Source organism: Neobacillus sp. NRS-1170 (assembly GCF_050468025.1).
This window is the reverse complement of record NZ_JBITPF010000069.1, coordinates 1-85,408: the sequence shown is the minus strand read 5'-3', so window position 1 is coordinate 85,408 and position 85,408 is coordinate 1. Positions and strand designations below refer to the sequence as shown.

General features: G+C 39.5%; 73 protein-coding genes, 4 pseudogenes and 2 riboswitches. Of the genes and pseudogenes, 64 read left to right on the top strand and 13 right to left on the bottom strand.

Going from position 1 to position 85,408, the window contains the following annotated elements; all coding sequences use genetic code 11:
- Positions 1–46: 46 nt before the first annotated feature.
- Positions 47–715 (bottom strand): fructose-6-phosphate aldolase, encoded by a 669-nt coding sequence (fsa, locus tag ACIFOT_RS25675; protein ID WP_430069684.1) that lies wholly within the window; start codon positions 713–715, stop codon positions 47–49.
- Positions 716–738: 23 nt separating this feature from the next.
- A complete protein-coding gene (gene tkt / locus ACIFOT_RS25670; protein ID WP_430069681.1) occupies positions 739–2,727 on the bottom strand; it encodes a transketolase in 1,989 nt (662 codons plus the stop codon).
- A 226-nt stretch (positions 2,728–2,953) separates the two neighbouring features.
- Here tkt and ACIFOT_RS25665 point away from each other — a divergent pair, with 226 nt between their 5' ends.
- The 14 genes from ACIFOT_RS25665 to ACIFOT_RS25600 all read left to right on the top strand — a co-directional run bounded on the left by ACIFOT_RS25665 (position 2,954) and on the right by ACIFOT_RS25600 (position 16,071).
- Positions 2,954–3,703 carry a DeoR/GlpR family DNA-binding transcription regulator gene (locus ACIFOT_RS25665; protein WP_430069678.1) on the top strand — a complete coding sequence of 250 codons (750 nt, stop codon included), beginning with the start codon at positions 2,954–2,956 and terminating at the stop codon, positions 3,701–3,703.
- 247 nt (positions 3,704–3,950) lie between these two features.
- Positions 3,951–4,184, top strand: a complete 234-nt coding sequence (locus tag ACIFOT_RS25660; RefSeq protein ID WP_430069675.1) for a hypothetical protein — start codon at positions 3,951–3,953, stop codon at positions 4,182–4,184.
- Between the two features lie 423 nt (positions 4,185–4,607).
- Entirely contained in the window at positions 4,608–4,934 is a 327-nt protein-coding gene (locus ACIFOT_RS25655; RefSeq protein WP_430069672.1) for an ArsR/SmtB family transcription factor, read from the top strand.
- Complete coding sequence (locus ACIFOT_RS25650) at positions 4,927–5,385, top strand: SRPBCC family protein (RefSeq protein WP_430069669.1); 459 nt, start codon at positions 4,927–4,929, stop codon at positions 5,383–5,385. Before ACIFOT_RS25655 ends, ACIFOT_RS25650 begins: the two co-directional genes overlap by 8 nt.
- A 690-nt stretch (positions 5,386–6,075) precedes the next feature.
- The gene (locus tag ACIFOT_RS25645) at positions 6,076–6,786 is read left to right on the top strand and encodes a FadR/GntR family transcriptional regulator (RefSeq protein ID WP_430069667.1); all 711 of its coding nucleotides are present in this window, start codon (positions 6,076–6,078) and stop codon (positions 6,784–6,786) included.
- Between the two features lie 103 nt (positions 6,787–6,889).
- Positions 6,890–7,972, top strand: coding sequence for a tartrate dehydrogenase (locus tag ACIFOT_RS25640; RefSeq protein WP_430069664.1), 1,083 nt, complete (start codon positions 6,890–6,892; stop codon positions 7,970–7,972).
- 2 nt (positions 7,973–7,974) lie between these two features.
- A complete protein-coding gene (locus ACIFOT_RS25635) occupies positions 7,975–8,715 on the top strand; it encodes an SDR family NAD(P)-dependent oxidoreductase (RefSeq protein WP_430069661.1) in 741 nt (246 codons plus the stop codon).
- Positions 8,716–8,718: 3 nt separating this feature from the next.
- Complete coding sequence (locus tag ACIFOT_RS25630) at positions 8,719–10,176, top strand: aldehyde dehydrogenase family protein (protein WP_430069658.1); 1,458 nt, start codon at positions 8,719–8,721, stop codon at positions 10,174–10,176.
- Positions 10,177–10,299: 123 nt separating this feature from the next.
- On the top strand, positions 10,300–11,154 hold the full coding sequence (locus ACIFOT_RS25625) for an energy-coupling factor transporter ATPase (RefSeq protein WP_430069655.1): 855 nt from the start codon (positions 10,300–10,302) through the stop codon (positions 11,152–11,154).
- Positions 11,151–12,047, top strand: a complete 897-nt coding sequence (locus tag ACIFOT_RS25620; RefSeq protein ID WP_430069652.1) for an energy-coupling factor transporter ATPase — start codon at positions 11,151–11,153, stop codon at positions 12,045–12,047. The genes ACIFOT_RS25625 and ACIFOT_RS25620 overlap by 4 nt, the downstream gene beginning before the upstream one ends.
- Entirely contained in the window at positions 12,031–12,873 is an 843-nt protein-coding gene (locus ACIFOT_RS25615; RefSeq protein ID WP_430069649.1) for an energy-coupling factor transporter transmembrane component T family protein, read from the top strand. The genes ACIFOT_RS25620 and ACIFOT_RS25615 overlap by 17 nt, the downstream gene beginning before the upstream one ends.
- A 33-nt stretch (positions 12,874–12,906) precedes the next feature.
- Entirely contained in the window at positions 12,907–13,458 is a 552-nt protein-coding gene (locus ACIFOT_RS25610) for an ECF transporter S component (protein ID WP_430069646.1), read from the top strand.
- Between the two features lie 3 nt (positions 13,459–13,461).
- The gene (locus ACIFOT_RS25605) at positions 13,462–14,448 is read left to right on the top strand and encodes a P1 family peptidase (RefSeq protein WP_430069643.1); all 987 of its coding nucleotides are present in this window, start codon (positions 13,462–13,464) and stop codon (positions 14,446–14,448) included.
- Between the two features lie 117 nt (positions 14,449–14,565).
- Positions 14,566–16,071 carry an amidase gene (locus ACIFOT_RS25600; RefSeq protein WP_430069640.1) on the top strand — a complete coding sequence of 502 codons (1,506 nt, stop codon included), beginning with the start codon at positions 14,566–14,568 and terminating at the stop codon, positions 16,069–16,071.
- Between the two features lie 241 nt (positions 16,072–16,312).
- Here ACIFOT_RS25600 and ACIFOT_RS25595 read toward each other — a convergent pair whose 3' ends face one another.
- Both ACIFOT_RS25595 and ACIFOT_RS25590 read right to left on the bottom strand, forming a co-directional pair.
- Positions 16,313–16,813: an acyl-CoA thioesterase gene (locus ACIFOT_RS25595; RefSeq protein WP_430069637.1), complete on the bottom strand. Its 501-nt coding sequence runs from the start codon at positions 16,811–16,813 to the stop codon at positions 16,313–16,315.
- A 322-nt stretch (positions 16,814–17,135) separates the two neighbouring features.
- Entirely contained in the window at positions 17,136–18,377 is a 1,242-nt protein-coding gene (locus ACIFOT_RS25590) for an NAD(P)-dependent malic enzyme (RefSeq protein ID WP_430069634.1), read from the bottom strand.
- A 540-nt stretch (positions 18,378–18,917) separates the two neighbouring features.
- Between ACIFOT_RS25590 and fbp the strand changes: the two genes are divergently transcribed.
- From fbp to ACIFOT_RS25435, 31 genes and pseudogenes are all read left to right on the top strand, one after another.
- Entirely contained in the window at positions 18,918–20,849 is a 1,932-nt protein-coding gene (fbp, locus tag ACIFOT_RS25585) for a fructose-1,6-bisphosphatase (RefSeq protein ID WP_430069631.1), read from the top strand.
- Positions 20,850–21,188: 339 nt separating this feature from the next.
- Positions 21,189–21,668: a hypothetical protein gene (locus ACIFOT_RS25580; RefSeq protein WP_430069628.1), complete on the top strand. Its 480-nt coding sequence runs from the start codon at positions 21,189–21,191 to the stop codon at positions 21,666–21,668.
- A gap of 26 nt (positions 21,669–21,694) precedes the next feature.
- Positions 21,695–22,166 (top strand): annotated as a pseudogene (locus tag ACIFOT_RS25575) (hypothetical protein).
- A gap of 351 nt (positions 22,167–22,517) precedes the next feature.
- Positions 22,518–24,854, top strand: coding sequence for a YhgE/Pip family protein (locus tag ACIFOT_RS25570; protein ID WP_430069625.1), 2,337 nt, complete (start codon positions 22,518–22,520; stop codon positions 24,852–24,854).
- Between the two features lie 143 nt (positions 24,855–24,997).
- A riboswitch (cobalamin riboswitch) is annotated at positions 24,998–25,175 on the top strand.
- Positions 25,176–25,317: 142 nt separating this feature from the next.
- Positions 25,318–26,940: a precorrin-3B C(17)-methyltransferase gene (gene cobJ / locus ACIFOT_RS25565; protein WP_430069622.1), complete on the top strand. Its 1,623-nt coding sequence runs from the start codon at positions 25,318–25,320 to the stop codon at positions 26,938–26,940.
- A 9-nt stretch (positions 26,941–26,949) separates the two neighbouring features.
- Positions 26,950–27,726 (top strand): precorrin-6A reductase, encoded by a 777-nt coding sequence (cobK, locus tag ACIFOT_RS25560; protein ID WP_430069619.1) that lies wholly within the window; start codon positions 26,950–26,952, stop codon positions 27,724–27,726.
- Positions 27,707–28,381, top strand: coding sequence for a precorrin-8X methylmutase (locus tag ACIFOT_RS25555; protein WP_430069616.1), 675 nt, complete (start codon positions 27,707–27,709; stop codon positions 28,379–28,381). Before cobK ends, ACIFOT_RS25555 begins: the two co-directional genes overlap by 20 nt.
- Positions 28,356–29,492 carry a cobalt-precorrin-5B (C(1))-methyltransferase gene (locus ACIFOT_RS25550; protein WP_430069613.1) on the top strand — a complete coding sequence of 379 codons (1,137 nt, stop codon included), beginning with the start codon at positions 28,356–28,358 and terminating at the stop codon, positions 29,490–29,492. The genes ACIFOT_RS25555 and ACIFOT_RS25550 overlap by 26 nt, the downstream gene beginning before the upstream one ends.
- Positions 29,467–30,663: a precorrin-6y C5,15-methyltransferase (decarboxylating) subunit CbiE gene (gene cbiE, locus ACIFOT_RS25545; protein ID WP_430069698.1), complete on the top strand. Its 1,197-nt coding sequence runs from the start codon at positions 29,467–29,469 to the stop codon at positions 30,661–30,663. The genes ACIFOT_RS25550 and cbiE overlap by 26 nt, the downstream gene beginning before the upstream one ends.
- A complete protein-coding gene (gene cobI, locus ACIFOT_RS25540; protein WP_430069609.1) occupies positions 30,660–31,364 on the top strand; it encodes a precorrin-2 C(20)-methyltransferase in 705 nt (234 codons plus the stop codon). The genes cbiE and cobI overlap by 4 nt, the downstream gene beginning before the upstream one ends.
- Positions 31,364–32,146: a precorrin-4 C(11)-methyltransferase gene (cobM, locus tag ACIFOT_RS25535; RefSeq protein ID WP_430069606.1), complete on the top strand. Its 783-nt coding sequence runs from the start codon at positions 31,364–31,366 to the stop codon at positions 32,144–32,146. Before cobI ends, cobM begins: the two co-directional genes overlap by 1 nt.
- Entirely contained in the window at positions 32,139–33,275 is a 1,137-nt protein-coding gene (locus tag ACIFOT_RS25530; protein WP_430069603.1) for a cobalt-precorrin 5A hydrolase, read from the top strand. The genes cobM and ACIFOT_RS25530 overlap by 8 nt, the downstream gene beginning before the upstream one ends.
- Positions 33,272–34,657: a cobyrinate a,c-diamide synthase gene (locus ACIFOT_RS25525; protein WP_430069600.1), complete on the top strand. Its 1,386-nt coding sequence runs from the start codon at positions 33,272–33,274 to the stop codon at positions 34,655–34,657. The genes ACIFOT_RS25530 and ACIFOT_RS25525 overlap by 4 nt, the downstream gene beginning before the upstream one ends.
- Positions 34,626–35,255: a precorrin-2 dehydrogenase/sirohydrochlorin ferrochelatase family protein gene (locus ACIFOT_RS25520; RefSeq protein ID WP_430069597.1), complete on the top strand. Its 630-nt coding sequence runs from the start codon at positions 34,626–34,628 to the stop codon at positions 35,253–35,255. The genes ACIFOT_RS25525 and ACIFOT_RS25520 overlap by 32 nt, the downstream gene beginning before the upstream one ends.
- 4 nt (positions 35,256–35,259) lie before the next feature.
- Positions 35,260–35,343: pseudogene (locus tag ACIFOT_RS25515) on the top strand (cob(I)yrinic acid a,c-diamide adenosyltransferase); the annotation flags it as partial.
- 94 nt (positions 35,344–35,437) lie between these two features.
- Positions 35,438–36,277, top strand: coding sequence for a methyltransferase domain-containing protein (locus ACIFOT_RS25510; RefSeq protein WP_430069594.1), 840 nt, complete (start codon positions 35,438–35,440; stop codon positions 36,275–36,277).
- A 102-nt stretch (positions 36,278–36,379) separates the two neighbouring features.
- Positions 36,380–37,579 (top strand): CbiX/SirB N-terminal domain-containing protein, encoded by a 1,200-nt coding sequence (locus ACIFOT_RS25505; RefSeq protein WP_430069591.1) that lies wholly within the window; start codon positions 36,380–36,382, stop codon positions 37,577–37,579.
- Positions 37,580–37,599: 20 nt separating this feature from the next.
- Positions 37,600–39,102, top strand: a pseudogene (locus ACIFOT_RS25500) (cobyric acid synthase); the annotation flags it as partial.
- Positions 39,082–40,155, top strand: a complete 1,074-nt coding sequence (cobT, locus tag ACIFOT_RS25495; RefSeq protein ID WP_430069695.1) for a nicotinate-nucleotide--dimethylbenzimidazole phosphoribosyltransferase — start codon at positions 39,082–39,084, stop codon at positions 40,153–40,155. The pseudogene ACIFOT_RS25500 and the gene cobT, both read left to right, overlap by 21 nt.
- Before the next feature lie 20 nt (positions 40,156–40,175).
- On the top strand, positions 40,176–40,961 hold the full coding sequence (gene cobA / locus ACIFOT_RS25490) for a uroporphyrinogen-III C-methyltransferase (RefSeq protein ID WP_430069588.1): 786 nt from the start codon (positions 40,176–40,178) through the stop codon (positions 40,959–40,961).
- Between the two features lies 1 nt (position 40,962).
- The gene (locus ACIFOT_RS25485; protein WP_289983548.1) at positions 40,963–41,532 is read left to right on the top strand and encodes a nitroreductase family protein; all 570 of its coding nucleotides are present in this window, start codon (positions 40,963–40,965) and stop codon (positions 41,530–41,532) included.
- Positions 41,533–41,547: 15 nt separating this feature from the next.
- On the top strand, positions 41,548–42,105 hold the full coding sequence (gene cobO, locus ACIFOT_RS25480) for a cob(I)yrinic acid a,c-diamide adenosyltransferase (RefSeq protein ID WP_430069585.1): 558 nt from the start codon (positions 41,548–41,550) through the stop codon (positions 42,103–42,105).
- Positions 42,105–43,214, top strand: coding sequence for a threonine-phosphate decarboxylase CobD (gene cobD / locus ACIFOT_RS25475; RefSeq protein WP_430069582.1), 1,110 nt, complete (start codon positions 42,105–42,107; stop codon positions 43,212–43,214). Before cobO ends, cobD begins: the two co-directional genes overlap by 1 nt.
- Positions 43,205–43,741: a bifunctional adenosylcobinamide kinase/adenosylcobinamide-phosphate guanylyltransferase gene (gene cobU / locus ACIFOT_RS25470; RefSeq protein WP_430069579.1), complete on the top strand. Its 537-nt coding sequence runs from the start codon at positions 43,205–43,207 to the stop codon at positions 43,739–43,741. Before cobD ends, cobU begins: the two co-directional genes overlap by 10 nt.
- Positions 43,741–44,484 (top strand): adenosylcobinamide-GDP ribazoletransferase, encoded by a 744-nt coding sequence (gene cobS, locus ACIFOT_RS25465; protein ID WP_430069575.1) that lies wholly within the window; start codon positions 43,741–43,743, stop codon positions 44,482–44,484. The genes cobU and cobS overlap by 1 nt, the downstream gene beginning before the upstream one ends.
- Positions 44,481–45,080, top strand: a complete 600-nt coding sequence (locus tag ACIFOT_RS25460) for a histidine phosphatase family protein (RefSeq protein ID WP_430069572.1) — start codon at positions 44,481–44,483, stop codon at positions 45,078–45,080. Before cobS ends, ACIFOT_RS25460 begins: the two co-directional genes overlap by 4 nt.
- Before the next feature lie 22 nt (positions 45,081–45,102).
- A complete protein-coding gene (locus tag ACIFOT_RS25455) occupies positions 45,103–45,801 on the top strand; it encodes an adenosylcobinamide amidohydrolase (protein WP_430069570.1) in 699 nt (232 codons plus the stop codon).
- A gap of 7 nt (positions 45,802–45,808) precedes the next feature.
- Positions 45,809–46,777: an adenosylcobinamide-phosphate synthase CbiB gene (gene cbiB, locus ACIFOT_RS25450; RefSeq protein WP_430069567.1), complete on the top strand. Its 969-nt coding sequence runs from the start codon at positions 45,809–45,811 to the stop codon at positions 46,775–46,777.
- Between the two features lie 19 nt (positions 46,778–46,796).
- On the top strand, positions 46,797–47,660 hold the full coding sequence (locus ACIFOT_RS25445) for a kinase (RefSeq protein ID WP_430069564.1): 864 nt from the start codon (positions 46,797–46,799) through the stop codon (positions 47,658–47,660).
- A 50-nt stretch (positions 47,661–47,710) separates the two neighbouring features.
- Complete coding sequence (bluB, locus tag ACIFOT_RS25440) at positions 47,711–48,370, top strand: 5,6-dimethylbenzimidazole synthase (RefSeq protein ID WP_430069561.1); 660 nt, start codon at positions 47,711–47,713, stop codon at positions 48,368–48,370.
- Positions 48,371–48,444: 74 nt separating this feature from the next.
- A complete protein-coding gene (locus ACIFOT_RS25435; RefSeq protein ID WP_430069558.1) occupies positions 48,445–49,245 on the top strand; it encodes a sodium:proton antiporter in 801 nt (266 codons plus the stop codon).
- An 85-nt stretch (positions 49,246–49,330) separates the two neighbouring features.
- On the opposite strand, the gene ACIFOT_RS25430 is transcribed toward ACIFOT_RS25435, so the two are convergent.
- Together ACIFOT_RS25430 and ACIFOT_RS25425 are read right to left on the bottom strand one after the other, a co-directional pair.
- Complete coding sequence (locus tag ACIFOT_RS25430; protein ID WP_430069555.1) at positions 49,331–50,827, bottom strand: MFS transporter; 1,497 nt, start codon at positions 50,825–50,827, stop codon at positions 49,331–49,333.
- A gap of 894 nt (positions 50,828–51,721) precedes the next feature.
- Positions 51,722–52,483: a DeoR/GlpR family DNA-binding transcription regulator gene (locus ACIFOT_RS25425; protein ID WP_430069552.1), complete on the bottom strand. Its 762-nt coding sequence runs from the start codon at positions 52,481–52,483 to the stop codon at positions 51,722–51,724.
- A 247-nt stretch (positions 52,484–52,730) separates the two neighbouring features.
- On the opposite strand from ACIFOT_RS25425, the gene ACIFOT_RS25420 reads away from it, so the two are divergent.
- The 8 genes from ACIFOT_RS25420 (at position 52,731) to ACIFOT_RS25385 (ending at position 61,319) form a co-directional block, all read left to right on the top strand.
- Complete coding sequence (locus ACIFOT_RS25420) at positions 52,731–53,483, top strand: ABC transporter ATP-binding protein (protein ID WP_430069549.1); 753 nt, start codon at positions 52,731–52,733, stop codon at positions 53,481–53,483.
- The gene (locus ACIFOT_RS25415; RefSeq protein ID WP_430069546.1) at positions 53,476–55,149 is read left to right on the top strand and encodes an ABC transporter permease subunit; all 1,674 of its coding nucleotides are present in this window, start codon (positions 53,476–53,478) and stop codon (positions 55,147–55,149) included. Before ACIFOT_RS25420 ends, ACIFOT_RS25415 begins: the two co-directional genes overlap by 8 nt.
- On the top strand, positions 55,149–56,138 hold the full coding sequence (locus ACIFOT_RS25410) for an extracellular solute-binding protein (RefSeq protein ID WP_430069692.1): 990 nt from the start codon (positions 55,149–55,151) through the stop codon (positions 56,136–56,138). The genes ACIFOT_RS25415 and ACIFOT_RS25410 overlap by 1 nt, the downstream gene beginning before the upstream one ends.
- 21 nt (positions 56,139–56,159) lie before the next feature.
- Positions 56,160–57,254: a 2-aminoethylphosphonate--pyruvate transaminase gene (phnW, locus tag ACIFOT_RS25405; RefSeq protein ID WP_430069543.1), complete on the top strand. Its 1,095-nt coding sequence runs from the start codon at positions 56,160–56,162 to the stop codon at positions 57,252–57,254.
- Positions 57,251–58,084 (top strand): phosphonoacetaldehyde hydrolase, encoded by an 834-nt coding sequence (gene phnX / locus ACIFOT_RS25400; protein ID WP_430069540.1) that lies wholly within the window; start codon positions 57,251–57,253, stop codon positions 58,082–58,084. Before phnW ends, phnX begins: the two co-directional genes overlap by 4 nt.
- 337 nt (positions 58,085–58,421) lie before the next feature.
- Complete coding sequence (locus ACIFOT_RS25395; protein ID WP_430069537.1) at positions 58,422–59,207, top strand: hypothetical protein; 786 nt, start codon at positions 58,422–58,424, stop codon at positions 59,205–59,207.
- 323 nt (positions 59,208–59,530) lie between these two features.
- A complete protein-coding gene (locus ACIFOT_RS25390) occupies positions 59,531–59,914 on the top strand; it encodes a DUF1259 domain-containing protein (protein ID WP_430069535.1) in 384 nt (127 codons plus the stop codon).
- Between the two features lie 289 nt (positions 59,915–60,203).
- Positions 60,204–61,319 carry a hypothetical protein gene (locus ACIFOT_RS25385; protein ID WP_430069533.1) on the top strand — a complete coding sequence of 372 codons (1,116 nt, stop codon included), beginning with the start codon at positions 60,204–60,206 and terminating at the stop codon, positions 61,317–61,319.
- 198 nt (positions 61,320–61,517) lie between these two features.
- On the opposite strand, the gene ACIFOT_RS25380 is transcribed toward ACIFOT_RS25385, so the two are convergent.
- Positions 61,518–62,951: an MDR family MFS transporter gene (locus tag ACIFOT_RS25380; protein WP_430069530.1), complete on the bottom strand. Its 1,434-nt coding sequence runs from the start codon at positions 62,949–62,951 to the stop codon at positions 61,518–61,520.
- A gap of 341 nt (positions 62,952–63,292) precedes the next feature.
- Positions 63,293–63,871, bottom strand: coding sequence for a substrate-binding domain-containing protein (locus ACIFOT_RS25375; protein ID WP_430069689.1), 579 nt, complete (start codon positions 63,869–63,871; stop codon positions 63,293–63,295).
- A gap of 67 nt (positions 63,872–63,938) precedes the next feature.
- Here ACIFOT_RS25375 and ACIFOT_RS25370 point away from each other — a divergent pair, with 67 nt between their 5' ends.
- Positions 63,939–64,565: a hypothetical protein gene (locus ACIFOT_RS25370; RefSeq protein WP_430069527.1), complete on the top strand. Its 627-nt coding sequence runs from the start codon at positions 63,939–63,941 to the stop codon at positions 64,563–64,565.
- Positions 64,566–65,077: 512 nt separating this feature from the next.
- Here the strand turns inward: ACIFOT_RS25370 and ACIFOT_RS25365 are convergent.
- Entirely contained in the window at positions 65,078–65,746 is a 669-nt protein-coding gene (locus ACIFOT_RS25365) for a YjbE family putative metal transport protein (RefSeq protein WP_430069524.1), read from the bottom strand.
- 230 nt (positions 65,747–65,976) lie between these two features.
- Positions 65,977–67,461 (bottom strand): aldehyde dehydrogenase family protein, encoded by a 1,485-nt coding sequence (locus tag ACIFOT_RS25360; protein WP_430069521.1) that lies wholly within the window; start codon positions 67,459–67,461, stop codon positions 65,977–65,979.
- A gap of 223 nt (positions 67,462–67,684) precedes the next feature.
- On the opposite strand from ACIFOT_RS25360, the gene ACIFOT_RS25355 reads away from it, so the two are divergent.
- The 4 genes from ACIFOT_RS25355 (at position 67,685) to ACIFOT_RS25340 (ending at position 71,777) form a co-directional block, all read left to right on the top strand.
- Positions 67,685–67,858 carry a hypothetical protein gene (locus ACIFOT_RS25355; RefSeq protein ID WP_430069519.1) on the top strand — a complete coding sequence of 58 codons (174 nt, stop codon included), beginning with the start codon at positions 67,685–67,687 and terminating at the stop codon, positions 67,856–67,858.
- Between the two features lie 200 nt (positions 67,859–68,058).
- On the top strand, positions 68,059–68,946 hold the full coding sequence (locus tag ACIFOT_RS25350) for a YitT family protein (RefSeq protein ID WP_430069516.1): 888 nt from the start codon (positions 68,059–68,061) through the stop codon (positions 68,944–68,946).
- Between the two features lie 566 nt (positions 68,947–69,512).
- On the top strand, positions 69,513–70,514 hold the full coding sequence (locus ACIFOT_RS25345; RefSeq protein ID WP_430069686.1) for an ROK family protein: 1,002 nt from the start codon (positions 69,513–69,515) through the stop codon (positions 70,512–70,514).
- Positions 70,515–70,544: 30 nt separating this feature from the next.
- Positions 70,545–71,777, top strand: coding sequence for an MFS transporter (locus ACIFOT_RS25340; protein WP_430069513.1), 1,233 nt, complete (start codon positions 70,545–70,547; stop codon positions 71,775–71,777).
- Position 71,778: 1 nt separating this feature from the next.
- Here the strand turns inward: ACIFOT_RS25340 and ACIFOT_RS25335 are convergent, their stop codons facing one another.
- A complete protein-coding gene (locus tag ACIFOT_RS25335; RefSeq protein ID WP_430069511.1) occupies positions 71,779–73,194 on the bottom strand; it encodes a PQQ-dependent sugar dehydrogenase in 1,416 nt (471 codons plus the stop codon).
- A 199-nt stretch (positions 73,195–73,393) separates the two neighbouring features.
- A pseudogene (locus ACIFOT_RS25330) lies at positions 73,394–75,772 on the bottom strand (cytochrome P450); the annotation flags it as partial.
- Positions 75,773–76,089: 317 nt separating this feature from the next.
- Here ACIFOT_RS25330 and ACIFOT_RS25325 point away from each other — a divergent pair.
- The 5 genes from ACIFOT_RS25325 (at position 76,090) to ACIFOT_RS25305 (ending at position 82,459) form a co-directional block, all read left to right on the top strand.
- Complete coding sequence (locus ACIFOT_RS25325) at positions 76,090–76,917, top strand: electron transfer flavoprotein subunit beta/FixA family protein (protein ID WP_430069509.1); 828 nt, start codon at positions 76,090–76,092, stop codon at positions 76,915–76,917.
- Positions 76,918–77,952 carry an electron transfer flavoprotein subunit alpha/FixB family protein gene (locus tag ACIFOT_RS25320; RefSeq protein WP_430069506.1) on the top strand — a complete coding sequence of 345 codons (1,035 nt, stop codon included), beginning with the start codon at positions 76,918–76,920 and terminating at the stop codon, positions 77,950–77,952. It begins immediately after the preceding gene.
- 117 nt (positions 77,953–78,069) lie between these two features.
- A riboswitch (SAM riboswitch) is annotated at positions 78,070–78,185 on the top strand.
- Between the two features lie 91 nt (positions 78,186–78,276).
- Positions 78,277–78,630 (top strand): peptide-methionine (S)-S-oxide reductase, encoded by a 354-nt coding sequence (locus ACIFOT_RS25315; protein ID WP_430069503.1) that lies wholly within the window; start codon positions 78,277–78,279, stop codon positions 78,628–78,630.
- 22 nt (positions 78,631–78,652) lie between these two features.
- The gene (locus ACIFOT_RS25310) at positions 78,653–79,183 is read left to right on the top strand and encodes a TetR/AcrR family transcriptional regulator (RefSeq protein WP_430069500.1); all 531 of its coding nucleotides are present in this window, start codon (positions 78,653–78,655) and stop codon (positions 79,181–79,183) included.
- 183 nt (positions 79,184–79,366) lie between these two features.
- A complete protein-coding gene (locus tag ACIFOT_RS25305; protein WP_430069497.1) occupies positions 79,367–82,459 on the top strand; it encodes an MMPL family transporter in 3,093 nt (1,030 codons plus the stop codon).
- Between the two features lie 58 nt (positions 82,460–82,517).
- Here the strand turns inward: ACIFOT_RS25305 and dctA are convergent, their stop codons facing one another.
- Complete coding sequence (dctA, locus tag ACIFOT_RS25300) at positions 82,518–83,792, bottom strand: C4-dicarboxylate transporter DctA (RefSeq protein ID WP_430069494.1); 1,275 nt, start codon at positions 83,790–83,792, stop codon at positions 82,518–82,520.
- 410 nt (positions 83,793–84,202) lie between these two features.
- Here dctA and ACIFOT_RS25295 point away from each other — a divergent pair, with 410 nt between their 5' ends.
- Positions 84,203–85,300, top strand: a complete 1,098-nt coding sequence (locus ACIFOT_RS25295) for a tartrate dehydrogenase (RefSeq protein WP_430069491.1) — start codon at positions 84,203–84,205, stop codon at positions 85,298–85,300.
- The last annotated feature ends 108 nt before the right edge of the window (positions 85,301–85,408 follow it).

The window sequence follows — 85,408 nt, the reverse complement described above, 5'->3', positions numbered from 1 at the left end:
ACCTATTGGGGAGCATATCATTAACCTGTCGTGTTTTTTGTTTAACTTAGTTTTTAAGAGTATTTTCCCAATCTGCAGCAAATTTTTCGATACCTTGATTAGTAAGTGGATGTTTTGAAATTTGCTCAATGACTGAAAACGGAATCGTTGCAATATGTGCACCTGCCATTGCTACACGAGTTACATGATCCGGGTGACGAACAGATGCTGCAATAATTTGTGTGTCGAAATTATGAATGCGGAATAGTTCACCTACTTTTGATACTAATTGTACGCCATCTTCAGAAATATCATCTAAGCGTCCTAAAAATGGAGATACATAAGTTGCACCTGCACGAGCAGCTAATAGTGCTTGGTTTACTGTAAAGATAAGTGTGACATTTGTTTTAACGCCTTTATCTGCAAGATAACGGCAAGCCTCTAAACCGTCTAAAGTCATAGGAAGCTTGATTGTAATTTTCTCATCTCCGCCGTTAATTTTAATAAGCTCCTCAGCTTGTGCAATCATTTCGTCAGCTGTAACGGCATCTGGAGTTACTTCAGCGGAAACCGATTCTACCCGTGGAACTGCCTGGCAGATTTCTGCAATCCGGTCTTCAAATTTTACACCTTCTTTCGCAACTAGGGAAGGATTGGTTGTAACACCAGATAAAACGCCGATTTTATAAGCCTTTTTAATATCAACAAGATTAGCAGTATCAATAAATAATTTCATCGTATATTTCCTCCATTTTAAGATTATAGTAGACTTTTAGCCGTTCGAACCACATTTTCCGTCGTAAATCCAAATAGCTCCATTACTGCAGCGCCCGTTCCTGAAGCACCGAATGTTTCGATGGATAATACTTTGCCTTCTAATCCTACATAGCGCTCCCATCCAAGGGAGATACCCATTTCTAGTGCCACACGCTTTGTAACAGAAGCAGGCAGAACAAGCTCTTTATACTCTTTCGGTTGGCGATCGAACAATTCCCAGCTTGGCATAGCGACAACACGAACGGATAAATTTTCTTTTTCGAGTTCAGCTTTTGTGTTAATGGCTAATGACACTTCCGAACCGGTAGCGATCAAGATAACCTCTGGTTGGTCATTTGTTTGCGTTAATACGTAAGCTCCTTTAGAAAGGTTGTCTAAATTGGCTTGTGTTTCTTGGAACACAGGCAGGTTTTGACGGCTCAGCACCAAGGCAACCGGACCATCTGTTTGTTTTAGTGCATAAGCCCAAGCACTTGCCGTTTCGTTTGCATCTGATGGGCGAATCACTGTTAGCCCTGGGATTGCACGAAGAGAAGCCAGCTGTTCAATTGGTTCATGAGTTGGACCATCTTCACCAACCGCAATCGAATCATGAGTAAATACATAAGTGACAGGAAGCTTTTGCAAGGCTGCCAGACGAATTGACGGTCTGAGATAATCATTGAAAACAAAGAATGTGCTAACAAATGGCTTTACCCCGCCATGAAGAGCCAAACCATTGCCAGCCGCTCCCATTGCGTGTTCCCGAACACCAAAGTAGATATTTCGTCCGCTAAATGATTCTACTGCGAATGCTGCGTCTTCCTTTATATCTGTCATTGTGGAGTGAGAAAGATCCGCACTTCCCCCAAAAATAGAAGGAACTGATTTTACAAAATGGTTAATGGATTCTCCGCTGGCTACACGAGTTGAAAGGGTTTTACCTGTATCAAATGTCAGGATGTCCTCCGTATTGATTAAAACTTCACCCGTGATGGCATTTTGCAGTTCCTTCGCTAATTCAGGATATGTCTCTTGATAAGACTGGAATAATGCATTCCATTGGTGTTCTTGACTAATTCCTCTTTGTTTTAGCTCTTCAAAATGGGCTTTCACTTCTTTCGGTACAAAGAAATCCTCTTCATAGTGCCAGCCATATACCCGTTTTGTTGCAAGAGCTTCTTCTGCACCAAGGGGATTTCCATGTGCCTTGTTTGTTCCTGCAACTTTGGGACTTCCATAGCCGATAGTGGTTCTAATTTCAATCAAGGTTGGTTGGTTTGTATTTTGTTTTGCTAATGTAATAGCTTTTGAGATTTCTGCTACATCATTGCCATCTTCTACTCGTAAATATTGCCAATGAGCAGATTCTGTTCGTTTTTGAATGTCCTCTGAAAATGAAAGATTTAATTCACCGTCCAAGGAAATATCATTTGAGTCATATAAAGCAATTAATTTTCCTAGTTTCATATGACCGGCCATAGACATGGCCTCATAAGAGATGCCTTCCATTAAATCTCCATCGCCAACCAAAGCATATGTATAATGGTCAATTACAGGGTATCCATCCCGATTGAATTTTGCAGCTAAATGAGCTTCAGCCATCGCCATTCCTACAGCATTCGCAATTCCTTGCCCTAAAGGCCCAGTTGTCGCTTCAACACCTTCTGTGTGACCAAATTCCGGATGACCAGGTGTTTTGCTGTTTAGCTTTCTAAAACTTTTTAAATCTTCTAGAGATACATTGTACCCAGCTAAGTGAAGCAAACTATACAACAAGCTTGATCCATGTCCAGCAGAAAGAATAAATCGGTCTCGATTAAACCATTTTGCATTTGCAGAATTATGATTTAGATGATGTGCCCAGAGTGCATAAGCCATTGGAGCAGACCCCATAGGAAGGCCTGGATGACCGGAATTAGCACTATTGATTGCGTCAATTGATAAGGTGCGAATCGTATTTACAGCCAGTGTTTCAATACTATGATTCATCTTTCTTTCCTCCTCTTTAATTTTAAATTAGTCTGGTTTCTTGTCTCGAATAATTTCTTGTTTTTGCATTTTAAAGCAAGTTTTTTCGTGTTTTGAGTATATTTTATCTTTATAAACAAGAAAAAACAAGAATAATTTTGCCGGTTTTTATAAAAAATTGGTGGATTTAAGAAAAAATAATATAATATAAGAAAAAACATGCAAAAACACGGAGGCTAACATTATTATGCTAAGAAAAGAACGGCAAAGCAAAATTTTACAAATACTAGAGAAAGAAGGGAAAGTCGTTGCTAAAGAATTAAGCATGAAATGGGATGTTTCCGAGGACACAATTAGACGGGATTTAAGGGAAATGGATTCATTAGGTCTGCTAAAAAGAGTACACGGCGGAGCATTTCCTGCTTCTGCGAGCGCTTTAACCTTTTCTGAAAGAACGGAAGAAAATATAGATGCCAAAAAAGAATTGGCTTTAAAAGCAGTTAAAATAATTAAAGATGGACAAGTTCTTTTAATAGATGGAAGTACAACTAATCTTTTTCTGGCTCAAGAAATTCCAATGGAGTTTAAAGGGACTATTATTACGAACAGTCCCTCTATTAGTTTGGCATTATCAAAACATCCAAATACAGATATCATTCTTTTGGGCGGAACTTTCTTCAAGGAATCTTTTGTGACTGTAGGATTGGATGTAATTGAAGTGCTTAAAAATATTAGAGCAGATCTTTGTTTTTTAGGAGTGTATTCCCTGCATCCTGACTTTGGTATCAGCATCCCTCATATAGAAGAGTCTCATGTTAAACGTCAAATGATTAAAAGTTCAAATAAAATCGCAACCCTTGTAACAAGAAGTAAACTTAATACCATTTCCAATTACTTGGTTGGTCCCGTTTCAGAACTTGATTATTTAATTACGGAAGACGGTCCACTAAGTCATAATTTTAACAAGTATATGGAATTCGATATTGAAATCATTTGACTTAAGTTTAAGCCTCCAATTGTTTATTGGATTTCTAGTGGTAATGGGATGGAAAAACTGAAAAAACTAATTTCGTTTACATCTTTTTACTTGGACTTTTTGCTTTGTATTCTTTTATTATCACTAACATTTCTTTTCAAGCACATTCCTTGTCTTAAAAAATTTTCGAACCCCATTTTTTTCTGAAAAATTGATGAATATTACAACATGTTTTCTCAAACAATATAGAAAAAAGGTGGTTATTACATTGTTTGACTTGTATTTTATTTTGTCTGGGTTGGTATTGTTAATATTGGTAGGAGGACTATTATATACGCTAACGACTGGAAGGTTTGTAAGTGCAAGGCAAAGCGAGTTTGATGCCGAAATCAATGAAAAGACTCAAAGACATCCTATTTTGCTAAATCCAATATTTTTTGCTTATATTATTGGGATTGTGCTTGTAATTTTATATATTTTTTATCATGCTTCCAGGGTTTGAAAAGCTTTGGAAAAAAGGTGTAAAGCACTGTCTTACACCTTTTTATTTTTATTTTATTTAAAGCAGCTATGATGATATCTTAAATCTTTCTAAAGGATAATCCCACACATAGCAAGGAAGAATAACAATTCTAATTAACTGCTTACAATAGAAATGCCCTACAAGATTATAAATTCTTAATCTGTAGGGCTTTTTCTAATTTTCTTAATTATGACCCTTACCCCTGAATCGCAATTGAATTCCGCTTTTCTTATTTTTTCAGTAGATGAGTCCCCTGTTGATGATTTTTACCTTAGCACGGATGTAGGTTTTATGAGTTCTTTTATTTTTCATATCAAGTAACTATCAGGCAAGGCTGGAGAAGTAATAGCCCATTTACTTTAAATGTTGACATGCAGACAAATGGTTGCATATAATACATATATGGATAAGATGGATCATATTTTTAAGGCACTTGCGGATTCAAGCAGAAGAGAATTACTTGATCAGCTTTTCGAAAAAAATGGACAAACCTTAAACGAACTTTGCGAGCATCTAAATATGACTCGACAATCGGTAAGCAAGCATCTTTTAATTTTAGAAGAAGCCAACCTTATCGTTGTCGAATGGAAGGGAAGGCATAAACTGCATTACTTGAATAGTGCTCCAATTGGAGAAATTTATGGGCGATGGGTCAAGAAATTCGACCAACCCCGCATGAGTGCATTACAAAAATTAAAAAACAGTCTAGAGGAGGATACGGATGAATAATTCTACATTTGTCTATGCGACCTACATCGCAACTACGCCGGAAAAATTATGGCAAGCTTTAACAAACGGAGAATTCACGAAAAATTATTGGTTTGGAAGAGATCTTAAATCCGAATGGAAAGAAGGTTCAGAGGTTACCTTTATGGATGAGGAAGGCAAGGTAACGGATAAAGGTGTCGTATTAAAAAGTGAACCATACACACTTCTTTCTTATACCTTTCAATGGGTGGATGACACCACGATAAATGAAAATCCGTCAATCGTAACATTTGAATTGAGAGAACTTGATTCGACAGTGAAGTTGACACTTAAACATGAAAATCTTCCATCCACTGCCTTTCTTGACGAAAGTGAAGGATTTTATGGAATTAATAATGGATGGCCTGCAATTTTAAGCAATCTGAAGAGCTTGCTCGAAACAGGACGTACCTTACCGGCAATCCACATATAAGTAGAACAAAGAAATTAAAGAGGATTAGTGAAGTAAGAAGAGACTTTTGTCTCTTTTTTTTGCGTGCCCAGCAAGCCGTTAGTGTGAGATGAGCGAGTTTATTCAATCTCCTTATAGTATATGATTGTTTAAATAAGGAGTGGAAGCTAATGAAGAAAATATTCCTTCGTTGGATTATTGTTCTGTCGGGATTTTATATTATTGGCGATATTATATTTGATTTTGATGAAACTCGAATGATAAGAATAATCACTAGTCTAATTGCAGCAGTCTTTTTTTACAGCATATATCTTTATTTGAATTTGAAGAAAGAGGAGAAAAACAATAAATAGTTCTTTGTAATAAAGAGTCATACAGAAAGTCCCGTTTGGGGCTTTTTTCTTTGAAAAAATTCATTTACGGAACACTTGGATTTACTTTTTTATATTAAAAAGGCTTTGTTAAAGACCATTGTTGATTTTTACACTGTTGATTGGAGCGGAAGGCGCGAAGACTCCTACGGGAGTACGGGGCAGGGGAGACCCCGCAGGCGCCAAAGCGCCTGTAGCGCAAATCAACAACCAAGTTTAACAGAGCCATTAAAAAATATAATTATTAAACTAATAAAATAATTTTAAATATATTGACAATTCTGAATTGTGTTTATAAAATACTCTTAAGTTATCATATCATATGAAGAGTTAAGGACGGATGGAAAACATGGCAATAAAACGTAAATCCCTAGTCGATGATGTGGTTAATGTCTTTTTAAAAGATGTGGAAAACGGAGTGTATACATATGGTGATAAATTGCCTTCCCAGAAGGAATTGGCAAACCGTTATCAGGTCAGCTTAATCGTTATTAGAGAAGCTCTGACTAAATTATCTGCAGTAGGGATTATAAGTTTTCATCAAGGAAAAGGTACCTACCTTAATAAATCAGAAGAAGGAACGTTTGTTGCTCCTGAATTTTCATCATTAATTTTCCATAATATCAATAACCTTCTTGAAATAGTGGAAGCGAGACAAATAGTTGAGAGTGAAACAAGCTCATTAGCGGCAAAACGAAGAACAAATAACAATCTTTTAGAAATTGAAAAAACGATCGTTGGAATGAAGAAAAGCTTAAACGATTATGAACATTTTGCTAAGTGGGATGTTGAATTTCACATTGCTGTAGCAAAAGCTTCAAATAATCAAGTACTGCAAAAAATTACTACGCTTTTGATTGATAGTTATCGGTCAGAGATATCAAAATTTTTTCAAGTTCCAGGCGTTATTGAAAAGATATTAATGGAGCATGAAAGCATCTACTATCAAATTTTAAATGGAGATAGCAGGAAGGCTTCTTTAATTATGCGTAACCATCTTGAATTACCTGAAAAGGTCTTTTCCGCAAAAATAGATGAATCTGAAAATTAAATATGGAATTATTCTTAATCCATTCTTTTTGTGTAAGCGTTTTATTTTAGTTTGATTGGATCATGGCACACTCATTTAAATTAATTAATAAGAGGTGGAAAATATGACTAACTATCAGATTGCTGTTATTCCTGGGGATGGAATCGGCCCGGAGGTAGTGAATGAAGCAGTTAAAGTACTTGAACTGCTCAAAAAGATGGACCCTTCATTTCAAATCGAAATTGATTCATTTGATTGGAACAGCGAGTATTATCTAAGCAATGGAAAGATGATGCCAGACGACGCCCTTGATACTTTAAAAAAATATGATGCTATTTTATTCGGGGCGATCGGCGATAAGAGAGTGCCTGATGATGTGACGGTATGGGAGCTAATCATGCCAATACGGAAAAATTTCAAGCAGTACATTAATTTACGCCCGGTTAAATTATTGAAGGGGGCTCCTAGCCGATATACAGGTGAAAATATCGATTTTGTCATTGTTAGGGAAAATGCTGAAGGTGAATACTCGAATAGCGGAGGCAGATTGTATTCAGGCACAGAACAAGAGATTGCTGTTCAAAATACTATTATCACACGGACAGGTACGAAAAAAGTTGCAAGATTTGCTTTTGAATATGCTAAAAACCATGGTAAGAGGACTGTCACAAGCGCGACAAAATCGAATGCGATCATCCATTCAATGAAACTGTGGGATGAGGCTGTAAATGAGGTGGGACAGGACTTTCCGGCTATTAATCTGCAAAGCTATTATATTGATGCTCTAGCAGCCTATTTTGTTTCTAGGCCAGAGGATTTCGAAGTAGTTGTTGCTTCCAATTTGTTTGGAGATATTTTAAGTGATTTAGGCTCCGCAGTTGTTGGAGGGCTTGGGCTTTCCCCTTCTGCAAACTTAAATCCGGAAGGAGAATTCCCTTCCATGTTTGAACCGGTTCATGGCTCTGCTCCTGATATTGCGGGCAAAGGGATCGCTAATCCCATTGCACAAATTTGGTCGGCTTCACTTATGCTTGAGCATTTGGGGAGGAAGGACTTAGCGGCTGTCATTTTAGAATCAATTGAACAGGTACTTGTACAAAAAGAAGTACAAACACCTGATTTAGGCGGCAGTTCAACGACAAATGAAATGGGTTCAGCAATATGTGATGCTTTACAACATTTACTATTAGTTAGAGAGGGGCGATAAAGGTGAGATTGGAAAATGAAGTGTTTGTTGTTACAGGTGCACAGGGCGGAATGGGGAAAGAAACTGTTAAACGATTTTTAGAAGAAGGAGCGTTTGTTGTGGCTGTTGATCTAAATGTGGATGGAGTAGTGGAAAGCGATTATCTACTGCCGATTGCTGCGGATTTAACAAAGGAAGAGGAAGTTGCGAATGTATTTTCATCTGCATTTGAGAAATTTGAGCGTATTGACGGTCTTGTTAATATTGCAGGCATCGCCCAGCCAGCAACACCGATTGAAGAAGTGAGCTTAGCAGATTGGGAGAAAATTATGCGTGTAAACGCAACTGCTCCATTTTTAACTTGCCGTGCTGCTGTACCTTTTATGAAAAACAATGGTGGTGGAGTGATTGTCAATATCGCGTCTATTTCCATTGTGAGACCTAGGCCCGGCTTAAATGCTTATATCGCTTCAAAGGGAGCAGCTGTTTCATTTTCGCAAGCATTGGCCATTGAATTAGCCGATTACGGGATTCGAGTAAATGTTGTGAATCCAGGTCCAGCTGATACGAAAATGCTTGGGGAATTTACAGCGAAGAATAATGATATTGAGGCAACAAAGGAAAGTGTTTTTAAGAAAAGTGTTCCATTGGGAAGGCTGATTAGTCCTAATGATATTGCTAATTCCCTTGTGTATTTATGTTCAAAGGAAGCGTCTATTGTGACAGGTTCTGTCTTAAACGTAGATGGTGGAAGGGGGATTTAACTAGTGAAGGCAGTCGATGTAAAAATTAAAGGATGTTACATAGACGGTAATTGGATAGTCCCTAAAAAAGAGAGATTAATAGAAGTGAAAAATCCAGGGGACGGATCAACATTAGCTTTTGTTCCAAGAGGGGACAAGGAAGAAATCGACCTTGCAGTAAAAGCAGCAAAAAAAGCATTTCATTCAAAAGAATGGAAGACGTTTAGTCCTTATAATCGGGGGAAGCTTCTTTTCCAGGCAGCAGAGATCATTCGCGAGAATAAAGAAGAATTAGCAAAATTAGAGACATTAGATGTTGGAAAGCCACTAACTCAATCTGCGGTTGATGTGGAGATTGCTGCACGTTATTTTGAATATTACGCAGGTATCGCAGATAAAATTCTTGGAGAAACGATTCCAGTTGAACCAGGAATCATCGATTACACTGTTCGTGAACCGATTGGGATTGTCGGACATATTATTCCGTGGAATTATCCTTTGCAAATTGCAGCAAGAAGCATATCTGTCTCCATTGCAACCGGGAACGCTACTGTCTTGAAACCAGCAGAGGATACACCGTTAACGACTCTTAAACTAGTTGAATTAATGGAGCCTTTAGGGCTGCCAAAAGGTATTTTGAACGTTGTAACTGGATACGGCCATGAGGCAGGTGCTGCGCTTTCAGGTCACCCTGATATAAACCATATTACTTTTACAGGTTCCGTTGAGACTGGGAAAAGGGTTATGGAGTCAGCGGCACAAAATATCGTCCCAGTTACGCTTGAGCTTGGAGGAAAATCCCCAAATATAGTCTTTGCAGATTGTAATGAAGAAGAGGCTCTTAAGTGGGTGCTTAATTCCATTGTGCAAAATGCAGGGCAGACTTGTTCTGCAGGCTCACGTTTGGTAATTGAAAAATCCATAAAAGAAAATTTCATTCGGAAGCTTGCTAAAGCAATGGAGGAGCTTTCGATCGGTCCCGGGATGGAAAATCACGATCTAGGGCCAGTGCTCTCTAAAAAGCAATTTGAGCGTATTCAAAATTTTATTAATCTTGCCAAGCAGGACGGAATTAGGATTGTAACAGGAGGAAAGCGTAAGTTGATAGAAGGGCACCAATTAGGCTACTACCTTCAACCAACAATCTTGGATAACGTTCCTGCAAGCCATTATCTTGCTCAGGAGGAAATCTTTGGTCCTGTTTTGACAGTTACCACCTTCCAAACAGAAGAAGAAGCAATCGAAATTGCAAATGGCACACCGTACGGACTTGTTGCTGGCGTATGGACTGAAAACGGCGGGCTCGCTCATCGTATTGCCAGCCAGCTCCAATGCGGCCAAGTATTCATCAATCACTATGGGGCAGGTGGAGGAATCGCCCAGCCATTTGGCGGATACAAAAAAAGCGGCTTTGGCCGGGAGAAAGGGCTAGAGGCACTCCGGAATTATACTCAAGTAAAAAACGTGGCGCTGAAATATTAAGGGCATATAGGGCTTAGGTTTGACAGTAATGACGGGATACTGTTTCAGTAGAATACTAGCAATTAATAAGCAATTCGAATAGCCGATATTTCTAAATATTAGAAAAAATGAAGGGAGAATGAAATGGAGCCCATTATTCGTTTAGAAAATGTTTCTTTTTCATACAAAATCAATGAAAAAACGAAAGTATCAGTTCTTAGAAATATCTCCTTTTCCATCTTTCCTGGAGAATATGTAGCCATAATTGGCCACAATGGATCTGGAAAATCTACCTTATCCAAACACCTTAATGGGATCCTAACTCCAGACAGCGGGGATGTTTGTGTTTACGGGCATAACACGAAGGATGTCATGAAGAAACGATCTATTCGTCAAGCGGTTGGCACGGTATTCCAACATCCAGATAACCAAATTGTTGCGACGATTGTGGAGGAAGATGTTGCATTTGGCCTTGAGAATATTGGAGTGCCAAGAGAAGAAATGAAAAAGAGAGTTGATGAGGCTTTAAATGTTGTCAAAATGTCTCAGTTCCGCCACAGACCGCCGCATCACCTTTCAGGGGGACAGAAGCAAAGGGTCGCGATTGCCGGAGTGCTGGCTATGAAGCCAGATTGCATTGTTTTTGATGAAGCAACAAGTATGCTGGACAGTTTTGGCCGGAAAGAAGTTCTTCAGGTGATGAGGAAAATGAACAATATGGGAATGACGATTATTACCGTTACACACCATATGTCGGAAGCGGCGGAAGCTGACCGGATTATCGTTATTGAAGGCGGGCAGATTGTCATGGATGGTCCGCCGCGTGAAATTTTTAAACATAAGCTGGAATTAGAGAATCTGCAATTAGAAGTGCCTTCAGTGAGCCAAATGGCCGAAGTGATTCACAGCCAATTTACCACTTTTTCAAAGGACATCATTCAAGAAAGTGAGTTTATTGAAGAAGTGGAGAAATTCCACAAAGAGGAGGTGGGAACATGACGGGCAGGCCAATCATCGAAATAGAAAATCTTACCCATACGTATATGAAGGGGACCCCGATGGAGCATGTTGCCTTAAAAGGAGCCAACCTTTATGCAGAAGAAGGTGAATGTATAGCCATCATTGGTCATACCGGGTCGGGAAAGTCGACTCTCATCCAGCACTTTAATGGACTGATGCGTCCGGAATCCGGAAAAGTCATCATTGATGGGGAAGATTTATCAAAGAAAAAGGTGGATTTGAAAACACTGAGGCAGAAAGTGGGACTTGTTTTTCAAAACCCGGAGGATCAGATTTTTGAAAAAATTATAGGTGATGACATTGCCTATGGGCCCTTTAAATTAGGCCTTCCACTTAAGGAGGTGAGGGAGCGGGTCAAATGGGCGATGGACGTGGTTGGTTTAGATTTTGAGGAAATGAAGGACAGACAAACCTTTGCGTTAAGCGGCGGACAGAAACGGAAGGTAGCCTTAGCAGGGATTCTTGCCTTAAAACCGAAGATATTAGTTCTTGATGAACCGACAGCTGGTCTGGATCCGAAGTCAAGAAAGGAATTGCTGGATAAAATTAAACGGTTAAACAAGGAAGAAAAATTAACGGTCGTTTTTGTGTCACACAATATGGAAGAGGTCGCCAAGCTGGCAGACCGAGTATATGTGATGGCTGGTGGAACCGACGTGTTAACAGGCACACCGAAAGAAATTTTTACAGATAAAGAAAAACTGCAGCATCATCAAATTGGGACCCCCGAAACGGTACAGGTTCTTTATAAATTAACTGATCTTGGATACCAGGTAAATACCGAAGCTTTTTCAGTCACGGAAGCAGCAGAGGAAATTATGAAGGTTCTTGCCGGGAAGAAGGAGGGTTCAGAACATGTCCAGCGAATTTGAAATATCCCGTAGTATTACAATCGGTCAATACGTACCAACTGGCTCATTTATTCATCGATTAGACCCAAGAATCAAGCTTCTTGTTTTTGTCATTCTCGTGGTAGCGATTGCCTTTAATACGAGTTATTTCGGAAATGCCATTGGTCTGGTTTTATCTCTTTATTTATTCTGGGCATCCAAAATCCCAATCAGCTACGGGTTATCTGGTGTGAAACCAGCCATTCCATTTATTGTGATCTTAGCTGTTTTACAGCTGCTTTTTCAAGGACAGCTCTTTTCAGATGGCAGAGTGTATGTGAATTATGGCTTTATCTTAATCACCAGTGAAAGCATTCGTTTGGTGGTTGTATCAGCCGTCCGATTTATTGAAATTATCTTCTTAAGCAGTGTACTTACCTTATCAACTTCCACCACAGAATTAACACATTCCATTCAAAGCTTATTGAGTCCGTTAAAGAAAATTAAGTTCCCTGTCCACGAAATCTCATTGATTACAACGATTGCGATTCGATTCGTCCCAACCTTCGCTATCGAGATGGAAAAAATGATGAAAGCCCAAGCTTCAAGAGGAGCCGACTTTGGTACCGGCGGATGGTGGAGAATTGTTCAAAGAACGAAAGAAATGTTTCCAATTATTATCCCTTTATTTAATATCGCCTTATCAAGGGCGGAGGATTTGATTCTTGCAATGGAATCACGCTGCTATACCCCAGGAGGCGAAAGGAGTTCTTACTCCGTGTATAAAGCAATTGCGAAGGATTATCTTGTCTTACTGGTTGGACTATTTTTATCATTATTATTACTTTTTTATCCGTTTCCTTTTTAATAAAAAATTCAAAAACCAAAGGGGAGTATTTGAATGAAAAAATCTTTAACAGTTCGTGATATCGTCATCGCTGGGGTGTTAGGTGCAGTAGCCATTTTATTAGGGGTAACACGATTGGGTTATATTCCAGTTCCAACAGCAGCAGGGAATGCCACAATCATGCACATTCCCGCTATTATTGGAGGGATTATGCAGGGGCCTGTGGTCGGCTTAATTGTTGGGGCGATTTTTGGAATATCCTCCTTCCTTAACGCAACGGTCCCTCTCTTTAAGGATCCATTAGTAGCGATTTTACCTCGGCTTTTTATCGGAGTGGTTTCATGGCTAATATATGTTGGACTCCGCCGGAAGAATGAATACTTGGCGGTTGGTGCTGCCGCATTTTTCGGGACATTAACAAATACTGTACTTGTGTTAACAATGGCTGTAGTTCGCCATTATTTAACTGCGGGAGTAGCCTGGACAGTCGGAATCACAAACGGAATTCCTGAAGCCATTGTCGGTACTATTGTTACATTAGCGGTTGTATTAGCTTGGAAACAGATTGGCAAAACACAGAAATCAAAAATTTCTAAGGATTTGTAAGGGATGCATAATCAAATTACAGATGTACCGGGAGTAAAAGTTGGTAATAAAGAAATTCAACAGGCATTGACCGGTTGTACTGCTATTCTGTTTGAAGGGGGTGCGGTAGCGGGGGTGGATGTAAGAGGGTCCGCTCCCGGAACCCGGGAAACCGATCTTTTGAACCCGGTTAATTTAGTTGATAAAGTTCATGCAATCTGTCTAAGCGGCGGAAGTGCATTTGGCTTGGATGCTGCTTCTGGCGTAATGCAATTCTTAGAGGAAGAAGAGATCGGCTTAGATGTAGGTGTCGCAAAGGTTCCTATTGTTCCAGCAGCAGTGTTGTTTGATCTGCCGTACGGTGATCCCAAAATTCGACCCGATAAACAGATGGGTTACGAGGCTGCAAAAGCGGCAACAACAGAGAGGTTTAGTACAGGAAATTATGGGGCCGGGTGCGGGGCTACCATTGGTAAATTGGCTGGTCCTGGCTTTTGGATGAAGGGCGGCCTCGGCAGTGCATCGTTCCGCTTAGAAAATGGTGTGGTGATAGGCGCGATTGTGGCAGTCAATCCTGCCGGTGATGTCCGCGACTCTTCCACGGGAGAAATTTTGGCAGGACCTTATAGAAATGGGAAGCTTGTTGATAGTATCAAGCTTCTTGAACAAAACTATCAACCTACTATTCCTGTTGGGTCTAATACCACCATTGGAGTGATTGCTGTAAATGCAGATTTAACAAAGGCTGAGGCAACAAAAGTAGCACAAATGGCTCAGGATGGGTATGCAAGAACGATTTATCCAGCTCATACCCTGTTTGATGGTGACACCATTTTTGCTGTGGCTACCGGAGGAGACAGGGTTCCAGTAGATGTGATTGGCGGGCTTGCAGCAAAGGTCATGGAGATAGCGATAATAAACGCGGTTAAATCAGCAGAAAGTATTGAAGGAATTATCGCTCATAAAGATTTATTTAATAAACATCAATCCGGGGGTAATAAGTGGCTGTAAATAACCATTGGGATGATACGAAATTAATTTAGGGTTTTTACATTGTAAAGATAAGATTGCAATGATAAATATCCAATCCGAACAAATATGAAGGAGTGAAACTTTGTGACATGTGTTATGAGCTGGAATGAATGGTCTAACCTTGATGCCATTGGCCTCGCCGATTTGGTCCGAAAAGGAGAGATTACCCCGCGAGAGGTGGCCCAACAGGTTTCACTCGCCATCGACACCTTAAATCCTTCGGTTAACGCCGTCATCGAGGTCTTCGATGATGCGGTCAATGACCCCATGAAAGACGGAACGAACCCAGCCGGGGTCTTTGCGGGCGTACCTTTTCTGATGAAGGATCTAGGACCAACCTTAAAAGGGCGCCTGCAGGAGATGGGTTCACTTCTGATGCAAGGGAATCGTTCTACGGCCGATAGCTTCCTAACAAAGCGCATCCGCCAAGCCGGTCTCAACATCATCGGGAGGACGACAACACCAGAGTTTGGGCTCTGCAGTTCAGCCGAGAATCCAGACGTCTATGTTACGCGAAATCCGTGGAATCTTGACTATACAACCTGCGGCTCTTCTGCGGGCACGGCAGCTTCTGTTGCGGCCGGAATCATTCCAATCGGACATGCAACTGATGGCGGCGGCTCAATTCGAATTCCTGCGGGTGTGAACGGCAACATCGGTTTGAAGCCATCCCGCGGCGTCTTTTCGGTTGGCCCCTACAGTTCGGACTTGATGGGTGTAGTATCAGCTCAGGGCTGTCACTCACGCACCATCCGTGACACTGCAGCCTTTGTAGACAGTTGCAGAGGGGGAGCACCTGGCGAGTTCATGCCCTATTGGATGCCGCAGCAGCCTTATTCCGAACTAATACGTCGAGATCCGAAAAAACTTCGTATCGCTGTTTCACATGAGTGGGGTGATTACAAGGCCACACCGCACATTGCTGCCCAATTGGAGCAGGCGGCTGGCTTCCTCGAGGCACTTGGCCATCACGTCGAGTGGGTTATCCCTAACATTGACTTTCATGCCGCCTACGAGGCACAAACCGAGTGCTATATCATGAATTTTACTCAAACAATTCAGGGTCTATTGGAGAAAAAAGGCTTGGAACGTCCACCTGCCGATCTTATTGAACCAATGTGCATACGGGTCTGGGAAGAAGGCCGTTTCGCCTCTTATACGCAACGTGCCAAGATGCAGGCGAAGTTTAACGATATTTCCCGCAAGGTAGCCGCCTTCTTTGAAGACTGGGACATCATCCTTACTCCTACGATGGCCCTGCCAACACCATTGGTTGGAACGAAGGAGTATCTGACAATTAGCGATAATCCTTCAGTCTACGACTGGTTCGAGAACCTTTGGCGCATATTCTCTTATACTCCGATCGCCAACCTTAGTGGACTACCGGGCATCTCGTTGCCGATGGCTGAGCTTGAGAACGGGCTGCCGCTTGGAATTCACGCGCTCACACGGCAAGGAGATGATGGATTGCTTCTGCAAATGGGTGCACAAATCGAGCGCGCTCTTAATGGAAAATGGAACCATGGTCGGCGGCCGGGTGTACATGTAACATCATTTGATGCAGTGCCGAAACAGCATTCGTCTTATACAGAATCCAAGTGACAACTGTAGGAAAGGCCCAAACCTTGAATAAAATAAAAAAGTACTTTTCTAGAACCTTCCCTGAGAAGGGGAGGTTCTTGATTTTTTTATTTTTTCTTTGAAACTAGGAGTAAAACCTAACGTACTTGAAAAGGCTACTCCCACTGCCATATCGGCAATATCACATAGGATCTCCCCATGGATTGTCCCCATAAGGCTTGCATGTTTTTCTCAAACTGAGGGGTTGCCAAAGCTAAGCTAATTAATTTGTTGTTAAGAAAGTGGCTAATTCTTTGCTCTTTTGTTTTCTTTCCTTTCGCATTTTTGCTCGCTCTGGTGCGGTTTCATGCAATTTTTTCTCTTCTTCTGTTTCAGGAATGACCTGGGGAACATGTGCTGGACGTTTATGCTGATCAAGTGCAACAAAGGTTAATAGAGCAGTAGCTGCAATTCTACGTTCACCACATTTTAAATCTTCAGCAATAATCTTTACAAAAACCTCCATGGATGATGTACCTGTCCATGTCACATAGGATTCAAAACAAACCGAATCTGATGTATGAACAGGACATAAAAAGTCAACTGAATCGGTTGAAGCAGTTACACATTCCCTGCGACTATGTCGAGCAGCGGAAATAGACGCTACCTGGTCCACATCACTTAATAATCGTCCTCCAAATAATGTATTATGGTTGTTTACGTCATTTGGAAATACACGACTTGTTCGTATAACTCTTGATTCTCTACAAAATTTTACTTCCATACATATTCTCCCCCTTTATCCAAACATCTGGTACCATATTTTATCAACAGATAAGGTTGTTTACAGATCAAACATCTGATTGCGTATTGTGGCAATTCCCAATGCTTCTAAATAAGAAGAACCTGGTTTACAATACTTGTAGAAACTGCCCATATGTAACTTTCAAGATTACTTGACCAAGAATTAACACCCTTCAAAATTGATGGAACATTGGAAAAAATCATTTCACCATTCCAACATAAGTCGCTCAAGCCCCAACAATTCCAATAACAATAGTGCATTCATCAAATTGTTTTGTATCTATATTATTTCAATTTAGAATTTAAACTAAGACAGGTTGGTCCCTTAATACCAATAAACGCTCTTTGATTTCGTGTATATTAATAATCCTTTGTGAAACTCCTGTTTCCATTGCAGCCTTAGCAACAGCTGCGGCTACATGTGCAGCTACTCTAGGATCGAATGGATCCGGAATAACATAATCCGGGGTAAGCTCTTCATCCTTAATTAAATCAGCAATCGCATAAACCGCTGCAAGTTTCATTTCTTCGTTGATTTCTTTTGCACAAACGTCTAAAGCACCGCGGAAAATGCCAGGAAATGCTAATACGTTATTGACTTGATTTGGAAAGTCAGAACGTCCTGTCCCAACCACAAATGCTCCAGCTTCCATTGCCTCTTCCGGCATGATTTCCGGAATCGGGTTTGCCATAGCAAATATAATAGAATCACGATTCATCGAACGAACCATTTCTTTTGTAACGGCACCAGCTGCTGAAACTCCAACAAATACATCCGCTTCAACAAGAGCATCTGCCAGTGTACCTTGCTTTTGTTCTTTATTAGTGATACGTGCCATTTCTTCCTTAAAACGATTCATCCCGTTCGGACGGCCTTCATAAATGATCCCATTTGTATCACATAAAATGACATCTTTTACACCCATATTAAGCAGCAGCTTAACGATCGCTACACCAGCAGCACCTGCGCCGTTTGCAACAACACGAATATCTTCTAATTTTTTTTCAACGAGTTTCAAAGCATTAATTAACCCAGCGGCCGTTACAATCGCTGTGCCATGCTGATCATCATGAAAAATTGGAATATTACAAATTTTTCTCAACCTGTCCTCAATTTCGAAGCATTGTGGTGCAGCAATATCTTCCAAGTTCACCCCACCAAAAGTCGGCTCCAATAATTTAACGACCTCAACAATCTTGTCTGGATCTGATGTATCTAGGCAAATAGGGAAGGCATCAACATCTGCAAATGATTTGAATAATAAGGCTTTCCCTTCCATGACCGGCATAGCTGCTTTAGGTCCAATTTTTCCGAGCCCTAATACCGCTGTTCCGTTTGAGACAACAGCAACGAGGTTCCCTTTTATTGTGTAGTCATACACTTTGTTTTCATCTTTATAAATTTCTAGACAAGGCGCAGCAACCCCCGGAGAATAAGCAAGGCTCAAATCCTTTGCATCGCGTAGGGGAACCTTTGACAGAACGCCAAGTTTTCCTTGCTTCTCCTTGTGTATCTTTAATGCTTCTTCATGTAAAATCGACATAAAATTTTCTCTCCCATTTATTATTAAGAACAGAATAATTAATATTCTGTAAATTTTATAAGTTGTTAAATCCTAAATCTACTCTATTAATATTGGTTATTAGAAATATCAAAACTACTATTTTTATACTAAATTCATTGAAGCTATAAAAAGATAGATTTTAGAAGGTTCCCTAAGGATTTTGTCGGTTTTTCTGTTTCCCCATCCCCAATAACTCCATGATTGCTCCTGTGTGTTATCCCCTTAATTTAAAGATTTTAGATTCGTTATGATAAGGATAAAGGAATTATCCGAATAATTAAAATTGCAAAAAAAAATATTAAAATATAAGGAAATTTCATATGGAAAAATAAGTAATAAATTTTTAGAGGTTCTTCAAAATCAAAAAATTTAACGAAATATATGTGGGTTTTTGATCTGGTTGACAGAGAGATTCTAAATAGTAAAATAACTATTATTTAAGTTTTGTCTGATAATATTAATTAACTCAATATATTGGATAGAAATTGAATGGTGAATTTTGAAAGGGGATACATGATTTTGAACTCAAAATATCTAGATTTACTTGTCCAAAAATATGATTGTGAAGAAAAAGTGGTAACTGAAATTATTAATCTGGAAGCCATTCTTAATTTACCAAAGGGGACAGAACATTTCGTCAGTGATTTACATGGGGAGTATCAAGCTTTTCAACATGTGTTAAGAAATGGTTCAGGGAATGTAAAAGAGAAAATCAGGGACTTGTTTCAAGATGTTTTATTTGAAAAAGAAATCAATGAATTTGCGACATTAGTTTATTATCCTGAAGAAAAATTAAAATTAATGAAAAATCATTTTGGCAATGAACAAGAATTAAACCAATGGTATATAGTAATCATCGAGCGGATGATAAGGCTTATTTCTAAAGCTTCCTCCAAATATACACGTTCGAAATTACGAAAAGCGTTGCCGAGTCAGTTTGTGTTTATAATAGAAGAGCTGCTATACAAAACGAATCAATCTACAAATAAGGAGCGATATTATACAGAAATTTTCCAGCAGATCATCTCCTTAGGTCAAGCTGATAAACTCATAACAGGGCTTGCGTATACAACTCAGAGATTGGTTGTCGATCATCTTCATGTAGTTGGGGATATTTATGACCGTGGACCAGAACCTGATAAAATCATGGATACTCTTATTAATTATCATTCCGTTGATATTCAGTGGGGAAACCATGATGTACTATGGCTAGGAGCTTTTGCTGGTTCAATGGTTTGTCTCGCTAATATCATTCGTATCTGCGCAAGATACGACAATCTGGATATTATTGAAGATATATATGGAATCAATCTAAGACCCCTGCTGAATCTTGCGGAGAAATACTATGAGGACAATCCAGCTTTCAGACCTAAGGTACATTCAGATAAGAAACAATCTGATCATGAAAAATTACAAATAACAAAAATTCATCAAGCAATTGCGATGATTCAGTTCAAGCTCGAAATGCCTATTATAAAGAGACGCCCGTATTTTAATATGTCAGAAAGGCTTTTGCTTGAGAAAATTGATTATGACAAGAACGAAATAACGATTTATGGGAAAACCTACCCTTTACAAAATATTTGCTTTGCAACGGTAAATCCAGAGCAGCCTGATCAATTATTAGAAGAAGAAAAGCAGGTTATGGAAAGATTATTATTTTCAGTCCAGCATTCAGAAAAGCTGGCCAGACATATGAATTTCCTTATGAAGAAAGGGAGTCTATATTTAAAATATAACGGGAACCTATTAATACATGGTTGTATTCCTTTAGATGAAAAAGGGAATATGGAAAAAATGGTTATTGAAAATAAAACTTATTCAGGTCGTGATTTACTTGATGTTTTTGAACATTATTTACGGCATGCTTTTGCACATCCCGAAGAGACAGATGATCTTGCGACAGATATGGTCTGGTATTTATGGACAGGAGAATATTCATCACTCTTTGGTAAAAGAGAAATGACAACTTTTGAGAGGTACTTTATTAAGGATAAGGCAACCCATAGAGAGAGAAAGAACCCATACTACCATTTACGTGAAAATGAAGAAATTTGCCGCAAAATCCTATCAGAATTTGAACTGAATCCTGACCAGGGTCATATTATAAATGGCCATACACCTGTTAAAGAAATTGAGGGAGAAAATCCAATTAAAGCAAATGGTAGGATGATCGTAATCGATGGAGGTTTCTCCAAAGCTTATCAATCAACAACAGGTATAGCAGGATATACGTTACTGTATAATTCCTACGGTATGCAACTGGTCGCCCATAAGCATTTTAATTCAAAAGAAGATGTTCTGCTTAACGGGACAGATGTTTTATCCATAAAAAGATTGGTGGATAAAGAATTAAAGAGAAAAAAGGTTAAAGAAACGAATGTTGGAGAGAAATTATTACAGGAAATCTCTATTTTGAATAGTCTGAGGGAATATCGCTATATGAATTGACACCATCAATTAGGATATGTTTGATAAATTGGGGAGTGCTTAAAATAAGGAGAGGGGCCTATTCCTATTGGAGTCCTCTCTCCTTATTTAGGATCTTTTTTCTCATCTTTCAAGCCTTTAAAAAAGCCAAGAGTGTAAAGATAAATTAGTTTCAATTTATTAATATTAACAAAAACAGATTGGAATGTACGATAAGTTTTAGGTAATTATATTAATATTACTATTGCATATTTAAAAGGGAATATTGATTTTCCCCTTGAGGTTATTGATTAAATAGTGTTCCTTTGTTGATTCGGATGCGATGATAAATTATTAAAGTATGGCTTAAGGAGGAAGTTTATGTTTAACAAAAAAATGGCATTTTCTCTAGGAATGTTAATTATTCCATGGCTATCTGCACCGTTTCTTGGAAAACAATCATTTTTAAGGTTTTTACCTGTAGCAAGTTTTACTAATTTATTTATAAGTGTTTTCAGTGTAGTGGCTAATAAAAAGAAATGGTGGATAAATAAAAATCCTTTAACTCCTGGACTAGTTGATTTCACCTATATATTAGGTCCTTTTTTTCTAGCCACACTATGGATATTTAAACTTACATATGGCAATTTCCGCAAATATTTTATTACAAATGCAGTATTAGACATTCTTTGTGCTTATCCTTTAGCTGAAATATGGGAAAAGATGGGGGTGTTTAAATTTAAAAAGTTGACTCATACTAAATGGTATTTAATAATCTTTACTTTAGCAAATATTATTTATGGGTATCAGTATTTAATAGAAAAATCGATTTATGCAGAAAAAAATCTCCAATCAAAGTAGTACCATATAAAAAAAAGGTTGAGATTATGAAGAAAACACATAAGTTAGAAGCAATTCTTTGGAGTATTGCTTTTCCTGGATTTGGCCAACTTTTAAATGGACATCTTCTAAAAGGGATTATTTTTATCACTTTAGAATTCATCATTAATGTAAATAGTTCATTTACCAGGCTATTATGTATAGTTTTCTTGGGAAGATTACGCTAGCTTATGAAGTAGTTAATTACCAATGGCTTATGTTTTATCCATATGTATACATGTATTCTATGTTTGATGCTTATAAATTTGCCGAAGGGAAAAATCCACCTTTATCATTTATCCCTTTTGCTTTTGGAGCCTATTTTGTCACAATAGGACTTATGTACTCTCCAAAGATATTTTTGGTATTTCATTTGGTCCCATTTGGCTACCAATGTTGTCATTGATTCCGGGATTATTCATTGGATTTGTTATTCGTTATATTTTATTAAAATTTACTTTTTATAGGACCCTTTCATAATAATAAACCTAAAAGTATCACCATCAAAAGTGTGGCAGCTTTTGATGATTGTTCATGAGACCACACAAAACAATAAAAAGGTTACGGTATTATGATTGTTGTTATAGGTTATTAATGTCGATTTTCCCTTTACGCTTAGTAAGGAGGAATCGGATTCCTCAATGATCTTATGAAATGTTTTTATAAACAAGAATGTTGAACCCAATAGAAAGATGTGATATAGTCATTTTATTAAAAATGACTAAAATACTAAAGTGGTCAACTAGTGGTGGAGAATTTTTTTAGAATTGAATGACCAAATGAGAGTATTAGTCACTTTATTTAATAAAACTTATTTTAGGGGTGAGTAACATGAAAGCTTTTGCAAATATGCAAAGCGAATTTCTTAAAATTATTCGTACGCGCAAATTGCTTATCGCCATTATCGGTGTGATGATGATTCCTGTGCTATACAGTGCAACTTATCTGTGGGCATTTTGGGATCCATATGCCCATTTGGACAGAATGCCAGTGGCGATTGTAAATAATGACAAGGGTGCCAGATACAATGGAGAGCAGTTGACCATTGGTAAGGATTTGGTTGATAATTTGAAAGAGAAGAAAACATTTAATTGGGACTTTGTCAGTGAAAGTAATGCAAAGCATGGCTTGAAGAATCAAGATTATTATTTGATGATTGAAATTCCTAAAGATTTTTCAAAAAATGCAACGACGTTACAAAGCGCCAATCCACAGAAACTAAATCTGGTCTATACCGTAAATGAAGGCAATAACTATCTATCATCGAAAATCGGTGATTCAGCCATTGAAAAAATTAAGGAGAAAGTGGCGGCCACGGTTACGAAGACATATGCGGAATCCATGTTTGATAGTTTAAAAGATGTTGCTGGTGGGTTGAAAAAAGCAAGTGACGGTGCAGGTGAACTATACAACGGAATCGCTGAAGCCAAAGATGGTACCGGCAGCCTAGCAGATGGAATTGCCTCTGCTGATAACGGTGCAGAAAAGTTAGCAAATGGAGCTAAATCAGTTGATTCCGGCGCCAAGACAATCAAGCAAAATCTTGAAACATTGGCAGCTAAATCGGTTGCTTTTTCAGATGGGGTAGTATCTGCTTCAAACGGTTCTGAGCAGGTTAATAGTGGTTTAAAGCAATTTAATACTGTCCTCACGCAAATGAAAGACGGGAACACCAAGCTGTTAGCAGGTGCAAACCAAGCGGAAGCTGGCCAAAAGCAATTGTCTGATGGCTTAGTATCAGCTGCAGGAAGTCTGCCTGAACTTGAGAAAGGATCAAACCAGCTTACGGAAGGTTCTTCAAAGATATCTGCTTCCTTACAACAATGGGAGGCAGGAGCAGTTACAGCAAAGTCCGGTGCCGATTCAGTAAGCCTTGGACTGAAGCAAGTGCTTGACCAAGTAACAGCGATGTCAGATAGTTCGATTGATCCAACCGAGAAAGAAAAACTGATTAATAGCTTGACCCAATTATCGGAAGGAAACCAGCAGGTCGTTTCTGGTGTAGGTGACTTGGCTAAGAGCGCCGGGCAAATAAAGCAAGGCTCTGCTTCATTAGCAGACGGTGCAGATAAGTTAAACCAAGGACAGCAGAAATTGGCTAATGGTATCAATCAATTATCTGACGGGGCTAAACAGGTATTGAATGGCCAAAAACAATTAACTCAAGGTCTTGCCCAGTATGGATCAAAACTGGATGAAGCACAAAAAGGATTTAGTCAAATTGCAAGTGGCTCTAGCAGCCTTACATCCGGGTTAGGGCAATTAGCATCCAGCTCTGTTCTTATGCAAGATGGAACGAATAAGCTGGCACAGGGAGCGACACAATTAACCACAGGTACCACTTCCCTTTATATTGGTGAAACAGACTTAAAGAACGGAATGACCAGTCTTGCAAGTGGTTCGACGGATTTAATGGATGGAATGGCTAAACTTACAGATGGCTCGAAGGAATTGAGCAATCAATTAAGTGACGGGGCAAAAGATGCCAGTGATGTAAAGGCCAACAACAGCGTATATGATATGTTTGCAAAGCCAGTCAATGTTAAAGATTACAAAATGAATCAAGTTCCAAACTACGGAAGCGGATTGGCGCCTTATTTCTTAGCACTAAGTCTATTTGTTGGAGCTTTGATGCTTTCCGTTATTTTTCCAATGTATAAACCAGTCACAGAACCTAAGAGTGGAATTAGCTGGTTTCTCGGAAAAGCCGGAGTGATTTTAGCAGTAGGAATTGCTCAGGCATTAATCGCGGATGCGGTGCTGCTCATGTTACTGGGGCTCGAAGTGAAGAGTGTTCCTTACTTTATTATGTTCAGTATCTTTACTAGCTGGACATTCATGGCCATTATTCATTTCCTTGTTGCGGCTCTTGATAATCCTGGACGCTTTATAGCTGTAATTATCTTGATTTTACAATTAACCTCCAGTGCAGGAACGTTCCCGATAGAACTTAGTCCGAAATTCCTGCAAACGATCAATCATTACTTGCCGATGAGCTATTCGGTTTCTGGTTTTAGGGCGATTATTTCAACAGGAGACTTCGGTTTTATGTGGGAGAACATTGCGCATATTGCTATATTCCTTGTTTTATCCCTGGCTGCTACATTAACATTTTTTATTGCGAAATTTAAACGGCAGCAAGGGCATCTGCATTTACAGGAACAATAACTTTAAATTTTTTGAGGCAGGACCAATGTCGGTCCGCCTCATTTTTATGGGTAAAGTATATGTGTAATTGAAATGACAAACCTTAACTTCAAAAAAAATAGTATGTTAACTTTCTAGATTATATGGTATAGTTATAAAAAATTTAATAAATACTTTAAATAAGTGCTCACATTTGTGAGGTAAAAGGGAAACTAGTGAAAGTCTAGTACAGCCCCCGCTACTGTAAGAGCTGATGAAATTACAATGCCACTGAGAAATCGGGAAGGTGTAAGAGTAAAAAGAAGCTTAAGTCAGGAAACCTGCTTATTTAAACGACACTTGCTTTTCGGAGGGAGAAGTATAGGCGGGACAATTATAATTATTGTTTTTGTGTTTCAGTATGCTTAATTTATACTGCTATTTCACATCATGCCTGTATTCCTTTTAAAAGGAGTGCAGGCATTTTTTATTTGGAGGTAAACCTATGAAAAAGGGGAAAATTTTTGTTGTTGGCTTTGGTCCAGGTGATCGTGAGCACATTACAAAACGTGCTGTAGATGCCTTGCAGCAAAGTGATTGTATTATTGGATATAAAACATACGTGGAGCTAATTGAACCTTTCTTAACAGCAAAATCCATTGTCAGTACGGGTATGACAGAAGAAGTGTCACGTGCACAGGGTGCAGTAAAGAAAGCTGAAGCTGGCAATATTGTCTCAGTCATTTCCAGCGGAGATTCAGGCGTTTATGGTATGGCTGGATTAGTGTATGAAGTGCTGATTGAAAAGGGCTGGACTGAAAAAGAAGGAATTGCGGTAGAAATTGTTCCAGGTATTTCAGCCATTAATTCTTGTGCGAGTGTATTGGGTGCGCCAGTCATGCATGATTCCTGCACGATCAGCCTAAGTGATCATTTGACGCCTTGGACTGTAATAGAAAAGCGCATTGAAGCAGCTGCGATGGCGGACTTCGTTATAGCTTTATATAATCCGAAAAGCGGTAGACGGACACGCCAAATTGTAGAGGCGCAAAATATTCTATTAAAATATCGTTCACCTGAAACACCAGTGGGACTTGTGAAAAGTGCTTATCGTGAAAATCAAAATGTAGTGCTGACAACACTGTCTGAAATGCTTGAACATGATATTGGAATGCTGACAACGGTTATTATCGGGAATTCTTCTACTTTCTTTTATGACAATAAAATCATTACCCCTCGAGGTTATCAGCGTAAATATACGTTAGGTGAAGAAAAACAAAGCTTAAAACCGCATCAGCGTTTGAAAAAGGAAGCCGAACCATGGGCATTAAATCAAGAAACAGGGGAAGCGCAAGCTGGTTATGAGCAAATTGAACGGAAAAAACAAGAAGTTAGCTCATTAGATTTGGCTTTAAAGGCTTTATCTATGGTGACAAAAACTGAAATAGTAAATCCATTGTTAGTACAACAAGCAGTCGAAGATATATTTGAATTTGCTGTTTCACCTGGAGTTGCCAATAAATTTATTAAGCCAGACCAAATGCGCGTATTGGCAGAAACTATTGGCGAGACAGGCACCATGGAATATACACCGGATCATCGGTTTTTATTAAAGATTCCAACAGATCAGCCTGAATCGATTGTTAAAAGACTTAAACAAAATGATTTAATTGTCATGCCTGTGGGCGATGTTTTAAATGTAAAAGCTTGTGATTTTTGCTGCGGTGAAAAAGCAGAATCGATCCCATATGCAGAAGAAATAGCAGCAAAATTGGGGGGCTTAAAGCTTCCAAAAGAATTACATATTGGTTTCAACGGCTGCGGTATGGCTTGTTATCGGGCAGTATTCGATGATATCGGGATCGTTTACCGCAAGAAAAGATTTGATTTATTTATTGGCGCAAAGCCGGTTGGCCGTACAGCTCATGCTGCTCAGCCAGTAGCAGAAGGGATTGAACCAGATGAGCTGCTGCCGTTATTAACAAGAATTATAGAAGAGTACAAACAAAATGGCCATCCAAATGAACGCCTTTTTAAATATTTTAAAAGAGTGAAAAAAATACAGTATTTTAACTATCAGGATATGAGCTCCAAAATTGAAGTCGAGCCGGCACCATGTGGAGATTAGGAGGAACACATGATTTTATTTTTAGCAGGCACAAGTGATGCGAGAGCATTAGCCATTCAATTGCAAAATCAAGGCTATCCTTTATTAGCAACAGTTGTCACAGAATCTGCAGCCGAAAGTTTAAATGCCCACCATATTCCTTATCAAGTAGGGCGGTTATCAGTTGATGACATGCTGGCGCTTATTCAGAAGCAAAAGATGTCCTGTGTCATCGATGCCAGCCATCCATATGCGGAAGAAGCGTCGAAAACCGCAATGGCAGCAGCACAAGCATTTGATATTCCCTATATTCGTTATGAAAGGCCAGAAGAACAGTTTATTTCTCCACTAATTACAGAAGTTGAAAGTTATGAAGAAGCAGCTAAATTAGCTCAATCTCATAAAGGAACGATTATGCTGACAACAGGCAGCAAAACGTTGGAAATATTTACGAAATATTTAATGCGCGATGAAATTCGGCTTATTTGTAGAATGCTTCCAAATATAGGGAACATGGAAAAGTGCCATACGTTAGGCATTAAACAAAAGGACATAATTGCGATGCAGGGTCCATTTTCGGAATCATTAAATAAAGCACTATGTGAGCAATATAATGTGACTCTAATGATTACAAAAGAAAGCGGCAAAGTGGGATCTGTAGATGAAAAAATGACAGCTGCTCTGCAATTAGGGATTCCTGTCATTTTAATAAAGCGGCCAGCGATTGAATATGAAAATTTTTGTACTTCTTTCGAAGAAGTAACTCTACTATTGGGAGGTTTTATTCATGGCAAACATGAACTTTAATACAAAATTTATTCCTGTAACGGTCGATCCAGACAAGATTTATGATCACAGTTTCGCCATTATCAAAGAAGAGATGGGCGAACATTCATTTACAGATGAGCAATGGTTAGTTGTTCGGCGGGTGATTCACGCTTCAGCAGATTTTGAATTAGGCCGCAGCATGATTTTTACGCCTGATGCCATTGAGGCAGGGATTCAATCCATTTTAGCGGGCCGTCATGTAGTGGCGGATGTACAAATGATTGAAAGTGGTTCTGGCCGCAAGCGATTCCAAAAGCATGGCGGTGACTTGCATTGTTATATTGCAGATGAAGATGTCTCAAAGGAAGCAAAGTCTCAAGGAACAACACGGGCTATTATTTCCATGCAAAAAGCAACGCGTTTACAAGAAGGAGGAATTTATGCCATTGGGAATGCGCCAACCGCGCTGCTGGAGTTAATTCGTTTAATTAAAGAAGGTGAGGCAAAACCGGATTTAATTATTGGAATGCCAGTTGGCTTCGTATCAGCAGCAGAGTCGAAAGAGGAGTTAGCATTGCTGGAAGGAATTCCATTTATTACGAACGCAGGGAGAAAGGGTGGCAGTACAGTGACAGTCGCTGCACTTAATGCCATTTCGATTATGGCGGATGAACGAGCAAAAGAAACGAAATAAAAAAGACCCTTCACAAATGCGCCACGGCTATACGACAGGAGCTTGTGCAACAGCGATGACAAAGGCAGCATTGCAAGCTCTTGTCGTAGGAAAGGTACCAGATGAAGTCACGATTTATTTACCGGCTGGCCAGTATGCAACATTTAAAGTATCCGCATTTCAAGTGTCAGAAGACAGGGTAATGTGCGAAACGATCAAAGATGCCGGGGACGATCCTGATGCTACGCATCAAGCAAGAATTCAGAGTACCGTTCGTTATTCAAAAGAGAAAGGCATTCATTTAGATGGCGGGGTTGGTGTAGGGCGAGTGACAAAAGCGGGACTACCTGTACCAGTTGGTCAAGCAGCGATAAACCCCGTACCACGTAAAATGATATATGGGGTTGTACAAGAAGCAATTGAAAACTTTAAATTGGATAGCGGAATTGAAGTAATCATTTCAGTACCAGATGGTGAAGAAATTGCTGAAAAAACATTGAATGGGCGTTTAGGCATTATCGGCGGAATTTCGATATTAGGGACACGGGGAACAGTGGTTCCATTTTCAAGTTCTGCTTATATGGCAAGTATCGTACAAGCGATTAATGTAGCAAAAGAATCAGGATGTGAGCATTTAGTCATTACAACGGGTGGGCGCAGTGAAAAATATGCAATGCAGCAATATCCTCATTTACCAGAAGAAGCATTTATAGAAATGGGCGATTTTGTTGGTTTTACTTTAAAAAATATTGCACGGAAGAAGATTCCGAGAGTCTCGTTAGTAGGGATGATGGGGAAGTTCTCAAAAGTTGCCCAAGGCGTTATGATGGTTCACTCAAAAAGTGCACCTATTAGCTTTGAGTTTTTAGCAGGTATTGCCAATAAAGCAGGTGTTGATGGGGAGACGCAGCGAGAAATTTTACAGGCGAATACAGCTTCACAGGTTGGAGATATGCTTCAGGGAAACGAGGCATTCTTTGCAGCGCTTTGCAAAAACTGCTGCTACTATGCTTTGAATCATATGAATACTGACATCAAAGTGTCGACAACCTTGTATGCCATGAATGGAGACTGTTTAGGAAAGGCTGAGAATATTGACAAATTGGATGAAGATGATTGGTATAGGGGATAATGGCGCGGAAGGATTGCTCCCCCAATATGCTGAGTGGATCAATGAATGTGATGTACTTGTAGGCGGGGAGCGTCATTTGCAATTTTTCCCGGAATTTAATAAAGAGAAAAAAGTAATCAAAGGCGGTTTGTCAGCATTAACAGCTGAATTACAGCAAGAAACACGGAATGTCGTTATTTTAGTGTCCGGCGATCCGCTATTTTATGGACTTGGCGGTGTACTTGCGAAGAAGCTTCCATTAACAATTTTTCCTTATACCAGCTCGGTACAGCTCGCTTTTTCTAAAATGCAGGAAAGCTGGCAGGATGCGTATATTGTCAGCTTACATGGTCGTTCCATTAAAGGGTTTGCACAAAGAATTGATGGACGTAAAAAAATTGCTGTTTTAACAGATGAAACGAATTCTCCGCAGGCAATTGCAACGTATTTAAAGCGTTTTGGCATGACAGAATATGATGCCTTCGTTGCTGAAAATCTACAAGGTGAAAACGAGCGCTGCCGCTGTTTCACATTGGACGAAATGGAGCAATCCTCCTTTTTTCCATTGAATGTTGTGATTTTAAAACAGCGTGAGGTAGTGGAACGGTCTTCTCTTGGAATTCCGGATGATGCATTTCTTCAGCGAAAGCCAGATAAAGGATTGATTACTAAAAGAGAAATTCGGACTCTTTGTCTACAGGAGTTAGGACTTAAGGAAAATAGCATTGTTTGGGATATAGGAACCTGCACAGGATCTGTTGCGATTGAAGCAGCGAAAATGGCTCGGGAAGGTGCCGTGTATGCCATTGAAAAAAATGTTGGTGACCTTGAAAACTGCCTGGAAAATCAATTAAAACATCGTACAGATTTTGTTGCAGTGCTTGGGAAGGCACCTGACCGTCTAGATGAATTTCCAGATCCACATGCGATTTTTATTGGCGGTAACGGTGGAAATATGGAGCATTTATTGCAAACATGTATTTCACGCTTACAGCCAAAGGGACGCCTTGTTATGAATATTGCAACGATCGAAAATCTGGCAGAAGCGCTGCAGCATCTAAAAATATTAGGCTGTGAAGTATCGATATTACAGGCACAAATTTCAAAAAGTAAGCCAATCTTAAATTTAACACGTTTTGAACCGTTAAATCCAATCTATATAGTGACAGCAAAGAAAGGAAAAGAATTATGAGAATAGGAACCTTATTTGGATTAGGTGTTGGGCCAGGAGATCCAGAATTAATCACAGTAAAAGCATTTCGCAGATTGCAGGAAAGCCCGGTCATTGCTTATCCCAAAAAATTAAAGGGCAGTAAATCTTATGCCCATCGTATTGTTGAAGTTTATATTAACCCGGCAGAAAAAGAGATGCTCGGTTTGGTATTCCCCATGACAAAAGATGAAGATACTCTGCGTACTGAGTGGACAAAATCTGTGGAATCTATTTATAGCTATTTAAGTCAAGGAAAAGATGTAGCTTTTGTGACTGAAGGGGATCCGATGCTGTTTAGCACATTTATACATTTAATGAACTTAATGAAATCAATGTACCCTGATGTTCCAATTGAAACGGTAGCTGGCATTTCGTCTTTTAATGGTTCTGTTAATCGCTTAGGGATTGCATTGGCTGATGGTGATGACCATGTCGCCATGATTCCTGCTACGGAGGATATGGAAGAAATGCGCCGAGTAATTGAAAACCACGATGCGATCGTCTTTATCAAAGTAGCAAAAGTTATAGACGCAATGCTCGATCTACTGAAGGAAATGAATTTATTAGAAAAAACACATGTCGTTACAAAAGTTACATCTGATGAAGAGGTAATTTGGAAGATCAATGAACTACGGGGTGCAGAATTAAATTACTTGTCATGTATGGTGGTGCGCAAATAATGAAGAAAATTTGGATTATCGGAGCAGGTCCGGGAGATCCGGATTTAATCACGGTGAAAGGTATAAAGCTATTAAAAGAAGCAGATGTTGTGATGTATACTGATTCACTCGTAAGCGAAACGTTAGTAGCGGAAGCGAAGGAGTCGGCAGAAATTATCCGCACAGCAGGGATGCATCTTCAGGAAATGGTGGATTGTATTGTCGAGCGTGTCAATGCAGGCAAAAAGGTTGTACGTTTACATACAGGCGACCCGGCGATGTACGGTGCAACGATGGAGCAAGTGGCACTGCTGAAGCAGCATGATATTAGCTATGAAGTTGTTCCAGGTGTAAGTTCTGTTTTTGCATCTGCAGCAGCCGTTGGTGCAGAGTTGACGATTCCTGATTTAACTCAAACGCTCATTTTAACGCGTGCTGAAGGGCGTACACCTGTGCCAGAGCTTGAAAAATTAAAGGCACTGGCTAGCCATCACTGTACAATAGCCATGTTTTTAAGTGCGACTTTAACCAAGAAAATTACCAAAGAATTGCAGGCAGCAGGCTGGGCAGACGAAACACCAGTTGCTGTTGTGCAGCGTGCTTCTTGGCCTGACCAAAAAATTGTGCGGACAACACTGGCAGAATTAGATGAAGCAATGCGTGTCAATGGCATTCGCAAGCATGCGATGATTCTAGCAGGCTGGGCGTTAGACCCGCATATCCATGAAAAAAATTATCGTTCGAAGCTCTACGATAAAACCTTTACTCATGGCTTCCGCAAAGGTGTGAAGGCAAATGATTAGTTTACGTGAAGGTGAAATTCCTGTTATTGTAAAGCGCAAACCATATGCCCTTGTTGCCATAACGAAACATGGGGTGGAACATGCAAGAAGCTACGCGGAAAAATTTCCGTATGTGGACCTTTACTATATGAAGAAATTCGAGCAGGGTGACGAAGAAACGCGCCAAATTCAGTTATTTGATGGTACGGTCCGCCTATTATTGCCCGCTTTGTTCCAGCAGTATAAAGGGATCATTTGTATCATTTCCCTTGGTGCTGTTGTTCGAATGATTGCTCCGCTTTTAATTGATAAAAAGAAAGATCCTGCAGTGTTAGTAGTGGATGATAAAGGTCAGTATGTTGTCAGCGTATTATCGGGGCATATTGGCGGTGCCAATGCCTTAACCCATGAATTTGCTAAAGCGATTGATGCTGCACCAGTTGTAACAACAGCTTCAGATGTTCAAAAAACGATCCCTGTGGATTTATTTGGCGCACAATTTGGGTGGATGTGGGATAGTGAAGAAAAATTAACACCTGTTAGTGCATCGGTTGTCAATGAAGAGCATGTTGCGATCGTGCAGGAAACGGGTGAAAAAAATTGGTGGATGTACGATCGCTCAATGCCTGACAATTTAAAAATTTATCCAACGATAGATGAAGCGATCATGGCAAAGCCACAAGCGGCACTGCTTATTACAGATCGTTTAATTGAGGCACATGAAAAGGTGCTGCTCGAGAACGGAGTTGTGTATCGTCCAAAATCAATTGTACTTGGCATTGGCTGTAATCGTGGTACGGCAATGGCAGAAATTGAACAAGTCATAGATGAAACATTAGCTGAGCTGTGTTTAAGTAAAAAAAGTGTCAAAGCAGTTGCGACCATCGACTTAAAGAAAAACGAAACAGGCCTGCTTGAATTAACTGCTAAACATAACTGGCCATTTGTAACTTACACACCTGACCAGCTAAATGAAATACCGATGCAAAACCCATCAGAAACAGTCTTTAAATATACAGGTGCATATGGGGTCAGTGAGCCGGCCGCAATGCATTATGCGAATGCGAAAGAGTTACTGCTGGAGAAAAAGAAAAGCGGAAATGTGACTATATCGATTGCACGCGTCAATTTTGAGGAGGAAGTACGATGAATCGATTTGTTCTAGCCGGCACAGGAAGCGGTGTTGGAAAAACAACATTCACAATCGGCATCATGCGTACGCTTATGAAGCGTGGATTAACAGTCCAGGGCTTTAAATGCGGCCCGGACTATATTGACCCAACGTATCATACAGCAGTCACAAAACGCCCTTCTCGTAATATTGATAGTTTCATGATGTCCCATGATACAGTCCGTGCAATTGTCGAAAGAGCGAGCCAAGATGCAGATGCAGCTATTATTGAAGGAGTGATGGGCTTTTATGATGGCAAATCCCCATTATCAAATGAAGGATCTGCTGCTCATATTAGTGAGATTACAAAAAGTCCCGTCATTTTAATTGTCAATGCAGCAAGTATGGCAAGAAGTGCGGCTGCGATTGTCAAAGGATTTCAAATGTTAGATGAAACCTCCAATATTGTTGGTATTATTGCCAATCAATTAGGAAGTAAAAGTCATTTTGAAATTGTCAAAGCTGCAATTGAACAAGAATGTAGAATTCCCGTCATTGGTTATTTGCCGAAAGGAGCTGTACCAATGATGCCAAGCCGTCATCTAGGTTTAGTACCAGCCATAGAACGTGGTGATTTAGATTCATATTTTGATAGTCTTGCAGAAGCAATCGAAGAAACAGTGGATGTTGAGCAACTGCTGGAAATTACAAAAACACAATCATTAGAGGTTTCTGAATCTATCTTCGATGTACAGCCGCAAAGACACGAAGTACATATTGCAGTTGCAAAGGATGCCGCCTTTAACTTCTATTATGAAGAAAATCTTGAATTACTCCGTACATATGGTGCCACATTGCATTACTTCTCTCCTTTACAAAATGAGGAAGTTCCAGAAAATGCGCAGGGGCTTTATATCGGCGGTGGTTTCCCGGAAGAGTTTGCAAAAATCTTGGCGAAAAATGAGGAAACGAAGCAATCAATAAGAGCCGCGCTTGAGCGAGGGGTGCCAACATTAGCGGAATGCGGCGGTTTTATGTATTTAACAGAGGAAATTGTGAATCGTCAAGGACAGGTATTCCCGATGCTCGGGATCATTCCAGGACGTGTGCGGATGCAAGATAAATTAGCGGCACTTGGATACAGGGAAATTACGGGTGTTCCAGGCAACTTTCTAATCAATGCAGAGGAGCAGGCAAAAGGGCATGAGTTCCATTACTCAACGTATGAAGGGGAGCATACATCACCAGCTTATTTTAGTAAAGGCCGTTTTCGTGCTCAGCAGGAAGGGTATCTACATAAAAATATAGTTGCTGGCTATACACACTTTCATTTTGCTTCGAATCCACAGCTTGTGAAAAATTGGCTGACAGCATGTTTGGAGGTAAACAATGAATTATTTCCCACTATTAATGAATATTGACTATAAAAAGGTTGTTATTGTTGGGGGCGGACATGTAGCTCGTCAAAAGGTAGAAGCGCTGCTGCCAACAAAGGCACTAGTAACAGTTATAAGCCCAGCTGTAACCGAAAAATTGCAGCAATACATCAATGAAGGGTTTGTGACATGGAAAGAAAAAGCATTTGTACCTGCTGATTTAGATGATGCAGCACTGATTTTCGCCGTTACAAATGACGAAGAGGTAAATAATGCAGTGGAAGAAGCGGCACAGCATTGGCAATTACTCAGCCGTGCGGATGCAAAAGGACGTGTTGATTTCATCAATCCAGCAGTCGTTCGCCGTGGTGATTTCGTATTGACTGTATCGACCTCCGGAGCAAGTCCAGGCCTGACACGCCAAGTAAAGACGGATTTAGAAGAGCAATTTGGAGTACATTACGCGCAGTATGTTTCATTTTTAAAGGAAGCGCGTCAGCGAATTTTACAATTGTTTTCGGGGGATGCGAAAAAACAGCTATTAGCAGAGCTCCTGGATCCACAGTTATTACAATGGATGGAGCAAGGTGAAAAACAAAAATGTGAAGCGTGGCTGCAGCAGCGTATAGGAGAAAATCGGTGAGAATGCTGATTTAGTGTCAACGATTGATGCCACAAAACATTATTATGTTGATCAGAATGTCAAAGCGATGAAGGGGCTTGAGTTTTAAGCACCCAGGACGCCATGTTTAAATCACAAACTGGCACCCAATTCACCAGAGAAGGATTGTCCATTTATGTTGTCGAGATTGAGGAGAAAATTCAATGATAAAAGGTTCCCCTTTACAATTTGATTTTGAAAAGCTGTGGAAAGAAGGCATGTTAGACTGGCATGGCAAGATGCCAGAAAGAATGATCGATGATGTACTGGAAGAAGCCTATTGGGCTCAGTCCATGAAGAAAAAAACATACAAGCAAACAGATAACTATGCAAAAAAAATTTACGAAAAAATGAAACAACATATCCCTCAAAATTCAACTTGTATTGAAATTGGGCCGGGATGGGGCAACTACACCTTCCAACTCCATCAAGATGTCAAAGGTTTAACTTTAGTGGATGGTTCTGAAAGTGTGCTTGCTTATTTAAAACAATACTTTGAAAACGATACAAATGTTCAGTTCGTTCATAGTAAATGGGAAGAAGCGCAAATTGAGCAGCATGATTTTGTTATTGGGGTGAACTGCTTTTATCGTATGTATGAAATGAATGCGGCGCTGAAAAAAATGAACTGTCTTGCCAAAAAGCGCGCCATCATTGGTTTAACAACAGGACCTATTCAACCGCATTACGTTATTTTAGATGAGCAGTTTGGCTATGACATTAAACATCCTCGCCGTGATTATATTACCATCGTCAATATGCTGTATCAGTTAGGGATTTATGCAAATTGTGAAATGCTTAAGCTAGAGCGTGAGTATCGTTATGATACATTGCAGCAATTATATGAAGCACAGAGCAAAAAAATCTTATCACCTCGGTTTGATATGGCACATGTGAAAGCATCACTCGCACGCTTTATAGCAATGGAGGATGGCCAGTATGTATACCGTTACCCATTCTATGCTGCAATCATTAGTTGGGAGCCTGTAAAGTTACATGACTAAGTTTCGTTTTGACATTACTAAAAGGGGCTTTAATTGGGGGCACTGTTGATAAAACAAATAGACATAGTGGTTACAAGATGATGGGAGAGGGGAGGTCGCTTTATGACAACATGGAATTTAACGCAAATGCAGCGTCATTTACTCATTTGCAATGGGGCAACCTGTATGGGAGCAGGAGCTGAGGAGGTCACGCAGCAAATTCGAGACGAAATCCGGAAAAATCGTTTAGATGAGCATATTCATACATCGCGTACAAGATGTAACGGCCGGTGTAAAGATAAATGCGTCGTAATTGATTACCCAAAAGGGACATGGTATTCGGTTCAACATGAAGAAACTGCACGTGATATTGTTCATGATGAAGTTAAAGAAGATGCAATCATTTATTCAATGGAGCACGGTGTGCGGAAACGCAGCGGAGATCGCATAAAAGGAATTGAAAAATACAAGAAAGGTAATGGACCGATGAAAAAAGCTGTATTATTTGTTGGACATGGAAGCAGGCGGGAGGCAGGGAATATAGAAGTTCGCGAATTTGTCGGGCAAATGAAAGAATACATTGATCCAGCCCTTTTAGTAGAAACATGTTTTTTAGAATTTGCATCACCAAATATTGAGGATGGGATCCAGTTGTGTGTTGAAAAAGGTGCAGATGAAATCCATGTAATTCCCATCATTTTATTACATGCAGGACACTCAAAACTGCACATTCCTGCAGAGATTGAACATGCTAAAGAGCATTTCCCAGATGTTCGATTTACTTATGGCCAAACGATAGGTGTTCATGAGGAAGTTTTTGAAATTTTAAAAACAAGACTTGCTGAAGCAGGTTTTGATGTAGATCAAAAACATGAGGATACGGCTATTTTATTAATTGGACGTGGCGGCAGCGATGCATATGCTAATGGTGATTTTTATAAAATCAGCAGATTATTGTGGGAGAAATTAAATGTACCTATCGTTGAAAGTGCCTTTATGGGGGTAACGACGCCAACTGTGCAGGATGGGATGGAACGCTGTATAAAATTAGGCGCAAAAAAAATTATCATGCTCCCGTATTTTTTATTTACGGGAATTTTAATGGAAAGAATGAATAAAATGGCCGATCAGTTTAAAGAAACTTACCCGCATGTAACAATTGATATAGCTCAGTATTTTGGCTATCATCCAAAGTTAAGAACAGTACTGTTAGAACGTATGAATCAGGCCATAAACGGTACATCCACTGGAATGCAAGATTTAGAAAATTTCCGTAAATATGCGGAAGAACATGGGTATGAACATCATCATCACCATAATTAGATGTAAGGAGTTCAAAGAAAATGGCTAAAGCTCTTCCACTTATGTTTCAAGGTACCAATTCGGATGTCGGCAAAAGTGTTGTCGTGACCGCCTTTTGCCGGATTTTCGCCCAGGACGGATATAAAACGGTTCCGTTCAAATCACAAAATATGGCGTTAAATTCCTATATCACAGTGGATGGAAAAGAAATCGGCAGAGCACAGGGAGTTCAGGCCGAAGCCGCAGGGATTAAGGCAACCACCGATATGAATCCGATTCTATTAAAGCCGAACCGGGATAACCAATCCCAAATAGTGGTCCATGGTAAACCATATAAGAATATGGAAGCAGGAAGGTACCGCCGGGAATTCTTTCAAACGGGATTGGAACTGATTCAACAATCACTGTCCACCCTGTCCCAAAATTATGAACGGATTGTCATTGAAGGGGCTGGCAGTCCGGCCGAGATTAATCTGAATGACCGGGAAATGGTTAATATGCGGGTCGCCAAAATGGCGGATGCCCCAGTGATCCTAATTGGGGATATCGAAAAAGGCGGAGTGTTTGCTAGTTTAGTAGGAACCCTTCAGCTGATGGAACCAGAGGACCGCAATCGAGTGATTGGCGTAATCATCAATAAATTCCGCGGCGATCTCCGCCTGCTTGAATCCGGATTAACGTGGTTTGAGGAGTATACAGGTAAACCAGTTCTCGGCGTGATTCCTTACATAGAGAATCTAAATATTGATGCCGAGGATTCCGTAATTTTAAATCAATATACAGCCACTCAAAATACTGAAAAAGAATTGGATATCGCGGTGATTCAGTATCCGAAAATCTCCAATTTCACCGATATCGACCCGTTTTTTGTTGAGCCGGATTGTCATGTCCGTTTCATAACGAGAGCGGATCAATTACACTATCCAGATTTAGTCATTCTCCCCGGCAGTAAGAATACAATTGAAGATTTGCTGTTTTTAAGAAAGAGCGGCATCGCTCAAAAAATAGCAGAATTACAGAAAAAGAAACAAACCGTTCTATTCGGGATCTGCGGCGGCTATCAAATGCTTGGTGATAAAATTGAGGATCCGTTAGCGATCGAGTCGCTCCATCAAGCAATCGAAGGCCTTCAGTTACTCCCAATTGAAACGACCATTACGAAAGAAAAGACGACGATCCTATCAAATGGGACGTTGCATCTTTTTGGAAAAAACTTTCATGTGACAGGTTACGAGATTCATATGGGTGAAACCGTGGCAGCAGGAGCGTCCCAAGGGCTTATTTTTACAAATGAAAAATGGGATGGCTGCCATTCTTCAGACGAAACCATCATTGGCACATATTTTCATGGGATATTCCATAATGATGAATTTCGTGAGGAATTGCTTAATCAGGTCCGCCGCAAAAAGGGATTGGAGCCCATCCACAAGCGCCCATCTTTTAACCAATTACGGGAAGAAGCGTTTGACCGGCTGGCAGAACATGTAAGGGTACACGTTAAACTGGATGTTATTGAACATTTAATGAAGGATTACCAAAAAAAGGGGGATCACCCAATGAATAGCGTAATTACAGCAATCCAGCCACTTGATAGAGAAATGGGACAGCAAGTTGGTGAGTATATCGATACTTTAACCAAACCTCCGGGCAGTTTGGGGAGATTAGAGGAATTAGCCATTCATCTGTCGGAAATGACATCTGAAGCCTTCCCGGTCGTGTCGCCGCCCGGTGTGATCGTTTTTGCCGCTGATCATGGCGTAGTCGAAGAAGGGGTGTCAGCTTTCCCGCAGGAAGTAACCGTGCAAATGGTCATGAACTTTTTAAACAGTGGTGCGGCCATCAATGTCTTTAGCAAACAAATCGGAGCCATGTTTGAAGTAGTTGATATCGGTGTGGCAGCAGATATTAAGGCAGACGGGTTTGTGAATCGGAAAATTCGCTATGGTACCAACAATTTTTGCCACCAGGATGCAATGACAAGAGAAGAGGCCGAACAAGCCATCGCCGTTGGCTATGAACGGGCGGAACAGATGATTCAAAAGGGAATCAAATGCCTAATTGTTGGTGAAATGGGGATAGGCAATACGACGCCAAGCAGTGCGATTGCAGCATTTTTAAGCGGACAGGATATCGGTGCTCTTGTCGGCCGAGGAACAGGGATTGCACAAGAAAAAGTTCATCATAAACAAGAGGTCATCACACGGGCAATAAAGGAAAGAAACCCTGACCGGAAGGATCCCATCGATATCTTAGCAAAAATTGGCGGTTTGGAAATTGCCGGGATGACAGGTGCAATGCTCTCCGCCGCTCGAAACCGGATTCCGATATTGGTAGATGGGTTTATTTGCACGATTGCAGCTCTTTTGGCAAGGGAAATTTGTGAGACAGCAGCGGAGTATATGATTGTCGGTCATCGTTCCGTCGAGCCTGGACATGAAATTGCTCTGCAGTTATTAGGCAAGAAGCCACTACTTGATTTAGATTTGCGGCTAGGCGAAGGAAGCGGGGCAGCAGTGGCCTTTCCTATCTTACAATCAGCGACCTTAATGCTGAAAGAAATGGCCACCTTTGCATCGGCTGGAATTTCAAAAGAGTAATGTAGGAAAGGAGCGAGAAAATGACAAATGGAAAAGTGTACCTTGTTGGTGCGGGACCGGGAGACCCTAAGCTGATTACAGTGTATGGGATGGAGTGTATCCAGCAGGCGGATGTGATTTTATATGACCGTTTAGTAAATGAGGAACTGCTGAAATATGCTAAGGCGGAGGCAGAGCTGATATTTTGCGGAAAACAGCCAGGAAAACATCAGATCATTCAAGATCAAATTCACCAGCTGTTAATTGAAAAAGCCAGTCAGGGCAAGACGGTTACTAGATTAAAAGGAGGCGATCCCTGTATTTTCGGCCGTGTCGGTGAAGAAGCGGAAATTCTTGCGGACCATGGGATCCGCTATGAAATAGTGCCGGGGATTACAGCTGGTATTGCAGCGCCTGCATATGCTGGAATTCCCGTTACCCACCGCGATTTCGCTTCCTCCTTCGCGTTCGTCACGGGCCATAGCAGAGCTGAAAAGGATGAGGATCAATTAAATTGGCCAGCCCTCGCTCAAGGAATCGATACGATTGCCTTTTATATGGGAATTGGGAATTTACCCTATATTGTCTCGAAATTAATCGAAAACGGAAAAAGCCCTAATACGAAAGCCGCCATCATCCAATGGGGAACGACGGCCAAGCAAAAGACGGTGACCGGAAGTTTAAAGGATATCGAAGTCCGGGCCCTTGAAGCAGGGATTACTCATCCAGCGATTGTTCTGGTGGGCGATGTAGTCGGCCTGCGCGAGAAATTACGCTGGTTTCAAGAAGCAGAAGAAAAGCAAGAAGTAGGAATAGGGGGGAAATAAGATGTCGATTATAGCGGAAATCAAAAATCGAAGAGCGATCCGTGATTATGCAGCTCGAGAGGTCGAAGACGAAAAGATTCACACTTTATTAGAAGCAGCGACTTGGGCACCGAATGACCGGATGAGGGAACCATGGGGCTTTTATGTGATTAAAGGCGAAGCAAAAAAACGTTATGAAGCGTTGGCCTATGAATATCTACAGGAACGCTTTCCAACAAAACCAAATTTAATCGAAAGCTCCTTAAAGGTACTAAAAACCACACCGGTTCATATTGTCGTTACCGCTGACATTGTTCCGGGCGATGAAGAGGCATCTGCCGATAATGAATATGCCGTATGCTGTGCGATCCATTCGATGTGGCTTGCCGCTAAAGAATTAGGATTAGGTCTGGTCTGGCGGACAAGGGGCGTCGGACTTGTTCGCGACCAACGAATGTATGAGTTTATTGGCTCACCAGAAAACAAGAAAATAATTGGAAATTTGTTTATCGGTTATCCCGATCCAGAAGTAATAAAAAAGGCGAAGGTGCCAGCCCGGACATCCTATGAAGAAAAAACAGTCTGGCTGTAACGAGGAGTGAAACGGATGGAAGAGGTAACAGAAAACAAAGCAAAGAGCGGTCTTACATTAGTTTATACCGGTGATGGAAAAGGGAAAACGACTGCAGCCCTTGGACTTGCTGTCCGAGCCGCCGGACGAGGGAAACGGGTGCTGATGATTCAATTTATCAAATCGCCTGATCGAACATATGGGGAAAAAATTACGTTCGAAAAATTAGGGATTGAAATCGTGCAGACAGGAGTCGGCTTTACGTGGACGAAAACACCGGATGAACATCGGGAAGCCCTAAAAACAGCGTGGGCTTTTACAAAAGAAAAGGTACAGTTTGGCGGTTATGATGTTGTCATTTTAGATGAACTAAATAATGCCCTCGCAATTGATAAATTCCCGATAGACGATGTCCTTCCGTTAACAGAAGTCCTAGAGTTGATTAAGCAGCGCCCTAAGGGGATGCATCTGGTGATTACCGGACGGTCAGCAAAAGAGGAAATCATCGCTTGCGCGGATTTAGTAACCGAAATGAGGCCCGTTAAGCATTATTATAACGAAGGAATTCCTGCCGTGAAGGGAATTGAGTTTTAATGGTCTATATTGAAAAATTTGGACATGGCGGCGATTTACTGACGGCCCGACAGTTGTTCGGTAAAGATTCTGCTCAGCTGTTAGATTTCAGTGCGAATATCAATCCACTCGGTCCACCTCCTAGTGTAATGGAGTTGATAAAGGAGCAACTGGAGTCGATCGTCCATTATCCCGATCCCGCCCATCGTGTTCTCAAACAAAAGCTGGCAGATAAGCACTCCGTTTCACCAGAAATGATTTTGATTGGAAACGGGGCAGCAGAGTGTATCGCCCTTGCGATTTTAGGCTTGCAGCCAGAAACAGTCGGTGTCATCTATCCGTGTTTTTCGGAATATGAACAGCTTGCTAGAGTTTATGGGGCAAGCATCAACCCATTGTTTGGCAGGGAAGAAAATGATTTTAAACCGGATCGATCGGAAATTCTTCAATTAATAGCGAACACCGATCTTGTATTTGTTGGACATCCCAACAATCCCACTGGTGTCACGTATTCGAAAGAAGAACTTGTCGAGATGGCAGAACATGCAGAGAAGACCAATACATATTTGATCATAGACGAGGCATTTATTGATTTTCTTCCAATCGAAACACGAATCACGCTGCTTGAGGATTTGCAATGTTGGAAACAGGTAATCCTGGTTCGCTCGATGACTAAGTTCTATGCGATCCCTGGTCTCCGGCTGGGGTACATGGTGGCCGATCCAACCCTGATTTTAAACCTGCAGGCGAAACAAGTAACTTGGAGTGTCAACCAAATGGCCCTATTGGCTGGTGAAGCGGTCCTGAACGAAAAGGTATACGAGGAAGCAACGATTACACTGATTCAGGAGCAAAGGAGCTATGTCAAACTAGCCATTGAAGAGAAGATTGGGTGGAAGGTTTTTCCGGGACAAGCGAATTTTCTGTTAGTTAGGATAAAAGCTGACATCACGGCGGCTGAATTACAGTGGCGCATGGGTCATAAAGGAATCTTAATACGCTCCTGTGCCATGTACCCGGGGCTAACAGATCAGGATTTTCGGATTGCGATTCGAACAGAAGAAGAAAATCAATGCTTGATTCAAGCCTTAATTGAAGTAAGCAAAGAGGGGAATCCATCATGTCCTTAACCTATGTCACTGGAGGAATTCGCTCCGGAAAGAGTGAATTTGCGGAACGCTTGGCTTTCAGTCATGCAGGCAGAGTCCTTTATGTTGCATTCGGGGTTCAAACCGATCAAGAAATGGAAAAAAGAATTGATAGCCATAAGAAGCGGCGCCCAAGTGAATGGGGCGTATTAGAAGAGCCGAACGAACTCACTTCCGTTCAAACCGTCTATCAAGACTACGATGTCATTTTAGTTGATTGTATTTCTTCGTGGCTGTCCAATCATTGCATCTGGTTAACAGAGCAGGAACTGAAGGAAGAAAACAAGAAAACCAGTTTAATAGAGGAAGTGGAACTTTGGATTAAGGGAATACAAGAAAATCATCAGCATGTGATTGTCGTTTCGAATGAGGTAGGTCTAGGCGGTGTCGCGTTATCGTCCTTGGGGCGTTTTTTTCAGGATGTTCTAGGAAAAATCAATCAATTAATGGCAACTGAAGCAGATGAAGCTTACGCCGTCTTTTCCGGTCTGCCACTGAGGCTGAAATAATGAAGGCGTTCTTAGCAGCTCTGATGTTCCTCACGCGCATTCCTGTTCCGAAGATAGACGTTTCAAATACAGATTGGAAAAAAAGCCCAGTTTATTTTCCGTTGATCGGTTTGTTGATTGGCGGCTTGTTATGGTTGGCTATGATTGGAGTTGGAAAGTTGTTTCTAACCCCTGTCAGTGCATTTTTAATTGTTCTCGTCTGGATATGGATCACAGGTGGTTTACATATCGATGGCTGGATGGATTTAGCGGATGGATTGGGCAGCAATCGAAGCCGTGAGCAAATGCTCGAAATCATGAAGGATAGCCGCGTGGGTGCAATGGGTGTGATTGCTGCGATCTGCTTAATGGCAGGCAAAATCGTCGCGGTGTATGAAGTAGTTGAACTTCATGAGCCATCGATTCTTGTTTTAAGCCCATGGATGGCTCGATTTTTGCTCATTTGTGCAATCAAATTCTGGCCGTATCGAAACGAGTCAGGACTTGGATCCGGTCTATCAGCCTTTTTATCGTACCCTATTATGTTGATCCATCTGATTTTGATTTTGGTGATTAGCTTTTGGGCAGCAGGATTAACCGGGATTGTGCTGTTATTCATGACGAGCCTTCTGACGTTACTGTTTATTTTAAACATTTACAGGAAATTAAACATGCTAACAGGGGATTGCTATGGTGCCATTGTAGAATGGAGCGAATGTGTCTCTCTATTTCTGGCCTTGGCGATTTGGAGGCTGATGGGATGAGAATCATTATAGTCAGGCACGGCGAAACGAATGAAAATGCAGCAAGACGTTATCTAGGACATTATGATGCAGCATTAAATCAACAGGGACGGAAGCAGCTAAAGGACTTGAGCGAGATTTTAAGAAGGACAGAAACTCAACCGATCTCTGCCATCTATACTAGTGATCTAATAAGGGCCGTCGAAAGTGCTCAGTTGATTGGAAATGAATTTCAGTTAATACCATTACCGATAATTGCCCTTAGAGAATTACACTTCGGTGAATTTGACTGCAAGACCTATGAAGAAATTAGGCAGAAAGATCAAGAAAGACTCGAGAGGTGGATTCGCAATCCCTATTTGGTCGGTCCTCCAAATGGAGAGACACTGCTGCAGTTGGGGGAAAGGGTCGATGATTGGTTGGAGACCATTTTAAATACTGAAAAACCAGCTGGAACGATTGTCATCGTTAGTCATGGGGGGCCCATTCGATGGTTTCTAAGTAAATGGGTCAAAGGTGATTCAAACGAATTTTGGAACGTCGAAGGACTCGGACATGGAAAAGCTATGGTGATGGAGTGGCATGACCAGACGAAGTTGTTTACGATATCAAATTAATGATAAGAGCGAGGAGAAAAAGGTGCAGCCATTTCGCAATCAGAATCAGTATACATCTAGAATATGGCCGGACATAACGATGGTGAAAAAAGAGGACCATCTCTTATTTCAGCTCCCACGGAGATTGGCTGCTTTCAGTAGTGCCGTTCATGGCGGGGGCTTCCAGCAGGTCAGCCATTTTGTCAATTGGCAGGTCCCATTGGACTATGCCTCCAATGACCCCATTCTACTAATGAAACAAAAAATCATTGAATGGGAATACCCGTTGGAGGAGACCGCAGGCTTACAAACAGCGGCTAAAATTCATTGTGCCTCCATCCAAGAGGAATATGGTGATGAGTTTCGGATTGTCTGCTGTGTCACCGCAGGTGTAGGAAATCGAGAAAGGGCCGGAAGAAAGCGGAAGACCTATTCAGCGTACCAATGCGGAACGATTAACACCTTTTTGTTTATTGATGGCCGACTGACAGAGGCTGCGATGATTAACGGGATTATCACCGCAACGGAGGCAAAGGCTGCAGCGATGCAAGATTTACATATAAAAGTGGATTCTGGAGAGTTTGCGACTGGAACGACCACTGATTCGGTTGTCTTGGCTGCCAGTCAAGCAGACTATCTTCCAACTCATCTTTTTGCCGGTACCGCCACCACGATTGGGAATACGATTGGCTGCCTTGTTTATGAGGCCACATGTGAAGCAGTAAGGAATCAGGAGGGCTGAGAATTCGATGTTAGTTCATGCCATTTATATTGTTATTGCTTATCTTATTGATCGAATCATCGGTGACCCCCATAAGCTGCCACATCCGGTGGTCATCATCGGGAAGTCTATTAGTCTTTTGGAAAAAGCAATTCGTTCTTTCACCGTAAAGGAAAGGTATATGAAACTGGCAGGACTCTTATTTCCTATTCTGATTGCTGGCGGCAGCTATGTAATCGTTACTGTGCTGCTTTACGGCCTCAATCAGCTGAATCACGTTCTTGCTGTCATAGCGGAAATCTGGTTAATTTCAACGACCATCGCGACAAAAGGATTGGCTGATGCAGGGTTGGAAGTATTCCGGCACTTGAAAAATCAGGAATTAAGGGCTGCAAGAAAAAGTCTGGGAATGATTGTCGGAAGAGATACGGAAAACCTAGAGGAAAGTGAAATTTCGCGGGGGGCTGTGGAGACCGTAGCCGAAAACATTGTCGATGCCATTATATCACCGTTATGCTTTGCCCTTATCGGGGGTGCCCCGCTTGCAATGCTTTACCGAGCGGTTAATACGTTAGATTCGATGGTTGGATATAAGAATGAGAAATATCAAAACTTAGGATGGGCCTCGGCCCGACTAGATGATCTAGTAAACTATTTGCCTGCCCGGTTAACGGTTGGAATGATGCTGCTTGCTTGTTCGATTAAACGTCTCGATGTACAAGGCGCTTGGAAAATGATGAAACGAGATGCCAGACTTCATCCGAGTCCAAATAGCGGTTACCCAGAGGCGACAATTGCAGGAGCGCTTCAGGTACAACTTGGAGGAACGAATTATTATTTCGGTAAAGTCTCTGAACGGGCAAAGATGGGTGAACCATTAAGGAAAATCAAAGCAGATGATATTTTACTTTCAGTAACAGTCATGAAAACAACCTCCATTATCTGTGTTGTGTTATTTATGGTCCTTTCGATAGTAGTGGAGCTGGGCATGAAGTAGGGTGATAGGAGTCTGAACAATGAAACTAGGAAAAGGAAGCTGCAATGGCACATTTGGAGAATTGGTCCAAGGAATCATGGAAGAGCGCCCGTTTTTAATCACTTTGCCCATCCGGAGTTTACGAAGTGAGGCTAGATTTGTTCCGGACACAGCCGTTTCCCGGATAAGGGGCGTAAATTCCAAAATGAAAGCGAAGAAAGCGGGGGAATCGTTACTCCAACTTTTTGGGATAAGAGGAGGCGGGTATCTCGAAATACATTCCAATATCCCTGCCGGCAAGGGGATGGCCAGCAGTTCGGCGGATATTGTTGCTTCATTAAGAGCAATTGCTGACAGCTATAGTATTCCGCTCACAAATGAAATGATCTCGGTAATTGCCGCAAAAGTGGAACCTACGGATGGGGTAATGTATGAGGAAGTCGTGGTCTATGAATATATTCACGGTCAGCTGATAGCAAGCTTTGGGGCCTTACCCCCATTCATTCTCGTTGGTATCGACCTTGGGGGTATGATCAGCACAATAGAATTTAATGAAGTTCCGAAAGAGTACAGCCAGGACGATCAACAGCAATTTATTAAAGCTTTTGATCTGGTTACAAAAGGGTTTAAGGAAAAAAATATAACTTATATTGCGGAGGCAGCAACTCTCAGTGCACGGGTGAATCAAAAAATATTGCCAAAGCCTGTTTTTCCACTATTAGATCAGTTGGCCCATCGCTATCAGGGCGGAATCGTTGTCGCCCACAGTGGAACGGTCGCGGGTATTTTACTAGATGGAAATCTTCCAAACAGTGAATTGGTGGTTTCAAACTTAATAAGGGAAATTTCACTCGCTTACAAGGGTGTTCCTATAAATTTATTTCATTATGAAAGCAAGGAATAGATAATGATTTGAAAGATTCACAAAGTTTGATTTCAAAAGGGGGGGTTAACTTGTTTAATCAAGAGGAACGAGAAGTGATTTACGATGTCATTTATAAAAGGAGAGATGTCCGCACTTTTCTCCCGGATCCGGTAAGTCCTGAGGTGATTCAACGTGTTCTTCAAGCGGCCCATCATGCGCCATCCGTAGGGTTTATGCAGCCCTGGAATTTTATAATCGTTTCTTCAGACGAAATAAAAGAACGGTTGGCCTGGGCGGCAGAAAAGGAACGAAAAGCATTGGCCATCCACTATGAGGATGAACGAAAAACAAAATTTTTAGAACTGAAAGTTGAGGGCATCAAACAGGCACCGTTAACCATTTGTGTCACCTGTGATTCCACACGTGGGGGCTCTCATGTATTGGGAAGAAACTCGATCCCGGAAACGGATATTCTTTCAGTAGCCTGTGCGATCCAAAACATGTGGCTTACGACATATGCAGAGGGATTAGCGATGGGCTGGGTAAGTTTTTATAAGAAAAATGATGTCAGGGATATCCTGCAGATTCCGCCTCATATTGATCCAGTCGCCTTAATTTCGATTGGATTCACCAATGAATATCCAACCGCCCCCATTCTAGAGCAATCGAATTGGGAGAAAAGAAGAACTCTTCGGAATCTAATATTTTATGAGGAATGGGGAAAACAGGAAAAAATCGATCGAATCTAGGGTGTCTGTAATCATCATCCCAAGAGATTGAATTTTTATGTTGCAACTGTTTATATAAGGGGAGGAATTTTTAAATGGAAACTGTATCACTGTTTTTACTTGTTTTTGTATTGGGGCTTCGGCATGGGTTGGATGCTGATCATCTTGCCTTTATTGATGGGCAAACCCGTTATAATTGGAGAATGGGCAGTTCGTTTGCACGCTGGGTGGGGACATTATTTTCATTTGGTCACGGAGGAATGGTAGCAATAACAGCAGGTGTTTTAGGAATGGTGATAGGGAATTTTTCATTCCCAGCTTATTTTAATAATATTGCATCATGGGTGTCGATTATTTCTTTATTCCTTATTGGAACGTTAAATACGTATAATCTGTTACGCACCAGAAACAATCACGAAGAGTTTCAAATGAGCGGCCTAAAGGGAAAGTTTATTCCAAAAATTGCGAAGGGGACTACAAATCCTTTTCTTATTATTTTAGTAGGGGCTTTGTTTGCCTTGGCTGCCGAGACAGTAAGTCAAACCGCCGTCTGGTCTTTGGCGGCAGGAAATGCTGGTGAATATACCCCTTTAATTTTAGGGCTAGTTTTTATGTTTGGCATGATGATTACAGATACAATTGATTCGTTGATTGTCTATAAAATGGTGAACCAGTCCAGCAAAATCGGTCAAGCTGCATCAAGACTAATGGGTTGGGTAATTGTCGTCTTGGCATACGGGGTTTCCTTCTATCTGGCATTTACTTTCTTTAACCCATGGGCAGAACTAGATTTCGAAATCGTGGGAGTCATTCTTTTCCTTTTCCTAGTCGCTTCATTTATCTTTATAAGCTTTTACTCTAAGAGTCAAAAACATGAAATAAATACTACGAATTAACTAAAAAAGCTCTGACAATTTTATAGTGTCAGAGCTCTTTTTCCATGATTTCGCATTTATGTTCACGAGTTTTGATTGCCTTCATCTAAACTTTTGCTTTGGCACGAGAAGCATCGAGTTGCTTATTGATATCTTCGACGTCTTTATCTGAAAGAGGGTAAAGAGCCATAACAATCATCGAAACGATTGCAAGCGCTGCTGGAATCCAGATGGCTGTCATATTGATACCGGATAGTGCACTAGCTGATTGCTTTGCCGCATTTCCATTGAAGCCGTAGGCAGCAAGGAACCAGAGCGGAACGGCACCACCAAGTGTGAAGCCAATCTTGAAGAAGAGACCCATAATAGCGTTGATGATAGCAGCGTTACGTTTTCCTGACTTCATTTCACCATAAGAGACAACTTCAGGAACGAGTGCCCACATGAAACCAGTTGCTGAAGTGAGACCCCATTGTTTGATGAAGGTTGAAACATAAGCAAGGAAGAGTGAATCGTGCATACCATCTAACGACCATACCCAAGTAAGGATTTCACCAACGACAAACATACCAAGGAAGAAATGGAAGAATCCCTTTTTACCAAAGATTTTCTTCAATTTTGGCCAGAAGACTGGGAAAGCGATACCAGGGATGGAGGCGATGAGACCTACTGCACCCATCCAGTCTGAGTGGTTGACCGTATATTGGTTAAAGAAGCCATTCACTGTGTTCATGAAGAACATGAAGGTGAAAGCAAGCATAAAGAAGAAACCTAGAATAACAAGTGGTTTGTTGTTTTTCAATTCAAGGAACAGATCGAAAGCTTTCACTTCTGCGGATTGTTCCGCAGTTGCGACAACGCGTTCTTTTGTGAGACGGTAGCAGAAGAACAAAGCCACAGCGCCAAGTACCATGTAAACCATGTAAATCCCAAACCAAGCGTGACTTGCAGATGCATCCGTATAAGTACCCATGTTGAGCTTGAGACCAAAGAGACCTGTGTCTTTTAGTGAGCGGTCTTTTGGTGCTGCCATTTGGACAAACATTGGAAACAGTGTGTAAACCAAGAGGTTGGCAATGTTAGCCAGCATCATACGAGTAGTTGTGATTTTATCTACGGATTTAGGGTCACGTGTCAGTGAAGCATTCAGCGAACCGTAAGGAATATTGACGACAGAATAAACCAAGTCGAGCAAGAAGTAAGTGATAAAGGCTATTGGTACTGAACCACGAATTGCTGGAATTGGAACAAAGAGCATCGCTGCTAAGATAACAAGTGGTATACCTGCAATCAGTAGCCAAGGACGATATTTTCCGTTCTTGAACGTATGTCTATCGACGAAGGTACCAACCATCGGATCCCAAAATACGTTGACGATACGGACAAACAAGAAGATGAATCCAGCAGCTGCTGTACCAATGGCATTAACGGTAGTAAGATAGAGAGCCAGAAATCCTCCGACTGTACCAAATACGAGGTTTTGGGCAAAGTCCCCAAGACCGTAACCGATACGTTCAGAAAGGCTTAGCTTATGATATTCATTTTGTTGAATGTTTTGTGTGTTTTCGTTCATTTGATGAACTGTTGATTCCCTTAAAGCCATGTCATACATCTCCTTTTCAGTTAAATTTCAAATCGATTTATCCGCTTACATTTTAGACTTTGGTAAAATCGTCTATTTGAAAAAATGAGCCTCTCGATTTTTTATAGACAAAAAATTAGGGGTAACCGCTTTCAGCGATGGTTAAAAAATTAGAAACCCTTTAAGCCAACCCCGTAAAAATTGGTAAATACTTTATAAAGTGTATTATTGCATTCATTGCCTAACTAAAAATATTCCCATATAAGGAATCTCTTATTTCTGAAAAAATAATCATTTGCTCACTTAGTTTGTTTTCGTAAATAAACTAACATTATGTTTAATGCTAAATTTAAAATATCCTGAACAAACTTAAAATCATGAAAACTGTAAATATATTGCGTTTAAAGCTGTTTTCACCTCTTTAACAAGTAATTTTTAATTTGAAAACGTCGACATTTTATCGTTTAAAAATCAAAACCATTCATAACTTAGTTTGTTGATAAGATAAACTAAGTTATGATTAAATGCTAACACATATTCTTAAAATGAACAATATATAAGTTTATAAATTTTTGCGATATAATAAATAACAATCAAATAAAGGAATAGGTACTTTAATTCCTTGTGGATTCCAAGATTTTCAATTAATGAAAGATGGATTTGCGACCTCCACTATTTAATTCTGCTACCATTGGTCCTAACGCCGGTTCTGATTGATCAGGACCCTCCGCATCAGAAATAATTTTATGAAAATTAGAAAACGGAAGTTCAATTAGAAGATTAAAATCTCTAAATGAATTTCCGTTTTTTTTAATTGAAATGAAAATATAAATTTTGACTTCGAGAATTGTCCAGCTCCAGCGCCTAGCCCCTCGAGGTTTCTTGTCGGGGCTGACCAAGGCGCTATCGCTTTTCTTAATCTGTAATGATTAAGTTGGTATTTGTCTTTTCAAATTCATTGATCCAGCTTTTATCCAGGTTGCAGTCAGTGATAATGTAATCCACTTTATCAAGCGGTGTAATACTCACGGTAACATCCTTTCCAAACTTGGTACTGTCTGCGGCAATATAGATTTCTTTCGCTAATTCAATGATTTTTTTTCTGGTGATGGCTTCCTCTAAATTATAGTCTGAAATTCCTTTTTCAATCGTGATCCCGCCTGCACAAATAAATGCTTTTACTATATTTAATTCACTAAAATTAAAGATATAATCATAGGCCACAACGGATTGCTCGCTATGCCTTACTTTCCCGCCAATGATAATGATTTCAATATCGCTATTCAATAGTTCACTGATCACAGGGATGGAATTCGTGATCACTGTAATGTTCTTCTTAGTTTTAATATAGTTTGCAATTTGAAAGGTGGTTGATCCGCTATCGATAAAAATGCAATCACCATCATTAATGAATTCACTGCACACTTGTCCGATTTTTCTTTTTTCTTCTAATTGACCTGCCATTCGTTCTGACATCTCGGACTCACCAAAAGTGGTTTCGACTATTTTCACTCCCCCGTAGATTTTTTTAATTTTCCCCTCCTTGTCCAGTATGTTCAGATCCCTGCGAAGAGTTTCAATGGAAATATCGAGTTTTTCCGTAAGCTCAGATAATTTAAGGACTTTTTTTATCTTTAATAATTCCATTATTTTTTTTTGCCTTTCAACTGGAAGCATATCTATTCACCCATTCAAAGTTGTCATTTGTCATTGTATTATATTGAATCAATTGTATTTTACTAATTATGGTAGTTAGATTCAATGGATTTTTTGTAAAGTTTTATATAAACTTTTATAAATGTAGTCAAAAGTTGTTAATGAATTATATATAAAGTGTTCAAAATTTACGTTAGATTTACATAAATCCATATTGAAATTTACAAACAAAATTTATACTGAATTTGTGCTTGAGGAGCTGGAAAGTTTGCTGAAACTACAAAATATTGGCAAACACTTTAATGGGAAAGTTGTATTAGAGGATATAAATCTTGACATACAAGCTGGAGAAATCGTTTCGTTACTAGGTCCAAGCGGAAGCGGGAAAACGACACTATTAAATATCATACTAGGATTAACACAAATGGACCAAGGAAAAATCTTCTTTGATGGAACGGATATCAGTAAACTTCCGATGAAGAAACGCGGCTTTAATATAGTATTCCAAGATTATGCCCTCTTTCCTAACTTAAATGCGTACGAAAACATTGTGTATGGTTTAAGAAACAAGAAGGGATCGATAACGAAACAAGAGTTACAGGAATATATTGATTTCTTAGAATTAAATCCGCATTTAACAAAAAGAATTGGGGAGTTATCTGGGGGGCAGAAACAGAGGGTGGCTCTTGCTCGAACGCTGGTAATGAAGCCGAAAATATTATTATTAGATGAACCTTTAAGTGCATTGGATGGGGTGATTAAAGAATCCATCAAGGATCGAATTAAATCGATTGCTAGGGAATATCAACTTACGACAATTATCGTGACACATGATCCGGAAGAAGCACTGACCTTATCCGATAAAATCCTAATTATTAATCAAGGAACTATTTCTCAATTTGGAACACCGCAAGAAATCATCAGTCAGCCGAATAACGATTTTGTTGAGCAATTTATCCTTAATCAGCTGCACATCAAGAGAAACAATATCTATAAATTATTTGGTGAAAAATATGCCTAAAGTAAAACCAGAAATGCGAGCCATCATTCTCATTATATTTATCTTATTCGCTTTCTTTCTATTACTGCCGCTGGCCGTTTTATTGGTGCGTTCCTTTGAAACGAGTCATGGGTATGGTCTGGTAAATTATCTGTCCATATTTTCAAATAAAGACTTATTTGAAGCGATTCTAAACAGTATTCGTGTCTCAACGATTACAGCTATTATCTCCACGATATTGTCATACACCCTTGCCTATACGATCAATTGCACAAACCTTTATCGTCCAATAAAAGCTGTGATTAAAACGGGAATTCTAGTTCCTATGCTGCTTCCTACCATCACGTATGGATTTGCGATTATGTACTCTTTTGGGCAGCAAGGTTTACTGACAAAATTATTTGGAAGAACTTTATTCGAGATTTATGGAATTAACGGATTATTAATCGGCTATGTGATTTATACATTGCCCGCTTCGTATCTTCTGATGAATAATTCCTTTCAGTACATAGATAAAAAAATGACGATTGTATCGAAGTTAATGGGCGATCGGGCAATTAAAAGCTTTGTCAATACATCGGTACGTCCTTTAGTAGGAACGATCGGCGGTGCTTTTGTTCTTTCCTTTATTATGAGTTTTACAGATTTCGGGATACCGGCTTCATTGGGAGGGACCTATAACGTAGTTGCCACTCAGCTGTATCAAGTCATGTTAGGAGCGCTGCCTAATTTTAATCATGGAGCCGTCATCGCTGTTTTGATGTTAATACCGGCGATGGTTGGAGTTATCCTATTAAACTATCTCGAAAAATTTAACTTTCATTATGACAAGATGAGCCAGATCGAGCAGATTCCGCATAAACACAGGGATATTGGAATGGGCATTGTTTCTTCACTCGTTGTATTATGCATGTTTTCCGTTTTTGTCGTGATGTTTATGGCACCATTTGTAAACAGTTATCCTTATAATCTAACATTTACCTTTCAGCACTTTATTGATGTCTTTCAATCTAGTGATTTAACGCGGGTCTATCAAAATTCAATATGGATTGCGGTATTGACTGCGTTTTTTGGAACAATCATCGCGTATGGATCAGCCATTCTGAATGTTCGTTCCGCCATGAAAAAACAAACGAAATTAGTGATTGATATCCTTTCGATGATTACGAACACCGTACCTGGAATGGTCTTAGGCTTATCTTATTTACTGTTTTTTAATGAAAGCAGTTTAAAAGGAACATTCACCATCATCGTTTTATGTAATATTGTTCATTTATTTACAACGCCATATTTAATGGCGAAAAACGCTCTCGCCAAAATGAACCCTGCTTGGGAAACGACGGGGGAATTGATGGGAGATAGTTGGATCAAGACGGTTTATCACGTCATTCTCCCCAATTCGGCATCCACCGTAATGGAGATGCTAAGCTACTATTTTATTAATTCTATGGTGACGATCAGCGGAATCATCTTTTTAGTTACAGCCGAGACCTCATTAGTCGCCAGCAAAATAAAAGATTTGCAGCATTTTCAAAAATACAATGAAATCTTTGTTTTATCTTTACTGATATTCTTTAGCAATTTATTCATCAAGCTCCTAAGTGATTTTTTTCAGAAAAACAGATCCAAACATCGTGATATACGATGGTTGAATAAAAAAATAAGTCAAAGAGAGGAAGTATTATGATGAAAAATGCAAAAAAAATGTTGTTGGCCCTTTTAGCTTTAACCCTGCTATTTTCTTTAGCAGCGTGTAGTAGTAACAAAGCAAATGCTGGTGAAAAAGTTGTAATTTATACAAATGGTGACGATGCCGCGGTTCAAGCGATGGAAAAAGCCTTAAAAAATGCTGGCTATGATGGGAAATATGTTTTTCAAACGTTCGGGACTTCTGAACTCGGCGGAAAGCTGATGGCTGAAGGGGATCATATTGAAGCCAATTTAGTTACCATGAGTTCATACTTTATCGATAGTGCCCAAGCAAAAAACAACATGTTCAAAAATTTATCGTTTAAAACGAATGCAATAGAAACATATCCAGCCTATTACACGCCCATTTTAGCGAATACAGGTGCGATTTTTGTCAATACGAAAGTCATGAAAGAAAAAGGCTTACCAATGCCAACTTCTATTAAAGATTTAACGAAGCCTGAATTTAAAGGCCTAGTTTCCATTCCAAATATCATGGATTCTTCCACAGGCTGGCTATTAGTTCAAGCCATCATTAGCCAATATGGAGAAGAAGAGGGCAAACAAATTCTTCATGATTTAGTTGTCAATTGCGGTCCACACCTCGAAAGTTCAGGTTCAGGTCCTATCAAAAAAGTGGAAGCAGGTGAAGTAGCAGCTGGTTTTGGGTTGCGTTATCAAGCCGTGTTAGATAAGAAGTCTGGTTTACCGATTGATTATGTGGATCCAACCGAGGGGAACTTCTCGCTTACAGAATCGATTGCTGTGGTGAAAAAAGATGATTCCACAACGAAGCTAGCGATGAAAATGGCAGAAGTGATTATTAAAAACGCTAGAAAAGATTTGATTGCAGATTATCCAGTGGCTCTTTATCAAGGTGAAACCGTTAGCGATATCCATAAGCCAGCAAACACCAAGAAATTTGAGAAACCTCTGACAGTCGACTTATTAGAAAAGCATCAGCAATTTTTCAATTCAGCAAAATAGATTAGCGGGGAGAGATGGAACATGAATCATTACAAGCTATTAACACCTGGCCCACTGACAACCACCAGAACCGTTAAAGAGGAAATGCTCTTTGACCGTTGTACATGGGATCAGGATTATAAACAAATTACACAAAAGATTCGAGCAAAGCTCCTTGAGTTAGCCTTTGCGACGGAACAGGAATATACAACTGTCCTCATGCAGGGAAGCGGCACATTCGCTGTTGAATCGGTGATGACTACTGCTATTTCAGCTAAGGATAAGGTTCTCATTGTAACGAACGGTGCCTATGGTGAAAGAATTGTAAAAATGGCCCAATATATTGGACTGAATTATTTGGAATATCGTGTGGATTATTATCAATACCCAAATGAAGATGAATTACGAAAGATTTTAGATAAAGATTCACAAATTACCCATATAGTGATGGTTCATTGTGAAACCACAACGGGAATTCTAAATCCGCTCGACTTGATCGCCAAAATTTCGAAGGAATATGGAAAAACCTTAATTATTGATGCGATGAGCAGTTTTGGCGGCATGGAAATCAATGTTTCCGCTCTTGGAATTGACTATTTAATCAGCAGTGCCAATAAATGCATTCAAGGGGTACCAGGGTTTGGATTTGTTATTGCCAAGATTGATAAGCTATCAGCCTGCAAAGGAAATTCACACAGCTTGTCATTAGATTTATATGAACAATGGAAGGAAATGGGCAAAGATGGAAAGTGGCGCTATACATCCCCAACACATGTTGTGGCTGCCTTTTCGAAAGCGATTGATGAGTTAGTGGAAGAAGGCGGCATTTCCGCAAGATTTGCACGCTATCAAAATAATAATCGTCTATTAAGAGAGAGACTTGAAAAAATAGGTTTCCATACTTATATCTCATCCGAACAGCAATCACCGATTATTTCAACGTTTCTTTTTCCGAATGAACAGTTCAGCTTTGCTGACTTCTATTCCTATGTGAAAGAGAAAGGATATGTCATCTATCCAGGGAAGCTAACTGAAAGAGACACTTTCCGAATCGGAAATATTGGCGAAATCTATGAAGAAGACATTCAAGAGTTATGTACTATTATCGAAGAATATATGGGAGTGGTGGCGAAATGAACAAAATAGAAGGAGTAATCTTTGATTGGGCAGGTACAACCGTTGATTTTGGATGTTTTGCACCCGTTCATGTATTCGTTGATATTTTTAAAGATGCCGGCATTGATGTGACCATGGAGGAAGCAAGAGCTCCGATGGGACTGTTAAAAATCGACCATATTCGGGCGATGTTGTCTATGTCTAGAATATCAAAATTATGGGAAGAGAAATATGGAAGAGCATTTACTGAACAAGATGTGGAAACCTTTTATAATAAATTTGAACCAGCCCTTTTGGCTTCCTTAGCAGAATATACCGATCCTATTCCAGAGATCATTGAGACCGTTCAAGAATTACGAAAACAAGGATTAAAGATTGGGTCCACGACAGGTTATACCGATAAAATGATGGATATAGTGGTTCCAAATGCGAAGAGAAATGGCTATAGTCCAGATTTTTATCTTACACCTGATGCGACCAATTCGCTTGGAAGACCGTATCCATACATGATTTATCGCAATATGGAACGATTAAAATTATCGGCATCCTGGAAGGTAGTAAAGGTAGGCGATACCATTTCGGATATTGAAGAAGGGAAGAACGCTGGAGTATGGTCCGTTGGTGTCATTATTGGAAGCTCTGAAATGGGATTAAGTTTAGATGAGTTTAATACGCTATCTTTATCAGATAAGGAAAGGGCCATCTCTAAAACAGAACTTTCCTTTATGAAAAATGGGGCCGATTTTACAATCAGGTCCATGGGTGAGCTGCCAGCGTTAATTAAAGAGATTAATGAACGGATTGCAGAAGGAGAAAGACCAAATGCAAGAGCATTATCGATTAAGGCGTGAGGGTGATATCAATTTTAGCTAGCAGCGTACAGAGTGGATGAATCTGCTGTCTTCGGAAAGTATGGAACAAATCCAAACAATATATAAAAAAATGGCCCAGTTCCTAAACTGGGCCATTTCAATATTTATTAAGTCTGCTTCACTAATTCTTTTCATTCTTGCTTTAAAAGACTAATTTTTCCCTCAGAAAGTGAAGTGGTGAAAGTCGCTCTTTTTATCATTGACATTGATAATCATTTTCAATTATAATACATAAGTATATATTGATAATGGTTCTCAATTGCAGCCAGGAACTAATAAAGTGCGATGAAAAGTCCTATATAAAGGGAGTATTTCAATGTTAAAAAATAGTTATGAAGTTTCAATAAAAACTCTCACTGATTATCATTTGGAATCATTTATTAGTTGTCCCTACAGATTTTATAATCAATATATTTTAAATGAACCTAACCTCCCAATTCATTGGAGACAAGTGGTTCAGAAGGTCATTAATAAAATTGTTAAGGATTATTTTCATCTTTCAATTAAAGAACAAAATAATTTAGGTTTATTAAAGTTAATTGAACAAAATTGGAGAACCATTAATGTAAATATCTTTGAAAATAAAATTCAATATTATATTGTCTTATCAAAAATAACCGATCATTTACTCAGATTATTAACATCCAAAGAGACTGTAACCCCTCCATTATTCCTTTACGAAAAAGTACATACCTATATTACGGAATTAGAATCAGCAATATCTATAACATTTGAAGTAGGAGAATGGTCAAAAGATACTTTTATTTTAAAAAAATATCTCCTCGATTGTGATGAAAGTTTGATCATGCTCTATCAATATTTATCCACTGTTTTTTCATATAAAGCATTTGGTGTTCTTCCCGAAAGAATAGAAATGCTAAGCCTTTTAGAAGGAAAAAAGTACATTTTCTATCCGACTGAACAAGAAATTTCTAGAGGGCTGAATTATCTTGGATTTATAAAGGATTGGATTAAAAAACCTAGCCGATATAAAAAGATGACCTCATTTAATCAATGTGTGAAATGTCCCTTAAATAAACAATGTGAAGTAGAAGTTATTGAAGAAGATGACACTTTTTTTGATTTTCCTACATTGCATTAAGGAAATTTGATGAAAGGGGATTGTAAAAGTGTTAGTTTGTAAATACCATGTTAAAAAGGCTCTCAACAGACTTGATATTCCTCATGTTGTTAGAGTTGAAAATTTCAAAAGCAACTGTTCTTTTTGTAAAAAAGAAGCAAATTTTAAAATCTTTTACTCAATACCTTTCTTAAAGACATTCAATAAAAAAAATCAAGAACTACTTGGTAAATGATATTCGTTAGTTTAAAATCGTAATTTTTTATTTCAAAATAAGATACATGTCCGTTTCAGAACTGTTTATTTATTCATAACCTAGTAATACTAGGGGGAGATGAATAGCAATGTCTAATGATGAATTAATTTGTCAAGAGTTTGCAAGAATTATAGGCGGGCAAGAGGGTTTTGCGGGTGGAAAATGCGTAGCAACCATAAATCGAGATGAAATAAAAGCAATAATTTTAGGAAAACGTTTCAGAGTAACCTCTTCTTTCTCATTCGAATCAAGAAATAATCAGACTGGACGAGCATTGTGCTTAGGCAGGGTAGCACTTTTGCAAATAGAAGTCGAGAATTTTATTGCTTCCATTCTTAAACAAGGAATATTAGTTTCATCCATACACAATGAGTGGCTTTTTGATGATCCGAAATTGATTTACGTTAATATTGAAGATGTTGATGATCCATTAGTTTTTGCAAGGAAGGTTAGAAAAGCGTTAATGAGCTAAAAGTCGATAAGAGCTGAAGATCGATGAATTGATTTTCAGCTCTTTTTCTTATTGAGCTAACGAATCAGACACTTTTTGGATTATTTTTGAAATTGATGAAACTTTATTCAGAATAATTCTTTTTAGAAATGGTGAAATAGCCCTCTCCGTTTTGTAAGTCACGTCATATTGTTTTTATATATCCATGAATACCTAAGCCTAGGACAATCGTCTAACATTAAATAAATTTGGGGTCATTATAATCAGGATAATAAAAAAATAATTAACCTTTGTGAGGGGAATGCAGCAAATGGAAGAACAAAATCAATACCGTGAAGATTTGCTGGAAGGGTGTAATAACATTTATTCTTACTGGAATAGTATGAGGCCAAGGTTTTCAAAACTTGTTGATATAATAATTTTAGAGGAATGGGAAGGATATTGCCGTCAATTAAAAGAGAAATTACTGGCAGATTTAAAAGTGGAAGTCGAGAACCATCAGTCAGCTGAAAGGCTTTATCAACAGTGGGAACAGCTATTCAAAGAATCGAAAGCTAATCAAGAAGAGATTGAAGACAATTCTGATAAACGTTTGGAATGGGAAGAGCAAAAACAAATCCATGAAGAAGAACTTTGGGAAATAGAAGGTATTCAAGTGGAGATTGAAGACAATTCTGATAAACGTTTGGAATGGGAAGAGCAAAAGCAAATCCAAGAAGAAGAACTTTGGGAAATAGAAGGTATTCAAGAGGAGATTGAGGATGAATCAGATAAAGAGATGGATTTAGAGGAACAAAAGCAATACCGTGAAGAATTGCTGAATTGGTGTAATATTATTTACTCTAATTGGGAAAGTATGAGACCAAGATTTTCAAAACTTTTTGATATAAAAAGCTTAGAGGAATGGGAAGAATCCTGCCTCCATTTAAAAGAGAAATTACAGGCAGATATAAAAGTGGACTCCGATGACTATCAGACAGCTGAAAGGCTATATGAACAGTGGGAACTGCTATTCAAAGAATCGAATGCTTATCAAGAAGAGATTGAAGTCGAGTCTGATCAACGTTTGGAATTGGAAGTGCAAAACCAAATCCATGAAGATTTTTTGGAAACGGAAGCTTTGCAAGAGGAAATTGAGGTTAAATTAGATAAATTTTTGGATTTAGAGGAACAAAAGCAATACCATGAATATTTGCTGGAATGGTGTAATAACATGTTTTCTAATTGGGAAAGTATGAGACCAAGGTTTTCAAAACTTATTGATTTAAAAAGTTTAGAGGAATGGGAAGAATCCTGCCGCCATTTAAAAGAGAAATTACAGGAAGATTCTAAAGTGGACTTCAATGACTATCAGACAGCCGAAAGACTACATGAACAGTGGGAACAGCTATACAAAGAATCATATACTTATAAAGCAATGCTTTGAGTTTAATCCGCTGTAAGATTTATATATTTCATCTCTTATTAATGGATTGGAATATCACATTTATTATAGACAAAAGTGTATTTTTTATAAAATGGTCGAGAACACTTGTGACTGCAGTTATGAGTGTTCTCGACCATTATTTTGTTTCTAAAATTGTACTAAAGCATACGGGCCCGTCGAGGGGTCCCTTTGAAAACATTAATGCATCGGATTCATTTCCGCATGCTTGACGATGACGCGGCGGATAAAGAAGGCTAGAACAAGACTGATCAGCGTCACGATCATGGCAAACAAGAACACGTTCTGAGAGCCTAGCGTCATCGCGTTAGCCATCTCGGTCGGTTTGGTTGGAGCAGGGGATTCGTGCATATACTTATCCATGCCGCTCGTTAGAATGATGATCGCAATCGTTGTTCCGATCGCACCCGCAACCTGCTGCAGCGTGTTCATGACTGCCGTACCGTGTGGGTAAAGCTCCGGCGGAAGCTGGTTCAGGCCGTTCGTCTGCGCCGGCATCCAGACCATGGAGATACCAACCATTAGTCCGATATGCAAGGCGACGATAAATGCAATCGAAGATGAGGACGATATGCTGGAAAGACACCACAACATGATTGCCACGACGGCGAGGCCGGAAATAACAAGCCACTTTGGCCCATATTTGTCGAACAAACGCCCCATGCGCGGAGAAAGGATGCCGTTCAGTGCGCTGCCTGGCAACAGCATCAGCCCAGTAGTGAAAGCGGATAGTTTCATACCGTTTTGAAGAAACAATGGCAGAATAATCATGCTGGACAAGATAATCATCATACAAGCCAGTACCATAAGCAGCCCCACGTTGTACATTGGGTATTTAAAGACGCCAAGGTCCATCATCGGCTCACGCATAAACACCTGCCTAAGTATGAACAGCACAAGTGCAACCAGCCCGATGAGGATGGAAAAGAGAACGGCCGGACTGGTCCAACTTTCTACTGCTTCGCCCGCCTTGCTAAAGCCAAAAACAACGCCGCCGAAGCCAATCGTTGATAATACAACAGACAGTAAATCGATGCGAGGCTTAGTGACTTCCGTAACATTTTCCAAATACTTCAGCCCTACCAACAGCCCTATTACTAAAAACGGCAGCGAGAGCCAGAAGATGTAGTGCCATGTTAAATATTCGATTAAAAGACCCGCCACTGTCGGACCAGTCGCTGGTGCGAACATAATCACAAGTCCTACGAAACCCATCGCCGCCCCGCGCTTCTCCGGTGGATAAACGACGAGGATCGTATTGAACATGAGCGGAATCAGCAGGCCCATGCCGGCCGCCTGAAGAACGCGAGCGATCATAAGCATTTCGAAATTGAAAGCGAGCGCCGCAATCAATGTACCTGCGATCGAGCTCGCTAACGAAGCGATAAACAATTGTCTCGTCGTAAACCATTGCAGAAGGAGCCCAGTCATCGGCATCAAAATGCCGAGAGTAAGCAGGAACCCCGTCGTCAACCACTGTGCAGTAGCGGCTGAAATTTGGAACACGACCATTAAATTACTAATCGCAATGTTGAGAGCTGTTTCACTGAACATGCCAACGAAACCGCAGATGAGCAGCGACGCCATAATGGCACGCGTATTGTATTGCTTCATTTTCGGATTTCACTTCCCTCTGATATATTTTCCATTCCTATAAGTCTGTTTCTGTTAAATTTTAGTGTCCACAATAATCCAAGTCAATTTATGTGCACTGTATGGGATCAGTCTCACCTTTTACTAAGGAAGTCGTATGATATTAATGTTGCCAAAAAGCATAAAGATTGATGCAGAAAAGCCCGCCTCGTATGGGGAGACAATAATAAATAAAATATTAGTAATAGAAGATGATCCAAAAATTGTATTAAAAAGAAGCAGGAAACCATTAAGGTTTTCCTGCTTCTTTTCATATTAACAATGTCTTTTCTTAATTTTTATGTATTTTTTAATCATAGAACCTAACTCATAGTACTCTTTATCACTGAATCTAGAATTTCTAGACTTTCTATAGCGCCAGGTCTTGGATGCCTTGGACGAATTTGATAACAAACTCGATCTGGCGGAGGATCAATTAGCTGATATAGACCGAATTCGCCAGTAGCTTCAAAACTTTTTGCCATTGAAAGGGGGACAATAGCCCATTTTCCCGGTATATCCATAAATGTTTGAAGTAGTTGAGCTGTATCTACACGAATAGGTGGATACTCTCTTTCACCTCTAAACCGATCATACCAAGCTCGAAAAGATGAATGCCAATTAATATATAATGCCTTTTCAGGATCTAATTCCTTTAGATCAATCATTTGATTGCTTTGTGGGAAATTTTCTTTACGAATCACAACAAGCGGTTCTGAAAAAATTTTTTCAATAATCATATTTGGCATTGGCTGTTCTAAAAGGGAAAATGCAATATCAATTTCACCTCTTTCTAAAAGTAAGTAAAGTTCAGATGATTGTTGAGTTCGTATACGTACCTCCAAGTTCGTTAATTGCTCGCTTAGTGCTCGATAGAGAGGAGGAATGACATATGAATGTATACTATAAAACCAGATTTATATATTATTGTAGATGCAGTACAGCACGCACCACATGGTGTAATCGACTTTGAAAACACCTGTTGATGGAATAACAATTGCTCCCTATAAGTTTTTTGGCGTAAGAGGTTCAGGAATTGGATATGTTTCAGATAGAGTTGCAGCCTTGCCACATCATCGCCTTCTTGCTACAAAGCAGAGTCAATGGGAGTTACGTAGTCCTGCACCTGCACACTTTGCTGTTATTACTGAAATTGTTAATTATGTTTGTTGGATTGGAAGTAAATTTATTGATAGTGAAGACAGAAGAGCTTTATTCGTAGAAGGAATGAATAGAATAAAACTTCATGAAAGAGCTTTGATGAATAGGATTCTAAATGGAACAGATGAATTACCTGGGTTAAGAAATATGGAAGGCGTAAAAGTATTCCTAGATCACGATGATTTGTCAACTAGGGATTTAATTTTGGCAATTGCCATTGATAACCTTGATTATACACAAGCCGTAAGAGAATATGAGAATTCAAATGTAATTGTATATGAGAGAATCATATCAAGTCGTTATTCCAAAAGAATGCTGGAATCTTTTGGGTTGGATGGTGCTATTAGAATTTCACCGTTACATTGTCAAGGAATTAACGATATTGATAAATTCTTAAAAATAACCCAAAACTTAGCATCTAAATTTTATAAATAGAGTCCGTGAAGTGCAATATAAAAAGTCCGAATTTTAACAATGAATAGTAAAAAAGGTCTTACGTAATTTAAATTAGAAAGTATAAAGCCTCTCACTATTAGCCAGCATATTTGACAAAATCACGTCGTTTCATGCAAACTCCTTTACATCCATAAATGTTCATTTTCTATAAAATGGATTTACAGGAAAATCAATGATTTATATCATATGGATAAAAAATCCATACTTTACCAATTAATAGTTACTAAATACCTATTCGTTGAAATATAAAAAAATTACATATTTCAAATGAATACCCGATCAAGATTATTGAAATTGAGATTACTAAGCAGCGAAATTGCCCGGTTGGAACGGTTAGGATGGTGTTTGAGAGGGAAGAAGGAGTGTTTGTTGATGTTTTGGATAGAAAAAAGAAAAGTTTTAATAATGAACTTTGATAGATTAATTGACACTTACATAAATAGATATTTTGGCATAGAAAAAGCACCGATTTAAACGGCGCTTTTTTATGTTTATATTGTAGCTTTTGCTTCTTTTCCCATGTTATTCTTTACAAACACTGCTACCACCAAAATGATAGCCATAGCGATTGGAATAACTAAATGAAGTGATTCTGGTATTAAGATGTGGAACTTTTCTAATCCTTTATCTTCAACCATCATTTTACCTGCAGCAAAGGTTAATAAACCTGCACCAGCATAAACGATAATTGGAAATCGCTCCATTAAGCTCGTTAATAATTTGCTGCCAAAAATAATGATTGGGATGGAGATAGCAATCCCAATTATAATTGGAAGAATTCTTTCCGCAACGCTTGATAAAGCGATAACATTATCAATAGACATTGCGAAATCGGCCATCGCAATCGTTTTAATTGCTGTTAGGACTTGATCTGATGGTTTGATATTTGCGTTTTCCTCTTCTTTATTTGCAATTAAATTGTAACTGATACGTAACAAGATTAAACCGCCCACTAATTGCACGAAGGGTAATCCTAGAAACTGAATTAAAACTGTTGCTGCTAGAATCCTTAGAACAATAGCCATTAATGTCCCGCCAAAAATTGCTCGATTTCTCAAATGCTGGGGTACTTTACTAGCAGCTAGTGCGATAACCACCGCATTATCACCCGATAACAAAATATCGATTCCAATTAAACTTAAAATTTGCAGAACTGTCATGTCTTTTTGGTTCCCCCTGTTTATGTATATTTTTTGAACTTCTATGATATTGATATATCATATCTTTTTGGACTCTGGCAAAAAACTTTATGAACTTAATATGGGAATTTTGTCCAAATACATTGGACAGCGCTTCCGCTAGCTTGTGCCACCACAGTTATCAAGAAAAGGTAATAAAAAAAGAAGGTTGCTGAAATCAGCACCTTCTTTTTAAGTAATCTATTAATATTTTATTGCATAGAAATCCATACACTTTTTACTTCTGTATAGTTATTAAGTGCATAGGATCCCATTTCGCGTCCAATACCAGATTGTTTATAACCGCCAAACGGTGAAGCGGCATCAAAGGCATTGTAGCAGTTCACCCAAACTGTTCCAGCACGAAGATTGTTGGCAATGTAGTGTGCCTTAGCGACATCCCGTGTCCACACACCAGCTGCCAGCCCATATTCACTATTGTTTGCACGATTAATTAATTCGTCTAAATCGTCATATGGCATGGCAGAAATAACAGGTCCAAAGATTTCTTCCTTAGCAATGGTCATTTCATCGCGTACATCTGCAAAAATAGTAGGGGACACAAAATATCCTTGTTCCTGAGGCTTTTCACCGCCAACTACTAGCTGTGCACCTTCATTTATTCCCTTCTCAATATAGCCAAGTACACGCTTTTGCTGCTCATCTGATACAAGCGGTCCAATTTCTGTATCAGCATGAAGTCCGGCACCTTGCTTGATTTTTTTCGCATGTGCAGCCATATCCGCTACAACATTATCGAATTGCTTCTTTTGGATGAACACGCTGGAACCAGCACAGCAAACCTGTCCTTGGTTGAACATTACACCGTTCAACGCACCTGGGATTGCCTTTGTTAAATCCGCATCAGGCAGGATGATGTTAGGTGATTTGCCTCCAAGTTCAAGTGTTACTCGTTTCAATGATTTAGAAGCATTGGACATGATCAATTTTCCGACTTCAGTAGAACCAGTGAATGCAATTTTATCCACTAAAGGATGATCAACAAGCGGCTGACCAGCCGTTTCTCCAAAACCAGGAACGATGTTGACAACACCTGCCGGGAAACCGGCTTCTTGAATAAGCTCTGCCAAGTAAAGAGCTGATAGAGGAGTTTGCTCAGCCGGTTTTAACACAACTGTACAGCCAGTGGCAAGAGCGGCTCCGAGCTTCCACATTGCCATTAGAAGAGGGAAATTCCAAGGGATAATTTGTCCCACTACTCCCACTGCCTCATGGCGAGTATAGTTTAAGAATGGTCCATTTACAGGAATGGTTTGGCCGACAATCTTCGTAGACCAGCCTGCATAGTAGCGCATATGCTCAATGGCCAAAGGAATGTCTGCATTGGTTGTTTCCCGGATTGGTTTACCATTATCCAACGTTTCTAATTGTGCTAGTTCAGCACTGTTCTCTTCCATTAAATCGGCAAGCTTGTACATTAGCCTGCTTCGATTAGCTGCGCTCATTTTTGACCATGGTCCTTGATCAAATGCTTTACGGGCCGCTTTTACTGCAAAATCAATATCTTCTGCACCCGCTTCGTAAACACATGCTAATACCTCACCGGTAGCGGGATTGTAAGTATCAAATGTTTTTTGTGATTTGCTCTCAACGAATTCACCATTAATAAATAACTTCTTCTTTCCAGTTAGGAACTTTTCAACCTTTTCTTTTAAAGCTGTGGTTAATTGACTCATATTATTTCCTCCTTAAAAGAATATGTATTCTATTAGGAAAATCATGGTAGCGTTTACATATGATATGTTAACACTATGAAAATATATAAACAACAAAAAGAAAAATAAAAATTCTGACAATAAACGACACAAACATTGATTTTCGCGAAAAAATACAAATAGTATAAACGTGATTACAATCTGTAAAGACTATCTTCATAATCATATGAAGGGGTTTTGGAACATGATTAAATCGGATTTATTGAAAGAGATAATTGAAAGAATACCAACAATGTCTGATGAAGAATTAATTTCATGGAGTGAAGATTGTTCCAAAGAAATAGAAAGAAGGAAAATGGTCAAAAGGCAAAAACTTATGAAAGCCAAAAAGGAAAACAGAATGAAACGAATAAAATAAAATAAACCCAATCAATTATGAATGGTCAGGTAATTTTCAAAGAGAAAATTCCCAATTGCGAAGTACAATTGAAACTACTTTTGTGTAAGAAAGCTGGTCAAGTTCCCGACTAGCTTTTTCGTATGATTATATACTATGGGCATATTATTTGATTTGTTAATAATAGGGAAACAATAATGAATATTGAAGGGAGAGATTTAATGAATACACCTGAAGCAAAAAGGGGAATAAAACACAAAAAATTAACAGTAAGGAATATTGTCAAAAGGGCGGTATTTATTACTATTGGTGCAATCATTATGGCTTATGGGTTAGAAGCAGTGTTAATTCCAAACAATATGATTGACGGCGGTGTAACGGGCTTATCCATGATATTGAGTCATGTGACCGCAATAAATCTAAGTATATTTTTAGTTATTTTAAACTTACCTTTCTTTTTCTTAGGATATAAACAAATCGGTAAAACCTTTGCTATTAGCATGCTGTATGGAATTGTAGCTCTTTCTGTGGCGACTACTTTTATGCATCATGTAAAACCTATTGTAAATAATGAGTTACTGGCAGTTGTTTTCGGTGGTTTAATTTTAGGTTTAGGGGTAGGTTTAACTATCAGAAATGGTGGAGTTTTAGATGGTACAGAAACATTGGCGATTTTAGTAGAGAAAAGGCTGCCGTTCTCTGTCGGTGAAATCATTATGTTTGTTAATGTGATTATCTTCTCGATTGCAGCCTTTGTCTACTCTTTAGAAAATGCTTTATTTTCGATGCTTACATATTATATTGCATTCAAGACTATTGACGTTGTTGTTAAAGGATTGGATGATATGAAATCTGTGTATATCATAAGCGATAATACTACTGAGATTGCGGATGCTATAACAGAGCGTTTAGGTCGGGGAGTGACCTATTTGCACGGAGAGGGTTCCTACAGCGGTGAAGATAAACGAGTTATTTTATGCGTTTTTACTAGGCTTGAGGAAACCAAGATGAAAGATATTATCAGGGAGCTAGACCCCCAAGCATTTATAATTGCTACAGATGTATCCTCTGTATATGGTGGTCGATTTAAGAAAAAAGATATTCATTAAAACGGAATCAAAGCTAAATTTAGCCGTAAAGTGAGTCTGCTTTTTCAAATTTTAAATACCTAGTTTATTCTCGTATAGGAGTCGTTTACTCTCGGATAAGCGGCATAACTCTCGGATAAACGGCTTTTACTCTCGGATAAGTAGTAAAAAGTATAAATCTTTAGTAATAAGCTAGATGCAGCTCTAGATGGAGAAGAAATTTTGCAATACATGGATCAATTAAAGCAACAGGAAAATGGGTTGATGAAACTCTAGTAAATAATATTAAAAAAGAAATGGACACAATAGGCTAAAAATGAAAAAAACAGATTAAAGCCTCTTTTGCTAAACGAAAGAGGTTTTTTTATGGCTTTAATTTGTCAAAAATAGTTACATTTTAATAAGAATCATATGAAGTGAAGTTTGATTCAATTTATTTCTCCATTGCTTTCGATAATTTTCTATGATAAATTACCAATATCCCTTATTAAAGACATTTAATAAGTTTTTTGCTGGATACTTATTAAAGTATTTTAATAAGTTTATGTAAAAAGGCGGTGACCCTTGTGAATACGACTCCAAAATCGATGCGAATAGGAATTCTTCGCGGTATTCGTACATCTCTTTTAGAACTTGGAAGTTCAACAAAAGTTGAACTTAGCGATAAATTAGGAATTAGTTTCCCGACAATAAGTAAATTCTTAAGCCAAATGGAAAAGGAAGGTGAACTTATTTCAGTTGGTCTTGATGATTCGAGTGGTGGAAGAAGGGCAAAAAGATATACATACAATCCGGAGTATATGTTGGGGCTGGCCATTTTTTTAGAAAGAACAGAGACCAATTATATTGTCTTTAACTGTTTAGGAGAAGTAAAGGACTCGGGAAAAACCTCAAGTACATTAATAGATGATGATTTAAAATTATTAACCAAGTGTGTTAAAGAGTTAATAGAGAAGTATCCGAAAATCAATTCTGTAGCCATTGGTGTACCTGGTTCCGTTGAAAATGGACGGATTATTTATATACCAGGGTATGAGCATCTTCAAAACTTTGATTTGCAGGAATACTTGGAAAATCGTTTTTCAATACCTGTTGTAATAGAAAACGATATGAATGCGGCAGTGCTTGGTTATCACGATAGTAACGCAAAGAAAAATAAATCTCTCATTTATTTATATTCAGGTCAAAATGGTCCAGGTGCCGGAATTATGGTAAATGGAGTTGTGGTGCGGGGCAGCACCAATTTTTCAGGAGAGGTTACATTCGTTCCACAGTATGATGACCGAAATTTTGGTCAGGCTTTGGAAAATGGAAATGGGACGAAGAAAGCATTTATATCTGAGGAATATGAAATCGACGCCATTAGCAGGTTAATAGCTTCCTTTACAGCTATCATTAACCCTCATACCATTATATTTTGCAATGATGAAGTCAATCAATCGATCATAGACCACATAGCAGAACGAAGCTCAAGGTATATTCCAGCAGAGCATCTGCCGGAACTTATAATGAGTGATTGGAAACTAGACTATCTATTTGGATTGCAACGACTGGGTCTTGATCTCATGATCACCGGAATAAACAGCTAAGACAATTTTAAAAAAAGGCGGTGTTTATATTTGGCTACATTCTTTTTAGTAATTATCTACTTGGCGTTCATCAGCTTGGGGTTGCCTGATTCCATATTAGGAGTGTCATGGTCTATGATGCAATCGGAATTTGGGGCACCGCTTGAGACTGCCGGATTGCTTTTTATGACAATCGCTGGAGGAACCATCATTTCAAGTTTTGCTAGCGGAGCAGTGCTAAAACGCTTCGGAACTGGCATTGTTACCTTTTTCAGTTGTTTCATGACAGCTGGAGCACTGCTTGGGTTTCATTTTGCTCCCTCGATTTTTTGGTTGTTTATCTGTGCCATACCACTTGGATTAGGTGCAGGTGCTGTTGATGCGGGATTAAACAATTATGTAGCTTCACATTACAAAGCACACCACATGAGCTGGCTTCATTGTTTTTGGGGAGTGGGGGCTACACTTGGTCCCGTGATTATGGCTCAGTTTCTATCTGGGCAACATTCATGGAGAAGCGGGTATCTTGCCATTGCAGGTATTCAGTTTGCATTAGTTGTCATTCTTTTCTTCACTTTGCCTTTATGGAAAAAGGTTGGAGGAAACAACCATGGTATTGGAGATAATGATTCAGAAAACAATAATAGTGTATTGAATGGAGCAGATGCTAAAAAACGTAAACCCATGCAAATTAGGGGAGTTAAACTAGCTTTGATCTCTTTCATGTTTTATTGTGGCGCAGAATCCACGATGGGTCTCTGGGGAAGTAGTTTCCTAGTAAATGTTAAAGATATATCCTTAGACGCAGCGGCAAAATGGATTTCCTTGTATTACGCGGGCATAACAATTGGTAGATTTATAACAGGATTTATTACTTTAAAAATAGGAAACCGTACTCTCATTCGGATGGGGCAGCTATTAGCATTAACTGGTGCGGCGCTTCTATTCCTGCCATTGCCGTCCACGTTCTCACTAATTGGTTTTATTATGGTTGGATTAGGATTAGCACCTATTTTCCCATGTATGTTACATGAAACACCAAGTCGTTTTGGACAGGAACATTCTCAGACCATTATGGGGTATCAAATGGCTGTTGCTTATACAGGCAGTACGTTCCTGCCGCCACTTCTGGGTTTCATTGCCGCACACTCAACTATAGGAATCTTCCCATTTGTCGTGGCAGGTTTTGTTGCAATAATGTTCTTAGGTTCTGAAAAATTAAATGCCACATTGATTAGAAACGATTTTTTAAGTGAAAAAAATAAAAACTCTAACGTAATTTAATTCATGGAACAATTTCAAAAATAGTACCTTGGTTAAAATCAGTCACTTTCATAGAGCCATAAACACCCAAATATAGTCTCGTATGATCCAGGTTCGTTCCCAAATTAACATAATAAGATGATTGAGATCCAAAATTATAATCGGTTTCGATCACACTAAAATCATTAAGTTTACCATCTGTTCGAACTCTGCTATAAGCTAAAACTCCTCTAACCGGAGGGCGTGATTCTTCCTTTCGGGCAAGATCGGTAAACAGAACGCTTCCCGTTAAATCGGGGATTCCATTTCCCACATAGACTTGCACTCCTGTAAGGGCAGTTCCTCCAAACTTATCGGGTCTTTGATCCTTATGAAAATAGCTAGTTAGTGGCTGAAGACGCTTTACTGAAGTTTTGACTGCTTCATCGTAATAAGCAATTGTTTTCTCGTCTAAACCCTGGGTGTTGGTGCAATTCCTAATTATCGATGTAGGAAAAGCACCTTCCCAACCTCGCCAGCCAAAGTTAATAAATCCTTCGGGATCAGGTTTGGTGTTACTTAAATATGCTTGAACGAGCTGAGGAACCGGTATTGGTTTATATTGAACGAATGAAAAAATCGACTCCACTAGATCCTGTCCGACATTTCCCACATATTTTATATACTGATTATAAAACCGTTGAAATGAAATACCCGGTATATTGCGGACCCCTTTAGCCATTACCGTAAGCGTTTCCTGAATAGGTGCAGGAAGTTCATTAAACCGTGTGACAACGGGTGGATTATTGATAAATGTATTCTTAACCACATCAATTTCAATTATTTTACCGGCGATTTCCATGTCGTCCTGACTTAAATTGAATGGATCATAGCCAGACCCGCCATCCCCGGTTGTTAAAACAAGTTTCCCAGTTTCAGGTGAAAAGTTTAAGCTATTGAAACCATTATGATTCATAAATGGTCTTCTTAAGTTTAATAGTGTTCGTCGTTTTTGAGGCTGTCCATTCGATTGTAAAGTCCATTCTTCTACTGTATCAATATGATCATATTGAGATTCTCTATTTAGCCACTTTAGGTTTAAGGTTTTGGGATCACATGGGTTAGGATTAAAACCTTTACTAAGTGCACCCGAACCTTGTGTTCCAGCTAATGAATAATGAAGGTAAAACAGACCGTTATAATAAAATTGGGGATGAAACGCAAGGCCCAGCAATCCCCGTTCATCATAACCACCCTCGGACTCCCCTAGTTTTATGATTCGCGGGCGAATATCTAAAAAAGTCCTTAAACTTGAGTTTACTATGTAAAAGATCTCACCTACCTGAGTTACAATAAATAATCGTTCAGTTGTGTCACCCGGAAGGATAGTTGTTTTCAAAACAGTGGGTAAATTGATCTGACTAACAATAGGACTTAAACGAACCTTAACTTTTTTCACCCGACTTTCAACTCCTTCTTTTAGTTTTTTTATAAGAATATGACAAGACCTGTTCTATCAGTACCAAATAAGAGCCGGCAGTGCAAGTCACTAAGAAAAAGGAAAAAGTACCGTCTAAATCCGCTTATTCCTTTATAGATGGAACAAACGTAAAACGGTACTTTTTTCATTTTAGTAATTATACTTTTTCAGCAGCTACTTTTAATGGAGGTAATAGCTCCAAGAAACGTTCAAATGGCATTTCACAAGCTTCATATTTTTCAAGCAAGTCAAGCATTGTAATACGATTCCTAACTACTTGAATTTCGTAGGTTCCTTCATTTAATAAGAATTCTAATTCTCGTTTATGCGGAGGGCAAACGGTATATTCCGCAAGTTCGCGTATTTGGTCAAACGTTGCCACTTCCTCTAATTTTACCCATTCACTAAGGAGTTCATAAAGACTTACGGGACAATTCATGGGAAGTTGAAAACTGTTCTGTCCAATGGCGGTTAACATCACGAGATCATTTCCATTTAATTGAAAGCGGCGTAAAACCCGGTTGACTTTCTCCCAACTATTACTTGAAAAAGCTTCGATAGAAGCAGTTTTCTTCGAAATATACTCCATAGTTAACTTTCCTTCTGTGAATAAATCCTTTTCGTCATGTGTTAATCCAAAAGCTTTCTTCACATCTGACCACATGGTTTCTTTCCATGTTTCAAGCTGCTCTTCAAAGTCACCGCTCACATCAGCATCACCCCGATGCAAGAACCTGACAGCACCCTTTAATGCTAGCTGTTCGTCGATGAATCTAGGAACTTCTTGATAAGTATTTAACCAGTTGCGATCCCCGCAGCCAAAAACCGCATAATGAACCCCTTTAAGTCTATCTGCCTCAATCTGTTCCAACCATTGCACGAACTTCCGCGCATTTTTTGGCGGTTTGCCATTATAAGAAGAGGTGATAATCAAAACGGCACCTTCTGTTGGCAAATTGTCGATACGCTCATCAAGTGCCGCCACTTCACTCCGGAATCCGTGCCCGCTTGCCTTTTCCGCAAGTTCACATGCGATTCCTTCTGCAGTACCCATATTGGAACCGTAAAGCACTAGGAGTGGGATAGTGCTCACTCCGTTTTGGGAAGAATTCAGAACCTGATTTTCCTTTCTCAAGTCAAAAGAACGAGTATCATGACTGGCAGCAGTAAATGAATCTCTTAATCTATTTTCTCTTAATTTTACGCGCATGGTAAAATTATCAGGTTTTAGTGTCATCGTTTGTTTAATTTTCAACTGGTAGTTCGTATGATCGATTAATTCAAAGTTTTGAAGAATCATACCCATCAGTAATGTAGCTTCGTGCAGGGCAAACTGCATCCCAATGCAGGCCCGTTGACCATTGCCGAATGGTTTAAAGGCATCGTATGGTATTTTACTTGGATCCCCAAACCGTTCTGGACGAAACTGCTCTGCATCGACTCCCCATGCCTTTTTATCCCGATGAAGCTGAGGCAGTAGAATCGCGATATTTTGCCTCTTTTTAATCTCATATTTTCCACCGAGGACAGTATCTTCCTTAGCATATAACGTAAATTGCGGTGCTGTAGGATACAAACGCAGGGATTCATTTAATATCATTCGAATATATTTAAGTTGTGTAACTTGTTTATAGGTTGGAATAGGGCTAGTCAAGACTTGATCGACTTCTTCGTAAGCCTTTTTAAGTACTTCAGGATGTTTTAATAACAAGTAATGCGTAAAGGCCAATAATCCACTGGTCGTTTCATGTCCCGCTATCAAAAAAGTGATAATTTGAAAACGAATATTTTCATCACTAAGAGTTTCCCCGGTTTCCGGGTCTTTTGTGCTGAGCATCCGTGCGAGTATATCGGTTTCACCTTGATCTCCCAGTTTTTTACGCTCAGCAATCAGTTGGTCTACCAATGAAAACATCTCTTTAATATCCTGTTCGAACTGTCGTTTCCTTTTCAACATGAATTTATTTTGAATCGGCAGACGTGTACCCTGGTGCATGGCTTCATCAAGAGAATTGACCATATTCATGATAAAAGGATGGTGGTTTTCTCGATAAAAGCTGTTAAATCGATAATTAAAACCACATAATCCAATCGTGTCAAGTGTTAATCTGGTCATATCATCTGGTACATCAATACTTTCATTTGGATTTAGACGAGCCCATTTTTGAACAAGCTGCAAGGCGATATCTACCATCATTGAGTGATACCCTTTCATAGCTTGTTGACTAAAAGAAGGCATTAGAATGTTGTGAGCTTTTTGCCAATTTGGCTCGTTTGTTTTGCTGGTGAAAAGCCCGTCACCGGAAAAAGCGCGAACCTTGCTTAATCCCCCTGTTAGGCTCTTATCAAATTTTGATTCATCACAAGCTTCCGCCACCAATTCGTGGTCAGAAAGAAAGATGGTTGAGAAACCACCATGGAATTCCATACGAAATATAGGACCGTACTCTTCTGCGAGATTACAAAATGATAGTGTAGGGGATTCCTTGTCGATTAAAGGCAAATTCCCAAGCGGTCCATACGTTTTGGGCTGTGGGATGGGCATGAACTTTTTCATACTGACGCTCCTCGGATTATTTTTTTACTGGTTGTATACTAGCCAGTTTGACTTAAACTCGTTATTGAATGAATGCTCATTCATTTTTTGTTGCATTAAGTATAATATCTGATTTTGCACATCGTCAATAATATTCCATAAAAAAATAGGTAATATTGGGATTTTTTATTTCTTTTGCTTTTCATTGCTAACATATTCAAAGATATTTGACAGAAATTTCGAATGTTAGGACATCTCTTTTAATAAAGTAAAAGTAAACGGGCGTAAAAAGGCTTATTAGCCAGAAAATGTGCTTTTGATTAAAAGGGAGGGGTAAAATGCTTCATATTGTAGCTTGTATCAAGCAAGTGCCTGACACCAAAATTATCAAGATGAATCCAAAAACAAATACAATGGACCGCAGGACAGCGCCTGCGATATTGAATCCTTATGACGCTCATGCGGTAGAAGAGGCCGTTCGGCTAAAGGAAAGGTATGGGGGAATCGTATCCGTTGTCACGATGGGGCCGCCTCCAGCGGTTAACGCTATCAAAACGTGTATTGAAATTGGCGCCGATGAGGGTTATTTGATCACGGACCGCCGATTTGCGGGTGCGGATACATTGGCAACGAGCTATGCCGTGACAAAGGCGATTGAAAAAATTGCCAAAACGATGCCCGTGGATTTGATTATTTGCGGCAAAATGTCCATTGATGGAGATACCGGGCAAGTCGGACCAGGAATAGCAAGAAGGCTTGATATTCCACCGCTGACTTCCGTGAACAAAGTAGAGGAAATCAATCAAGCAGAAGGATATGCTATTGTCCATCGCAAATTGGAGGACGGATATGAAGTCGTTAAGTCCACACTGCCATGTTTGTTTTCGGTTGAAAAAACAATAAATGATGTGCCGTATTCCCCGCTTCCAAACATGATTAAAGCTGCTAGATACAAACCGCATATCTGGTCTGTTGATGACTTGGAAGGGGTTGATATTAAGCAGCTAGGTTTGAAGGGATCCCCAACGATTGTTTCCAAAGTATGGGCTCCACAGAAACCAGCAGGGGGAACATTCCTTGAAGGCAATCCACGGGAACAAGTGGAACAGTTGCTTTCTGTCGTGCTTGAAAAGCGAGAACTGTTTGAAGTGAAGGGGGAAATGTAATTGGATTTCAAAGATTACCAAGGTGTCTGGGTATTCATTGAACAAAAGGATGGAGCGGTTGCTTCTGTATCCCTTGAACTATTGGGTGCTGGAAGGAAGTTGGCAGACAAACGGGGAGTGGAATTGGCGGGCATTTTAATCGGAGAAAATGTTAAACATTTAACAAAAACCGTATTTGAATACGGAGCAGATAAAGTGTATGTCTATGACCAACCCATCTTTAAAGATTATCGAACCGAATCCTTCATGGGGGCCCTTCTGGATTGCACGGAAAAATATAAACCGGAAATTATCCTTTTCGGTGCCACCTCGACTGGAAAAGACCTGGCAAGCGCTGTTGCCACCGATATGCCGACTGGGTTGACGGCGGATACGACAGAGCTGGATGTGGAAGAGGAAACGGGGTTACTATTGGCGAGCAGACCGGCTTTTGGCGGAAATATTATGGCGACCATTTTATGTAAAAAGTATCGGCCGCAAATGGCGACGGTTCGCGCCAAAGTCATGAAGGCGCTGACCCCGCAAGCAGGGAGAACAGGGAAGATTGTTGAAGAAACAATATCCCTAAAGGAAGAAGATATTCGGACAAAAGTCTTGGAAATAGTCAAGGAAACGGTAAAGAAAGTTAGAATCGACGAGGCGGACATCATTGTTGCCGGCGGGAAAGGATTAGGGAGCTTCGAGGGATTTCAGTTAATCCACCAATTGGCGAAAACCGTCGGAGGAGCGGTTGGTGCCAGCCGAGATGTGGTGGAAGCAGGTTGGATCGAACACGCACATCAAGTAGGGCAAACTGGTGTGACAGTGACGCCAAAAATCTATTTTGCGATTGGAATTTCTGGTGCGATTCAACATATTGTGGGAATGAAAAATTCCGGTTTAATAATTGCCATTAATAAGGACAAAGAAGCCCCTATTTTTCAAAACTGTCATTATGGAATTGTTGGCGATGCCTTTGAAATCGTTCCTATACTAATCGAACAGTTTCAAAATGCTTTATCTAGAGAAAAGGTAAGCAGCACCAGCGAAGGATGAAGTAATTTTGTAAAACAGAAAGGTGGGGTTAGTTAGGTCCCACCTTTGTTTTTTTATTTAATACTTGAATTTCAGTTAAGCTGGTGTTATTGTTATTAAAAATAAATAGCGATAAACTTCTTATCCAGAGTGGTAGAGGGACAGGCCCTATGAAACCCGGCAACCATCAGTCAAAATATTGACTTGAAACGGTGCTAATTCCTGCAAAGGTGATAACCTTTGAAAGATGAGAGGAAAGTATTTCATCATACCAACCTCTCTTTTAATCAAAGAGAGGTTTTTTGAATGGAAAGAAGGCTTATCGCTCTGAAGGAGCGATATTAAATGGAAAGAGCAGTGTTTGGTGCAAGCGAATTTTTTAGTCAAAAAGCATTTATTACAGGAAATCGTGGGATTGAAAAGGTTCGAACTGGATATCTAAAAGACTCAAATGTAAAGATTGTTGAAATATGGTTTAATCCGTGGAAAGTATCTTATGATGAACTTGTAGAATTGTTTTTTGATTTACATGACCCAACAGCAAGAGAAGGTCAGCTATATAAAAATCAATCCTTCATTTTCTTTTCTGATCTTCATCAAGTTACAGTAGCTAAGCAAAAGAAAAACGAGCTGCAACATATATTAAATAATGAAATTATTACAGAAATTACTCCAGTATGGGAGCATATTAGCTTTTGAATTCATGATAGGGATGTGTACTATGAACTATACGACTGAGCGCACACGGCGCCAAATCATACAAAGTTTTATGCGTGTTTTACAAACAAAACGATTCTCACATATCACGATTCAAGATATATGTGATGATGCGTTAATTCATCGCACGTCTTTTTATCGTTATTATGAAGATAAATATAGCTTGCTAAGAGATTTTATTTATCATTTATCTGAAGAGATTATTAAATTAAATAAGGAGTGTAATACTGACACGTTTAGATTATTAGTCGATTATGTAGATGAACATTTTGTGTTATTTGAAAATACGTTATTGGGATCGGATGGGCATATATTTTTCAAAAGCATGGTTAAAACTGCCAGTGATATTTTACGTGAACATTCAAAAACAGAGAATGATCCGATTTCCACAAAAATCAATCAATCGAAGTATCCTGAGGTCATGTGTGATTTATATGCCACTTCCTTTATAACCATTTTACAGAATTGGGTTAGTAAAGAATATAATTATAAGAAAGAAGAGCTATTCGAAATCTTCAACCAGGTAATGTTGTAATAATACAAAATGATAATAATGTATTATTTTGATGCACTCGTTCCATTTTGGTTTTTGAACCCTTCCTAATCCCTTGCTATAGTGACTAATGTGAAGAGGGAAATCGATGATGTTTTGTTTTTTCTGAAAGAAGACCAACAGGAAAAATAAACATTTTATTCAAAATAGGAGGGAACAAGTAGGGTGAGATCAATCATAAAAGGCCGTTGGGCTATATTTGCTTTATGGCTGATTGCTACAATAGTGCTTACAGTCATTCAGCCCGACATCAATGCCATACTGCGGCAAAAAGGACAGCAAGGAACGGGGAATGAAAGCCCTTCGGTCATAGCAGACAATATCCTCAAAAAGATGGATACTACCAAAGGGACGAACAACCTTATCGTTTTTTATGATAAAAATAAAATCTCTAATGAGGAAATGGAAAAAATCGGTGATGCAGTAAAGTCAATCAGCGATAGCAACAAAGAACTTGGTATTACCGATATGATCGACCCTTTTAGTATGCCAGAAGCAAAAAGCTCTTTGGTTTCTAAAGATGGCACGACTCTTATGGTGAGTTTTAAGATTGATAAGAAATCAAGAGAAGTGGACGATATAAAAAAAGATTTTGATAGCAAACTTTATAAAGTACCTGTTAAGTACTATCTTAGCGGAGAAGATTTTATCAATAATGATTATCTAAAAGCTTCTGTATCAGGAGTTGAGAAGAGCGCTGCATTGACCGTGATCTTTATTTTAGTTGTGCTTATTATTGCGTTTAGGTCAGTGGTAACGCCTTTGATTTCCTTAGTGACGGTAGCCTTTTCCTATCTTGTTTCCATGGGAATTGCCGCTCAATTAATTGATAAGGCAGGATTTCCGATTACAAGTCTTACCCAAATGCTCTTAGTGCTTATCCTCTTTGGAATAGGTACGGATTACAACATCCTTCTGTTTAATCGATTTAGGGAGGAACTATCCCATGGGCACTCGATAGATGAATCGATCATCAGAACCTATAAAACGGCGGGGAAAACGATTGCTTATAGTATACTCACGGTATTTATTGCATTCCTTGCCCTTGTTTTTGCGGAATCACCGATCTATAAATCTGGTGTGGTTGTGGCAATCGGTGTAACGATCCTATTGCTTGAAATTCTGACCTTAACACCTTTCATGATGAAAGTTCTTGGCAATAAACTTTTCTGGCCTTCCAAGAATGCAGGCGGCGGTCATAAGGAAAACAAATTCTGGGGAGCAACATCCTCCTTTGCGACAAAGCGTCCATTAATAACGGTGATCCTTATCGTTTTAATCCTGGGACCGATGGTGTATTTCCACCAACAAAAACTTAACTTTGATACGATTGGAGAACTTGGAAATCGCTATCCTTCTACAAAGGGCTTTCATATCATTGCGGACCATTTTGGCAAGGGCCAGGCAATGCCTGCGACCGTTGTCATTGAAAATAGTTCAGCATTAGATAATAATGAATCGCTTGCGGTTGTTGATAACGTAACGGAAAGCATCAAGGCTATTAAGGGAGTGAAGCAGGTTTCTTCGGTTACACAGCCTCAAGGGAAACCAATTGATGGTTTTTATGTCGATAGTCAAATGGGATCGGTTACGGATGGCATTTCCAAAACGCAAAATGGTGTCGATCAAATCAATAATGGGTTAAAGCAGGCGCAAGAAAAGCTCGGATCAGCTGACTTTTCGAAGGTCACTCAAATGGTTGAGGGTACAGCAACGCTTCAAGATGGGATGAACGCCTTAACCAATGGATTAAAGCAAATACAAGCTGGTATCGAAAATGGGTCAAGTAATTCACAAACGATCAGCAATGGTATAGCAAACATCGAAACCAATCTCTCAAAGATGAGCAGCGGCGTTGCCGTGTTAGCTGATAATTATGGTAAAATGCAGGCTGGATACAAAGAGATGGGGACCAACTACCAATCTGCAGCACAGGCTCTTCTGGGTGTTAAAAGTGCACTCTCTCAAATGCAATCGATGATAACTGGCTTGGGTCAGAGTTATGCCAATGCCAATAGTGATGCCAATTACCAGGCATTGAAGCAAACCATCGAACAGTTATCAACATCGTTAAGTCCAATTACTCCTGAAGGTATTAAAGTTTTAAATGATAATTACAATGCCGTAACTGCCGGTTTTGCAGAAGCCAATAGAAATCTTTCAAGCATGAGCAGCGGTTTATCCAAAATGGCAGCTGGCTTGAAAGAAATTGAAGCAGGACTTGGTAAAACTTCTTCAGGAATAGGCACAATCGTAACGAATATGAACAAAGTAACGGATGGTCTTGGACAAATGAAATCGGGTCAGCAGCAGCTGGCAGACGGGCTCAATGGTTTCAGTGTCTTTGGACAAAAACTATCGGATGTAAACGGCGGACTAAAGCAAATTTCTGATGGGCTTGGGCAAACGAACGGTTTCTTAACGCAATATAAAGGAAATAAAACCTTCTTTATGCCGAAGGAAGCTTTGACGGACAAGAATTTTGAAAAATCATTAGATGCATTCATGTCCAATGATAGAAAGATTACAAAAATGCTGATTGTATTAAAAGCTGATCCTTATTCTCCAGAAGCTTTAAATACAATTAATAAAATAAATGCAACGGTTTCCAATGGACTTAAAGGAACAGAGCTTTCTAATGCCAAGTTTGGTACAGCTGGGCCAAGCGCGACAACAAATGATACAAATGATATATTGAGCCGGGATCTCAATAGAACGACAACGATAGTCATTATCGGAGTATTGCTTGTTTTGTTCTTTGTTATCAGATCTTTCTGGACACCGGTTTTCATTACGGCATCCCTTTTGGGAGCGTACTATGCAGCCATGTTCGTGATCAACTATATTTTCATCGATTTGAAGGGGTTTGAAGGGATTTCTTCCTTCGTTCCATTCTTCTCCTTTATCATTATTGTCGCCTTGGGAGTAGACTATAGCATATTCTTGATGATGCGCTTTAAGGAATACCCTCATATGTCACAGAAAGAAGCCATCGTGGTGGCTTCAAGACATATAGGCGGTGTCATTATTGCAGCCGTCATTATCCTTGGAGGCACTTTTGCCACACTGATGCCTGCTGGAATTATGGTTTTATATCAATTGGCTGTAGCAGTTATTACAGGACTGATTGTGCTTTGCTTTGTGCTTCTTCCGATCTTTTTGCCGGCGATGATTGCCCTTCCAGGTGCGCTAGCAAATTTATTTTCTAGAAAAAAGGAAAATGAATTAAGGTTAGAGGAAAAAGTGGTAAGGAGCTAGCTTCAAATAAAAAGCCGATTCTTTTCTATTTATAAGAAAGAATCGGCTTTTTTCTTTTTTAACGTGACACTAGCTCTTTTTCTTCTACTGGAACTGAATGCAAAGGATTAAATTGTTTCTCGCTCTTCGCAATGACGACTGTTGCTACGGCATTACCAATTACGTTTGTTATAGCACGTGCCTCTGACATAAAGCGGTCAACACCCAATAAAAGTGCTATGCCTTCAACTGGAATTGGGCTGCCTGGAAGAGATGTTAACGTTGCAGCCATTGTAATAATGGCAGAACCAGTTACACCTGCTGATCCTTTCGATGTAAGCATGAGGACACCGAGCAATACAGCGATTTGCATCCAGGAAAGCTCGATACCGTAGGCCTGGGCAATAAACAAACAAGCCATCGTATAGTAAATGCACTGGCCATCTGGGTTAAAAGCATAACCAGTAGGGATGACAAAGCCAGTAATGGATTTTGAACAACCGTATTTTTGCATTTTCGTGATTAAACTTGGCAATGCTGACTCGGAAGAAGAAGTACCTAAAACCAGGATAATTTCATCTTTGATGTGTTTTAACAAATTAAAAATACTAAAGCCGTAAAACTTACATACGGCACCCAATACAACGACAACAAAGAGTATCATGGTCATATAAACAGACCCTAACATTTTTCCGAGTGAGAAAAGAGATCCGATACCAAAATTCCCTATTGTATAAGCCATAGCACCGCCTGCTGCAAGAGGAGAGAATTTCATTACAATAGCAACAATCTTGAAAAACACCTCACTGAGTTTTTCGCAGAAATCAATAATCGGTTTCCCAGTCTTCCCTAAAGATGAAAGAGCAATGGCAAACAATAAAGCAAAGAACAAAATCGGAAGCATATAACCATCAGCAAGAGCACCTACAGCACTTTCTGGGACTATACCTAAAATGAAATCGTTAAAGGTATGACTGGTTTGTGATGCTGTCTCTGTAATTTTCGCGACATCTGCAGCTCCTTCTTTTGCATGACTCGTATCCATGCCATCACCAGGGCGAACAATAAACATCACAACTAGTCCTACGACTAATGCTAGAGTCGACATAACTTCAAAGTAAATAAGAGATTTAGTACCAATTTTCCCGATTTTTTTCATATCGCCCATATTAGCAAATCCAAGAACAATGGTAAGGAAGATAACTGGACCAATGACCATTTTAATCATCTTAATGAAAATGTCAGGCAGAATTTTTAATTCAATCCCAGTTTCAGGGAAAAATTGACCAACCGCAATTCCGATGATAATCGCTAAAACCACTTGCAATGTTAGGTTTTTTCTTAGGATCTTCATTTACACTCCCCCTTGATAACTCTAATCGCCCTTTTTAAATAAAGTAAACGCATACAAAAAATTGATTTATTGATTAATATAAATCACTCCTTATCTCATTTTGATGGTTAAACTTGAACAGTTTGATTAATCTTTCTGAATTGTATAGTAATGTATACATTACTGTCAATACTTTTCAGAATATTTTATATCTTATCGAAAACTCAATAAACTACTTTGAATGGTTTAACTTATTTGTTGTTGCCACAAGTGAATTAGATTTAAATATATGTAAAGTTCATAAAGGCGTATATAGGAATAATTATAATTTTTCGAAAACACATTGACATTAACGTATACATTAATTAGCATTATAGATATAAGATCCAAATTAACAAAATGAGGCATGTATTATAAAGGAGGATATTGTCATGAGTGAAACAAAAAAATTTCGTTTAGCAGTTATTCCAGGAGATGGAATTGGTACAGAAGTTGTTGAGGCTGGTCTTCGCGTCATTAATCAATTAGCAAAGGATTCAAACGGTAAGTTCGAATTTGAAACGGATTTCTTCCCTTGGGGCTGTGAATACTACTTGAAACACGGTAAAATGATGGACGAAGACGGAGTAGAAAAACTCAGAGATTATGATTCTATTTATTTCGGAGCAGTTGGATTTCCAGGAGTACCGGACCATGTTAGCTTATGGGGCTTACGTTTAGCAATCTGTCAGGGATTTGATCAGTGGGCTAATATTCGTCCAATTGAATTTCTGCCAGGTGTTCCAAGACGACTTAACCATCCAAATGTCGATTCTCTAAATTGGGTATTGATTCGTGAAAATTCAGAGGGAGAATATTCAGGTATCGGGGGCCGTAATTTTTCTGGACGAGGACCTGGTAAGGAAGTAGCTGTGCAATCGGCTTTATTTACAGAGCATGGTTGTGAACGTATTATCCGGTTTGCCTTTGAACTTGCGCGTACTCGAAAAAGAAAAAGAGTCACAAGCGTGACGAAAAGTAATGCACAACAATATGGAATGGTACTTTGGGACGAAGTATTTGCACGCGTAAGTAAAGAATATCCAGATGTTGAGACTAATCAATGGCTTGTAGATGCTGCCGCAGCGCTTTTCGTTTTGAAACCTGAGGAACTTGAAGTTGTCGTCGCTTCTAATTTATTCGCAGACATTCTTTCTGACTTAGGCAGCGCGCTAGCTGGAAGTTTAGGCTTAGCTGCGAGCGCCAACCTCAATCCGGAGGGGAACGCACCAAGCATGTTCGAATCCGTTCATGGTTCGGCACCTGATATCGCAGGCCAAGGAATTTCCAATCCAATCGGAGCAATAGGAAGTGCCGCCCTAATGCTGGATCATCTAGGATTAAAAGATGAAGCAGAATGGATAAACAAGGCAATTGCAGAAACGACTCGCCAAGGGATTCTAACTCGCGATCTTGGTGGAACGTATAATACAAATGAAATAACTGACGCCATTATTCAAAATCTGTCTAAAGTGAAGGCAGAAGTATAAAAAACAAGGCTGGGGGTTTAAGACTCCCAGCTTTTTATCTTTATGCCTATGTTAAAGGGCATTGTTGATTTTTAACACTGTTGATTGAAGTGGAAGGCGCGAAGACTC

Bases quoted from the DNA above. Each gene is read 5' to 3' on its own strand.
- ACIFOT_RS25295 (WP_430069491.1), top strand. From the start codon at position 84,203: ATGAGTGAAACAAAAAAATTTCGTTTAGCAGTTATTCCAGGAGATGGA.
- ACIFOT_RS25325 (WP_430069509.1), top strand. From the start codon at position 76,090: ATGCTTCATATTGTAGCTTGTATCAAGCAAGTGCCTGACACCAAAATT.
- ACIFOT_RS25360 (WP_430069521.1), bottom strand. From the start codon at position 67,461: ATGAGTCAATTAACCACAGCTTTAAAAGAAAAGGTTGAAAAGTTCCTA.
- ACIFOT_RS25485 (WP_289983548.1), top strand. From the start codon at position 40,963: ATGTCGATTATAGCGGAAATCAAAAATCGAAGAGCGATCCGTGATTAT.
- ACIFOT_RS25655 (WP_430069672.1), top strand. From the start codon at position 4,608: ATGGATAAGATGGATCATATTTTTAAGGCACTTGCGGATTCAAGCAGA.
- ACIFOT_RS25665 (WP_430069678.1), top strand. From the start codon at position 2,954: ATGCTAAGAAAAGAACGGCAAAGCAAAATTTTACAAATACTAGAGAAA.
- ACIFOT_RS25315 (WP_430069503.1), top strand. From the start codon at position 78,277: ATGGAAAGAGCAGTGTTTGGTGCAAGCGAATTTTTTAGTCAAAAAGCA.
- ACIFOT_RS25625 (WP_430069655.1), top strand. From the start codon at position 10,300: ATGGAGCCCATTATTCGTTTAGAAAATGTTTCTTTTTCATACAAAATC.
- ACIFOT_RS25510 (WP_430069594.1), top strand. From the start codon at position 35,438: ATGATAAAAGGTTCCCCTTTACAATTTGATTTTGAAAAGCTGTGGAAA.
- ACIFOT_RS25435 (WP_430069558.1), top strand. From the start codon at position 48,445: ATGGAAACTGTATCACTGTTTTTACTTGTTTTTGTATTGGGGCTTCGG.
- ACIFOT_RS25550 (WP_430069613.1), top strand. From the start codon at position 28,356: ATGAACGAGCAAAAGAAACGAAATAAAAAAGACCCTTCACAAATGCGC.
- ACIFOT_RS25380 (WP_430069530.1), bottom strand. From the start codon at position 62,951: ATGAAGCAATACAATACGCGTGCCATTATGGCGTCGCTGCTCATCTGC.
- tkt (WP_430069681.1), bottom strand. From the start codon at position 2,727: ATGAATCATAGTATTGAAACACTGGCTGTAAATACGATTCGCACCTTA.
- cobU (WP_430069579.1), top strand. From the start codon at position 43,205: ATGTCCTTAACCTATGTCACTGGAGGAATTCGCTCCGGAAAGAGTGAA.
- ACIFOT_RS25345 (WP_430069686.1), top strand. From the start codon at position 69,513: ATGCGAATAGGAATTCTTCGCGGTATTCGTACATCTCTTTTAGAACTT.
- ACIFOT_RS25445 (WP_430069564.1), top strand. From the start codon at position 46,797: ATGAAACTAGGAAAAGGAAGCTGCAATGGCACATTTGGAGAATTGGTC.
- ACIFOT_RS25410 (WP_430069692.1), top strand. From the start codon at position 55,149: ATGAAAAATGCAAAAAAAATGTTGTTGGCCCTTTTAGCTTTAACCCTG.
- ACIFOT_RS25600 (WP_430069640.1), top strand. From the start codon at position 14,566: ATGAGCTGGAATGAATGGTCTAACCTTGATGCCATTGGCCTCGCCGAT.
- ACIFOT_RS25640 (WP_430069664.1), top strand. From the start codon at position 6,890: ATGACTAACTATCAGATTGCTGTTATTCCTGGGGATGGAATCGGCCCG.
- cobM (WP_430069606.1), top strand. From the start codon at position 31,364: ATGAAGAAAATTTGGATTATCGGAGCAGGTCCGGGAGATCCGGATTTA.
- ACIFOT_RS25355 (WP_430069519.1), top strand. From the start codon at position 67,685: ATGATTAAATCGGATTTATTGAAAGAGATAATTGAAAGAATACCAACA.
- cobI (WP_430069609.1), top strand. From the start codon at position 30,660: ATGAGAATAGGAACCTTATTTGGATTAGGTGTTGGGCCAGGAGATCCA.
- ACIFOT_RS25390 (WP_430069535.1), top strand. From the start codon at position 59,531: ATGTCTAATGATGAATTAATTTGTCAAGAGTTTGCAAGAATTATAGGC.
- cobO (WP_430069585.1), top strand. From the start codon at position 41,548: ATGGAAGAGGTAACAGAAAACAAAGCAAAGAGCGGTCTTACATTAGTT.
- ACIFOT_RS25430 (WP_430069555.1), bottom strand. From the start codon at position 50,827: ATGGCTTTAAGGGAATCAACAGTTCATCAAATGAACGAAAACACACAA.
- ACIFOT_RS25650 (WP_430069669.1), top strand. From the start codon at position 4,927: ATGAATAATTCTACATTTGTCTATGCGACCTACATCGCAACTACGCCG.
- cobJ (WP_430069622.1), top strand. From the start codon at position 25,318: ATGAAAAAGGGGAAAATTTTTGTTGTTGGCTTTGGTCCAGGTGATCGT.
- cobA (WP_430069588.1), top strand. From the start codon at position 40,176: ATGACAAATGGAAAAGTGTACCTTGTTGGTGCGGGACCGGGAGACCCT.
- ACIFOT_RS25595 (WP_430069637.1), bottom strand. From the start codon at position 16,813: ATGGAAGTAAAATTTTGTAGAGAATCAAGAGTTATACGAACAAGTCGT.
- cbiE (WP_430069698.1), top strand. From the start codon at position 29,467: ATGAAGATGATTGGTATAGGGGATAATGGCGCGGAAGGATTGCTCCCC.
- ACIFOT_RS25525 (WP_430069600.1), top strand. From the start codon at position 33,272: ATGAATCGATTTGTTCTAGCCGGCACAGGAAGCGGTGTTGGAAAAACA.
- ACIFOT_RS25570 (WP_430069625.1), top strand. From the start codon at position 22,518: ATGAAAGCTTTTGCAAATATGCAAAGCGAATTTCTTAAAATTATTCGT.
- cbiB (WP_430069567.1), top strand. From the start codon at position 45,809: ATGTTAGTTCATGCCATTTATATTGTTATTGCTTATCTTATTGATCGA.
- cobD (WP_430069582.1), top strand. From the start codon at position 42,105: ATGGTCTATATTGAAAAATTTGGACATGGCGGCGATTTACTGACGGCC.
- ACIFOT_RS25590 (WP_430069634.1), bottom strand. From the start codon at position 18,377: ATGTCGATTTTACATGAAGAAGCATTAAAGATACACAAGGAGAAGCAA.
- ACIFOT_RS25530 (WP_430069603.1), top strand. From the start codon at position 32,139: ATGATTAGTTTACGTGAAGGTGAAATTCCTGTTATTGTAAAGCGCAAA.
- ACIFOT_RS25365 (WP_430069524.1), bottom strand. From the start codon at position 65,746: ATGACAGTTCTGCAAATTTTAAGTTTAATTGGAATCGATATTTTGTTA.
- dctA (WP_430069494.1), bottom strand. From the start codon at position 83,792: ATGAAGATCCTAAGAAAAAACCTAACATTGCAAGTGGTTTTAGCGATT.
- ACIFOT_RS25615 (WP_430069649.1), top strand. From the start codon at position 12,031: ATGTCCAGCGAATTTGAAATATCCCGTAGTATTACAATCGGTCAATAC.
- cobK (WP_430069619.1), top strand. From the start codon at position 26,950: ATGATTTTATTTTTAGCAGGCACAAGTGATGCGAGAGCATTAGCCATT.
- phnW (WP_430069543.1), top strand. From the start codon at position 56,160: ATGAATCATTACAAGCTATTAACACCTGGCCCACTGACAACCACCAGA.
- cobS (WP_430069575.1), top strand. From the start codon at position 43,741: ATGAAGGCGTTCTTAGCAGCTCTGATGTTCCTCACGCGCATTCCTGTT.
- phnX (WP_430069540.1), top strand. From the start codon at position 57,251: ATGAACAAAATAGAAGGAGTAATCTTTGATTGGGCAGGTACAACCGTT.
- ACIFOT_RS25415 (WP_430069546.1), top strand. From the start codon at position 53,476: ATGCCTAAAGTAAAACCAGAAATGCGAGCCATCATTCTCATTATATTT.
- ACIFOT_RS25620 (WP_430069652.1), top strand. From the start codon at position 11,151: ATGACGGGCAGGCCAATCATCGAAATAGAAAATCTTACCCATACGTAT.
- ACIFOT_RS25605 (WP_430069643.1), top strand. From the start codon at position 13,462: ATGCATAATCAAATTACAGATGTACCGGGAGTAAAAGTTGGTAATAAA.
- ACIFOT_RS25645 (WP_430069667.1), top strand. From the start codon at position 6,076: ATGGAAAACATGGCAATAAAACGTAAATCCCTAGTCGATGATGTGGTT.
- ACIFOT_RS25505 (WP_430069591.1), top strand. From the start codon at position 36,380: ATGACAACATGGAATTTAACGCAAATGCAGCGTCATTTACTCATTTGC.
- ACIFOT_RS25385 (WP_430069533.1), top strand. From the start codon at position 60,204: ATGGAAGAACAAAATCAATACCGTGAAGATTTGCTGGAAGGGTGTAAT.
- ACIFOT_RS25555 (WP_430069616.1), top strand. From the start codon at position 27,707: ATGGCAAACATGAACTTTAATACAAAATTTATTCCTGTAACGGTCGAT.
- ACIFOT_RS25310 (WP_430069500.1), top strand. From the start codon at position 78,653: ATGAACTATACGACTGAGCGCACACGGCGCCAAATCATACAAAGTTTT.
- ACIFOT_RS25610 (WP_430069646.1), top strand. From the start codon at position 12,907: ATGAAAAAATCTTTAACAGTTCGTGATATCGTCATCGCTGGGGTGTTA.
- ACIFOT_RS25395 (WP_430069537.1), top strand. From the start codon at position 58,422: ATGTTAAAAAATAGTTATGAAGTTTCAATAAAAACTCTCACTGATTAT.
- ACIFOT_RS25520 (WP_430069597.1), top strand. From the start codon at position 34,626: ATGAATTATTTCCCACTATTAATGAATATTGACTATAAAAAGGTTGTT.
- ACIFOT_RS25580 (WP_430069628.1), top strand. From the start codon at position 21,189: ATGTTTAACAAAAAAATGGCATTTTCTCTAGGAATGTTAATTATTCCA.
- cobT (WP_430069695.1), top strand. From the start codon at position 39,082: ATGAAGGATTACCAAAAAAAGGGGGATCACCCAATGAATAGCGTAATT.
- ACIFOT_RS25425 (WP_430069552.1), bottom strand. From the start codon at position 52,483: ATGCTTCCAGTTGAAAGGCAAAAAAAAATAATGGAATTATTAAAGATA.
- fsa (WP_430069684.1), bottom strand. From the start codon at position 715: ATGAAATTATTTATTGATACTGCTAATCTTGTTGATATTAAAAAGGCT.
- ACIFOT_RS25350 (WP_430069516.1), top strand. From the start codon at position 68,059: ATGAATACACCTGAAGCAAAAAGGGGAATAAAACACAAAAAATTAACA.
- ACIFOT_RS25460 (WP_430069572.1), top strand. From the start codon at position 44,481: ATGAGAATCATTATAGTCAGGCACGGCGAAACGAATGAAAATGCAGCA.